This window comes from Haloarcula sp. Atlit-7R, from assembly GCF_003666065.1.
Classification (GTDB): domain Archaea; phylum Halobacteriota; class Halobacteria; order Halobacteriales; family Haloarculaceae; genus Haloarcula; species Haloarcula taiwanensis.
Genome location: NZ_QXIK01000002.1, coordinates 552,783 through 634,013, shown reverse-complemented (window position 1 = coordinate 634,013; position 81,231 = coordinate 552,783). Strand labels below are relative to the sequence as shown.

Genomic DNA, 81,231 nt, shown 5'->3' with positions numbered 1-81,231 from the left:
CGCGTGAGGAGTACAGCGCGCCCGATATCGCGCAGCTCTATCGGGCGCGCTGGGAGGTCGAACTGCTGTTCAAGGAGTTGAAGTCGCGGTTCGGCTTGGACGAGATCAAGACGACCGACACCTACATAATAGAGGCGCTGATTATCATGGCGGCGATTTCGTTGATGATGAGTCGTGTTATTGTGGATGAGTTACGGTCGATTGAGGCAAGACAGCGTGAGGGCGAAGCCGCCGCAGACGCCGACGAGTCGGCGTCGCGGCTCCCTCGTCGTCGCTGTTCGCTAGCCGTTGAACGCCACGCTCATCTGATCCAGCTGTATCTCATGGTTGAGTTGGGCTACGAACTGCCGGATTTGGACGAGCTGTTGCTGTGGGCATCACGAAATCCAAATCCACACAGAGATCGGTTACGTGAGCAGGTTGAACGAGGTGAGTTCGGCTTTGACCGCCACTAAACTAGAACGAATGCCAGCGTAACTCACGACCTCTTTGTCCCGATCGAACCGCCCTATCTCACCAACCTCAGCGTAGATCATCAGCACCGAATAGTAGCTCACGCCTGGAATCGTCATCAGCAGCTGGGTCTCCTTCAGAGACCCAGCGCGTTCTTCGATTGTTTCTTCGAGGTTCTTGATCTCCTCAGTAAGCGTCTCGATCACTTCGAGATAAGACTCCAGCAACGAGTCCCATAGCGTCGGGGCGAGAGTCCCTTCGGGATCTCTCGCCCCCGACACTTAGCGGCTTGATGTCTTGTGTGATCCCGTGATCCGACAATAATCCGTGGATCTTGTTGGCGTAGTTGGTACGGTTCTTTACCAACTTCTGTCGCCCGCGCACGAGTGCGCGGGCTTCCCTGATCTAGTCAGTCGGAAAGTTACTTTCAGGCACTGAATCTAATACGAGAACAGGAATCTGAAGCTTGCCCTCTCACTCGACCACGCCGAGTTCCTCGGGGTGCTCTTCGAGGAGCTCGGAGGGAAACAGCGTAGTGAGCCGACGCATAATTCGAGGTAAGGAGGTATCGTTGTACACAGACGCCGCCTCCTCATCCTCTCGAAAAGAAGTCTCGATAAGCTACTGCCGTACGGCGGTTCTTCTCTTAGCTAAAGACGGATGTTTATATATATCGTACAATAACACCGAGGCAGATGTCTCTTGGCGAACGAGCAATCAAGGGTGTTCTCGGGTTTGGAGCGGTTAATACCCTAGTTTTTACTGGGAGCTTTATTATACAGATATTATTAGCCAGGTTACTTTCTCCGGAAATTTTTGGTGTAGTGGCGTTTGCTCTCGCTATTCGTAAGATTGCAACAGTTCCCGCGAATTGGGGGCTTTCTGAGGCGATTATGCAGGATACAGAGTATGAGAACTTCCTAGAGACGTTACTATGGGTTCGAGCGGGATTCGCCGCGATTCTTGTCGGAATTGTTATTATAGCTGGAATCCTACTCCGGTCAGTATTTGATACGACGCTCATCAATATCGTCATTATTTTATTTGCTGTTGCTGGGCTCTCTATGATTGGCCACGTATTTAGGGCGTTCAGACAGCGCGAACTTGGGCTTTCAATGTTAGGCGTCGTCGATCTCGTTGCACTAGTAGCCGCAGGAGGAACGGGAATCTGGCTCGCCCTCAGCCAAAAATCCGTTTGGGCACTCGTTGTATACTATGGATTGAGGGATGTCCTACGCGCAATCGGATATATCATTATTTCGCCACAGTATCCTTCCGGAGAGTTCAATCCACGAGTGGTTCCGTGGCTCTACGATTTTGCCAAAGGGATGATTACGACGAAGACCATGGAAGATGTCGGTCAACGGGGTGACGATTACCTCATCGGTGTACTCGGTTCAACGGCTACGCTTGGTGCATATACCGTTGCTTGGCGGTTAGCAAAAGCGTATACGTTGATCGTACAACCGGCGATACGTGCTGGGATTCTCCCGACATTTTCTCGACTCAAAGGGAGCTCCGAACAGAGTCGGCGCGGTCTCGAATTCATTAGCAGACTTCAAATCCATTTGTCGGTACCCGTCTATGTAGTAGCATACTTTGCTGCCCCGACGGCGATCCCCCTGTTATTTGGGTCGGATTGGCAATCTGCCGTCCCAATTTTCCGAACCCTATCCGTCGCTGCGATTCTCTTTCCCATCCATGCAACAGCGAAGCAATTCTACTACTCTAGAGGGCAATCCAAGATTGTTTTCAGGGCACAGGTCGCCTCAATCGTAACGATGATTGTGGGAATAGTAGTGCTCATCCCGTTACTGGATGGTGTTGGTGCTGCCCTGGCGGTTAATGCGATGCTCGCTGTCGGTGTAATATTTCTCTTTTGGAGATTGCGTTATGATCTTGGCGTCTCGGTCAGTAGAATGGCTACATCCTCCATTTTTGGGAGTGTTGCAGCTTTTGGTGTCGGACTAGCCACCACTCCATATATTCCTGGGGGAAACAATCTGATTGAACTTCTCACTTATATCCCGATTGGGTTGGGAATGGCTATATCATACGGACTGGTTGTCTTTGTGCTAGATAGAACACAAGTAATATCCGATCTGGGTATATTGAAGCGAGCAGTATTCGATTAAAATTCAATCTTATAATATTTTATGCTGCATTCTAACAAGTGAGGTAAGCGTGGAAATGAGTATTGTGATTAATACGTATCCTGGTATGAGGGAGGGCCTATCTTTTAACTCTTTAAATATGACACTGGCGTGATTCACCTGTCTCTTATTCTCTATCTTTTCTTCATTTACTCTTGATTTAGCATTAAAATCTTCAAGCGAAAGTAAATACCTATATCTTTTTAATAATATATCTATGAGCCTCATCTTCCCTATGTGGTGAATAATACATTCTGTTGTATGTCCGATGGAACTACCCTCCATCTCCAGTAATTCATGAAATTCACGATCTTCTCTATGAAGCAGTTCAGGGTTATGACCATCTACTTTAAAATATAAATCACGAATCAAAAATCGAGCATTTCCAACTTTGTTTTCTCTTGATATACTTTTGCCTATGTCTGTACACTGCGCCCAGTAGGTGTCTCCCACATTTATTTCTGGGATTATTAGCGCATCATACTCCTTCATATTGTCTACGCATTCTTCTACAACTTTCTCTGATAGTTCCATATCGGAATCAATATGAAATAGATATTCGCCTTCACTTTCACGGGCACCCTCAAGACGGGAGGCAGCCATGCCTAGATCAGTATTGACAATCGAGACGCCGTAGTTTTTACAAATACTGATAGTGCGATCTGAACTACCACCATCCACAACGATGACCTCGATTGGTTCGTACGTTTGTGACCTTATTGAATCGAGACAAACAGCAATTGTGTCTTGATTATTATACGTGGGTATGACTACAGAAACTAATTCGTTGCTCATTATGAGTAGCACATAATCGCCATCGGATATGGGTTACTGTTCTTTATTCACTTATTACACAAGAATTCAAATCAACGTTGATAAAGCCCAGAGGATAGGAGAAAGACTATGTCTGAGTACATAGGACTTCCCACCTTAGACGTTCGAGAAACAGCTGGTACTGCGACTGTAACTCAGTTCACTTATGATTTATTGTCTGAGAATGACTATGAACCCTATATTTTATTCAACTCGATTCCATGGGATGAATGCCTCACGATTAAAGATTTTATGAAAGGAAATCGGGAAGTCAACTCTCAGGAGGGAACATATAATGGAATGAAGGGCGTTAGAATTAGCCGGGTCTTTCCTGAACTGGCTGTCACAAACTATCTTCTGAACGATCGGAGGTGGCAGCAAGCACTTGAAAATACACATAAAAATCTAGTCGTCGGCGGAACCTGTCTCCAAGGGCTCCCGTTAGCACGGAATGATATCCCGTTCGGGTGTTGGATCGGAACCACGTTACGAGATCAAGGACTTAGTGACGGATCGGACTCGTATCTCCGTCTACTGCGTGACACCCTCTCATCAATTGCGCTTTATCGCTTCGAAAAGTATGTGTTGGAGCAGGCAGCGACTGTTATCGTTCAAAGTGGACATACGAAAGCGAGTGTCGTAGAAACAACTGATGTGTCACCTAACAATATTAAAGTTATCCCATTTCCTATTGATATTAATAAATTCAAGCCTACCGAAAGAAATCACAGTAATGAAATACTCTTCGTCGGTCGTTTTAATGCTCCAAGAAAGAATATATTCAATCTATTAATAGCATTTGATAAGGTGCTTGAGAGATTCCCAGATGCTACTCTCACCCTGGTTGGAGAAGAACCGAATACAGGTGTTCTCAAGAAAATTAAGGAATTAGGTATCAAATCATCAGTAAAATTCCCCGGAACGGTTCCCGATGTTGTTCCGTACTATCAACACGCAACGGTGTTTGTTTTGCCTTCCGATCAGGAAGGACTGGGCATTGTGGGACTTGAGGCCCAGAGTTGTGCGACACCTGTGGTTTCAACGGACTGTGGTGGGCCGACAGAATATATCGAACATGGCGGTAATGGCTACATCGTTCCGCGGGACGATCCAAGCAAACTTGCGGCCCACATCGAGCGACTACTTGCCGACGAAGAGCTATGGGAATCATTCGCGTATATGTCACGCAAGAATGTAGTCGAAAACTTTTCAGAAGAAATCGTTGCTTCAGCGTTACTTGAAGAAATTGAATCGCTCCCAACGACATCGAACTCTTCTACTGTTCGGTGACTCTTTCTGTTGGTTTCAGTAATTATAGATGGATATGTCAATAAAAAAGTCCAATTAGTCATTCCGGTACGATACGCTATGTCCCCGCGCACAGCTTACTCTGGGAAATAATCTCACTATGGTCGGAATGGATAAATATCGGTAGTTGTGATGATGATGCATGATCAACGTACCCGAGGCGAATATCGAAAATATTTTTCTCTACGTAGCTGACGCGGTAAGATGGGACTCATTAGCAGAGCCCATATCCGACCGGGGCCAGACAATTAAGACGGTTGCTGCAAGTATCCATACACCAACTAGTTTTTCCTCTATTGTGAGTGGGTTATATCCCCCCCAACATAATGTCCGGCAGTTTGGTGACGAACTCGACCCTGCGCTCCCGACAATATTCACAAAGAGGAATATTAATACACGGTTTGCAAATACAATAAACGAGGAATTCAATGAAAATCCCAAGAGCGAGAGTATCCTCAATAAGACCTTGCAAACCGAAGAAGCAGACCCCGGATCTTTATCACATGTCGAACCGCCGTTCATTTTTGTAGAGAGAGGGCCGGGTGGTCATGCCCCGTACGGTGAATACGACGGGAACGCATGGGAGTATTATCGTGATAGAGTAGGGGTGTCCGAAACGAGATACCGTCGTGAGTACAAAAGAAGCATCAAACGTGATGCAAAGTATTTCACCTCTCAACTTGAATTATTAGATGATCGAAACTTGTTGGAAAACACGCTCGTGATCTATACCAGTGACCATGGAGAACTCTTAGGTGAAAAGGGATGTTTGGGTCACAACTCGCCGATTCATCCATCGTTAGTTTACGTCCCGACCGTATTGATTCACCCGTCGATAAATTGTTCAACACTAAGTGGAATAATACGTCATGTTGACCTGTTCCCAACCATCTGCAACTTATCTGGTCTTAATGATCCGAAGACGCCAGGACGAGACTTGACAAACGAGTCCCTTCCAGATCAAGGTGCCTGCTTTTATCGAAAATCACTTCTCCCAGACGTACCGTTACTTAGCGGTGAACTGTCCTTCGAATCGCTGTGGGACAGCAGTGGTGGCTACGTTTTCAGCAGGACTGGGAGTATGAACAACGCTCTGATCCTCGCAGGAAAATTATTGAAAAGCGCTAAACGGGAGTATATGCGTCGACACATTCGGGAGGTAGCGTCACTGTATCTCTCTCGCCGTCAGATGTACGGGAACCCAAAGATGGCTGAATCGGAATGTAAATCATTCTTTGACCACGTTTATGATCTCCCCAAATCTGACGTTGTTCGGTCATCACTTGAAAACGGAGCAGAAGAACGACTACAGGAATTAGGCTATCTTAATTGAGTCGCTCATCTTGATAGGTCGAAGTGCTAATTTTCTGGATGCCCTAAGCGATATCCACAATAGATCAAAAGTCAACAAAAGTGTTCGACCACGTTAGCGAGGCATCGAACGTCTGCTTTCATCAAAGTGATTAACACAGAAACGGTTGTACGTTGCGAGGGTAGCAACGTTGTGTAATGCGGGACGACTGGTAAAGAAGCCCAACAGTCTGGTATAAGACACGAGTCAATTCGACTAGTTCGCTTTTAAACTCTTTGTCGGAGTAAGAAGATCATTCTGCCGCGTTGTTGAATCGGAAGTTTAATCAACAGAACCCTATCTTGCATCCAATGGATGAAGATTCTCATAAATACGCTTGCTCATGTCGGAGGTGGGGGTATCACATATCTTCAAAATATGATCCCCCGATTTTCGGACGATCATAATGAGTACGTTATTCTCGTCCCCGAGTCTAGGGATATGCTTTCGGAGCCGACGTCATCAAATGTGCAATTCAAATATGTCAATTCTTTCTTTGATCCGCTCCCAGCACGACTGTTATACGAGCAAATTATCCTTCCGATTCGTCTCCGACAGTGGGATATCGACGTGTTGTTTTCGCCAGCTGATCTGACACCGCTTGTCACCAATCGACCGACATTGTTGGCCGTCAGAAATCCGAATCCATATTTTTCGGCGTCGGAGTTCGGTCTTGAACGCCCCTTTACTCGGCGGGTCAAGTTCTTTATCCAGCGGCAGTTGACCAAACTCTCTGCAAAAAAGGCCGAACACGTCTTTTTTGTTTCCGATTTCTCACGGGAGATCAGCAACAAATATCTCTCATTGCCTGACTCCAAGACCAGTACCCTGTATCACGGGATGGACGCATCGCTGTTTATCAACCCCGCGGAGCCAACCGACCCTGAGCTAAAAGATACACTCGACGCGGAAGCTCCGTATGTCCTGACGGTATCAACTGTCGCCGAACATAAGAATTACGAGGTGTTGCTCCGCGCCTACGGGCGTCTTCCGCCCGAGACGAGAGACGCGTACCCACTGATTATCGCTGGACGAACTCCTTCTGAATCGTATCTGCAGACACTCAAAGGAATACTCCACGAACAGGGTATCGAAGATGATGTGATCTTCCTCGGTGGCGTTGACTACGACAACGTCCCTTACCTATACAGCAACGCAGCGATATACGTCCTTCCGTCGAAACTTGAAACCTTCGGCCATACACTCGTCGAGGCAATGACCAGCGGTGTCCCGGTAGTCGCGGCTGACTCGACGTGTATGCCGGAAATTACCGACGGTGCAGCGGCGTTGTTTGAACCCGACGACGACGAGCGATTGGCGTCGATTATTGAGGAACTCCTCAACAATGAGGACGAACGGAAGTCGCTTCGTAAGCGTGGGCGAAGACGCGCGAAGGACTTCTCATGGGATAAGACGTTCGAACAGACTAAGCGTCTTCTCGAACGTATTGGCCCGAACTGACCGACTCTTACTCGCCGAGCACGAACTGAACTGGCGCGAGTTCTCGTTACGACCTCCTCGCTTCTCAATCTCTCAACTAGACAGTGCCATGCTGATTTATATAGAACTTGTTACTTATCGACGAATATAAAATCAATTAACATAGAGTGATCCGGACTACGACTCGGCCGCGACGCGACCGAGCAGCGACCGGTAGGACTCAATAGCGTGTTCCTTGGTATAGTTTTTTTCCAGCGTGGCCCGGGCATTCTGCCCCAATCGAGACACGAGATTGGGATCGTCAGCCCACCGTGCGAGGACATCTGCGGCGGTCTCAGCATCGCCTGGCTGGACGTATGCCCCACAGTCGTGGTTCCGGACGACCCGTGCGACTTCGTCGCCTTCGCCGACGACGCCGAGGACCGGCATACCTGCCGCCAGCGACGAATAAAGTTTCGACGAGACACACATTCCCTCCATTTCGGACTTGATGCCGACCAGCGATGCGTCTGCGCAGGTGAGCGTCTCGGGGAGTCGGTTGAGTGGCTGGAACGGGAGGAACCGAACGTTTTTGATTCCTTTGCGGTTGACGTACTCCACGAGGTCGGGTTTTCGGGCACCGTCGCCGATGACAAGTAGTTGCACGTCGTCACGGCCCCGTGATTCAAGCTCGCCGACGGCGTTGATGGCTGTTTCGAGTTCGTGGAATCGACCGATGTTCCCCGAGTAGAGAAGCGTGAACTGGTCGCGGGTGCCGTTTTCGACGGCGAACTCATTATCGGACTTGTCCATCGGTTCGATGAACTCCTCGTCCTCCCAGTTGGGGATTATCTCGACCTTATCGGGGTCGAACTCTGGGTCGGCAGCCATCTTCTTGATAAGCCGGTGCTCCATGGATTCGCCGAGGACGACGATGCAGTCCGCGTCACGATAGAGCAAACGCATGCCGCGTTCCCAGAGACGGACGATCAGTCCGTTCTCCGAGACGACCCCTAGCGCGACCGGCATATCGGGGTACATATCGTAGATTAGATAGACGTACGGAGTTCCGCGAATCTGTTTCAGCGCCCACGTCACGAACGGCAGGATTGGCGGGTTTGAGAGAACGAGGCGGATGTCGTCGGACTTTCCGTGGCGGAGTAACCGGACGAAAACGAAGAACGCGAACGAGAGCCAATTAATAACCCGGAACGGAATTTTGTCCTTGTCGAAGCGCGTGGATCGGGCTCGGAAAATATCAATTCTATTATGGGTTTCCCGGCGCGGGACCGACCGATCACGATCCTCGTCGTGGTAGTTCGGGTATGCCGTGACGACCGACACGTCGAGCGAGTCTGTCAGACCGGATGCGAGTTCGGTGAGGAGCTGGGCAGTAGACGCCTCCTCGGGGTAAAAATACTCGGTGAGAATCGTTACCGACTTCTGGTCTTCCATACCCGTCGCATCGAAACGGGACGTACCTTACTCTGTCGGGTTCGTCCAACCAAACGGATGTCAGTAGATATATTAGCCGATAGTTGTGGTTCATAAGTATGCAATGGGACGATGAGACTGTACTCGTAACTGGAGGGGCGGGCTTTATTGGAAGTCACCTCACTGAACACCTTCTAGAACTCGGATGTAACGTCATTATTGCCGACAGCTTCTCCCGTGGATCACCGCGAAACGTCGAACACCTCCTCAACGATGTCGAACTTCGGACAGTGGACCTGACGACCCACAAAGGTTGCATCAAGGCGACCGAAGGCGTGGACCACGTCTTCCACCTCGCAGCGAGCGTCGGCGGAATTCACTACATCCAGCGCGAGAACGTCGGTGGTCTCACGCCAAGTGTACTAATGAACCAGCACATGCTCGAAGCCGCCCGAATCAACGACGTGGACCGATTCCTGTTCGCCTCCAGTGCCTGCATTTACCGCCAGCAACACGACGACCTGAACCGCTTCAGCGAGGACCAAGCGATTCCCGCGAACCCGCATAGCACCTACGGGTGGGCGAAGGTAGTCGGCGAAGTCGCGTGTCAGGCCTACCACGATGATTGCGACCTCAACACGGCGATGGTCCGTATTTTCAACTGTTACGGGCCGCGTGAAAGCCTCGACCCGGATAGTAGCCACGTCATCCCGTCGTTGTGCCGGAAAGTCATCGAAGAGCCCGACGGCGGTTCCATCGAACTGTTTGGCGACGGCAGCCAGCAGCGGGGCTTCATTTACGTCACCGACCTCGCGGAGGGGATGGTTCGGGCCATCGAGAAGAAGGCTGACGGCGACCCCATCAACCTCGGGAACGGCGACGAGGTGGTCTCGATCAATGAACTCGCCAAAACCATCGTGGACATCTCCGGCAAGGACATCGCCATCGAACACGACCTCTCGAAACCGACAGGAACCGACAAGTACGCCGCTGACGACGCGAAAATGAAAGACGAACTCGACTGGGAGCCGTCGATCCGACTCGAAGACGGACTACGTGAGGTGTACGACTGGGCCGCTGAGGAACTCAACGCTGAAGGAACCGCTGTCAAGGCGGGTGGTACCCAATGAGCTTCGAAGGCGAGCGCGTCCTCGTGACCGGCGGCGCGTCGTTTATTGGATCGCATCTCGTGGAAGATCTCGTCTCGCGTGGCGCGAACGTCCGGGTTGCCGACGATTTCTCCAGCGGAACCGACGAGAACCTCGCAGCGGTCCGCGACGAGATCGAAGTCGTCAGCGGAAATCTCAAGCGCCGAGGGTTCGCCGAGCGAGCGACGGAAGACATCGACCGGGTCTTCCACCTCGCGGCCGACCACGGCGGCCGAGGGTACATTTCGAACTACCCCGCGAACTGCGCGACCAACATGGCGTTGGACAACATCGTCTTCGAGACGGCCGTCGAGAACGGCGTCGAGAAAATTACGTTCGCCTCCAGCGCCTGCACGTACCCGACCGACATACAGCAGGAGAAACGCCGCCTCCGTGAGGACATGGTGAGCTTCGACGAGCGCGGAGGTGCCTACGCCGACGAGGCCTATGGCTGGGCAAAACTGATGGGCGAGCGCTCCCTGCAGGCGTTCCACGAGCAGTACGGCGTAGACGCCAGCGCAGTCCGCATCTTCACGGCTTACGGCCCACGCGAAAACGAGACCCATGCTATCGTCGCGCTGATAGCGAAGGCCTACGCCGAGCAAGACCCGTACCAGATTTGGGGGGACGGCGAGCAGACTCGCAACTTCACCTACGTCAAGGACATCGTGAGTGCGTTGCTCCTTGCCAACGAGAAAATCTCGGACGCTACGCCAGTTAACGCCGGGATTCCCGAGTATATATCGATCAACGAAGTCGCCGAGGCCATCTTCGACTATATGGACTGGGAACCCGACGAAATAAACCGGATGACCAACAAGCCCGTTGGGGTCCGCCACCGCGCCGCCGACACGACCCGCGCAGAGGAACTGCTCGGCTGGGAGCCCGAGTACACTCTCGAAGACGGAATGGCCGAAACCATCGACTGGTACGTCGAGAACCACGACAAGGAGTACGTCCGGGAGAATCTAGAGACGTTACTGCACGAGCGGTAGTTCAGCCCAGATAGCCGAGGTCTTCCAGTCTGTCCTGCACTTCTCTGTCTTCGATATCCTTCTGCGTCACGTCGCGTTGAGGCCCGACCGACCGGCCGTCCGTCGTCACATGCGCGTCAAGTCGGTCGGCGAGTCGGTCGCCGACTTCGGGGAAGTCGGCAAGCACGTCGCGCTGTTCGTCCGGGTCATTCTCGTGGTCGAACAGCAGTTCTTCGTCGGCGGTGTCGTCTCGGACGTACCGCCAGCGGGCGGTGCGAACGCTCCCACTGTACGCCGGAGTGAGGTCGGCCTCGCTGAAGGCCGCCCGGTGGTCGGTCTCGTCAGTGTCACCGAATAATGGCCGGCCAGAGAACGACTCGGGCACGTCGCCACCTGCGCGCTCAACCAGCGTCGGGGCCACGTCTATTAGTTCAGTCACGTCGTCCTGACTGGCGGACTCTCGGTTTGGGTCGCGCACTATGAGTGGGGCATGGGTCAGTTCCTCGTATAGCTGATGTGGATGCGAGTACTGCCCGTGCTCGTAGAACTGCTCACCGTGATCGGCCGTGAGAACGGTCAGAGTGTCCTCGAACAGGCCGCGCGCGCGGAGCGCGTCGAACAAATTGCCGAGACACCGGTCGGTATACTCCACCTCGATACGGTAGAGTTCTTTCAGGCGTTCGTGTTCGGACTTGGTGACTTCGTCGGGACGCTTCAGCGCCTTGCGCCAGAGACGCTCTCCTCGGTACTTGTTGAGGTAGGCGTTACCGGACTTGGCCTGATACGGCCCGTGAACGTCCATGTAGTGAAGCCACAGGAAGAACGGTTGGTCGTCATCCCGGTCGTCGAGCCACTCGACTGCGCGGTCGTTGAGCTTCTCTGCGGGGAGGTAGGCGTGCTTGCGGAATACCCGCAGGAGCTTGTCGGTAAGAATTTTAGCCCGACCCGAGAACAGGTCGAGGTTCGAGAGTGGGAGACGAGCGTCGAACTCGTCGAACCCATGGTCGAACCCGAACAGGTTCGAGAGGAGCGGATTCGAGTGGAAACCTGCCGTCTCGTAGCCCTGCTCACGGAGGAGTTCCGGGATGGTTGGTTCGTCGTCGATGTAGACCCCGATCGTGCTATCCGAGAACTCCACGTACTGGAGGGCGCTGGGGTATCGGGAGGTGAACAACGACGGCATCGAGAAGGTGGTGAACGGGCCTTGGGAGTAGGCGCGCTCGTAGACGATGCCGTCATCGGCGAGGTCGTCGTGAGCAGGAGTATCTGTGAACGAATTGTAGATGTGGTCGGCGCGGAGCGAATCTATCGTGACAAGGAGAATGTTAGATCGATGTACCATCCGTTAGTTAGTGCATGGTCGGGGCAAGAGAAAGAGAATCTTGTGATTTGCTCGTCGCAATCACACCGGTACCCGGCCGTACACCGACGTAATCTCGTCAAAGTGCTTCTCAACCGGGAATGCATTGAACGACCCAAATCAAGCGCTAGATGATCGAACTCCGGCTGAGGACATTCAGAAGTGGATAGCCCCACAAGACAATAGTTCGGAAAAATAGATCTCACGACTCAGATTGGGTATTGTACAGCCAACAACAATGTGAGTTTGTGCCGATCACCAAGAGAAAGGAATCGGCCCAGAAGAACAAGATCAGCGGCCAACCTCGTTCTATAATTGTTCTACAACCTAGCCGAACATCTGGCGCATCATCGGATGCATCTCCATGAGCTGCTCTTCGGCGATCTCCTCGTACAGCTTGTACGTAATGGAGACCGTCAGCAGCAGCCCGGTACCGGAGACGCCGCCAATGGTGCCCAGCATGTTAGCCATCACGGCGAGCAGTCCGACTAGGGCCCCACCGATCACGGTCACTTGCGGGATGTACCGCTCAAGGACCTTCTCGATGACGCCGACGTTCTGGCGGAAGCCGGGGATCTGCATCCCGGAGTTGTGGATCTGCTTGGCCGTGGCCTCCGGGCCCATGTCGGTGGTCTCGACCCAGAACACGGCGAAGATGGCGCCGCCGACCAGCATGACGAACAGGTCGATACCGACCCGGGTCAGGATCTGCCAGACCGGTTGGGCCGTCCCTTCGAGCCACCACATCCAGTCGCCACGGCTCTGGATTGGGGCGAGGAAGTAGAACAGGCCGCCGGTGGGCTGGCCGTTAGCGTACGTGCCGAGGAACGCTGGCATCGAACCCAGCTGGGCGTTCAGGATCCGGCCCAGGAACTGGATGTTCGCCTGCAGTGCCCGGACGAGGATCATCGGCAGGACGCTCGCGTAGATGAGCTTGACCGGGAACCGGCCACGGGCCCCTTTCACACGGGCGTTCGACAGCGGAATCTCCACGCGGACCGATTCGGCGTAGACGACCACTGCGAAGATGAGGACCGTCGTGAACAGCCCCAGCAGTTCGCCCTGAAGCAGCACGGTCTGGAGGCCATCAGCAGCTAGCACCGGTCCGGTGCCGCGCTCACCGGTAATGAACAGGTACCAGGTGTAGATGATCCCCTCGCTATTCCCGAGGAACGGGGCCGTCAGGAGGCCACCGACAAGCCGTTGGCTCACGCCGGCGACAATGAACAGGCCGATACCGGAGCCGACGCCCCATTTGGAGATGACCTCGTCCATAAACAGGATGAGGACACCGCCGACGAACATCTGGGCGAAGATGAGCCACTGGACACCGGCCGTGCCGATACCCAGTGAGTTCGCGACCGCTGTGTCAGCCGGGAGGAAGCCGCCGGCAAACACCATCGGGAGCCCGGTGAGACAGATCATCACAAGCACCAGCAGCTTCTGGAGCCCCTGATAGAGGATCTGATCTCGCGGATCGTCTTGGGTGTTCAGCCCGAGCAGGTCCGCCCCACCGAGGAGCTGTAACACGATGGACGCCGTGACGATCGGACCGATACCCAGCTGCATGATGCTCCCCTGGCCGGAGGCCAGAATCGAGGAGAAGCGCCCGAACACCTGCTGACTGGCGTCGATGTCCAGCCCGAACAGCTTCACGTTCGTCAGGAAGAAATACAGCAGAAGCACGCCACCTGTCCAAGTGAGCTTGCGCTTGAACGGGACGTGTCCGTCCGGTCGCTGGACTGCGGGCATCCGGACGAGCAGTGGTTCGGCGGTGTCCTTCCAGCTCATCGTTCGTTATTCCTCGTCCGCGTCCGCGTCGTCGGTTTCTTCGGCCTCGGCCTGGCGCTGCTCGCCGAGGTCGGTCAGCTCAACGCTTCCGCCTGCGGCTTCGACCTTCTCGCGAGCGCCCTCGGAGAAGTCGTCGGCGATGAGCGTGAGTTCGTGGCGAACCTGGCCGGCGCCGAGTACTTTCACGTAATCGGCGTCGTCGGCGTCTTCGACCACATCACGGACATCGACGCGGAAGCCACCGTCTTCGACTTCGGCGACGTCATCGGCAGCCAGCAGCGTGACGTTCTCGTCGATCTCGCGAACGTCGATCGTCGCGGCCTCTTCCTGCACCTTCTGCGGGCGCTTGAAGCCGCTCTTGCCGAGCGGTTCGTGGTTGTGGAACTCGTGTTTGTCACGGCCTGCGGCACCGCGACCGCCGCGGTGGCCGGCACCACGTCGGTTCTTGTGCGAGCCGCCGCCGTGCGTGCGCGAGCCACGCTGTCGTTTCTTTTTACTCGTCATTATCGCATCGCCTCCAGGAGGTCGTCGATTCCCTCAGTGTCGTGTTTCCCGAGCTGCCCGCCCTCCTTGACGGGGTGTTTGACGCCGTCATGACCGCCGCGAGGCGGGTGCAGACGGAGCGTCGGTGACAGTCCCTGCTCGCGCAGCGTCGTCTCCTCGGAGAGGAGCGCGAACGCGAGCCCGGAGATGTCGTCGTAGTCCGTGTTCTCGGCGACCCACTCGTCGTCCACGTCGGCGTCGCCCTCAAGCGGCTCGGCGCGCGTGGCCAGAATCGTCTCCAAGGTGTCCTGGCTCGGCTCACCGAAGGCGACGAAGTCGTTGACCTTCGTCACCATGCCGCGGTAGGCGTCCGTCTCGGGGACGAGCGTGCAGTGGTTCACGTGGTGGATGTTGAGCATCTCCAGCGTGTCCTGGATGTCGCTGTGCATGTTGACTTCGCCACGGAGCTGGACGAGCGCGTGCATCACTCGATCACCTCTCGCTTCTCGAAGGTTCGTTCGGGGACGCGCGCCTCGGCCGTGTTCTGCAGGGCGTTGAACGTCGCCTTTGCGAAGTTGACCGTGGTGCGCGTGTTCCCGCTACTGCGTGTCCAGATGTCCTCAATGCCGGCGAGTTCGAGCACCTTGCGGACGGTCTCTCCGCCCGCGAGGCCCAGCCCGCGCGGGGCCGGCTGCAGCTCGACTTCGACGCTTCCGGCCTTGCCCTCGGTGCGCAGCGCGACCGTGTGGGGACGGCCACAGCCACACTCCCAGGACCCGCAGCCGCGGGAGACATCGATGATGTTCAGCTTCGCGATGTCGATTGCTTTCTGGATGGCACCGCCGACCTGGTCGTCACGGCCTTCGGCGTAGCCGATGAGACCGTCGCGGTTGCCAACGGCGACCACGCAGCGGAACTTCACGCGGCGGCCGGAGTCTGTCATCCGCTGAACCATGTTGATGTCCAGCACTTCGTCTTCCAGATCGGGAACGAGCTGGTCGACGACTTCCGATTCTTTCAGCGGGAGCCCGGAGTTCAGCGCCTCCTGCATGGAGTCGATTTCGCCCTCGACGACCTGCTTGCCGAGGCGTGTCCGTGGCTCCCATCCGTTGTTAGCACTCATAGTTCGATGTCACCGTCCAGTAGGGTCTCGCGGAGCTCGTCGAAGTGCTCCGGGAGATCGGCAGCGTCGAAGTCGCCGCTGTACAGCGGCTCCTCGAGATGCTCGTCGTACTCGGCGATGTGGGCACCGCGCGTGCGCTGCCAGTCGGCGAGTACGTCGTCGTTGTGCGGAATGTCCAGGCCGGCGTCGATTGCGCCTTCCTGTATTGCGAATACTTTGCTTCCGGGGGTCGGGCTGTTGAGTCCGATGTCGAGCACCGCCTCCTCGATGCCCGCTTCCTGTGCGCGAAGCCCGGCGAGCAGGCCGGTGAGGTACGCCGAGGGCATGTTGCCCGTCGGTGCCTCCCAGCCGTACTCGGCGAGGTCGCTCGAGTGAGCGGACGCGAGGGTGTCGTCGCCGTTGGGGCCAAGCGTCACCAGCTGCGCCCTGACGTGTTTATTGCTCTTTCGAGCAACGAGACGTGGCTTGCCGGATTTCAACAGGCGCAACCGCTGATGGTAATCGGTTCTGGCCTCGCGGCGTCGCCGCATCGGTACTTTATATCGTGGTCCTGTCGCCATTATGCGTCACCGTGGTTTGCGTCGATGTAACGTTCGAGATCGGCAACGCTGTCGAACTCGCCACCGCCGGCCTTGTCGTACAGGTCGCGGTACTGCGAACTCGAAAGCGTTCCCTCGTCACGCAGTTCGCGCAGCTTCGTCCGCTGTGCGCGGATGCGTGACTCCCAGTCCTCCTTGGAGTTCTGCCGTGCGCCTGCCTTGCCCTTCCGGGAACCGGCTCCCTTCTGGTGGCCGTACGCACGCTTCTTCTGGCGTTCCCGGGCGCGTCCACGGGAGTTGCCTTTCTTGTCTTTCGCCTGAACGGCGCCCTCATCGACCAGTTCGCGAACGTCCTCGCGGGTAATCGCGTCGGCGATGTCGCCCTGTCGCTCGGGGTCGAACCAGACGCGGTTCTTCCCGACGTCGAGGACGTCAGCCGCGAGTCGCTTCTGTGCGGAGAGATCAGTCATCACTCACTCACCTCGACTTCGACGTAGGTGGGGTTGAGCACGCGGATGCCCGCGTCCTCGGCTTCTTCTTCGATTCGCTCGCGCTTGCGAGCGCCGACCTTCGAGGCGATCCGAACGGCCTCGGTGTCGCCGTCAACGCCTTCGAGGTCGTCCACGTTGTGCACGCGAACCTCCTCGAAGCCGGACGGGTGCTTGCCGCGAACCGCGGTCGGCGAGCGGAAGCCCGCCTCGACCGTGTCGCCCTTGCCCTTGATACCGCGGCGCTGCTTCGAGAGCTGGCCGCGGGGCTTGCGCCACGAGGTCGAGACGCGCTTTTTCTTGTGGTGGTCCTGGCGGTTGAACTGCGGCTTGCCGACCCGGTGTCGCTGGGTCAGGAGCCGCGCTTCATCGTCGGAGAGATCCGGCGTCTTGTCGGTGAGCCCGCGGGCCTGGAGTTCCGTCTCCACGTCCTCGGCGGGCGCTTCCTCGCCGCCTTCCTCTTCGACTTCGGCTTCGGTCTCGGACTCGACTTCGAGTCCGCCGACGTCGGCCTTGATTCGGGCCGCCAGCGCGTTCCCGATACCGCTGACATCGGCGAGCGCGGACTGGTCGGCACCGCGAACGTCTTCGACCGATTCGAAGCCGGCCTCGCGGAGCGACTCCGCCTTGGAGGGGCCGACGCCGCTGATGTCGGTCAGCTCGGTGTACTCTTCCTCTGCTTCGACATCTTCTTCATTGTCCGCCATCAGGCGTCACCTCGGTTCGGTTTCTGGGTGATGTACACCCCATCCTGGAACACACGCACGTCCTTGTCGTTGATGCGTGTGAGCTGTTCGATGTCCGCAGCGGTCTGTCCGACGGCTTCGATGTCGGGACCACTGATGGTCAGCTCCTCGCCGTCGATTTCGACGTCCGTGTCGCCGTGGATCGTCGTGCGGCGGGGGGCCTTCTCGCCCAGGAAGTTCTCGATGACGACTTCGTCACCCTCGACGTCGACCTGCATCGGGAAGTGAGAGTAAAAGACCTCCATACCGTACTCCCAGCCCTCGGTCACGCCGTGGAACATGTTCTCGATGTGGCTCTGGAAGGTACCGATCGTCGACATCGTCTTGGCGTTGTCCTCATCGGATTCGATGACGACTGTGTCGCCGTCGACGGACACGTCGATGTCAGGGTACCAGAGCCGACGCGTGACGCTGCCGTTGTCCCCCTCGACGGTGATGTCAAGGTGGTCCTGCTCGGCGTCCACGTCCTCCGGAATCTCCAGTTCTACTCGTGGCATTGTTAGTATACGTACGCGATGACTTGGCCACCGACGCCCTGCTCACGAGCCTCGTAGTGGCTCATGATGCCGTGGCTGGTCGTAACGACGAGGGTCCCGTAGTCACGGGCGGGGAGGAACCGCTTCTCCCACTTTTCGAACTCGTCTGCGCCCGCAGAGTAGCGGGGCTTGACCGGGCCACACTCGTTGATGGCTCCTTTCAGTTCGACTTCGAACTCGCCGGCTTTGCCGTCGTCGACGAAACTGAATCCGTCGATGTACCCGCGGTCGTAGAAGACCTCGAGGACGCTGCCAATCTCGTTCGAAGCGGGCGATACTGTCTGCTCTAGGTGCCCGACGCTTTCGGCGTTGTTAAGCGCCGACAGTGCGTTGGCAAATGGGTCGTTCCCTGTCATTGTTAGCTGTACTTCTTGAAGCCCATGCCCCGCGAAATCTCGCGGAAGCACTGGCGGCACAGCCAGATGTCGTACTTGCCGACGAGTCCCTGTTCGCGCCCGCAGCGCTGACAGGACTCGAGCTGGCCAGTTCGCTCACTGGTTGCCGTCTCGGAATCGGGCTCGTCTGTGGTTTCACTTTCGCTCATTCGCTCACCTCCACGTCGTAGGTCGACTCGATGAAGGCGACGGCGTCCGCCGGGTTGAGTCGATGCTTCGTCGGAATCGAACGCGACGCCTTGTCGCGCTTGGCGACGCGGTAGCCGGGGCGGACGAGGTTGACCGTCACGTCCAGCCCGTAGATTCCGATGCTCGGGTCGTACTCCTGGCTCGGGAACTCGGTGTGTTCCTCGACGCCGAAGCTGAAGTTGCCGGTATCGTCGAACTGACTCGTCGCCAGTTCGGCGAGCGGCAGCGCCGTTTGGAGGAACTCTTCGGCCATCTCGTCGCGAAGTGTGACCTTCGCACCGATGGGGTCGCCCTCGCGGATGTCGAACTCGCCGACAGTCCGCTTGGCCTTCGTTCGCACCGGCGTCTGCCCGGTGATTTCCCCGAGAATGTCCTCTGCGTTGGCGAGGTCGCGGCCACCGTGGCCGATACCCATGTGAACGACGACCTTCTCGATGCGCGGTTCGCGCATCTCGTGGAAGTCGCCGCCGGACTCACTCTCGGAGCTCATTCGTCATCACCCGTGAAGTTCTCGTCGATGACGACGACGTACTCTTCGACCGTCTCGAAGCCTTCGCCTTCATCCTGCGAGACTATCACGTTGTTCTGTGCCGAACCCGGCGTCACCTGAATCTCCTCGATTTCGCCGACTTCGCCCGCGTGGGCGCCGTCGACGGCGGTGACGAGCGCACCCTCTTCGTACTCGAAGTGGGCGACGATGTCGCCGTCCTCGTTGCCGACGACGATGGAGTCGCCAGCATCGTAGGTCTGGTCGTCCTCGACGATGAGCGTCTCGCCGTCGTGGAGGCCTAGCTGGACGTCGCCACCGGAGACGTGCGTCTTGGTGACGATTTTGCCGAGCTTGGACTCGGCCGCGTCCGGGTCGATTGCGGTCAGCGCCAGCCGACCACCCTCGCCGGGGAACACGCGGTAGTACTCCTCGCGCTCGGTGAAGGCCAGGATGTCGAACATCCCGACGGGGCGCTCCTCGTCGGAGATGGCCTTCCCGTTGATGAGGACGTTGTCCTCGTTGAGGGCGTAGCGGGCTTCTTTGCGGTTGTCGGCGTAGCCGAGCACGTCCCGAAGAACGATGAGTAGGGGAACCCCGTCCTCACCGTGCGGGCCGGCACCGGCTTTCACCGTAAACGTCGCTGTCTTGCGCTCTACGGGCCAGCTGTTTGGCACCGAGAGTCGCTTCTGGTGGTTACTCATGCGGAATCATCCTCCGATTCGAGACGCGCCTCGCGCTTCTCGTCTTCGAGGTCCAGGTCCGTCACGCGGACGTTCGAGGTGTCAAGCGGTCGCGGGACTTCCTCGCCGTCTGTCTTTTCGAGCGTGACATCCTCGACGTGGATGACGGCCTTATCAAGGTCCACCGTGAGTACTTCGCCTTCCTCGCCAGCGAAGTCGCCACGGAGCACCTCGACGGTGTCACCGGTGTTGACGCGGACGTTTCGCTGGCCGTACTCCTCGCGGAGGTCGGCGGACAGCGTCGCCCGGACCTGCTTGTGCCGCTCGTGAAGCGGGGCACGTCGTTGACTCTTGCGTTGTTTGTCTGGTTGCTTGCTCATGGTTCTATACGATCATCGTCGCTGCTGATGCCACACTGCCGAATCGCTGTGCGACTTCCCGTGCGATGGGCCCTTTCAGCTCGGTCCCGCGCGGGTCCTCGTTCTCGTCGACGATGACGGCCGCGTTGTCTTCGAACTTGACGCGGGTGCCGTCGGGTCGACGGATCGGCTTTCGCTGGCGGACGACGACGGCTTCGAGCACCTGGCGACGCATTTCGGGCGTCCCCTTGGTGACCGAGACCGTGATCTTGTCGCCCAGCCCAGCTTTGGGGTGGCGGTTCTTCGTTCCCGAGTAGCCGTGGACGGAAATGACCTTGAGTTCGCGCGCTCCCGTGTTGTCCGCACACGTGATGAGCGAGCCCTTCTCCAGGCCTTGCGTGACGTCAGCACCGAGTGCTTCCATCAGGCATCACCGTCCTGTTCATCGGCGACCACGCCAACGACGACGTGGCTTTTCGTTTTCGAGAGCGGTCGACACTCTGCTATCGTGACCGTGTCACCGACCGCGAGGTCGAGACAGTCGGGTGCGTGAGCCGGAACGCGGCTCCGCCGCTTCATGAAGCGGTCGTATTTCGGCACCTTCACGTCGTACTCGCGCTCGACGACAACGGTCTTCTCCATGTCAGTGGAGGCGACCTCGCCGTTCAGTGTCTGTCCGCGCACGGAAAGCTCTCCGTGGAACGGGCAGTTCTGATCGGCACAGGTTTCCTCCGGTTCCTGTACGTTCAGTCCTAGCGCCATAGTGAATCTCCTGTGTTCTCTGTGCGACGAGCGGGACGCGCGACGAGTCGATCGCCGTCGACCCGGACTCGGTGTCCGTCGACGGCGAACGAAAAGGTCGCACTGTCCTTCGGCACGTGCCACACCCGGTCGGTCCCCTCGACCGTCAGCATCTGTGTCGTCTCCATGACGACAGTGCCGCTGATACCGATGGCGTCCGAGTTGGACGCCGCGACGACCTCACAGTCGAGGCCGACGAGTTCGTGTCGTGGGAGCGCCTCGGGTGTCAGTGGCATTATTCGTTCTCCTGCAGGTCGCCTTCTTCGCCCTGAATCGTCTTGATGCGGGCGATGGCCTTCCGCAGCTCCTTGATGCGGCCGGGGTTTTCCGGCGCACCACCCGCGGCCTGCACGGCCCGGGCGTTCAGCAGTTCGGTCTTCAGGTCGTCGAGTTCCGCCTCGCGCTCGGCGGGCGTCATGTCCCGAATTTCCTGGACGTGGAGGACGGTCATTCGTCGTCACCCTCCTCGTCCATTTCGTCCATCAGCTCTTCGGCTTCCGCCTCGACGTCCTCGTCGAGTTCCTCGTCGACAGCCTCTTCGAGTTCGTCGACGTCGACGTCCTCGACATCGTCGTCAGTCGGGACTTCGACGTCCTCCTCGACGATCTCCTCGTCGACGAATTCCTCGTCGGACTCGGCGTCGTCGGTGGCCCCGGCGGCCACGTCCTCGTCGAGTTCCTCGGCGGTTTCGCTGTCTTCGGGTTCGCCTTCGAGAAGTTCCTCGACGGACTCGCCGTCGGTGTCGGCCACGTAGTCTTCGACGTCGACATCCTCGTAGATCTCGAAGTCGTCGGGGAGCTCCGCGTCCGGCGGGATGATCTTGACCCGGACCCCGATGGTACCGAGCTTCATCACGGCGACGCCGACACCGCTGTCGACGATTTCCTCCGCGGGTTCGCCGTTGTGCTTGACATAGCCGCGGTTGAACTTCTCCACGCGCGAGCGTGCACCAGTGACCTTTCCGGAGAGGACGATTTCGGCACCGAGTGCGCCCGACTCCATGATGCGGTCGATAGTGGTGTGGCCCGCCTTGCGGAAGTACCAGCCACGCTCGAGTGCGTTGGCCAGTCGGTCCGCAACGATGCGGGCGTTGAGGTCCGGCTCGTCGACTTCTTGGACGTCGACCTGCGGGTCGTCGAGGTTGAATCGGTCCTCGAGTTCCGTCGTGATCTTCCGGATGTTCTTCCCGCCCTTGCCGATGACCATCCCTGGCTTCTCGGCTTTGAGCACGATCTGGGTCCCCATCGGCGTCTTGGCGACATCCATGCCGCCGTAGCCGGCGCGACCGAGTTCCTCTGCGAAGAACTCGTCGATCTGGGTCCGCTGAAGTCCGTCCTCGATGAACTGTTGTTCGTCGGCCATTAGTCTTCGACCTCCGGCTCTTCGAGGATGAGTTCGACGTCGACCTGCGGGCTGTTCCACGCTGAGGCACGCCCCATCGCACGGGGCTTGCGACCCTGCTGCTCGCCGACCTTGTGGGCGGCGACGTGCTTGATCGTCATGGCCTCACCGTCGAAGCCCTGGTGGTCGGCATTGCCGACCGCGTTCTCGAGCAGGTCGAGGAAGGCCTTGCTGGCCTTCTCCGGATAGCGTCCGGCGTCCCAGCCGTCGACCTTGCTTTTGTGGCCGACGCCCGAGTTGTGCTGTTTGAACGGAACGGGCTGGTCGCCCTCGATAACCGCCTCGAGGTAGTCGACAGCCTCGCCGGCCGTTTTGCCCTTGATCTCGCGGGCGATGGCCTTGCTGTGCTTGAAGCTCATCTGCCGCTCCCGGAGCATCGCTTTGGCCGTCGTGTCCGGGTCGGCTTCGACTGAGTAACTGATTCCCATGATTATTTGAGCGGTACGAACTTCGAGGAGCGTGTCGCTCCGATACCGGCCTGACCGTGTTCGACACTACTCCGGGTGAGCTGGAACTCACCGAGGTAGTGGCCGAGCATCTCGGGCTCGACTTTGACACGCTCGAAGTTCTGGCCGTCGTGGACGGCGAAGGTCAGCCCGACCATCTCCGGCAGCACCGGCATGTCGCGCAGATGTGTCCGGATCGGGTCGTTGGCTGTCTCCTCTTCGCCGGCCTCGCGGGCCTTTTCGAGGAGCTTGTGTTTCTCCTCGGTCAGGCCGCGTACGATACTTCGCCGCTGTCGAGCGGGGAGCAGTTCTGCGACTTCCTCGAGCTCCATCTCCTGCAGCTCGTCGAGCGTGTGGCCGCGGAAAGAGAACTCTCCTTCGTGGCCGATTTGATATTCTGAGCTCATTCGTTGCCACCTCGACCTGTTCGCTTCGAGGCGATGTCCCCGACCTTACGTCCTGGTGGGGCGTTCCGCGAGATGGACTTGGGCTTGCCGGGGTGCTGGCGGCCGCCGCCACCGAACGGGTGGTCGACGGCGTTCATCGCGACACCGCGGACGTTAGGCCACTTCGTCCCTCGCGCTTTCATCTTGTGATGCTTGTTGCCAGCCTTGACGAACGGCTTGTCAGTTCGGCCGCCACCGGCGACGACGCCGATGGTGGCGCGACACTGCGGGTCAAGCCGCTTCATCTCCCCGGAGGGGAGCTTGACGACCGCGACGTTGCGGTCGTGGGTGAGCAGCTGGGCGTTGACACCCGACGCGCGGGCGAACTTCCCACCGTCACCGGGGCTGGATTCGACGTTGCACACCGGGACCCCCTCTGGGATCTCGGCCAGCGGGAGCGTGTTCCCGGGTGCGATCTCGGCGCTGACGCCGACCTGTAGCTCGTCGCCTACCCCGACGCCTTCCGGCGCGAGGATGAGTCGTCGGTCGCCGTCTTCGAACTCGACGGCGGCGACCGGGGCCGAGCGGGCCGGGTCGTGCTCGATGTCGACGACCGTGCCGGCGACGACGTCGCCGTCCTCGACCTTGCGGTGCTCCAGATCTGCCTTGTAACGGTGCGACGGAGCACGGAATGTGGAGGTCCCGCGGCCGCGCCGTTGTCCTTGGATTCGTCGTCCCATCGTTAGAACACCCCAATTCTGGAGGCGACTTCCTGGGCGTCGTCGTCCTCGGAGAGGCGAACGACGGCCTTCTTTTCGCCGTCCATCGTGTTCTGCGTGTTGACCTGTACGACGGTCACGTCGTACTGCTCCTCGACGGCGTCGGCGACCTCGCCCTTGGAGGCGCGGTCGTCGACGGCGAACTGGAGCTTGTTCTGGAAGTCCATGTCGTTCATGGCCTTCTCGGTGACGTGTGGGTGTTTGATGACATCCCAGCTCATCGCTCGGCCACCTCCGCGAGTGCGGATTCCGTGAAGACGGTGAGTCGACCGGGCGAGCCGCCGGGCGCGAGGTCTTCCGTGTTGACCTCGCTGGCGGTCGCCACGTCGGCCCCCGCGAGGTTGCGGGCGGCCGTCGACGGCTCGTCACTGGTCACGAAGAGAATCGAGGCGGGACGACGGTACTTCCGTCCACGGGCCGACCCCTGTCCAGCCTTGATCTTCGTCTCGTCGGCGCGTTCGATGTCGGCGTCAACATCGAGCGCTTCCAGCAGCGAGACGACTTCCTGCGTCTTGACGAGGTCCTCGAAGTCGTCGGAGACGACGACGGGCACTTCATCACGGTCGAACTCGTGGCCGCGGTCGGCGACGAGGTCGGCGTCGGCCGTCGCGGCCAGCGCCGAGCGAACGGCCAGCTGCCGTTCCTTGTCGTTGAGGTCGAGCGAGCGGTCCTTCTCGGCTTTCGGCGGGTGGGCGCGTCGCCCCTTGACCGCCTGCGGGACGCGGCGGGCACGGCCGTCCTGCTTCGGGACGTGTGCCTGCCCGCGGCCGCTACCGAAGGACTCGGCCGGCGTTCGGAGGCCGGCGTACTCGTCGGACCCGTAGTCCTGCTTCCGGTTGGCCTGTGCGGCACGTACAGCTTTGCCGATGAGGTCGGGCCGAACCGGCGTCTCGAAGACGTCCGGGAGGTCGACCTCGCCGTCTGTGGTGCCGTCCAGGTCGTAGATTGTTGCCTGCATAGGTTATCCCTGGTTCGATTCGTTGGAGACGTAGCGCACCTCGGGGTCGAGGCGCGGTTGGTCGTTCGGACGTACCGCGGGCCGGAAGCGCACCAGGCGCTTGTCCGGACCGGGCACGGAGCCCTTCACGAGCGTGTACGGCCCATCGACTTCGCCGTAGTTGACGAAGCCACCGTCGACGGTCGCTTCGTCGCCGTCAGCGATGTCGATGAGACGTTTGTTGAGCTCGGTGCGCTGGTGGTAACCGGTCTGCCCCTGCTGGGGGACCGTCGAGCGCACACGGGACGGGTTCCACGGACCGAGGTTGCCGATCCGTCGACGCCATCCCTGGCGGGCGTGTTTGCCTTTCCGCTTCTGGACGCCCCACCGCTTGACGGGACCCTGCGTCCCTTTGCCCTTCGTGACACCGGCCACGTCGGCGTACTCGCCGGCGCGGAAGATGTCGTTCATGGCGTGTTCACCACCGTCCTCGACGAGGTCGAGGGCGTGGTCGAGGCGGTCCGAAACGGACCCACCGCCGACGCGAGTCTCCATCACGTCGGGCTTTTTCTTCGGGACGCTCGGGACGGCGTCGGGGACGGTGTGCGTAATAACTCGCACGTCCCCGAGGTCACCGGCCTCGAGTGCGTCACGTACCTGTTCCTCAGCAGCGTCCGGGTCGTGGTCCTCCGGAACGTCTAGGGTCCGGTCGAGCTCCGAGTGGAACTCGTCGGTCCAGACTTCCGTCAGCGGACGCTGACCGTACGGCGTGTCTTCGTACGCTCGCAGGGCGACGGCGCGCATCGGCGGCGTCTCGATGACTGTCACGGGGACAGTCTCCTCCATCCCCTCGCGGGGGGAGTTGGGTTCGTCGTTGACAAGCACGACGTGTGTCATGCCTGCCTTGTAGCCGGCGAACCCTTGGACGCCCGGCTGCCCGTCGTCAGACGGCCAGCTGTTGAAGCGAGGGGTCTCGCTCGTCGAGCGCTTGCGCGGGCCAAAGCCCATTGAGCCTTTGCGTGGTCTGCTTGGTTGTGGCATTCGTTTACTCCGTGAGGGTTAGACAGGTGAGGGAGGCGAACAGAGCTTCTTCCGTTCGCACGACCTCACTGCCCTGGTTCGGAACCGTATTCAGCCAGAGGTCGAACCCTTCTGGTTCGTCGCTCGTCTGGTCTCCCCCGACGGCGTCCGGGGCAACGTCGAGTATCGACGGTAACCCGCGCTCGGGTGCCCCGAAGGCGACAGTCATGCCGCCCTCGGCGTCGCGCCGCTCAGCCAGCTGGCCGAGACGGGTCGACGTTACCGGCTCGCCGTATCGCGAGGACGCGATAGTGAGCCCGGCATCGTCGCGCGAGAGTGCCGCATCGAGGTCCGCGGCGACAACGTCGAATCCCGTTGTAGGGGCGTCGACGAGTTTCGCCCGGACCGGCCGTCGCGAAGAGACCCTGACGGTCACGCGCTCCCCCTGTGCCACGTCCATATCCGCTGGGACGGGCAGGGAGATCGGGTGTTGCATGCCGCAATTGACCCGGACGCGCCCATCAGCTCCGACCTCGGTCACGATTCCCTGTCTTAACGACCCCGAACCCTCAGATCCGGAGCCGGTCTGTGAACGCACGCGGAGCGGCGGCAGGACGCCGACGTACTCCAGTTCGTCCCGCTTACCCCACATCTCCTTTCGGAGGTGTGGGGGCGTCGCGGCGTACCGCAGCACGGTTTCGACGAACCCGTCTTCCCACTTGCCCGCCCCGTCAGGGTCGGGATACACTGTCAGCCGATCAACCCGGTAGACCGCGGCCGCGCGGGCCACGTAACCGAGCTTGCGAGTTGCCTCGCGTCTGTCCTCGGCTTCCCGTGCGAGGGAAGACGGCACGAGTACGCTGGTCGTCATGCCGTGACGCTTCCACGTCGCGCCACTAGACTGTGCCGATATCTCCCTTTCCAGGGCTTAAAAAGCCCCCGTTTCGCGTTCGCGATGCGTCGCGTTCACATGGTCCGTCATGCCGGTTCGGGACCGATGCAACCGTTCGCTGGATTGCCGCTTCCGAAAGTCCATGCCCCGTGACGCCATCACACGATCCGGCGCTCAGCCGGGGAGATGATTGCCCTCACTTCCCATGGTTTTCCCCGGAAAACGGAAGGCTTTTTACTCTCACCCCCGCCAGAATTGAATGCAACGAGGTGCGATGCGCGCCGGTACTGAGCGACCTACGGTCGCGAAGGACAGTGCGAACGAAGTGCGCGCTGGTAGTGTAGTTGGTATCACGTGACCTTGCCATGGTCACAACCTGGGTTCAAATCCCAGCCAGCGCATTTCTACCGACGCAGACCGATGAGCGGAGCGAGTCGCGTTTTGAGCCGAGATCGTCCTTGGATCTGAATTACGGAAACCTGAGCGGAGCAAGAGCCGCGGCTGCGAACGAGTGGGGACAAGGGTCCGTTTTTCTGCCCAACGCCCTCAACGGATGTCTGTCACAACCAATTTTGACCACCACCGTTTCGTGGTCTCACCGTCTGTGCGTCCGAGTCCTCACTGTGTAGAGCTATCATCTATCCACAACAAAACCCGGCAGTTAACAGTCTGCAAGCCAGTTAGAGGGTACGATGGATTCTGCTGGGGATATCAGTGTACTCGTCGTTGATGACAGTGATTTCTTTGTCGAGATAGCGTCCGAAAAGCTCAGTGACGCGCACGGCTTCACCACCAAAACAGCAAGTACAGGGCAGGAAGCGCTTGCATCGCTACGGGAGCAGCGCGTCGACTGTGTCGTCAGCGATTACAAGATGCCAGGCATGGACGGGCTGGAGCTGTGTACGGAAGTTAGTGAGGAGTTCGCCATACCGTTTATTCTACTAACCGGGCAAGGTGGGGAGGACGTAGCCAGTGACGCAATCGGGACCGGTGTCGATGATTACCTTCAGAAGCAGAAAATCATAGACGGGGAACGACTCCAGTTGCTCGCCACGCGGATACGCAACGTTGTCGGACAACACCGTGCACAACAGAAGTACGAGCAACTGGTCGACAATACACCGGACGAAATCGTGGAGGTCTCCACCGATGGGCGAATCCGTGCAGCGAACAAGTCGATGGCGCGGGCACACGATACCACGCGTCCGGAACTCATCGACTCGCAGTTGTCGGACGCGCTACCGGCCGAAATAGCGTCCGAACGCCTCGAATACGGCCAACGCGCCATTACCGCCGGGAGCGCGGTGACGTTTCAGGATTCCATTGGGGTACGTCACTTTCACAACATTGTCACGCCGCTCAGCGAGACTGGGGACACAAACACGGTCCAGTTCATCTCCAGAGAGATTACACAGCAGAAACACGACGAGCAGAAACTCAAAAAGACAAAGCGAGAGCTCGAAGAGTCAAACGAGAAACTGGACCAGTTCGCGAGCGTCGTCTCGCATGACCTCCGGAACCCGTTGATGGTTACGAAGGCCAGAATCGATTTCGTCCGAGATGATGCGCCCACGGAGCACGTCGAGACGATGGAGAGGAACCTCGACCGGATGGAAACGATGATAGACGAATTGCTGACACTCGCTCGTGTGGGCGAGAGCATCACCGACTTGTCTCGGGTCGCACTCGCTGCCGTCGCTGAGGACGCGTGGGAACACACACAGACAGACGGCGGGACGCTCGAACTGAACCTTACAAGAGATGTCGTGATTGAGACAGACCGTGACCGCCTGCTACAGGTTTTCGAGAATCTCTTTCGGAACGCGTTCGACCACAACGACACGCCGCTGACTATTCGAGTTGGCACACGCGACGATGCGGACGGAACTGGGCTGTCGGGCTTCTATATCGAAGATGACGGCCGCGGCATCCCCCCAGAAGACCGGACGACTGTTCTTGAACACGGGTACACGACGAGTAACGGCGGATCCGGATTCGGACTCTCTATTGTCACGGACATCGTCGCCGCCCACGGCTGGGAAATCACCATCGGTGAGGGCCGCGACGGCGGGGCACGCTTCGACATTTCTCTCTGATTCTGCAATGCCCCACGTACGGATTCGTCTCACAGGTGCCACTCGTTGTTATGCTATCGAAATCGACAGTGTCAATGCCCGACGAGTAGCAGCGAATTTACACAGCGCATTCTCTGCCCCGAATTGGAAGGAACCTGTCGCATGGGTCGCGTAGCCCTTCGTACGCACCGTCAGTCGTCGTTCCGGTTCGACGACCTACTACGGCCGTCGCGGGACAGCTGTCCACCAGAGGGTGCATCGTGCCAGCCGAGACCCTGTTACTTCGGTCAGCTGTTCTGAGCGAGACCGAGGCCGCTCTAAGTATGGAGTACCATTATTTGTTGTCCCATCGTCAGTGTGGTTGCATGACAGACGAGACGGTCCACGAGTCACAGGAAACGCGGAGTCGAAGGGGAATCGCATCGTACTTCCGGCGGTTGGCAAACAGGCTCAGCCGCGGCGAGCCAGTGCCGGCCGACGAGGCACAGACTGTGACCGTCGACCCGCCGGCCGAGTCCGACTTCGAGGTCGGGGTCGAACGCGAGGACGGCACCGTCACCCTCGAAATCGAGATGGAATGGGAGGAAGCGGACGGCGAGGTCGAGACCGAGGTCGTCGCGAGTAAGGCCACGTTCGAGGTGTACGAGGACAACGCCGAGCAGTACCGCTGGCGGCTCCGCCACGACAACGGGAACATCATCGCTGACAGCGGCGAGGGCTACGCCTCGAAGCAGAAGGCAAAGCAAGGGCTCGAGAGCGTCAAGAACAACGCCCCCGGCGCGTACGTCATCGACGAGTCCAAGGACGAGGCCGCCCCCGACGACGGCGGTAGCAAGGCGACGTTCGAACTGTTCAAAGACAGCGGGGACAAGGCCCGCTGGCGGCTCCGCCACGACAACGGTGAGATAATCGCCGACTGCGGACAGGGGTACGCCTCGAAGCAGAAGGCGAAACAGGGCCTCCAGAGCGTGAAGACGAACGCGCGCGGCGCACCGGTCGAAGACGCCGAGTAAGCGCTTCGGGCGGCGGCTTCTGCAGGACACCACAGCGATTAGGTCGCGAGCGCGCGTGTGAACCGATGTGACCTGCATAGGGTTCCTCTCGGTCGCACCGGTCATCGAAGGCAGCATGTCCTCGTACGTCGCCGACGCCGTCGCGGCGCTGGAGGCGTTCGACGTCGACTACGAGACGACGCCGATGGGGACGATAATCGAGGCGGAGAACAGCGAGGAACTGTTCGCGGCCACCCACGCCGCCCACGAGGCTGTCGGGGAGCAGACCGACCGCGTGAGCACGTTCCTGAAGATTGACGACAAGCGGACCGTCGACCAGCAGGCACAAGACAAGGTCGAGGCCGTCGAAGAGCATCTCGGTCGGGCGGCCAGAAGCGACGCGGCCGAAGGCGGAGATTAAAAGGAAGGCTGCCAAAGACGGCGTATGGATAGCCTCAATCGGATGGCCACGGAACTCGTTGACGAGGCCATCGACTTCGCCGACGAACTCACGATCGACGTACACGCGCTAGAGGGTGACGCCGCGGTGCTGGATTTCGGTGTCGAGGTCCCCGGTGCTGTCGAAGCTGGCCTGTTGCTCGCGGAAATCCAGACAGCCGGGCTGGCGACGGTCCAGTCAACGATGGACACCATCGGCGGCGCACCGTTGAACCACGTGGAACTGTCGACAGACCACCCGGCACTGGCCCTACTGTGCTCGCAGAAGGGCGGCTGGGAACTGGCCGTCGACGGCTTCGAGGCGCTCGGGAGCGGCCCGGCACGTGCGCTGGTCGCCGAAGAGGAGGCGTTCCAGCGTATCGGCTACCGAGAGGACGCCGACTTCGCCGTGCTTGCCCTTGAGACCGACGAACTGCCGGATGAGGACGTTGCGAGCCAGGTCGCCGAGCGCACCGGCGTCCCCGAGACGGGCGTGTTCCTGCCGTCGTTCGCCACTGCGAGCGTGACCGGGAGTGTCGTCGCCGCAGCACGGGCCGCCGAGCTGGCCGTCTTCAGGCTTGCCGAACTCGGCTTCGACCCGGTGTCGGTGCTGTCGGCCAGCGGCCGCGCGCCGGTCGCGCCGGTCGCCGGCGACGAAGCGACTGCGATGGCCCGGACCACGGACGCGCTCGCCTACGGCAGCGAGGTGCATCTCACCGTCGACGAGTCCTTCGACCGCTTCGACGAGGTCCCCTCCGTCGCGGCCCGGAAGTACGGCGAGCCACTGGAGGGCGTCTTTGAGGACGTGGACTGGGACTTCACAGAGCTTCCCGTTGAACTGTTCGGCCCGGCCGCCGTCACCATCGATGTTGTCGGCGGCGACACGCACGTCGTCGGAGAGACGAGCGAGAGCGTGTTAGCCGAGAGCTTCGGCCTGTAATCGGGTATGCGCTACAAGGTCGCGCCGCCGGCCCGCTCGCGTTCGTTTCTGGACACGGCGAGAGAGGCGATTCCGCTGGTCCCCGACAGCGAGGCCGACTGCTGTCGAGCGATACAGACGGCAACCGACGTGTCAGACCGCAAAACGGCACAGGAGTACCTGGTGTTCCTGCAGGCGCTGGGACTGGTCGCCGAGAGCGAACGGGGTTACTACCGGACGAGGACTGATCCCGACCGGGCGGCCCTTGCGACAGCCTTCGAGGAATCGGTCTTCGGTGTCGACGTGCTCCTCGCTGCTCTCGATTCAGAGGGGGTAGATGCCGATGCTGCGTTCGAGGCGCTTCGGGCTGAGATTCCTCGCTGGGAGCGCGAGCGGCACACCGATTGGGAGGCCGTCTGGCGAGAGCGAACGACGAGTCTGTTGGAGTGGGCCGTGCTGTTTGGTCTCGCAGAAAGACCGGATGACGACTACAGGTTACTGACCGGAGACGACGTAAACCGGTGAGAGGAAGATAGAGAGGCGGGGCGCTACTCTGCCGGGTCGGTGTCGGTGACGGTGCCCACACCCTTCGAACTGCCCTCACGGAAGACGAACTTCTGGCCCTCCTCAATGAGATAAGAGCGGAACTTGAATCTGATCCGGGCCGTGCCGGCGTCGCCCGGGAGCAACTGCCCGCCGTCCGGATAGAAGGCTGCGGCCTCGCTGACCGTTTCGAGGTGGACTACGGGTTCGTAGCCGTCGCCGATGCGGGTCGGATGGTTCAACACCATCACCTCAGCTTCGAACTCCTGTACCGGCGACGGGTCAGCATCGCTCGGCAACAGGACCATCCCGCGCTCGATGTCCGCCTCGCGGACGCCCTTCAGCGCGATACCAACAATGCGACCGGCCTTCGCCTCGTCGACCCGGTGGTAGTGCATCTCGATGGACCGGACCTCGACCTCCCGGAAGCTTCCGTCCTGCATCGGCCCGAGCAAGAGTTCGTCGCTGGCTTCGACCTCGCCGGACTTGATAGTGCCCGAGGCGACCGCGCCGACCCCCTGAACGTTGTACGTCCGGTCGACGTACATCCGGAAGTCGCCCGCCTCGCCGGCGGTTTTGGGCAGCGCCTCGAACATCTCATCGAGGTCGTCCAGTCCCTCCTTGGTGACGGCGCTGGTGGTGATTACCGGCACGACGGTCTCGGAGATCTCGTTTATAGCCGTGTCCACGCCGTGGCGCTCGACCCGGAGCGGCGTCTTGTCGACCTCTCGCAGTGCCTGTTCGACGGAGCGTTCGACCTCGGCGACCCGCTCTTGGTCGACGAGGTCGGTTTTAGTGATGGCGACAATCGTCGGGAGGTCCGTCGCCAGTAGGATACCGAGGTGTTCTCGCGTCGTCTCTGTCACCCCGTCGTCGGCCGCGACGGTCAGGAGGCCGTAGTCGAGTTTCTGGCCGACGAGGCCGCGAATCGTCGTCCGAAGCCACGGCTCGTGACCGACAGTGTCGACGAAAGAGACCAGTCGGTCGGACTCCTCGACGACGCGAGCGCGGTCGTCCTTCCGGTGTGGGTTGTCCATACGGATCGGCGCCCCGTCGTCGTCGAAACCGTAGACGCCGTAGGAGAGGTTCGCCGACAGTCCGCGCTCGACTTCGTGAGGCTGGACATCCAGAAAACCGCGGGTCCCGCCTTCGCCGTCGTCGGCGTCGCCGGTGACCAGCGACCCCACGAGCGTGGATTTGCCGTGGTCGACGTGCCCAGCGGTTCCGACGACGATGTGGTCGTCGTCCGCGAGGACCGACCCCTCGGAGACCGTTGCCACACCCACGATGCCGTCCGTGTCGGTCGACCCGTCGTCCGAGACGCCATCGACGCCCCATGTTTTGACATCCTCGATGTGTGCGCCGGCCTCCTCTGCCAGCAGGCTGAGTACGTCCATCGACTCGGAAAACTCCGCCGGCGAGATGCCGGCGAGACCACCGTCGTCGGTGACCCCGACGACGTACGTCGCCTCCCCATCTCCGGAGAGAACGCGGTGGCGCAGCTGCGCCGCGAGAGATTCGAGTCGCCCCTCGGACAGGTGGAGGTTCTCGGTGAGCCGTTCTTTGAACTCGACGCTGCCGCCCTCACGCTCGCCGCGGTCAAGCGCACGCCGGAGGACAGCCCGGTCGGGGCTCATATCCCCTCGTTACCGTGGGGCAGACATAAGCCTTCCCCGGATTTACGGCTCTAGAGCCCTCCTGAATCCGGTGGCTGAGTGTATCTCTCACAGTAGCGCTCGGACGGATATTTATACGCAAGGACGCGGCCAGCACGGGCCATGGACTGAGCCGCCACGCGGGGTTCGCGGTTGCGTGACGCCGCTCCATGTGCTAGCTGGTGTCGATGCCGTCACCTGCTTGCCCATTCAGACAGGGACTGGTCAGACTGTCGGTCATGCGACCGTCACTCCCGGTATGGCGCGACCGCTTCGAGAAAGCCGTCGCCGTAGCTCCCGCTGGTCACTCGGTCGGCCCGTTCGAGCGCCGTCTCATCGGCATTAGCAACGGCAACAGCCTCGCCGGCCAGGTCGAACATCTGGGCGTCGTTTACCGAGTCGCCGACCGCCAGAAACTCGGCCGGCTCCAAGCCCAGTTCTGCACACACCGCTTCAAGACCCGTCCCCTTGTCGACGACCGGGTCCGTCACGTGGTAGGCGAAGCCGGTGTCGAGGACGACGAGCCCGCGCGCCGCAGCCAGTTCCTCCAGTGGTTCAAGCGGCCGGTCGCGCGACACGACGAGTTCCGTCTCGCGCCATCGGTTTGCCAGATCGACTTGCCCGAAACCGAGGTCGTGGCCCAGATCGCGGTAGGCCTCGCCGACCGCTAACGCCGCCTCGTGATCGCCTTCCAGCCTGAGTTCGTCGCTCGCTTCGACGAACACGACGCCGCCGTTCTCGGCGACGACTGTCCGCTCGATACCCAGAAACTCACAGAGGGCAATCGGGAACGGCATTGCCTTACCGGTGGCGATGACGACGCGTGCAGGCCACTCGCGGAGGACTGGCATGACGTGGGGGTCGATTGCGCGGTTCTCGTCGGTCAGTGTCCCGTCGATGTCGACAATGAGGGGCGGCGTGTCGTTGTCCATACGTCCCGGTTCGGAGCACCGCTTATGGAAATTGTGGTCAGTCGTCGGTCAGCGTCTCGTAGGCTGCCTGCACCTGCTTGAATTCCCGTTCACTCCCGCTGTCGGTGTCGGGATGGACCTCTTTGACTTTCTCCCGGTAGGCCCGCTTGATGGAACTCTGGTCGGCATCCGGGTCGAGGCCCAGCCGTCGGTAGGCCTCCGCCGGACTCGGTCCCGACGACTGAACGCGCTGTCGGCGCTGCCGGCCGCCCGCTGTCTGGCGTCGTTGGCGCTGGCGTCGCTGGCGGCGACGCTGGCCACCCTGACTCGCCTGTGAGCGGCGTGCTCGACGACCGTCTCGCGGTGGTTCCCACTCCTCTCGTGGCCCGGCTCCGAACCCGCCGCGACGGGCATTCCCCGTGTTCTGTGCCGCCTGTCGCTCAACCCGTTCGTAGAGGCTTGCCGCCATCTTCCCGCTGAGGTGGTAGTACATGAAATACGTCGACACCCCGAACATGAGCGCCAGAAAGAGCACCGCAGGATTGATTACGAGGCCCACCGCCGTCAGGACGACTGTCAGGCCTCCAAACACCACTGCGATTCCCTTGGTGAGCCCATCGTACTGCACGCGTTCTCCTTCGGTCCACAGACCTGTAAGCGTCCCGCCTCTCGCCTGTCAATCAGTTCGCTCTCGGACTCTATAGCGGACACGTTCTAGAAGAACCAAGAGCAAAACAGCGAACATGCACGCGATATCGACACCGCACGGACTGACAGGACTGATTTGGCAAAACCGCAATAGGGCGGAGGGTCTGACACAGTCTTATAACCTCCCCACGTACCGTTAGTGAGCGGCTGTCACAACGCTCAAACCCCCGCCTGTTTCTACTGGATATCTCGGTCACGTCTGGTGGTTCACGAGGATGGGTTTTCACTTTCACCTCGGTCTAGACAGTATTAAGAAGAATCGACGGCATCTATTCCGTTGTACGCGGCTATCGTTTCACGCGTCACCAGCACAGTTCGTCGAGCACCGTAGCCGCGACTCCGGAGCTTGCTACGGCCGCCACCGAATCGCAGACAAGAAGGATTAAACGCTATCGATGAATACGTATTCGCCGCCAGAAATGACAGGATCACGGGTAGCTACGACGAGGGGTATCGACCGACAGACGGCCGCTGTCGGGAGGAGGAGCGGGCGATGAGTAACAGCGACCTTTCCGCCGACGAGATCACGCTCCCGATCAAACGTACCGATGGTGACACGATCGAAGAGCGACTCACAGGCAACGCCTACCACAACATCCTCCCGGCTCGCTACCTCCGGAAGGATGCCGACGGTGACCTCATCGAGGAACCCGAAGACCTCTTCGACCGCGTCGCCAAGAACATCGCGCTCGCCGAAGCAGTGTTCGAGGCCAACAAGCAGGACATCGACGTACACGTCTCGCCGGACCAGTTGAAGCCCGACCACCCGCGTCGCGACGAGCTCGCCGACGAGGTGTTCGGCAAGGGAACGTCCGTCGACGACGATGTCGAGACCGAACTCTCTGTTTACAACGTCAACAAGTTCGCTTACGAGACGGTCGTGCCAGAACTGCCCGAGGGCGTCCGCGAGCACGTCGAAGCAACCGCCGACGCCTTCCAGGAGCAGATGGAGCAGCTCTCCTTTATGCCGAACTCGCCGACGCTGATGAACGCCGGCGACGAACTCCAGCAGCTCTCGGCCTGTTTCGTCGACTCGCCCGGCGACGACATCGACGACATCCACCAGACCGCCAAGGAGGCCGCACAGGTCTTCCAGTCCGGCGGTGGCATGGGCTATGCGTTCTGGAAGCTCCGCCCGTACGGCGACCCCGTCGGCTCCACCGGCGGCATCGCGTCCGGCCCCATCACGTTCATGCGGACCTACGACCAGATGTGCGAGACCATCGCGCAGGGCGGGGCTCGCCGCGGCGCACAGATGGGCGTCATGCGCGTCTCCCACCCGGATGTCATCCAGTTCATCCACGCCAAGAACAAGGACGTCTCGCTGGCCGAGACACTCCGCCTGAACGACCCGGACGACTTCACGCACAACTCCTTTGCCGAGGCCCTGGAAGAAGCACGGGAACTCATTGACGACGACGGAAAGGTGCCAAAGCACCTCCGCAACGCCGTCGAGGGCCACCTCTCGAACTTCAACATCTCCGTCGGGGTCACTGACGACTTCATGGAGGCGCTGAAAGCCGGCGAAGAATTCACCTTCACCAATCCACGAACGGGCGACGCCCACATCGTCACCGAAGAGACGAAAGAACTGTACGACATGTTCGGCCTCGGCGAGCACGTCGAGGTCGGCGAGGAGCTCTCGATTCCGGCCGAGGAACTCTGGGACGACATCGTCGAGGGCGCTCACGAGAACGGCGAGCCCGGTGTCATCTATCTCGAACGGGTGAACAAGCAACACTCCTTCGACGTCGAGGAACACCCCGACCACGAGATTCTCGCCACGAACCCGTGTGGCGAACAGCCCCTCGAAGAGTACGAGGCCTGCAACCTCGGGCACATCAACCTCTCGACGCTGGCTGCCACGGACGCGCCGGACTGGCGCGTCTGGTCGGACCGTCACGCTGACGAATACGACTCGATTGAAGCGGCTATCGACGCGTTCCTCGAGGAAGCGATCGACTGGGACGAGTTCGACCGACGCATCGAACTCGGCACCCGCTTCCTCGAAAACGTCGTTACGATGTCCGACTTCCCGGTCGAGAAGATCGAGCAGAAGGTCCGGGAGATGCGCAAGATTGGCCTCGGTATCATGGGCCTCGCACAGCTGTACATCCAGCTCGGCGTCGCCTACGGGACCGAGGAGGCAAACGAGATCGCCCGCCAGACGATGCGACACATCAACCACGGGTCCAAGGCCACGAGCCACGAACTCGCCGAGGAACGCGGCGTCTTCTCCGAGTGGGAGAACTCCAAGTACGCGAACCCGACGGACTACCCCGACTGGTTCGAGAAGCAGACCGGCGAGGACGCCGAGGATTGGGCGGACGGCTACCCGATCCGCAACCACAACACCACGACCATCGCCCCGACCGGGACGACCTCGATGATCGGCAACACCACCGGTGGCTGTGAGCCGATCTACAACGTCGCCTACTACAAGAACGTCTCCGACGACGTGCAGGGCGACGAGATGCTCGTGGAGTTCGACGACTACTTCCTCCGCGCACTGGAGGACAACGACATCGACGTCGAGGCCGTCAAGCAGGAGGCCCAAGAGCAGATGGCCAACAACGAGTTCGACGGCGTCGACGGGCTGACGACTGTGCCCGACGCCATCGGCGAGCTGTTCGTCACGACTGGCGACCTCTCGGCGAAGCAGCACGCGGGTATCCAGGTGGCCTGTCAGGAGGGCGTCGACTCCGCCATCTCGAAGACGGTCAACGCCCCGAACGACTCCACGACCGAGGACGCAGCCGAAGTGTTCGAGTACATCTACGACCACGGCGGCAAGGGCGTCACCTACTACCGCGACGGCACCCGCAGCAAGCAGGTGCTGACAACGCGCGCCCAGAACACGGAGTTCTCGGACATGGACGCCGAGGAGGTCGTTGCCCAGATAGAGGAGGTCTTCGGCGGCATCGAGGGCTTCCTCGAAGACGAGGCTGTTCAGGCCGCCCTCGACGACTCCGTTGAGGAAATCCTGAGTGTCGCCGACGGCGACACCGACGCCGAGTTCGCCAAGAAGCAGACCCGGCCGGACGTGCTCCATGGCGTCACCCAGCGCATCGACACCGGCTACGGAAAGCTCTACGTCAACATCAACGAGGACCCCGAGGCCGACCGGCCGTTCGAGCTGTTCGCCAACATCGGCAACTCCGGCGGCTTCACCGCCTCCTTCACCGAGGCGCTGGCAAAGACCATTTCGACGGCGCTGCGCTCGGGCGTCGACCCCGAGGAAATCGCCGACGAACTGCAGGGCATCCGGTCGCCGAAGGTCGCCTGGGACAAGGGCGAGCAGATACAGTCTATCCCGGACGCCATCGGCACCGCCCTGCGTCGCTACCTCGACGGCGACGTCGACAAGGCCTATCCCGACCAGACCACGCTGGAGGAGACGGCCGAGAAGGCCGAAGGCGAGACCGAACCCGCCACACAGACCCAGACCGACGGCGGTGCGGCCGCCGCAGCCGACACGAGCGGCGACCAGCAGGACATCATCGACGCCGGCGAGAGCCCGGAATGTCCTGACTGTGGCTCGCTGTCGCTGTACTACTCAGAGGGTTGCAAGACCTGCGAGTCCTGTGGCTGGTCCGAGTGCTGACCGTCTCAGCCTGAGAGGCGGCTCTGTCATTCGCCGCGCTTGAAGCCGTTCTTTTCACGTTCGCTGACTCGCCGAGGACCGGCTACCGGAACTCGGTCACGTCGTACACGCCGGTAATCGTCGTTTCCTCAACGGCTGCGGTAATTTCTGTCCCTTCCTCAGCCGCCGAATCTGCGACGAGCGTGACTGGTTCGATGGGCTGGCGGCGAAGAAAGGCTGCAATCCGTTCGAGCCACGACGGCGTCCCGCCCTTCCGGCAGACGATAACGTAGCGCGATTCGGCGAGCGACGCCATCTCAGGTTCGAAGTCGTAGTCCTCGTGATCGGCCGGCGGGACGACGTGAATGACCTCGCCGGCAATCGTCTCGTCCATACACACGATAGCGACTACAGCGGTATGTGCCGCTCGCTTTGCATTACGAGTACTGCTTCGACACCCAGCCCGAGGCACCGCTGGGATAGGAGTCAGTCTCCTCCTCGGGCTGTACCTCGCCGTGTTGGTCGACCATCCGGACGACGACGGTGTGGCCGCCGGACGGCGGGTCATAGGTATGTTCCCACTGTCGCCATGCGTCCTCGGCGGGGCCGTCGCCGCTGGCGGCCGGCAGTTGGTCCGAGAGCGTTGCGTCCGCCCACGTCTCGCCGCCGTCGGTGGAGACCTCGACGCGCTGGACGCCGCGCAGGCCGGCGTAGGCGGGGCCGCCGATCCGCCGCCGGCCGTCGGAAAGCATCGATTCGTGGTGGAGTTTGGCGACCGGATTCACCGGCCCGGTCCCCTGCCAGCCGCGTTTCTCCCAGTAGCCGTCGGCCTCCTCGTCGAGAATTTCGATCTCCGAGAGCCACTTGACGTTGACCTCGCCCCAGTGGCCGGGGACCAGCGCCCGGACGGGGTAGCCGTGGCCGCGCGGGAGTATCTTCCCGTTCATTCCGTAGGCGAGCATCCCGCCCCTGAGCGCGTCGATGGGGAACTCCTCGTAATAGTCGTCTTCGGCCCGGAGCATCACACACTCACAGCCGCTCTGGACGCCGGCTTCTTCGAGCAGGCTGTCGACGGGAACGCCGGTCCATAGCGCGTTGTCTATCTTGTAGCCGTTCAGACTCTCGCCGACACAGCGGAGCGTGACGAACCGGTTTTCGGCGTCCATCTCCAGGATGTCCCCGTAGTCGAGCGTGATCTCCTCTTCGACGGCACCAGTGATAGAGAGCGACCAGTCCGCGGCCGAGATCTGCGGGTCGATGGAGTTGATATCGACCTCGTAGAAGTTCTCGCTGACCAGCGGGTCTATGTCGCCAAAGCCAAGCGAGGACTCCGCGGCGACGGCGAGCTTCTCGTCGACATCGTTGAGGTCTGCCCCCGGCGCATTCAGTACGGGCGCGTCGTCACCCATCGCGGCGACCGGACGCCGGTTACCAGCCGTGTAGCCGACCGTTGCCGCGGCGACAGCAGCACCGACCGTCGAGAGCGCCCGCCGTCGTTTCGAGGATATCGGCGACACCGAGCCACTGAGTCCGTCAAGGAGCTGCGCAAGGCCGACGACGGCGGCGGCGGGGACCGCCGGGCCAGCGGCAAGGACGACTTCGCCGGTGAGAACGACGCTGACAGCCCAGGTGACGACAGCCGTTCCGACAACAGGGAGGGCGCGGTTATTCGCCAGTTGCCCGATGAGGATGGCTGCCCTGGCCGCCAGTGCGATGAACAGCCCAGCGAGCGCGATGGCGAACAGGAGATTCAACTGTTGGCCGAGACTGCCAAGCGTCGAGATGGCGGTCGAGACGATGATGCCGGGCATCGACCGTGCGAGCGTCCGTTCGATAGGCGAGGCGATGAACGCAGGTGCGTAGCCAGTGACCGCGTAGGAGCCGGCCAGGCCCGCGACGGCTGCAACGACACTGACCAGCAGCCGCCCGCCGGGAGAGTCGAGAAGGTCGTCAGTCACGGCTGCACTGACGGTCTACCCGGCAAAAGAGATTGTTCCAATTTCACCCAGATTCCGTTCCGAAACTCCGGAAGACATAAGCGAGCGGGGTTGGTCTACGGAATCATGGACGAGCAGCCCGGCGGTCGGCCCTGCCCGCTCTGTGAACGGGCGATGTACCACCGACACTGCAAGTACGTCTGTCCGGAACACGGGGTCGTGTACGACTGCGCCGACACGTTCTACTGACGAGACGCTCACGGGTTTATTAGCTTGGAACAATGAAAAGAGTGGTATGAGTGGTCACGGGGAGGAGATTTCGGTGCTGCACGTCGACGACGACCCCGACCTCGGTGACCTCGTTGCGGTCCATCTGGAGCAAACGCACGGCGCCATCTCTGTCTGTACCGAACGAAGTGCGGCCGACGGGTTAGCGCGACTGTCTGAACACGCGTTCGACTGTGTCGTCAGCGACCACGACATGCCGGGCATGGACGGACTCGAGTTTCTGAGAGTCGTTCGCGAGGAGTACGAGGAACTCCCGTTTATCCTCTTTACTGGCAAAGGAAGCGAGGAAATCGCGAGTGACGCGATCTCTGCCGGCGTCACCGAATACCTGCAGAAGGGAGTCTGAACGGACCAGTACGCCGTGCTCGCGAACCGTATCGAGCGGGCTGTGGGGGAACGACGGGCCAAGACCGCGCTCGAAGAGTCTGAGCGGATGCTGTCGACGCTCATCTCGAACCTTCCGGGAATGGTGTATCGCGCGCGGAACGAACCCGATTGGCCAATGGAGTTCGTCAGCGACGGTGCAGCGGAACTCGTCGGCTACAGTTCGGCGGCGCTCGAGAGTGGCGACGTTTCTTGGGGCACGCTCATAGAGGATTCCGAGACAGAGCGTCTCTGGGAGACAGTCCAGACCTGTATCGCCGCCGACGAACCGTTCGAAGTCTCCTACCAGATTGAGACGGCCGACGGTGAGACTCGCTGGATGTGGGAACGCGGGCGTGTCGTCGACACTGACGACGACGGCGTCGAAATCCTCGAAGGATTCATCACCGACGTGACCGCACGCGAGGAGCGCGAACGGGAACTCGCGGATCAGCGGGCATTTACCGAGAAGCTCATCGACTCTATCGACGATATGTTCTACGTGGTCGCTACCGACGGGAGCCTGGTCCGATGGAACGACACCGTCCCGTCGGTGACCGGGTACACCAACGAGAAATTAGCGTCGATAGGAATTGACGAGCTCATTGTGGACTCTGACCACGACAAACTGTGGCGGATATTCGAGGAGACGCTGGAGACCGGGTACGGAACCATCGAGGCAGGTGTTGAGACGGCTGACGGCGAGCAACTCCAGTATGAGTTCAAGGGCTCGCTCATCGAGGACGAGCGCGGTGACCCGTTCGGGATTGCTGGAATCGGCCGGGATATCACCGAGCGGAAGCGTCGAGAGCGGGCACTCAGAGAGTATCGCACGCTAGTTGAAAACGTCGGAGACCCGATGTACGTCCTCGATAGGGACGGGACCATAGAGATGGTGAACGAGGCGATGGCCGTCCATCTGGGGTACGACCGCTCGGAAATCATCGGCTCGAATCCGGCCCGGTTCATGCCCGACGCGGACGTCGAGGAAGCGGCAGACCTCATTCGTGACCTGCTCGACGACGAGCGAACGTGGGCGTCCTACGAGATGCGCACGATATCGGCTGACGGGACGGTCCGGATCAATGAGGACAGGATCGCACCACTGTTCGACGATGATGGGACCTTCGACGGCTCGGTCGGTGTGATGCGTGAGACAACGGCCCGAAAGCAGCGCAAGCGGGAACTCGAACGCTACGAGACGATTATCGAGGCCGTCGGCGACCCGGTGTACACCCTCGACGACGAGGGCGTGTTCACCTACGCGAACGAGGCGATAGAGCGACTGACGGGCTTCGAGCCGGATACCCTCATCGGTGAACACATCTCCACGATTATGGCTGGTGATGACATCGACCGCGGTAGCGACCTCATCCGGACCATGCTATCCGAGCCGACCCGGCAGAACGTGACCTTCGAAACCGATATCGTCGACCAGGACGGGGAGCACACCCCTATCGAGATTCACATCGCGTTACTTCCGGCAGCCGATGGAGAGTTCAACGGCACGGCGGGCGTCATCCGCGACATCAGCGACCGGAAAGAGAGAGAGCGACAGCTCGCGGAGTTCGCCTCCGTCGTGAGCCACGACCTCCGGAACCCGCTGAACGTGGTCAAAGGGCGGATATCGGCCGCTCGGACGTCGGGCGACGTATCGCACCTCGAAGCGGCGGAGTCCGCGGCCGACCGGATGGACGACCTCATCAACGACCTGCTGACCCTCGCCAGACAGGGCGAGACGGTCGGTGAGACGGCGATGGTGGATCTCACCGCTCTCGCTGGGCAGGCCTGGGCCGATGTCGAAACAGGCGAAGCCAGGCTGGAAAAGCACGGAACGGCGACGGTTGAGGCCGACGCGGCACGGCTCCGGACGGTGTTCGAGAATCTGTTCCGAAACAGTGTGGAACATGGGTCCACGAGCAGTCGGTCAGGGACCGACGGCGGCGTGGAACACGGGGCCTCGACGGATGATGTCGCACCGATAACGGTCTCCGTCGGGACGACAGACAACGGTTTCTACGTCGCCGACGACGGAGCCGGAATCTCGCCGGAGGAGCGACAGGACGTGTTCGGCCGCGGCTACACCACGAGCGACACGGGGACCGGCTTCGGGCTGGCAATCGTCACCGAGGTTGCGCAGGCTCACGGCTGGTCGGTGTCGGTGACAGAGAGCGAAAGCGGTGGCGCGCGGTTCGAGTTCACGACGAGTTCGGAGCGTTGACGTGGCGATAGGCCGGTCCCGCAAGCACCAACACGGCCAGCGCCGCCGAAAACAGCAGGACGTGCGGGAGCGCGTCGATAGTGAGGCCGGTGAGCGTCAACGACCGCAGCGACGCGCCCGCAGTAACCTCGACGGCAACCCACGGAATCTCTCCGAGAAAGGTCCCGACAGCGAACGAACGCGGCGAGACGCGGGCGAACCCGGCCCCATAGGACACGGGGTCCGCGGGAACCGGTGAGAGCCGCGCTGCGAGGACGCCCCGCATCTCGCCGGTTACCTCGATGATCCGGCGGCCGGAGTCGCCCAGCCAGCCGAACATCCCGCCCTGTTCACCAGCCCGGAGCGCGAACCGGTAGGGAATGAGGCACGTGACGAGTGCCCCCATCAGCGCGACCGGGAAGCCGTACTTGACGCCGAGGACGAACCCGACGAACGCGGACAGCGGCATCGTGGGCCACGCAAAGAACGGGCGGATGAGATACAGGCCGACGATGACGCCCGCGAGGTAGACAGGGTGGTCGGCCAGGTGCAGCATCTGAGCTACCACCCGCTCGGGCGTGAGCAGCGTCGTCGCAATGGCGACGACTCCCACCAGCCCAGCAGTCCCGACCAGCTGTCGCTTCGCGAGGCGGTCCATCTACCCAATTGAGCGGCAGCAATCGACAAACGCTTTGTGGTATCTTTTACGTTGTTCGGGGTTGAATCGGTGGTTGTGTCCGAGACGCGAGACCCGGTCGAACTCGGCGTCGAACTGCTCGCCCATCTGGAACACGGTGAGCTGTCCGTCGCTGACGCCCTCGACCGTATCGAGACGGTGACGACCAACCCACAGGTCCAGCGCGAGATACTCGATACCGCCGTGATGCGGGGCCTCATCGAACGCGAGAACGGTGTCGTCCGCCCGCGGTCACAGGGGTCGTACGTGAACTTCGACAGCGACGTGGTCGTCCGGGAAGGAGAGTTCTCGTGTCAGCGCTGTGGTGCAGCTATCAACACGGGTCACTTCGTCCAGTTCGACGGTGGCGAACTGGGCCCGTTCGGGTCGACGTGTATTCGGAAAGTGTTAGGGCGGGAGTAGCGGGGCCGTAGCCGCGACAGAGGCCACGGCCTCGGTCGGGCGAGCGGGGAGGAACGACCCGCGAGCAAAGGAGCGACCGCAGGGAGCGACCCTCGTTGATGCGAACGGCGACGCAAGGAGCCGTGAGCAGCGCAATCTTAGGGGACGGTCCTGATTCTGTGACTGGGACGGTACGACCTGCAGGTAGCGAGGTCGTGGCTGCACCCACGACTTCATTAGCCAAGCGGCCTCAAAAGTACAGCTCCAGTCAAAACAGACGACTCAGCGGCCTTGCCGGAGTTCCTTGATGAGCTGTTTGATTGTTCGCTCTTGCTTTTGGAGCTGTTCGTTCTGGGCCTCGACAGCAGCGGTCAGTTCGGCGACCTGTGCTTCGAGTTCAGCGATATCGGGGTCTGCAGCGGTGTCAGGCTCGACCGAGTCGGTGTCTATGCCTGCTGTGCCAGTGGATCGTGTCTCCGTCGTGGCTTCGGCGGTAGTTCCCTGCTCACTGGTCGATTGGGTCGCGGCCTGCGTGCTGGTGCTCGCAGATGCAGTCTCGGACTCATCACTGCCCTCCTCGTCATTGCTCACAAGGGGGTCGATGCCGGATTCCAGGCCGAGCCCGTTGCCAGCTTCGTCTGCACTCTCGTCTGGGTCGGCCCCGACTTTGGTGTTGAGGTCGGCAAGCGAGTCGACGTCGTGGTACGCGAAGAGGGCCTCTTCGAGCGTTTTCCGGACCATCGGTGCTTGCTCGGACGGAGCCTTGATGCGCTCCGGTCGCTCGTTAAACGAGAGCACGACCGCCGTAGCGACGCTGCCCTCTTCGAACTCAAGGCCGGTCACGTCGTCGAAGGAGAACGCTTCGTAGTCGGCATCCCAGGTGACGTTACCGATGTGCTTGAGCAACTGGCGGTCGGTAACCACCAGCGTGAGTTCGCTGAACCGGAACACGCCGGCGAGACTCTCGTCCGGGGCAATACCACCCGAGACGGCGAGCTTACCTTCGAGTAGCCGTTCGAGGACGGCGTCGCTGCGGTTGCCGGGAACGGACAGCTCAAGCTTCTCACCAGTGTAGATGAGCGAGAACTTGGTCTTTCGCCGACCGGCCGAAACCGTGAGCCGTTCGAAGTCGTGTGGATAGCTGGCGACCTTCTCGTCGCTGAGAAGACCCTCACCGCGGTAGACGAGCGTCCGGGTCGGTGTGAAACAGGCCGCGTCTTCGTCGCCGAGGTTGACACCGCCCCGGATCTCCTCGTCCCCGAGTTCCTGCTGGACGAGGTCTGGTATCTCCATACTGGCTGCATACCTGCGTGATGGCTTAAATCCGCGGGTCGAGTATCAGCGACGATGCGCCCACGCAGCGTGGGACTGTGCCACAGTCCCGGTGGAGATGAGAACCTTCAAGACGGCTAACGGCCAACGGCTGAATGCACCCGCGCCCGGGTGGCTTAGCTGGACATAGCGCCGCACTCATAGGGTCTCTCGACTCATGCGGCAGTGCAACCCGTCATGACCCCGGGGCGCTCGTCACGCCCCAGACCTGGGCCATGCGGAGATCGAGGGTTCGGAGCCCTCCCCGGGCATTTTCCAGATCACATCGGTCAATAGCGACCAGCTCTCTGTCACGGAGCCGGACAGATGGCGTTGTGTCGGTTGAAAGAATGGTGTTCCGAGCGAGCAGGTCGCCGCAGCGGTGAGTGGCTCCCAAACGCCGTTACGTTCGTCATGGCAGCTCCGGTGGGTGGAGCGATTTCACTGAGCAAGAATCGGCAGCGGTCACCCAGACGAGAGACCGCTGCCGGGGAACTGCTGGAAAACAGACTCGAAATCGTCAATCTCTGCAGCCGTGGCGTCGACTCTGTCACGGAGTTCGTGGAACTGCTCGTTGACGCTCTGGTATTCGTCGCTCGCTTCGAGTTGCGGCGTGTTCTTCTGCGTTTCTAGCGTTGCCTTCTTTGAAGCCACGGCGAAGTACTCCTGGACCTGCTCATCGTACGTGGTTCGGACGAGCATCTCCGAGACAGTGTCGAGGAGGTCATCACGGCCGACCGGCTTGGTCAGGTACTCGTCGAAGGGCATCTCGACGATGTCGAAATCCGGGTCGACGGCTGTCACCATCACCACTGCCGGGTCGAGGCCCTGCTGTGCGATAGCGTCGAGCACTTCGTCACCGCTCATGTCGGGCATCTGCCGGTCCAGAAAAACGACATCGACCGACGCGTCCACTAACTCGAGCGCTTCCGTACCGCTGTATGCGGTCTGAACGTCGTGTGCAGTCAGCAGCCACGTCGAATACAGATCTGCGATGTCTTGTTCATCGTCGACCACGAGTACCGTTGCTTCCTCCGTCTCACCACGCATTTGCACTTGTTATCCCTCCTGTCGACTCACGTACTGCTCTCACCGAGACTTTCCTGAACAACAAGATAAAGCTATCCAGTATATTATCAATTCTGAGAATGTAGCAGTTGTTCTATTGCCATTTTATGCGACTGTACTGTCACAATGCAGTGACTCATGCCAGAGATGTTAACATAGCGGCGACCGTACGCTGTGTGTATGGTGACCGTCTCCGGACCGTGGACGAGCGAGGAAATGGCACAGTTTCTCAGCGCCGAGACTGTGCCACTCCGCCTCGGGTGTCAAACTCCAGCAGACAGGCCCTGGATGCTCTCGCTGTGGTACCGGTTCGTCGACGGGACCTTCGAGTGTGCGACTGGCGCGGACGCGGCAGTCGTCGACTACCTCGACTACGACGACGACGTCTCGTTCGAGGTTTCGACGAACGAGCCGCCGTACTGCGGTGTCAGGGGTAACGGGACAGCGACGATGACAGCGGACGAGGATAAAACCGTTCTCACTGACTTGTTACACCGGTATCTCGGCGGAACTGACTCGCCGCTGGCCGAACGACTGCTTGCACCTGACCGCCGCGAGATACAGATCACTATCACGCCCGACCGCCTCCACACCTGGGACTACAGCAACCGAATGTAACAGCCTGAACCAATGGAACCCACAGACTCAGCCATGGACACAGATCCGACAGACATCAAATCAATTGCGATAAACGCAACTGACCTCGTCGCAGCCATTGAAGCGACTGCGGACGGATCAGAGACCGTGTTGCGCGTCACACCGCCGTTCAGCGGTCGGATGCGAGCGCGTCTCCACGTCGTCCAGCCCGACGACGACGATGAGCCGATACACATCCAGCCCGACTCACTACTGGCGACGGACGCACCGTCGTATCCGACGCCCGACGACACCGCCGACGAACTTCGAGACGCGGACGACGAGACGTACTCGGTGGAACGCCATCGGACCTACCACGAACAACGGCTCGCCGAGTGGCGTGAGTCCCTGCCTGATCACGTCGTCGATAGCACGACACTAGTGGATACGGACCACGACGTAACCGTGTCACTACTCGGACCGTAATCGGTCGAATACGCCATCCAGAGCTGTCACCGAAAGCGGAAGTGCCACCGCGTATCACACAGCATCTGCAACGCGGATAAAACGTCTAAGCGCCGCTCAGACTGTAGTAAAATGAGCTGCTGGGGTGTCGCTGTGTGTGAAACGAAGCGAAACGGGCGGAAACCTCTAGAGGTTATAAGCTATCTCCAGTGGAAGTCGTGGACAGGTCCCTCCCACATGTCAAGTTCGTCCGCATACGAGTTACTCGCCCAGTTTGATGAGTCCATTCCGGAGTTCGACGAGCCGTTCGTCTCCGCCGTTCGAGGTATCGCATTCTGGACAGCGATTGCACTCCCGTTTCTCTATCTCCCGCTACTGGTCACCGGACTGCACTCCGGAGCAACGCGGACAGCGTTCGTCGCACTCGTCGTCTGTAACGCAGTTTCGCTGCTCGTCGGCCACTCGCACGGCGGGAGCGACTGAGCAGCCTCGGTGAGTCGTTGGGCCCCGTCTGAGGTCGCTGTCTCGGCGATTCGTTGATATTCACAGCCAAGCGAGGCCCCAACCCGTTCATAGTCCGTCGATGTAGCTTCTCGGCACTCTGTAGGTATATTCTGCAAGTATGCCCTGGATACTCACCAGCGAGGTGTGGGGTCGGAGTACAGCCCGTATATGCAGGGACGGTGTGGTTCCGTCACTATTCCTTACCCTCGTTGCATGCGTCGGACGGCGCATCTTTTCGGAGCGAGTACTCTCGCGGTAGCGGCGTCGACGGTTACGGTTGCGGCCGCGAGCGGTGTCGCAGAGTTGGTTCACGCGCACTCTCTGCCCTGGGTCATCACACTCGCCTGTCTGCCAGCGGTCTGTATCGGCTACGTGACGGCCGGGGAGGCCAGACGTGTCGTGACTGACGGCGGCTTCGTCGTGACAGAGACCGATATCGTGAATCTACACGCCGTCGCGGTCGCCGCGCCGGTCACGCGCTGGCTCGCGGTCGAGGCCGGCCTGGGGCCGGTCGTCGCCTCGGCGCTGGTCGGGTTGCTAGCCGGGCTGTTCGTGCCGACGTACGGCGCTCCGGTGTACTGCGGGTCGTTCGTCGGGATGGTCGCCCCCAGCGTCTTTGTGGGCCGCTTGGCGGTCGCGGCCGCAGGTCTCATGGCCGGCGTCATCTTCGTCGCGGCCAAACGCGTCTTCGACGGGTTCGGCGGCAAACTCGGCACGACGGCGTTCGTCGGATGCGGGACGGTCGCGTTGACGACGGGCACGAACCCGGCCGAGCCAGCAGCGCTCCCGGACCCGGTGACGGCGGTCGCACTCGTCGCGGTAGCTGGCGTCGCCGCAGCCTTGACCTTCGTCGTGAGCGTCCGCCTCGACCATGGCCCCGTCGTCGGATCGGCGGTCGTCGGGTTGGTCGTCGGTCTGCTCGCGCCGGCGCTGTTACCGGTCGGCGGCCAGGTCGCCGCTGTAGCGTTCTGTGCCTCGTTCGTCGGGATGGTGAGCCCCAACCGGCTGCCGAGCGAGCGAGCAACCTTCGGAGCCGGACTGCTCGCCGGCGGCCTCTACGTCGGAACGATGCCGTACCTCGCAGGGTTCGGCGGGAAACTCGGCACCATCGCGTTTGTGGCGTGTCTAGCGACCTACGGGGTGCGGACGGTCAACAGCAGGTAGACGATGGGATGGGCGGGCGGACACGGCGGCAAGGACCAGGAGATTCCGTTGACAGACACAGTTGGTGGCGTCCCGCCGTGTCCACTCGGCGATTGGACTACACCGAAATGAGATGGGACCGTAAGAACTGTGGCCTATTTCACAAGAACAGGCGACACTCCCACACCGCATGCAATGTTCTGGGGGGCGCTCTTCGCGTTGTGCTGGCTCTCACTTTGTGTCCGCGGACCGACTGTCGACGAGATCGACCCATTCTCTCAGCGGCCCCCGAACACCATCGACTGAGACTGTCACGTCGCCGTCGAACCGCCACGTCGCCTGCGGGGCATCCGAGCCGAACTGCATCGGAATAGAGACAGACAACTCGTCGGCCGAGAGGTGAAGTGGCTCGTTGCGGTCAACCGTCTCGTCGAGCAGCCGCTCGATGGCCAGGCGGAGCTGTTCTGGGTCCGGATCTGGAAGATCTGTGGAGTGACTCATGTCTGTCGCTTAGAGCCGAAGCTACCTCCGTGTTGTGACGGACCGGACGGTTTTACCCCGTCATTTAGGGGGGTGTGGTCCCCAGACTGCATCGATGAAATTGCCAACGCCTTACGCTCTCGGCGGGACCTACTACGTCAAGACGGTGTCAGTCGGGAAAGAGACGGACGACGAGACAGTGCGCGATTGCGTGGTCTGTGGCGGCCACGTGTACGCCGACGACTGGCACCTCGTCACTGGCGTGGTGGACACGACCGGCGGCCGACAGCGCCACCACCACTGTAGCGACGACTGCCTGACCGAGTGGCTCCGGCTGATGGCGACCGACTGACCGGCGGCGAGTCCGCGGAGTCTTGACGGTGGAGCGCGTCGGGGGAATATGGACGAGCGCACGGGTGTGTTCAGGGTCTACCGGGTCGTCAACGCGGTCCCACATATCAATCTGTTCGACACTGATGCAACGCGACTCTACACCGTGTACCAGTCCGGCTACGGCGAGCGACAACCGGCGGTCGACGACCTCCGGACGGGCGATCTCGTCGAGGCGACACTGGGCGGCGACCCCGATGATTCGGATGAGGCCTGGTCGCTGCTTTCGTTCGAGCGGCTTGACCGCGTTGCGATGGATTTCGCCGTCGACGCCGAAATCCCGGCAGTGGCGGCTGCGCTCTGGGAACCCGGGCTCGAACGCCCGGCGAGCACCGTGCTCGAAGAGAACGGCGAGCAGGTCGCGGAGTGTTTCGTCCAGCCGCGCGCGCCGCTGCCCGGCGGCGCGTTCGTCCCGAGTGTGCTCACCGGTCTTGTTCCGATGGAGTCGCTGCTGACCGAACTCCCCGGTATCGGCGAGCCGCCGACAGACGCTATCTTCATTGACCCCGACCCGCCCGATGCCGACTCGTACTCCCGCCCCTACGGCGTCGCCGTGCTGTTTACTGCCGCCGCTGACGAGCTACTCGCCGAGTTCCGGGAGGGCTACGACCTTCCTGCCGACGCCGACAACAGGCCTGAATACGACCCGTACGGGCTGTGAGTCCCGGTCGGGCGCTACATCGTGATGACCAGCGGCACCGGGACGAAACAGAGCATCCCTAGGACGAACGTAAGCAGGCCCACAGCCCAGCGGCCCAGTCCCAGCGGCGTCTCGTCCAGCGGCGTCGCGGAGCCCAGCCGCCCAAACACCAGCGCCAGAATTCCCCAGAACGCCCACAGCCCGGCCGCCCGCCCTCCTTCGAAGACGACGAGGTAGGCCGCGAGCCCGAACAGGGCGGCGGGGACGGCCAGCTGGACCAGCGACAGGCGATCGCCGAACAGCGACCGGGCGACGTGTGCGCCGTCGAGCTGGCCGACCGGAAGGAGGTTCAGGAAGGTCACGAACGCGCCGACCCAGCCGCCGATGACGACCGGGTTCGGGAGGACCTGCGGGTTCGCGTACTCCAGCGGCTCGCCCATCGCCGCGGCGATGCCCTGCAGCAGGAGCGGGTAGCCGAGTTCGATGTTCGTGACGATGCCGCGTGTCACCTCCACCGGCGGGAGTGTCACGCCGATAGCAGTCACGACGACCGTGGCGGCCAAGCCCGCCAGCGGACCGGCGACGCCGATGTCGAACAGCGCCTTGCGGTCGGGGATGTGGTCGTTCATGCTGATGACCGCCCCCAGCGTCCCGAGGACGTTCGGGAACGGCAGGAAGTACGGCAGGCTCGCCTCCACCTCGTGGTAGCGGCTCATGACGTAGTGCCCGAACTCGTGGACCGCGAGGATACCGAGCGCTGCCGCGGCGAAGGGCCACGCCGCGAGCATCGCTGTCGGGTCTTCAAGAACTGACAGCCCGTACCAGCGAGTCCCGGCGTACAGCGTCGATAGCAGCGTCAGGACGGCGAGTCCGACGTTCAACCACGGGATACCGTCGACGCCGAGCGACCGCTCCTGTGCGATCAATACCCACTCGCCCATCTCTCGCTTGAGTGCGACGCGATACCCGCGCTGGCGGAACGCCGGCGCGATGCGGTGGATGACCTGCTCTGACTCGGTCATCGGCTCGCCGTAGTACCGGATACCGTCCTCTGCGGTCCTGTCGACCTCGTAGACGTGGAAGGTGTCTGCGAGCGTTTCCGGGTCCGGCAACTCCGGCGGCGAGGACTGGGTCGCCATTACTCCCGTTTAGGGTTCGACCCGTTTGAACCTGTTTGCTGGCCTCGCTGTGCGCACGGAGAGCCATACGCAGCTGAACCAGTCAGTCCGCGATGGCCTCGTCCGACCCAGTCGCGGCGTTTGGGTCCCGAATCCAGAGGTCGCCGAAGAGGTCGTCTTGCTGGAGTCGGACCTGTCCGCGGTGAGCCAAAAAGAGCAATCCGAGGAACGTCTCGACGCGAGTCCCGCCAGCGGTGTCGACCTCGCGGTACAGCACCTCCTCGCGGCCCTTGTCGTACTGCTCGCGGACGGCGTCGTGGACATCGGCGATGATGTCGTCGATGTTCTCGGCGTGGGCCGTTCCGGTCACGTCAGCAGCCGACGGCTCCTCGTCCAGTCGCATGTCGTCGGCCCCACGGTAGTCCAGTTCTTGGGTCCCGCGGTCGAAGCCGCTCGGGGAGTCGCTGGTGTCGTACTCCCGAGATTCTTTCCACCACGAGTCCCGCTCGGCATCCCGGAGGTCCCGGACCAGTTCGTCGAGCGTCTGTGGCATCCCCCGGGCGCGGCGGCGTTCGAGCCGGCGGTCCATCTCCGACTCGAGGGCGGCGAAGGGGTCCGGGTCCTCGATGGGGGCGTCCTCGTGCATCGCCTGCTCCCAGGGCTCGGCCGGTTCCTCCTCAGTCTGTCCCTCGCCGAGCATCGCGTCGCTTTTCATCCGAATCAGGACGCTCGCGTAGAACAGTGCCCGCCCCGACGTGCGCAGGTCCGCGTCGTCGATGCGGTCGAGGAATTTGTCGGTGACCCGCACCACGTCGATGTCCCACGGGTCGATTTCGCCGTCGTCGGCGAGCTGGACCAGCACCTCGACGGGTTCGACGTCTTCGTCCTCGTCCTCGTCCTCGTCAGTCGTCCGGTCGCTTTCGGGGCTGTCCTGTGCAGTTGTCTCGTCGTCTGGGTCGGGGGAGTCGCCCAGCAGCGCCGCCGCGTCGTCCGAGCCACCTGGCGGCTCGCGGTCCTCGTGCCCGGTGATGTTGAGCGGGATGTCGTCCGGCTGGTTGTCCGTCGCGTCGGAGGGACCTCCGTCGCGTTGCTCCTCCGTCTCGCGGGTCGCGTCGCTCCCCGCTCGCGAGTCCGAGCCGCGTGACGGCTCGCTCCCCTCGCTAGTCATCAGCGGGCACCTCCTCGTCGCCGTCGCCCTCGCCAGAGAGGTCGATGCCAGTTACGGCGCTCACGTTGTCGCCCTGCATCATCACGCCGATGGCCCGCTCGGACCGCTCCAGCATGGCCGAGCGGTGCGAGACGACGACGAACTGAGCGTCCCCGGCGAGTTCGTCCACCAGTTCGCCCACGAGGTCGGCGTTGGCCGCATCGAGGAAGGCGTCGACCTCGTCAAGCGCGTAGAACGGCGCGGGGTTGTGCCGCTGGATGGCGAAGATAAAGGCCAGCGCGGTCAGGGACTTCTCGCCGCCGGACATCGCGTTCAGCCGCTGGATGGGCTTGTCGCCCGGCTGGGCCTTCATCGTCAGCCCGCCCTCGAAGGGGTCGTCCTCGTCTTCGAGGTGGAGGTGGCCGGTACCGTTCGAGAGCCGCTCGAAGATGTTCTGGAACTGGTCGTTGATCTCCGTGAACGACTCCATGAACGTCTCCTTCTTGCGCGCCTCGTAGGTGTCGATGCGGTCGCGGATACCGTCGGCCTCCTCGACCAGCGTCGCCTTCTTGTCTTCGAGTTCCTGCAGGTCGTCGTTGACCCGGTCGTACTCCTCGATAGCCCGCATGTTGACCGGCTCCAGTTTCTCCATCTCCGTTTCCAGCCGGTCAATCTCCTGTTCGACCGTCTCGTGGTCGGGCACGTCCTCGGGGTCGTAGTCGCCGACCTGCGCTTCGAGTTCATCGATTTCCCACTCCAGACGCTCCTGCGTTTCCTGCTCTGATTCGAGGTCACGCTCGATCTCCGAGACCGCGGCCTGTTGCTCGTCGCGGGCCTCTTTGGCCTCCTGCAGGTCGGCTTTCAGGTCCTCGCGTTCGGACTTGAGTTCCGACAGTTCCTCCTCCAAATCGGCGACGGCCTGCTCCTTCTCTGCTTTCAGCTCCTGCTTCTCGGCGACCTTCGTTTCGAGGTCCTCGATGCGCTCCTCGTGTTCGGCCTTGCGGTTCTGTGCGGCCTCGATGTCGTCGTGGAGGTCCTCGATGGCCTCCTCGGCGTACTGTTTCTCCAGTTGGTACTCGTTGAGTTCGGCGTCGAGGTCGCTCTGGCGGTCTTCGAGCGCGTCGATGTCGGCCTCGATGGATTCGCGGCGGTCGGTCAGGTCCGGCAGTTCCGAGTCCTCGACCTCGGCCTCTAGGTCGTCGATGTCGGCCTGGAGCGCGTCGATTTCCTCGGTCTTTGCCTCGATGTCGGCCTCCAGGTCGTCCATCTGGTCGGCCACGTCCTCGCGCTCGGCGGCTATCTCTTCGAGGTCGGCCTCCAGTTGGTCGATGCGGTCGCGGGTGTCTTCGAGGGCGCTCTCCCTGCGCTCGATGCTCGTCTCGATGTCCCGGACCTGCTCGGTCGCGTCGGACTCGCGGTCGCGGGCGTCGTTGAGGCGCTCCTCCACGTCCCGGAGGTCCTCGCGCATGTCGGCGCGCTCGTCTTCCAGTTCGTTGATGCGGGTGGCGACCCGTTCGAGCTTGCCAGCGCCGCCCGAGAAGGAGTAGCGCGTGCCCGACGAGGAGCCGCCGGTCATCGCGCCGGACTTCTCGACGAGGTCGCCCTCAAGCGTGACCATCCGGTAGTCGCCCATCAGCTCGCGGGCGGTGTCCATACTGTCGACGACGACGGTGTCGCCCAGCACGTACGAGAAGATACCTGCGTACTCGCGGTCGAAGTCTACGAGATTATACGCGAAGTCGATAACCCCATCGGCGCTGGGCAGAGACCCCAGCGAGCGGTTCTGCATCTGCGTGATAGGGAGGAACGTCGCCCGGCCGGCGCTACGGGATTTGAGGTACTCGATACAGCGCTGGCCGACGCTATCGTCATCGACGACCACGTGGGCGAGACGCCCGCCGGCCGCCGTCTCACAGGCCGTGGCGTACTCGGGGTCGACGCCGCCGAGTTGGCCGACGGTGCCGTGGACGCCGTCCTGGCCGGCGTTGAGAATCGCCGTCACCGCCCGGCCGTACGAGGAGTCCCCGTCTTCGCCGGCCTTCGCCTCTAGCTGGGCGTACTCCTGCTGTTTCGCGCTGATCTCGTCTTCGAGGTCGTCCAGATCAGACTGGAGCTCCCGCTTCTCGACCCGGAGGTCGTCGACGACTTCGCCGATAGTCGCCTTGTTCTGTTTCGCTTTCTCCAGTTCCGTCTGCAGGTCCTCGATGTCGGCTTCGAGGTCGGGGATCTCGGCTTCGGCTTCCTCAATAGCCGCTCGCTTCTCGTCCTCGGCGTTCGAGCGCCGGCGGGCTTCGTCGAGCAGACGGTCCTGCTCGCGCTGGAGGTCGTTCTTCTCACTTTTGAGCGTCTCAAGCCGCGAGCGTTTCTCCTCCAGTTCGTCTTTGACCTCTTGGAACTCCTCGCCGACCTCGTCGATTCGTTGCTGGACCTCCGCGAGTTCGGATTCCTTCTCCGCGATGTCGGCCTTGACGTTGGATTTGGCGACTTTCGTCTCGCGGATGTCGCTTTCAAGATCGTCGATGGTCTCCTGCTTGCGGTCGATCTGGACGAACGCCTGTCGGCGCTCGTTTTCGGCGGCCTCGACGGTTTCCTCGGCGGATTCGATTTTGTCCTCCAGCCGCGAGATGTCGCCCTTTATCTCCTCGATGTCCCGCTTGATGGCGAGCTGTTCGTCCTCGCCCTTGCGTTCGATTTCCTGATTGAGCTCGTGGAGTTCGTCCTCCAGCCGGATGACCGCACCCTGGCGCTCGTCGAGTTCCGTCTGTAGTTCGGTGAGTTCGCTTTCAAGCTCGTCGATAGTCTCCTCGACGGTCGTCAGTTCGTCCCGTTTGTCTTCCAGTTCGGCGGCCTTGCGGTACCCCTCGTACTCCTCCTTTTCGTCGCGGAGATCCTGATACTTGAGCGCCGTCTCCCGCTCGTCTTCCAGTTGGTCGAGCCGCTCCTGTTTCTCCTCGATTCGGAGTTCGGCCTCGTCGATGCGGTCTTGCACGACCTCCAGTTCGTCGAAGGCGTCGGCCTTTTTTGCGTCGAACTGAGCGACGCCGGCGATCTCGTCGATAATTTCCCGACGGGAGCCGGCCGTCATGTTGATGATCTCGGTCACGTCGCCCTGCATGACGACGTTGTATCCCTCCGGCGTCACGCCCGCCTGCGCGAGCAGGTCCTGAATGTCCGAGAGGTTGACCGAGCGGCCGTTGATGTAGTAGTAGGAGTAGTAGTTGTCCTCGGTCTCCTTGACGCGGCGTTTGATTGCGATCTCGTCCACGTCGCCCACGTCTTCGGTGCCGGCGGCGTTGACGACCTGCGAGCGGGAGAGCGTGCGGTCGTCGTTCGCTAAAATGACCTCGACGCTGGCCTGGCGCTCGCCGTCGTACTCGGCGTCCTCGTCGGCGTGGCCGGGGTTGTAGATGAGGTCGGTGAGCTTCTCGGCGCGGATGCCCGAGGTGCGAGCCAGTCCGAGCGCGAACAAGATGGCGTCGATGATGTTGGACTTGCCCGAGCCGTTCGGACCGCTAATAGTGGTAAAATCTTCGTAGAACGGGATTCGGGTCTTCCGCCCGAAGCTCTTGAAATTGTCGAGGACGAGCTCTTTGATATGCATACGGTGGTGTGGCCGACAGCCCTACGCGACGATGATGTCGGACTCCGAGTCCTCTTCGCCCTCGGTCTCCGACGCGGCTTCGGCTTCCTCCCTGTTATCACCCTCGTCGGTATCCGCAGTGTTAGGTGTGTCGGCCTCGGTTGGGGTGGCGGCCGATTCTTCCGAGTCGGACGCGTCGGCGCTGAATCCGTTGTCCTCGTCGACGCTGGCTTCGAGTTCTCGGATGCGGACCTTGCATTCGACGAGTTCGTCGGTCAGTCCCTCGACCGACGCTTCCAGTTCTCTGACGCGCGTTTCGAGTTCCTCGACTCGGTTGCCGCACATACCCGATACCCAGCCATTCTGGACACTTATACCTACGTCAGACATTACCAGTTCGGTTGATACGTCCGCGCCTGTACAGGGTCGTTAGCCTTTAGCCACGCGCCACCGAACCCCGGATAATGACCGCACAAGCGTCCGAGTCCCGCGAACTCGCGGCCGTCATCGGGCTGGAGGTCCACGTCCAGCTTGAGACGGCGACGAAGATCTTCTGTGGCTGCTCGACCGACGTGGCCGACGCCGAGCCCAACACCCACACGTGCCCGGTGTGTCTCGGCCTCCCCGGCGCGCTCCCCGTGGTCAACGAGGGGGCCGTCGAAGCGGCGGTGAAAGTCGGCAAGGCTATCGACGCCGATATCCCGGAAGAGACCGCCTTCCACCGGAAGAACTACTACTACCCAGACCTCCCGAAGAACTTCCAGATAACGCAATACGATTCGCCCATCTGCCAGGACGGGGAACTGGAGTTCACCGTCGAGGGCGAGCGTCGTAGCGTCGACATCCGCCGTGCGCATCTGGAAGAGGACCCCGGTTCTATCAAGCACGTCCGCGAGGGGTCCGGCCCGCTCGAATCCCGGACCTGCTCCATCGAGCGCGCGGATTACACGCTCGTCGACTACAACCGCGCCGGGACGCCGCTGATGGAGATTGTCACGGAACCGGACTTCCGCGCGCCGGGCGAGGTCCGGTCGTTCCTCGAAAAGCTCGAAGAGGTGCTGGAGTATCTAGGCGTGTTCGACGCAACGCGGGACGGCAGCCTCCGCATCGACGCGAACCTCTCGATGGTCGAGGCGGGCGAGGTGGACGACGACGGCGACATCGACGAGGCCGTCCTCGAAGACGCCAACCGCACCGAAGTCAAGAACATCTCCAGTCACAAGGGCGCGGAGCAGGCGCTGTCCTTCGAGGCCTCCCGCCAGCGGAAGCTTATCCAGTCCGGCCGCGCCGTCGAACAGGAGACCCGCCACTTCAACGAGACACACGGCAACACAGTGTCGATGCGCTCGAAGGAGGAAGAGAAGGACTACCGCTACTTCCGGGAGGCCGACCTGCCGCCCCTGCGAGTCAGCCACTGGAAGGACGAGGTCCCGATTCCGGAACTCCCCGACGCCCGCCGCGAGCGGTTCGTCGCCGAGTACGGTCTCAGCGAGGAGGCTGCCTCGAAGCTCACGAGCACGAAACAGGTCGCGGACTTCTTCGAGGACGTGGCCGAGCGCTTCGATGCCAACCTCGCCGCAACGTGGGTCGCCGACAATCTGCTTGGCGAACTGAACTACCGGGACATGGCTATCACCGACATCGACGACCGGTTCGACGAGGTGACGCGCCTGGTCGAACTCGTCGCGGAGGACGAAATCACCGCCAAAAACGCCCACGAGACGGTCCTGCGGGAGATGCTCGACACCGGCGACGACCCCGATACCGTCGTTGACCGCGAGGGACTGGGCAAGACCACCGGCGACGAGGTCCAGCAGGCTGTCGTGGAAGCCATCGACGAGAACCCCGACGCCGTCGAGGACTACCACAGCGGCGAGGACGGCGCAATCAACTTCCTCGTCGGGCAGGTCATGCAAAAAACCGGCGGGAGCGCCGACCCCGGCGACGTGAACGGGCTGCTGCGCGAGGAACTGGAGAGCTAGGCGGGCGTTCTACTCGACCGTCCCGGGGAGGGCGAATCTGTATCTCTGTCGCCCTGTCACCGCCGTGGCCAGTCGTCCGGCAGTTCATCAGCGTGATTTTCGAGCAGTTCGAGCATCGGTTCGATTTCGTCGAAGCGCTGGCCCCGTGAGACCTCGTCGGCCGCTCGGTCCCAGTCGATGTACGCTAAACTGGCCAGTCGGGGCAGGTCGTCGTGTCGGAGTTCGGCTTCGGTAGTTCTGGCTCCAGCACTTCTGGGCAGAAAATCGACAATCGGCCGTGGACTCCGCTGTTTCAACATGAACAGAATCATTCGACGGCGGCGGGTGAACAGCGCTTCAAACACCCGGTCCATCCCTGTGTCCCATACCACGTCCGGGATAGAAGTTCCCATCCTGTAACAAGAGACACACTACTGATAATAAATGTCACGATACCGCCGTTCTCTTGCCGAATCGGTCCTGAATGCTACAGGCGTAGTTACTGTCAGAGGCTGTCCAAAGAGCCGCTATGGTGCGTCGTATGCTACGATTCGCTCGATGCGTTCGACTCGACGTTCTCACGCCGCTCGCCCGGGATAATCGCGGGGTCCTTCCACAGCAGTGTCACGAAGACCGTCGCGGCGAGCGCTTCGATGGTCTTGATGGCTGATTCGACCGGTTCCGTGGTGAAATGGTCCAGTATCAGCAGGGCAGTGCTCCCGCCGTGGTGGTGGCCACCGCCGCCGGACGACGGTGCAGAGAACCCGTCGACGAGGAAGGCCCCGTGCCCGGTGGCGTGCCAGAACACCCACCCGGCGATGGACGCAATCATGAGGACAGTCCCGACAATATAGGCGTTCCGCAGACCAATGATGCCCCGGGTAATGAGATACGGGCCAGCGAGCAATACCGCGGCGAAGGCGACAAACAGAAACGGGCGAGGGTCCGGCGGGAGTCCCCGTCCGAACAGTCCCTCTATCGCCTGCGCGTAGATGATGCTTCGCGGGAGTCCCCACCAGAGGTGAAACGCCGCCGTCGCAAAGACGAGCGTGGCGGCGGTTCCGCGGAGGAGTTTGGTCGTCCGGCGATCCATACTGACAGTCGGAGTGGCAGTGGCAAGAGTGCGTCGAAGTGATGAGTCGTGCCGAGGACCGCCACCTTCGTGGGACGGGGCCGACGTTGTAATGGCTACCTCCGCGCGAGCGCGAGCGGCCCCGCAAGCGCCCGCACACCCGCGCTGTCGCCTGATTTTCCCGAAAGCCTTTAGAACAACTGACTCCGTAGCGACGGGTAATGACAGAGACAGGTGGTGTCCGATGCGGCTGATTATCACCGAGAAAGACAACGCCGCTCGCCGCATTGCGGAGATCCTCTCAGAAGGAGGTGCGTCCGCGAATCGGCGCAACGGCGTCAACGTCTATCGGTGGGGTGACACCCGCGTGGTCGGCCTCTCCGGACACGTCGTCGGCGTCGACTTCCCCGAGGAATACAACGACTGGCGGGACGTCGAACCGGTCGAACTCATCGACGCCGACGTGACGAAGGAGCCGACCCAGGAGAACATCGTCACGACGCTGAAGCAACTGGCGCGGGAGGCCGACGAGGCCACCATCGCGACAGACTACGACCGGGAGGGGGAACTCATCGGCAAGGAGGCCTACGAACTCATCCGCGAGGAGACTGACGTGCCCGTCGACCGCGTCCGCTTTTCCTCGATTACCGAGCGGGAGGTCCGCGAGGCCTTCGCCAACCCCGACGACATCGACTTCGATCTCGCGGCCGCGGGCGAGGCCCGCCAGATTATCGACCTCGTGTGGGGCGCGGCGCTGACGCGCTTCCTCTCGCTGTCGGCCCGGCAACTGGGCGACGACTTCATCTCCGTCGGCCGGGTCCAGTCGCCGACGCTGAAGCTCATCGTCGACCGCGAGCGCGAGATACAGGCGTTCGACCCCGAGGACTACTGGGAGATATTCGCCGACCTCCAGAAGAACGGCTCGGCCTTCGAGGCCCAGTACTTCTACGACGACGACGGCAAAGAAGCCGAGCGGGTGTGGGTCGAAGACGACGCTGACGACGCGTACGCAGACCTGACGAGCGTCGACGCGGCGACGGTGACGAGCGTCCGCCGCCGGACCCGCACCGACAGCCCGCCGACGCCGTTCAACACCACCGCCTTCATCTCCGCTGCGAGTTCACTGGGCTACTCCGCCCAGCAGGCGATGTCAATCGCCGAGGAGCTGTACACCACCGGCTACATCACCTACCCGCGAACGGACAACACGGTCTACCCGGACGATCTCGAAGAGGACGCCCTGCTCGATGAGTTCGTCGGAGCCGGCCACTTCGGCGAGGACGCCGAGGCCCTGCTGGAGCAGGAGGACATCACCGCCACCGAGGGCGACGAGGAGACCACCGACCACCCGCCCATCCACCCGACGGGCGAGATTCCGCCGAAGGTCGACCTCTCCGACGACGAGTGGGAGATTTACGAACTGGTCGTCCGGCGGTTCTTCGCGACGGTCGCCGAGGCCGCGACGTGGGAGCACCTCCGCGTCGTCGCCGAGGCTGGCGGCCGCTCGCTGAAGGCTAACGGCAAGCGCCTGGTCGAACCGGGCTACCACGAGGTGTATCCCTACTCCAGCGCCAGCGAGAACCACGTCCCCGACGTCGAAGAGGGCGAGGAACTGGCCATCTCGGAGGTCCGGATGGAGGAGAAACAGACCCAGCCGCCCCGCCGCTACGGCCAGTCGCGGCTCATCCAGACGATGGAGGACAAGGGGCTGGGGACGAAGAGCACGCGCCACAACTCCATCGAGAAACTGTACGACCGCGGCTACATCGAGGGCGACCCGCCCCGGCCGACGACGCTGGCGATGGCCGTCGTCGAGGCCGCCGAGGAGTTCGCCGACCACGTCGTCAGCGACGAGATGACCGCCCAACTGGAGGCGGACATGACCGCCATCGCCAACGGCGAGGCGACGCTCGATGACGTGGCCGACGAGTCCCGCGAGATGCTCAAACGGGTGTTCGATGAACTGCGTGATTCCCGCGAGGAGATCGGCGAGCACCTCCAGGAGTCGCTGAAGGCCGACAAGACGCTCGGTCCCTGTCCCAAGTGCGGCGAGGACATGCTGGTCCGGCGTTCGCGCCAGGGATCGTACTTCGTCGGCTGTGACGGCTTCCCCGAGTGTCGCAACACGCTCCCGCTGCCCTCCTCGGGCGAGCCGCAAGTGCTCGAAGACCACTGCGAGGAACACGACATGCACCACGTCAAGATGCTCGCCGGCCGGGACACCTTCGTCCACGGCTGTCCCCGCTGTGAGGCCGAGAAGGCCGACGAGAGCGAGGACGAAGTGATTGGGCCGTGTCCTGATTGTGGCGACGAGCACGACGGAGAGTTGGCCATCAAACACCTCCGCTCGGGCTCCCGGCTCGTCGGCTGTACGCGCTACCCCGAGTGTGACTACTCGCTGCCGCTGCCCCGCAACGGCGACATCTCGGTGACCGACGCCTTCTGCGAGGAGCACGACCTGCCGGAGCTGGTCATCGACGCCGACAGCGACGACCCCTGGGAGCTTGGCTGCCCCATCTGCAACTACGAGGAGTACCAGGCCCGCACGGCCGTCGAAGACCTAGAGGACCTGAACGGCATCGGCTCGGCGACCGCGGAGAAGCTCGGCGACGCCGGGGTCGACTCGCTGGCGGCGCTCCGGGAGGCCGACCCCGACACCATCGCTACCGAAGTTCAGGGCGTCAGCGCCACGCAGGTCCGGGAGTGGCAGGACGAACTGGAAGCCTGAGATACTACGGTCGCGTTTCGATAGTCGGGAACGAGAGGCGAACACGGTTCGCTGGCGGCGACCCGCCCAGTTCGAGTCGCCCGTTCATGCTTTGAATAGTCCACTGCGCAACCCACAGCCGGAGGGTCCGCGCGTGTGCAAGCGAGCGCTCGATGTCGTTGTCGAACGCAGTCATCGTCGCCTCTGAGACGAACCCCTCGTCGGCGACGACTTCGACCGTTCCCGTCTTGTACTGTTCGTCAGCCTCGACCCGGACTTCGACTGTGGGGGCAGAGAGATTGGTCGCAGCGCACGCAATCACTTCCCGGACGCTCGTCTGGACAGTCGCGTCAGCGGCAGTGGCGTCCGGCGGTCCAGCGTCGATAGTGACCGAGAGGTCGGCATACTCGTGCCGGGCATCGGTGACGCCAGCCTCAACGGTAGCGTTTAGGTTTGCCGGCTCCTGCTCTCGGGCATCGAGGGTCCGGTCGACGTGCCGTGCGTTCTCCGAAAGCGAAGACAGGCGCTCCGCCGCCGTAGCGATGGTGTCGAGATGGTCTACAGCCGCTGCGTCGAACAGGCCTTGCGCTTCGAGCCATTCCAGCCGACCGCTGATGACGTTCAGTTCGTTCCGAAGATTGTGCCGGAGCACTCGGTTCACGACTGAGAGGCGTTCCTCTCGGCGCTCGACGTCGTCGCGGAATCGGTGGATATCGCGCGTTTGCTCCAGGAGGAGCGCTGCGTTTGAGAGTGGTGCGCCGTACTCAATGGCCTCCTTCGGCGGGGTGTAGTATGGGTTTGTACAGAGTGTCTCGCGGTAAATAATGGCCTCGTGCGTCTGCAACGCTTTGCCGATATCCTCGCCGGTAAACTGTTCCAGGCTGTACTGACAGAGCGCCGTGACTGGCAGGTCCGGGTGGGCTTCGTCAAACCGGTGTTCGAACTCGATGACATCCTCAAAGCTGCAGTCGAGGTCGAGCGACCAACTATTCTCACCAGCCGCACGGAGTCCGCTATATCCGTCTGCGACAGCATCGGCAGCTAAGTCACGGAACTCGTCGACGCTTTCCTTCGGGTCAAATACCCCGTTTGAATAAATCTTGGCGGAGTCAACTAACACCAGTTGGCCGTCGGCTTGCAGCGAATCAACGTCGAGTCCGGCGTCGGAGAGCGCCGTCGCGATTGTTGCCGTCTCGTTTTCATCGGCGATGTAAATCACCTGTTCATCCTGTTGGATGCCGCGGGCGACAAATGTCGTGACGACGCGCATCTGTTCCGCGTGTGTCCGATAAAACAGAGCGAGGTGGCGAGGCAACTCAGTCGTCGCAAATTGGGTCTGGAGCTGTCGACGCCTGTCAGCTGGCGACGAGTCCGGGGTGTCTGGGTCACCCGTCGAGGACTCTGACATAACTACGTCTACGCGGTGAAGCGTCCTTATTCTTCGGTACAGGGTACAACCTGCAAAGCCGGATGGACAGCTGCCGGCAGTCGCTCAGTCTGCCGAAATACTCCCAAGGGTGAATGGAAACTGATGTTTATTTTCCGGCGTAGAACAGGACAGTAACAGTGAGTGTGGCTACGAGACGAAGGTTACGCCGCCACACACCGGGCACTCGACCGCTTCGGCAGTCTCGACAGTTATCTCGTCGACGGCACCGCAAACGACTGCGTGTCTCATCGGCTCCGGAATCTGGCGCTCACAGAGCGGACACTCGACGACGCCGGCCTGGAGTCGGTCCCGGTCGATGCTGTGGCCGCCGGTCACAACTGGAGGTGGGACGTGGAACTCGGGCCGTCGTCGTCGTCGATGCCACCCTCGTGGGCGAACGCGTAGTCGTCGTCGGTGAGGAACACGTCGCCGTGGGTCTCCGATATCTCGACCCCGGGGAGCGTCGTCCCAGCGGCGTCGCCGTTGTCACAGCCGCCGTCGCAGGCATCGAACAGCGAACCGTGTCGGGGGCAGATGAGCTGGTCGTCCCGCATCGGGACACCTCGTCCGGTGTCGAACCGCTGTGCTTCGTGCGTACATCGGTTCACCCACGCCTCGACGCCGTCGTCACAGGGGACGAGAACGACCTCTTCGAGGTCGCCGTAAGGGCCTTCCGCGGTGAACAGCCATGACCCGTCTTCGTGGACCGTCTCGACTGTCGTAAGTCGCTGCACGACTGGCGCGTTAGGTTGCCGCCGGTATCAGCGTTCCCGTCGCACGCCTCCCGCTGTCTGCGTCACTCGCCGGTCTCTGCGGCGATGAGACGCACCAGCGCCGTGACGAACACTTCGAACAGTCGCCAGACCAGAACACAACTGGCGACGAACACGGCAAGGACGATGGCGACGAGCCAGAGGAGGAGGCCGAACTGTAACTGGGTGAGCAGTCCTGTCGCCAGCCCGACGACGAACCCGCCGACAAAGAGGCCACCGGCACCCTGGAGACAGCGGCGTTGCCAGTGGTCGAACGCCAGCGCGTCCTCGGCCTCTAGCAGTGACGGCAAAGCGATGCCGAGCCCGGCACCGCCCAGCGCGAGAACGAAAAAGATGCTGCCGAACAGATATGAGAGGCCACGGACGAAGCCGTCGCCGGATGCCGACGCTGTCGGCATCGTCGAGAGGGAGTACAACACTGCCACCGTCACGGCAGCGCCCGTGAGAACGAGCACACCTCGGATGGCAGTGACGATGTACCGGCGCTTGTCCGCTGTCATCGTCTGACGATTGTAACATAACCGTCATAAATCTTCGGAGACATATATATCCGCAGCCGACGCCAGTCGGACTGTCCGATCGGGCTGTCAGCGTGACCCACTGTGATACGTGTATCCGAAGCGGTTATACGGCCACGCGCAAGTCTGGCAGGTATGAGCGACTGGGCGGACTGGGACCACATCGTGAAGATAGACCCCGACAAGACGCTGGTCGACGGAGAGACCTTCGAAGACGTCGCGGCGACGGGGACCGACGCCATCGAAGTCGGCGGGACCACCGGAATGACAGAGGAGAAGATGAAGCGAGTCGTCGACGCCTGCGGGAAACACGACATCCCCGTGTACATCGAGCCGTCTAATCCCGCGTCGGTCGTCCACAGCGACCGTCACGACGGCTATCTCATCCCGGTCGTGATGAATGCTGGCGACGTGGCCTGGATCACCGGCGCGCACAAGGAGTGGATACGCATCGACGACGAGATCGACTGGTCGCGGACCTTCACTGAGGCCTACATCGTCATGAACCCGGAGGCGTCGGTGGCGTCCTACACGCAGGCCAACTGCGACCTCGACGCGGCCGACGTGGCCGCTTACGCCGAAGCCGCCGAGCATCTCCTCGGGCAGGAAATCGTCTACGTCGAGTACTCGGGGATGCTCGGCGACACCGACATTGTCGCCGCCGCCGCAGACACGCTCGACGACGCGACGCTGTTCTATGGCGGCGGCATCCATGATTACGAGTCCGCCCGCACCATGGCACAGCACGCCGATACCATCGTCGTCGGCGACCTCGTCCACGACGAAGGCGTCGAGGCAGTGCGAGAGACGGTGCAAGGCGCGAAGGACGCCACGGCGACCGTTCGGTAGTTAGAACGCGAGCCGTTCGAGCAGACGGCCGACGACACCGTCGGGATGACGTTTTGTGTCTACTTCCATCGACGCGTGGTCGCTGTCTTGAATTGCCGACTGCGTAGTGCTGTCGCCGTTTGACCGGCGGGCCGAAAGCCAACCGTTGTGTGCGTGTATCAGGAGCGTCCTGTCGCTGTCAGCCGCGTCTATTGTCGCTGAAAGGTCCTGCCGGTCGACGAAGCTCCGCTCCGTCGGCACGTCACAGAGGTCCAGCAGGTCATCGTGGTATGCTTCGAGTTGCTGGCGTTGTTCGGCCGACTGGCGCTCATCAAGCGGGTAGAGGAACTGGAGGTCGGCCTCGGTCGCTGTCGCGACAGCGTTCCCAACGCGGACTTTCAGCGGGTCATACGGGCCGCGGGTCGTGACCAGTGTGATCGTCTCCAGCGCGTCGAGCGGCTGTGCGTCGACGGCAATGGTATCACAGTCAGTCTGTTTCCGGATGCGGTCGATACTGTCACCCAGCAGCGAATCCCCGAACGACGCGCCACGTTCCACTAGCAACACATCGACGCCCCGCTCGTCGACGGCGTTGGCGACGGCCCGTTCGGGGTGGTGGCTGACAAGTTCGCCGTATTCGACCGGGACATCAAGGGTAGCCGCCAGCGTATCAGTCCGACACTCGAATTCGCGGTCGTCCGGAGATTGCACGCCGGAGGCGTAATCGAGGGGCTGCTGGTCGGGCACTTCGTCGAACTGGACGACAGAGAGGCTGCTGCCGGTGGGTGAGAGCGCGGCCCCGACCTCTAGCAGTGTCGCTTCGCTCTCCTGCGAGGACCCCTCGGGAAGGGCAACAAGCACGGATGTATCCGCCGTCTCGTCGAGCGTCTCCTCGGTCCGGTCGAGCGCGCGGTCGCCGATGCTCCGGCGGACGGACTCCTTGATCGCGCCCTCTCTGGTAACCCGCGGTCTGACGTAGCCCAGATACCAGATGACGCTGCCAACGACGATACCGGCGGCTCCGACTATCGCGATCAGGCCCATCTGCGTCAGCAGGGCAAAGCCGGTCAGGGTGCCGAATATCGGCGTCCACGGGTAGAGCGGGACCTCGAAGGAGGGGTCGTAGTCTGGGGCGTCGCTCTCACGGAAGCCGATGAGCGCGACGTTGATGAGCGCGAACACGAGGATTTTGAACGCGCTCGCGAGCTTCGCGATCTCCAGAATCGGAACGAAGAGGATAAGCAGCAACATCACGCCGCCGGTCAGCGTGATGGCGGTCACCGGCGTGCCAAAGCGGTCGCTGACCGTACTGAGCAGGTCGGGCGCGAGTCCGTCGCGGCTCATGGCGAACGGGTAGCGTGAGGACGAAAGGATGCCGGCGTTAGCTGTACTGACCAGCGCCAGAATCGCCGCCAGAACGACAGCCGCGACACCAGTGGTTCCGAGGGTCATCTCGGCCGCGTCCGCAATGGGCGTCGTGCTCCCGGCAAGCTGGTCGAGCGGGACGACGCCGACGACGACGGCGACGACGAGCACGTACAGCAGCGTGGTGAAGGCGAGCGATCCAAGCATTCCAAGCGGGATGACGCGGTCCGGGTCCTCGACCTCCTCGGCGATAGAAGCGATCTTCGTCACGCCGGCGAAGGAGACGAACACGAGGCCGGTCGCGGCGAAGATCCCTTCGACGCCGTAGTCCCACATCCCGCCGTACGTCGCGGTGTTGACTGCCGGCCCGCCGCCAGCGACGAACCAGCCGATTGCCACGAGCATCACCGCGACGATGCCGATCTGGAGTCGGCCGGTCTGTTCCGCGCCGAGGATGTTGACGAGGATGAGAACGACGGCGAGCGTGATCGCAACCGGACGGATCGGCAGGTCAAAGAGAAGAACGAGGTACGGCACGCCGCCGACGAGCGCGAGCGCGCCCTTGAACGAGAGGGAGAACCACGTTCCGAGTCCCGAAACTGTGCCCAGTAGCGGCCCCATCGACCGCTCGATGTAGACGTAGGTGCCGCCGGCTTCGGGCATGGCGGTCGCCATTTCGGCCTTGCTGAGTGCGGCGGGCAGCACGAGCACGCCCGCGAGAAGGTAGGCAGCGATGATGCCGGCCCCGGCGTCTTTCACCGCCAGCGCCGGCAAGATGAAGATCCCGCTGCCGACCATCGCGCCGATTGATATCGCTACCACTGACAGCAGTCCGAGGTCGCGTTCCAGACCCTTGGCCATTATTTCGCGGTTTCGGACATCTGGAGCGTTGTTTCGACAGTGCGTTCCAGTTCGGTCGCCAGGACCTGCGAACCACAGACCACCTCGGAGCCGACCGACTCGAACGCCGATCGATGCTGCGGGTCGTTAAGCACGACAACCACGGTTTCGACATCGAACTGCGTCCGAAGCAGTTGTGTCACGAGGAACGCCCCGTGGTCGGTCTGCATCGATACCAGAGCGACATCGGTCGTTTGGGCCCCGGCGTCCTGAAGAACAGTACGCTCCCGGCCGTCACCGACTACCACGCGTGTGTCGTCGGGCGTTTGCCCGGCAACGCCATCGTGGTCGGTGACGAGACAGGCATCGGTGCCCCGATCTAACGTCGTTACTACCTCAGACCCGACGTACCGGTCGCTGATGATCAGTACCGACGGGGGGTCGATGTCGTCGTCCACTCGTTCGCGGAGTCCAGTAAGAGATATCATTGGGTTCGTAGAGGCCAGAGCTACCCGGCCAGTACACCAGCATTGGTTCCGGAAACCGATAAATATCTAGGGAATAGTTCCGATTCCGGACTATTGTGGATATATAATCTATTTTCGGAAGATTACACTATGTAGACTCACCTTCGGCATCGTCGTGCCCGAACTGGTGAAACGGCCGGGTGTACTCGTTCCGAATGAGGTCCTCGTCGACGACCTCCAGTCCGATATCGTTGAGGTCTCTGCCGATGCGGCTCAGGTCGTTTCCGTCGGTTCCGACCACCTCAACGTGGACGTTGTCGGCCCCCGTCATGACCTCTCGGATGGCGACGACGCCGGAGACGTCGAGTGCCCGCTGCGCGACCTCCTCGCGCTCGTGGATTGGTGCCGTGCAGACGATGAGCGTATGGAGTTGGTACCCCGCGGCCTCGTAATCGACATCGACATCGTAGCCGGCGATGACGCCAGCTTCTTCGAGCTTCGTGATACGGTTCCGGACCGTTCGTGCGGAGACATCGAGCGACTCGGCAATCTCACTCGCCGACGTATGTCTCGCATCCTGCTGCAGCGCATAAATGATGTTCCGGTCCAGGTCGTCGATAGGGTACTCCGCGTCGGCCATGTCAACTGTTTCGACGGCTACCAGTACAAAAGTTCAGGATATTGGCCCGGACGCTGCGGTATTGTCAGGCTGTTTTCCACACTCCTCTGTGACTCACCAGCAGCACGACGCCCCGCTGTGCGGGTTCGGGGCACAGACGCCGCTATGTCTCAGGAAAGCACCGACTGTTCGGTGAGTGTCACGGTTACTGTCGGGTGATACGCGACCCAGTCGGTATCCTGGCCGGTGCGGTAGGATAGCAGAACGTCGTCAAAGTAGCCCTGCAGCGTGTACGTGCCGGCGGTCGACACCCGCCGCCCGATGAGTTGGTACTGCCGCTGAATAGATTCAGCAGTCGCTAGCGTTCCGGTGAGTGGGTCGCCGTCTTTATGCGCCCCGTTTGGCCGTACCTCGACAGCAGTTGACTGCTCATACGCAGCGGTCAACAGGAGAATGTCAGCGGACACTGACTCGCCCACTGGCGTCAACCCTAACATCCCGAGTGGCCAGACACCGGTGTTCTTTATTGTAACGTCCTGTGTCCCGGTGTTTCGGAGCGTTATGTCCAGCCGACCGGGGCTTTCGATTGCGATGTCCCGATCAATCACTGTCACATCCAGTGCCAGCGGGTGCGAATCAGCTTCGGTTTCCACGCTGGAGATCGTGTACTCAGGATCGCCCAAACAGCCGGCGAGTCCGGACAGCACCGCCGTCGACACAGCCAGATACCGGCGGCGGTTCATGGGTCCACCTCGGTAACGTGGGCGGAGCCATCAGTCAGTGTCATGAAGATGTCTTCCACTGTCGCATCGGACGAAAGGTCACAGGTGTCTCGGAGCGTCGGCAGCGTGCCTTCTGCAATGAGGGCCCCTTCGTACAGAATCCCGACGCGGTCACAGACCAGATCGACCTGCCCGAGGACGTGACTGGAGAAGAAGACGGTTGCCCCACGTTCGGATTCGGCTTCGACGACATCCCGTACCAGCGCGACGCCGTGGGGGTCAAGCCCAGTGAACGGCTCGTCAAGGATCAGGAGGTCCGGTTCCCCGACGAGACTCATCGCGAGTGCTAACCGCTGTTCCATTCCCTGTGAGAACTCGCCGGCGGGTCTTTCGATAGCATCGACCAGTCCGACGCGCTCAAGCAGTGCCCGCGGGTCGTCGTCGGCACGCTTCGTGTCAATCACCAGTTCGAGATGCCGCCGCGCGGACAGCGACTCGTATGTCTCGAAGCGGTCGGGGCAGATCCCAACGCGCTGATGGCAGGCGACGACATCGGTCCACGGGTCGTGGCCGAGAACGCGCGCTGTCCCCGACGTTGGTTTGATGTAGTCCATCAGCAGATTGATCGTGGTCGACTTACCGGCGCCGTTCGGGCCGAGGAAACCGTACACCTCGCCCTGCGCTACGGTCATGGTCAGTGCATCGAGCGCATCAACCTCGCCGTACTGTTTCGAAAGCCCCTCGGTCTCGATTGCCGGCGGCGTCACGCGAGGTCACCTCGGTTGAATCGATAGCTGGCCAGTGCGAGTGGGATGACGCCCCAGAGAAGCAATACGACGAGAGCAACCGACTCGTGCAGGTAGGCAGGGACTGGCTGTCCACTGAAGGCTGCGTCAACGACGTACTCGTTGATCGAATGCCCGGGATACAGTACCGTGGCGACTGACGTGTACTGGCCGCCGGAGTTTGCCAGTCCGAGTATCCAGTTCGTTACCGTTCGGTACGCTCGCCCCGGTGAAATCCGAAGGATAGCGAACAACAGGCCGTCAGCGGGCGGTTCGAGCGGATTCACTGCGTTCCCGGTCACAGCTGAGTAGAGCCGGACACCAACGATTTTCCATCCCAGTGTCAGCAGCAGAAAGAAACCGCCGAAGAGCACGGCGGTTACACGGACTGTGCTTGTCGTCACTGCCGATGCCGCTGTTGCAATCGACACGAGCACAGCGATGTACAGCACCGTCACCAGAAACACGCCAATAAAACGCAGCGGGGAGAACAGCCCGAACTTGACACCGCCAACCACGCCGAGAATGACCGTTGCGAGGGCAAATGGAAGCACGGTGCCGACGCTCCGACCAAAGACCTTGCCGATGAGAATATCAGTTCGCGTGAGAGGCAGTCCAAGCAAGAATTTCAAACTCCCCGACGTGCGCTCCTTGATAATCGATCGATACGTGAGTAACAGGACGCCAAGTGGGAGCAGCGTGGACCCGGCCGCCTGAACGAACCCGACCGTAACATCCGGACCAAGGAGGTCCCAACTGATGTAGGTGGGACCGTAGCCCCAGACGGCGAGCAGGGGAGCAAGTAGCCAGGTTCCTTTTGATTTGAGTAGCGCGACTGCTTCTTTCCGCGCAACGGGAAACCATCGAGGGAGGGCCATGTGGTCGGATTTGAAAGTGTATCACATAAAACACACTATCAACTGTTTATACGTTCAAGCGGCACCGAGCTACCGCTTCGGTCGGGCCGGAACGGTACTGGAGACATTTTTAATACCACCCCGCCAGGAACGACTTGCGTCCTCACCTCGAAAGGCTGTTCTTAAGTTCCGGCCACAAGAACCAACGTCCATGGAAAACCGAACCTACACGGCGGACGCGACGCCGGGCGACACGGTCACCGTCGCCGGCTGGGTCCACGAAATCCGAGATCTCGGTGGTATCGCCTTCCTTATCCTTCGAGACACCACTGGCAAGATACAGGTCAAGTTCGAGAAAGACGAGATGGACGACGACCTCGTAGAAACGGGGTTGAACGTCCAGCGCGAATCGGTCATCTCGGTGACCGGCGCTGTCGAGGAAGAGCCACGCGCGCCCACCGGTGTCGAAGTCACGCCGGAGTCCGTCGACGTGATTTCGGAAGCCGACCCCGAACTGCCCCTTGACCCGTCGGGTAAGGTCGACGCCGAACTGCCGACCCGCCTCGACAACCGCACGCTCGACCTCCGCAAGGACGAAGTGAAGGCCATCTTCGAGATCCGTGCGGAGGTCCTCCGGTCGGTCCGCGAGGCGTTCCGCGAACTCAACTGCACGGAGATCAACACGCCGAAAATCGTCGCTACGGGGACCGAGGGCGGCACCGAGCTGTTCCCGATCACCTACTTCGGACAGGAAGCGTTCATGAACCAGAGCCCACAGCTGTTCAAGCAGCTGATGGTCGGCTCCGGCCTCGAACGCGTCTTCGAAATCGGTCCAATCTTCCGCGCAGAGGAGCACAACACGCCGCGGCACCTCAACGAGGCGACCTCCATCGACTTCGAATCGGCCTTCTACGACCACACCGAGGCAATGGACGCCTGCGAACACGTCGTCAAGTCCGCATACGAGGGCGTCGCCGAGAACTGTCAGGACGAACTGGACACCCTCGGTCTCGAAGAGGAGTTCGAGGCCCCAGAAGGTGACTTCCCGCGGCTCACCTACGAGGAAGCGCTCGACAAGATCAATGCGACCGGCGAACTCGACGAACCGCTGGTGTGGGGCGACGACCTCTCGACGGAGGCCGAGCACGTCCTCGGGCAGGAAGTCGGCGAGCACTACTTCATCACTGACTGGCCCAGCGAAATCAAGCCGTTCTACATCAAGGACCACGACGACGACGAGGAGGTCTCGACCGGCTTCGACATGATGCACCCGTCGATGGAACTGGTCTCGGGGGGCCAGCGTGAACACCGCTTCGACCACCTCGTCGAAGGGTTCGAACAGCAGGGGCTGGACCCTGAGGCCTTCGAGTACTACACCAAGATGTTCAAGTACGGCATGCCGCCACACGCCGGCTGGGGCCTCGGCGGCGAGCGCCTCATCATGACGATGCTCGGGTTGGAGAACATCCGAGAAGCGGTGCTGTTCCCGCGAGACCGGCAGCGCTTGTCTCCCTGAGACAGCGACTCTCTTCGTAGAGTCACACTGTCTCGTAGTGGTTCACGTTCTCGAGTTTGGAATGGCAGCGATGGATAGCCGCAGGGCTCCGCTCCGAACCGACACGAGGGCGGCGATCCGACCTGTCCCCGACTACGCGTTTGTTGCCGCCTGTTTCAGAATCTGTGGCACAACCACAACTTCGAGTGCGGCGATTCCGAGTGCGACATAGCGTATCGCTCCTTCGAGCAAGAAGAGCGCGACAGCCGCAACGATCGTGGCGCTGACCAGTGGGAGACCGTATCGAACAATCGGATTCTCGAATGGGGAGGGCATACAGACTAGCCACTTGGGCGATATAGCTTATTTTTTCTGCATCTGCTATTGTGCGGGCAGGGGCGGAGAGGCGGCAGAGCACCGCCTCTGTCTCAATACCCTACTCAGTCGTCTGCAGGCGCAGCCCCGCCGGAGCCGATGCCCATTCCGGACCCTGAGACGGTGCCTTCGTTGGCGGCGACCCAGCGCAGGAGCAGGAACGCGAACACGTACTTTGCGAGGATGTCTAGCCCGGAGTAGCCCCACGAGGTGACGCCGACGCTCAGAAGGGCAACCCCCTCGGAACCCAGCGCCCAGAGAATCGGGTAGCCGAGCCACAGCACCACAGTGAGAAGCTTGAGCGTCCCGAATATCTCGCTTGTGCCGGCGGCTTCCGCGTCGGCTGGCCACTGGACGAGCAGGACGTACAGTACGGCGAGGAAGAACGCGCAACTGATGCCGTAAAACACCCAGCGCAGCAGGTGCGAGGAGGTAATGAGCGCGGCGGCGAGGCCGGTCACGCACATTCCGATGTCCATCGTGATCGCGGTGAACAGCGACGCGATATCGGTGTCAGCCAACAGGCCCAGCGCCAGGAGAATCATCGGTGTCGAGAACGTCCAGGTCAGGTACCGACCCCACGGCGACAGGACGTCCTGACCGGCGAGGGCGTGGCCCGGCGGCATCTGCAGAAACCCGACCGTTAGCCCGGACGCCAGGCCGGCGTAGCTGGAAATCGAGACCAGCGGCACCAGCATCGTCGCAACCCAGATGAGTTTTGCGCGGGGCGACTCTATGTCTCGACCCATTGCGACGAACAGGAGGATGGCGACGCCCGCCAGCGCGATGTTCACCCAGAGCGAGGAGTTCAGGAGGAAATTCGACTGTATCTCCTGAAGCACGTCTGACTGTGTCGCCTGAAGCACTGTCGTTGCAGTGGTACTGGCAGCTGTCATGTATGCTAACTACGAAGAGTACACTTAAAGACGCGTAGCCAAACGGTATCGGTATGGCCCATCGGATTCGGGTTTCGGAAGGGATAGGCCACGCACGGACACGGGGAGAGGACCGCCGAGCCAGACCGTCTCAGACCGCGCCTGGCCGCTCGTGGTGGACGCTGGGAGTCACTCCGGGAACAGTTCTTCTTCTCGCTCGATGGCTTCGATACGCGCAATCTCGGCGTCGGTCAGTTCCAAGTCGGCAGCGGCGAGGTTGGCTTCGAGATGGGACCGGGAGGACGCCTTCGGAATCGTGACGACAGCTTCGTAGCTGGTCACCCAAGCGATGCTGACGGCGGCCGGCGACGCGTCGTGCTGGTCCGCGATGTCGACGATGGTCGGTTCCTCGAATACGCGACCGCCGGCCAGCGGTGCGTACGCGACCAGCGGATAGCCGTGTTTCTGGGCGTCAGCGAGGAGTGATTCCTGCCAGAACAGCGGATGGAACTCGACCTGATGTGCAGCAATCGCATCGAGGTGATCGCGCGCGATAGCCAGCTGGTCCGGGTCGAAGTTCGAGAGTCCGACGTGCTCGGTCAGTCCCGCCTCGCGCACGGCCTCGACGGCGGGCAGCGTTGTTCCCGGGTCATAGTCGCCACGTGGCCGGTGGACGTACAGTAAGTCGACGGCGTCGAGACCGAGTCGGTCGAGGCTCGCTTCTGTCGCCGGGCGGACGGCAGTTGCCCCGAGTGCGTCGATCCAGAGCTTCGTCGCGACAGTCAGGTCGGCACGGTCGGTTTCGGCGGCGGCGATGCCCGCGCCGACAGTGCTCTCGTTGTCATATATCTGAGCAGTATCGAGATGACGGTAGCCACAGTCGACGGCTGTCCGAACGACCGCCTCGTCCTCGATACCCATCGTGCCGAGCCCGACTGGTGGGAGGTCCATGCTCCAGCGTTGGAACCCCCGTTAAAAACCAGTAGCGGCTCCGACAGGGGACATCCCCCCAGATGCGCCCCTCGGTCGGTTAGAAATCGGTCTGCTGCGTGACGGCCGCCGCGTGGTCAGCCCACTTTTCAACGGTGGGCGAACCCCAGTACTTTACTGCGCCGCTTCGCTCGTCGTAGTCGATGAGTCCGATCTGATGGAGCATCGGTAGGTGCTGCTCTTCGAGTTGGGCTCGGATAGTCGCGGGTGACGTGTCTGCTGCATCGACCGTGCTCGTGCCCCCCAGCTCCGAGATCGCCGATGCGAGCGCCCCAACGTCAGCGGCCGTCCGGTCACTGCTCGCAAAGTAGCGACAGACGGCGCGGCGCCGCCAATCAGCCAACACCTCGAACACGTCATCTACATCCGCCGTAGACAGCGTTCGCTCCGACGGCGTCATCCCACACCACTGGTCGCTCTGAGACCCTCCATTCCTTTGGTTACTCATTACCCACGTAAAATTAATAGCCCTACCCCATATTAACTCTGTACCTAGACGGCTAGGCACCCGTCGAATGCGCCGCCCTCGCTCGCTGACGGCCTCACCGCGGCTCAGGAGTCTATTTCAAACACGGCATCGATGAGATTCCGCTGCGCCCGCCGGAGGTGCTGATGAAGCGTCGGTGACGCGATACCGAGCCGCTCTGCCAGTTGCTCGGCGTTGGTGTCCCGGGGCCAGCCGTAGTAGCCCGTCAGGAAGGCCGTTCTGAGGACTTCTTCCTGGCGCTCAGTCAGGTGATTCCGAGGGTCTGTCTCGGCGTCAGGGATGTCGCTTGGCTGCTCACACTCCTGTTTTGCCGTCAGCGCGATGCCTGGCATCCGGTCAGAGACTGCGTCCTGTATCGCCCGGGAATCGGCATCCTGCGGGGCCTCGACAGTAATAGAGAGCGTCCCGTCATCGGCAACTATCGTCCGACAGCGGGCACCGACATCCAGCAGCAGTGATTGGACGGTTTCTGTCACCTGAAGTTCGACAACGGCGCTGGCCTCGTCTGAACGAACGACCCGCGAACCGAGGACCTCCGTATGCGAACAGAGATGCGCAGCGACTGCATCGGGCGGCCCCCCGTGTACGGAGAGATAGAGCAGATGTGTCGGCTTGGTCTCGACAGACTCAATGACTTCAAGCCGGCATCCGTACGCGTTCGCTGCCGAGACAAGCGGTATGTCAGGGCGTTCTGATTCGAATGTCAGCTCAAGCGCGGTGTCGTCAGACAGGAGTTGCCTATTGTGGACCGCGGCAAGCGTGTACCCAACCATCTCACCGAGGACAGCGAAACTCTCGGCTATACGGCCACTGAATGCCGCCGGCTGGTCGGCGTACACGCAAAGAACGCCGTGGACGGTGTTCCCCTGAACCAGTGGAATCGCTGCGGCAGATTTGAATCCCTGTTCACGAGCGGCGGCCCCACACCGCTTGAATTCGGTCGGGTCACCACAGTCCTGTATCGTCTGGACGGCGCCTGTCACGAGGGCCGTTTCACACAGCGCTCGGTTGGTCCCGTCACCACCGATGAGGTCGTCGACACAAACGCCATCGTCGCCGGCTACCGTTTTCGGGACGAGACTGTCGTTCGCGCCCGCTCGCTCGGCGATCCACGCTAGCTCACAGAGGTCGGATTCAACGACGCGCTCACACACCGTCTTCGCGGTTTCGCGGCGGGTCGCGGCACCACCTAGCGCGTGAATGAGGTCCTGTATGACCATGTTGACCCCGTTGAGTGTCGCCAGTTCGTCGCGCTGGCGTTCGATTGCGTTCTGACGTTTCCGTTCGTCGGTGATGTCCTGATGGATTCCGACTGCTCTGATCGCCTCGCCGTCGTCGTTCCACTGGAACACCTTGCCGATGTCCCGGATCCACCGCCAGTCCCCGTCTTTGGTCTGCATTCGGAACTCGCACTGATACAGATCGGTCTCCCCGGCCTTCAGCTCCCCAAGCGCCTGTTCCGCTCGGTCGAGGTCGTCTGGATGGACGAGGTCGGCCCACGTCTCGTAGTGTGGCTCCAGTTCGTCTGTCGTGTAACCGAGCATTCCGGTCCATCGTTCGTCGAAGGTGACAGCGTTGGTTTTGGGGTTCCAGTCCCAGACGCCGAGTTCCGCGCCCTCGAGCGCGAAGTTCAATCGCTCCGTCATCTCCTGATACTCGCGCTCGCGGTCACAGCGTTCCGTGATGTCCCGAGCGACGCCGAGCAGCCCACTGTAGTTGCCGTTTTCGTCGTGAATCAGCGTGTGGTTGATTGATACCTTCCGTTCAGTACCGTCTTTCCGACGAAACGTCAGATCAGCAGTTGCGCTCTCCCGTTCAGGCGCTTCAAGCAGTGTTTCGACAGTCGCCTGCCCCGTCGAGAGTTCACCGGGGGCAAGCACTGTCGTGGCGTGTTCACCGCACAGTTCGGTCGGCTCGTACCCGAGGTTCGACGCAAACGACTCGTTACAGAAGTCGATGACACCGCGTTCGTCGAGCGTGTAGAGCCCGTCCTGTGCCCGCTCGACCATGAGATCCAGCAGCGCTGTGCGGGCATCACGCCGGGCAGTGTCAGTGATATCTCGCAGCAGGACGAGCGTAAGTCCGCCCGCAGCGGCCGGTAGTTCGTGCCCGCGTCGGAGGAGGTACTGATCGCGGTCGCTACCCGAAACCCGGATGGCAACCGGTTCAGTCGAGGTGCTCTGGAGCCGCTGTAACTGCCGACGGCCACTGGACGTATCGGGGAGTGCTGTCTGCATGGCGTCATAGAAGCGTTCGACCTGGCGAGTGTCGTCGAGAGAGTCAACGAACACCGACACCGATTCGCTCGACCAGTGTACTGTTCCGTCATCTGCCAGCAGGACAGCGATTTCGTTCGCTTCAGCACGCGATTCGATTTCGGACAGCGCATCTCGGAACGCGGACTCGGTCCGGTCGGCTGACGCCGACACGACGCTGATAATCTTCTCCGCCAGCAGCAGCGGCTGTCCGTCCCCCTGTTTCGAGACGACTGTCGCCGCATCGTCGACGACAGCCGCGGCGCTATTCGTCGCAGTGGCGTCGGTGTAGAGGACGACCGGGTAGCGGTCATTCGACACCAGTGCGGCCGGGATATCGCCCAGTCCAGTCGGGTCCAAGACGAGACAGGAGACATCCGTCGACACGGCGGCTTCTAACGCGGCATCTGTCGTTGCCACGCTCGTCACCGTTATATCAGCGTGGTGGTCCGCCAGTCCCTCGCGTATCTGCTCTCGTGCCGTTGCGTCGGAGTCGAGATACACAACTTCGATGTCTCGACTGGCAGCGTCGGCCTGTCTCGCTCCCGCAACCGCGACGTCGTCGAGGTCGTTTCCAATCATCACCCTGGTATGCTGTTCAACCACTTTACTGAGGGATAATAACTGTTCGGCGGCGACAGGTTTCACATGACAGCTACCCAACTGGATGGTGGCCACGGTAATTGAACGGCTGGGGATCGCACGCGGCTTCCGTTGTGGCCTATCGAACAGACATCGTTCGGGTCAATGGTGTACTGTGTTCGGCCACCACAGCCACCGTAGCTAGCATTTCGGCTACCAAATCCGGCGACACAGTATCAGTTGACACCGAACAGTCGTTCTCGAATGGTTTCGGCGACATCGGTGAGGTGGGCCTGTCCGAACGCCGCGACCAGCAGCGCCCCGAGCGAATTGAACATCGTATCCCGGACCGTGTCGTCGAGACCGTGTTGCGCCAGCGGCATCGTGACACCTGTTTCGGTGGCGACGATATCGAGCGCGAACTCGAACAGTTCCCAGATAACTCCGAACGAAAGGACGACGACGAAGATGTACACGAAAAAGACGCGCTTTGGGATGTGTATCGAATCGCTGTGGAGGTCGATGGTCCGGGCCGTCGTGTACCCGAATGCGGCGATGAGCGAGGCCGACATCGCGTGGGTGAGGTGGTCCCACCAGCCGATCTGACCGTAGAGTCCGGCCGAGCCGAGCGTATGCAGAAACACCGCGGTCGTGATCCAGAGGGCGAGCCACGGGTCAAGCGCGAGGTTGTAGTTCCGCCGCATCACTGCAGGGAGAAACGTCACCAGCAGACCGACACTACCGTTCGTAATCGGCTTTGGCCGACCGGCGACGATGCCGTAGGCGACCAGCGCAAGCAAGACGAGTTGCATTGCATGGGTGATCCGCCGCTGATTCCGAATCGACGGTCGGGGCAGCCTCATCGTCGCACCATCCGTCGGATGACGCGCCAGAGGCGGCGGTCCCGCCGTCTGAAGTAGCCATCGAACAACACACCCGCGACGAGGCCAGCGAGGGTGACGTACAGCCACTCGGTCATCAGCGCTTCGTTGGTCGTGAGATACGTCGTTCCGAGAAACCGGTCGGCGTTCCACCGGAACACCGTCCAGGCCGCCACGGCGGCGAGTGTTGTCAGGACGACGAGACAGACAGCGAACCAGTGTGTGACCTCCATCTCAGTGAACATGTGCAGTTCCGCGATAACGAGCAACGACAGCGCTGCCAGCGAGAGATACGTCGCAAAGGTTCCGACCGTGCCGCCGACGAGGCCCCGGACCAGGATCGGCAGACAGGCGAGAAAGAGTAGTTCCCACGGCAGCATGACGCGCCACTCGCGGAACGCCACCGGCGGCACGAGGACGACGAAGCCGACGACACCGACGAGTAGTATCCACTGGTAGTCGACATCAAGGGCGCTTTCGATGAACACAGCCGTGAGAATAGCGACGAGCAGCCACGCGATGAGTGCGTTTGTTCGCCCATCGCGGAAGAGCATCTCGAGCGTGTCGTCGAGGTCGATGTTCCCGAGGGTACCGTCGGGACGCTCGGACCCATCCGTCATTGCGTCCACGTGGGGTACGACAGCGAATAAACCCAGCGACGTGTTTATACCGCCGACAGACGCTTATACAGGTATATGATGCTGCCGACGCACGCGATAGCGGGGCTCGCCATTGCGACACCGCTGCTCGTCCTTGCGCCGGACCACGCCGCGGTCGCGCTCGCAGGCGGTCTCGTCGGTGGCGTTCTGCCCGATCTCGACCTGTACTCGGGCCATCGGCGGACGCTGCATTACCCCAGCGGGTACACGCTCGCGGCGCTCCCGAGTGCCGGTTTCGCCGCTATTCTCCAGACGCCACTCCTCGTCGCGGTCACTTTCGTCCTGCTGGCCGCTGCCCTCCACTGCCGGATGGACCGGTACGGCGGCGGCCTCGAACTCCGTCCGTGGGAAGCTACGTCCGAGCGCGCCGTGTACGACCACGTCCGCGGCCGATGGCGGTCGCCGAAGCGATGGATACTGTACGACGGGGCACCTGCAGACGTGGGGCTGATGGTACTCGTTGGCGCGCCGCTGTTCCTCGTTCTGGACGGACCGTTCCGCTGGGTCGTCGCCGTGGCCCTCCTCACCGGCGCGACCTATGGCCTCCTGCGCCGTCGACTGGCAGCCCTGGCACCGGTTGTGTTCGGCAACGTTCCCGAATCGATTGCGGCCCACGTCCCGGACCGCTACCGGCAATAGCGCTCGCCTGCCGCGCCGCTTCCTGATTTCCGTGATGCCTCCGT

86 protein-coding genes, 2 tRNA genes and 2 pseudogenes are annotated in these 81,231 nt (G+C 61.4%); 29 read left to right on the top strand and 61 right to left on the bottom strand.

Annotated elements, in window-relative coordinates; all coding sequences use genetic code 11:
- Positions 1–455, top strand: a 455-nt coding sequence (locus tag D3D01_RS07225) for a transposase (protein ID WP_147439901.1), incomplete at its 5' end; no start/stop codon positions are given.
- Here D3D01_RS07225 and D3D01_RS07220 read toward each other — a convergent pair.
- A pseudogene (locus D3D01_RS07220) lies at positions 453–906 on the bottom strand (transposase); the annotation flags it as partial. The gene D3D01_RS07225 and the pseudogene D3D01_RS07220 sit on opposite strands and share 3 nt — an antisense overlap.
- Positions 907–1,148: 242 nt before the next feature.
- Between D3D01_RS07220 and D3D01_RS07215 the strand changes: the two are divergent.
- Positions 1,149–2,588, top strand: a complete 1,440-nt coding sequence (locus D3D01_RS07215; protein ID WP_121511719.1) for an oligosaccharide flippase family protein — start codon at positions 1,149–1,151, stop codon at positions 2,586–2,588.
- A 9-nt stretch (positions 2,589–2,597) separates the two neighbouring features.
- Here the strand turns inward: D3D01_RS07215 and D3D01_RS07210 are convergent, their stop codons facing one another.
- Complete coding sequence (locus tag D3D01_RS07210; RefSeq protein ID WP_121511718.1) at positions 2,598–3,401, bottom strand: glycosyltransferase; 804 nt, start codon at positions 3,399–3,401, stop codon at positions 2,598–2,600.
- 108 nt (positions 3,402–3,509) lie between these two features.
- On the opposite strand from D3D01_RS07210, the gene D3D01_RS07205 reads away from it, so the two are divergent.
- The 3 genes from D3D01_RS07205 (at position 3,510) to D3D01_RS07195 (ending at position 7,539) form a co-directional block, all read left to right on the top strand.
- The gene (locus D3D01_RS07205; RefSeq protein ID WP_121511717.1) at positions 3,510–4,709 is read left to right on the top strand and encodes a glycosyltransferase family 4 protein; all 1,200 of its coding nucleotides are present in this window, start codon (positions 3,510–3,512) and stop codon (positions 4,707–4,709) included.
- Positions 4,710–4,869: 160 nt separating this feature from the next.
- The gene (locus D3D01_RS07200; protein WP_121511716.1) at positions 4,870–6,060 is read left to right on the top strand and encodes a sulfatase-like hydrolase/transferase; all 1,191 of its coding nucleotides are present in this window, start codon (positions 4,870–4,872) and stop codon (positions 6,058–6,060) included.
- A 333-nt stretch (positions 6,061–6,393) separates the two neighbouring features.
- Positions 6,394–7,539, top strand: coding sequence for a glycosyltransferase family 1 protein (locus tag D3D01_RS07195; protein ID WP_121511715.1), 1,146 nt, complete (start codon positions 6,394–6,396; stop codon positions 7,537–7,539).
- Positions 7,540–7,695: 156 nt separating this feature from the next.
- Here the strand turns inward: D3D01_RS07195 and D3D01_RS07190 are convergent, their stop codons facing one another.
- Positions 7,696–8,952 carry a glycosyltransferase family 4 protein gene (locus D3D01_RS07190; protein ID WP_121511714.1) on the bottom strand — a complete coding sequence of 419 codons (1,257 nt, stop codon included), beginning with the start codon at positions 8,950–8,952 and terminating at the stop codon, positions 7,696–7,698.
- A gap of 98 nt (positions 8,953–9,050) precedes the next feature.
- Here D3D01_RS07190 and D3D01_RS07185 point away from each other — a divergent pair, with 98 nt between their 5' ends.
- Both D3D01_RS07185 and D3D01_RS07180 read left to right on the top strand, forming a co-directional pair.
- A complete protein-coding gene (locus D3D01_RS07185; RefSeq protein ID WP_121511713.1) occupies positions 9,051–10,061 on the top strand; it encodes an NAD-dependent epimerase/dehydratase family protein in 1,011 nt (336 codons plus the stop codon).
- Entirely contained in the window at positions 10,058–11,074 is a 1,017-nt protein-coding gene (locus tag D3D01_RS07180) for an NAD-dependent epimerase/dehydratase family protein (RefSeq protein WP_121511712.1), read from the top strand. Before D3D01_RS07185 ends, D3D01_RS07180 begins: the two co-directional genes overlap by 4 nt.
- Position 11,075: 1 nt before the next feature.
- Here D3D01_RS07180 and D3D01_RS07175 read toward each other — a convergent pair whose 3' ends face one another.
- From D3D01_RS07175 to D3D01_RS07050, 26 genes are all read right to left on the bottom strand, one after another.
- Positions 11,076–12,395, bottom strand: coding sequence for a sulfatase (locus tag D3D01_RS07175; RefSeq protein ID WP_121511711.1), 1,320 nt, complete (start codon positions 12,393–12,395; stop codon positions 11,076–11,078).
- A gap of 345 nt (positions 12,396–12,740) precedes the next feature.
- The gene (gene secY, locus D3D01_RS07170) at positions 12,741–14,204 is read right to left on the bottom strand and encodes a preprotein translocase subunit SecY (RefSeq protein WP_101350575.1); all 1,464 of its coding nucleotides are present in this window, start codon (positions 14,202–14,204) and stop codon (positions 12,741–12,743) included.
- Between the two features lie 6 nt (positions 14,205–14,210).
- Positions 14,211–14,708: an uL15m family ribosomal protein gene (locus tag D3D01_RS07165; protein WP_121511710.1), complete on the bottom strand. Its 498-nt coding sequence runs from the start codon at positions 14,706–14,708 to the stop codon at positions 14,211–14,213.
- Positions 14,708–15,172: a 50S ribosomal protein L30 gene (gene rpmD / locus D3D01_RS07160; protein WP_053967662.1), complete on the bottom strand. Its 465-nt coding sequence runs from the start codon at positions 15,170–15,172 to the stop codon at positions 14,708–14,710. The genes D3D01_RS07165 and rpmD overlap by 1 nt, the downstream gene beginning before the upstream one ends.
- Positions 15,172–15,810, bottom strand: coding sequence for a 30S ribosomal protein S5 (locus D3D01_RS07155; protein ID WP_004957374.1), 639 nt, complete (start codon positions 15,808–15,810; stop codon positions 15,172–15,174). Before D3D01_RS07155 ends, rpmD begins: the two co-directional genes overlap by 1 nt.
- A complete protein-coding gene (locus D3D01_RS07150) occupies positions 15,807–16,370 on the bottom strand; it encodes a 50S ribosomal protein L18 (RefSeq protein ID WP_121511709.1) in 564 nt (187 codons plus the stop codon). Before D3D01_RS07150 ends, D3D01_RS07155 begins: the two co-directional genes overlap by 4 nt.
- Entirely contained in the window at positions 16,370–16,819 is a 450-nt protein-coding gene (locus D3D01_RS07145) for a 50S ribosomal protein L19e (protein ID WP_008312924.1), read from the bottom strand. Before D3D01_RS07145 ends, D3D01_RS07150 begins: the two co-directional genes overlap by 1 nt.
- Positions 16,819–17,544 carry a 50S ribosomal protein L32e gene (locus tag D3D01_RS07140; RefSeq protein ID WP_121511708.1) on the bottom strand — a complete coding sequence of 242 codons (726 nt, stop codon included), beginning with the start codon at positions 17,542–17,544 and terminating at the stop codon, positions 16,819–16,821. Before D3D01_RS07140 ends, D3D01_RS07145 begins: the two co-directional genes overlap by 1 nt.
- Positions 17,544–18,080: a 50S ribosomal protein L6 gene (locus tag D3D01_RS07135; protein WP_121511707.1), complete on the bottom strand. Its 537-nt coding sequence runs from the start codon at positions 18,078–18,080 to the stop codon at positions 17,544–17,546. The genes D3D01_RS07140 and D3D01_RS07135 overlap by 1 nt, the downstream gene beginning before the upstream one ends.
- A 2-nt stretch (positions 18,081–18,082) precedes the next feature.
- Positions 18,083–18,475, bottom strand: a complete 393-nt coding sequence (locus tag D3D01_RS07130) for a 30S ribosomal protein S8 (RefSeq protein ID WP_004516956.1) — start codon at positions 18,473–18,475, stop codon at positions 18,083–18,085.
- Between the two features lie 2 nt (positions 18,476–18,477).
- Positions 18,478–18,663 (bottom strand): 30S ribosomal protein S14, encoded by a 186-nt coding sequence (locus D3D01_RS07125; protein ID WP_008312921.1) that lies wholly within the window; start codon positions 18,661–18,663, stop codon positions 18,478–18,480.
- Positions 18,660–19,193, bottom strand: coding sequence for a 50S ribosomal protein L5 (locus D3D01_RS07120; RefSeq protein WP_004591562.1), 534 nt, complete (start codon positions 19,191–19,193; stop codon positions 18,660–18,662). Before D3D01_RS07120 ends, D3D01_RS07125 begins: the two co-directional genes overlap by 4 nt.
- Complete coding sequence (locus tag D3D01_RS07115; protein ID WP_121511706.1) at positions 19,190–19,894, bottom strand: 30S ribosomal protein S4e; 705 nt, start codon at positions 19,892–19,894, stop codon at positions 19,190–19,192. Before D3D01_RS07115 ends, D3D01_RS07120 begins: the two co-directional genes overlap by 4 nt.
- The gene (gene rplX / locus D3D01_RS07110; protein WP_121511705.1) at positions 19,891–20,253 is read right to left on the bottom strand and encodes a 50S ribosomal protein L24; all 363 of its coding nucleotides are present in this window, start codon (positions 20,251–20,253) and stop codon (positions 19,891–19,893) included. The genes D3D01_RS07115 and rplX overlap by 4 nt, the downstream gene beginning before the upstream one ends.
- A gap of 4 nt (positions 20,254–20,257) precedes the next feature.
- Positions 20,258–20,656: a 50S ribosomal protein L14 gene (locus D3D01_RS07105; protein WP_004516961.1), complete on the bottom strand. Its 399-nt coding sequence runs from the start codon at positions 20,654–20,656 to the stop codon at positions 20,258–20,260.
- Positions 20,656–20,994 (bottom strand): 30S ribosomal protein S17, encoded by a 339-nt coding sequence (locus D3D01_RS07100; protein ID WP_004591559.1) that lies wholly within the window; start codon positions 20,992–20,994, stop codon positions 20,656–20,658. Before D3D01_RS07100 ends, D3D01_RS07105 begins: the two co-directional genes overlap by 1 nt.
- The gene (locus D3D01_RS07095) at positions 20,985–21,269 is read right to left on the bottom strand and encodes a ribonuclease P protein component 1 (protein ID WP_121511704.1); all 285 of its coding nucleotides are present in this window, start codon (positions 21,267–21,269) and stop codon (positions 20,985–20,987) included. The genes D3D01_RS07100 and D3D01_RS07095 overlap by 10 nt, the downstream gene beginning before the upstream one ends.
- A complete protein-coding gene (rpmC, locus tag D3D01_RS07090) occupies positions 21,269–21,484 on the bottom strand; it encodes a 50S ribosomal protein L29 (protein ID WP_004516964.1) in 216 nt (71 codons plus the stop codon). The genes D3D01_RS07095 and rpmC overlap by 1 nt, the downstream gene beginning before the upstream one ends.
- Positions 21,481–22,395 carry a 30S ribosomal protein S3 gene (locus D3D01_RS07085; RefSeq protein ID WP_121511703.1) on the bottom strand — a complete coding sequence of 305 codons (915 nt, stop codon included), beginning with the start codon at positions 22,393–22,395 and terminating at the stop codon, positions 21,481–21,483. Before D3D01_RS07085 ends, rpmC begins: the two co-directional genes overlap by 4 nt.
- On the bottom strand, positions 22,395–22,862 hold the full coding sequence (locus D3D01_RS07080; RefSeq protein ID WP_011223742.1) for a 50S ribosomal protein L22: 468 nt from the start codon (positions 22,860–22,862) through the stop codon (positions 22,395–22,397). The genes D3D01_RS07085 and D3D01_RS07080 overlap by 1 nt, the downstream gene beginning before the upstream one ends.
- Positions 22,863–22,864: 2 nt before the next feature.
- On the bottom strand, positions 22,865–23,287 hold the full coding sequence (locus D3D01_RS07075) for a 30S ribosomal protein S19 (RefSeq protein ID WP_121303385.1): 423 nt from the start codon (positions 23,285–23,287) through the stop codon (positions 22,865–22,867).
- A complete protein-coding gene (locus D3D01_RS07070) occupies positions 23,284–24,006 on the bottom strand; it encodes a 50S ribosomal protein L2 (RefSeq protein ID WP_004516968.1) in 723 nt (240 codons plus the stop codon). Before D3D01_RS07070 ends, D3D01_RS07075 begins: the two co-directional genes overlap by 4 nt.
- A 2-nt stretch (positions 24,007–24,008) precedes the next feature.
- Positions 24,009–24,266: a 50S ribosomal protein L23 gene (locus D3D01_RS07065; RefSeq protein ID WP_121511702.1), complete on the bottom strand. Its 258-nt coding sequence runs from the start codon at positions 24,264–24,266 to the stop codon at positions 24,009–24,011.
- Positions 24,263–25,003 carry a 50S ribosomal protein L4 gene (rpl4p, locus tag D3D01_RS07060; protein WP_121511701.1) on the bottom strand — a complete coding sequence of 247 codons (741 nt, stop codon included), beginning with the start codon at positions 25,001–25,003 and terminating at the stop codon, positions 24,263–24,265. Before rpl4p ends, D3D01_RS07065 begins: the two co-directional genes overlap by 4 nt.
- A 3-nt stretch (positions 25,004–25,006) precedes the next feature.
- Positions 25,007–26,023: a 50S ribosomal protein L3 gene (rpl3p, locus tag D3D01_RS07055; RefSeq protein ID WP_121511700.1), complete on the bottom strand. Its 1,017-nt coding sequence runs from the start codon at positions 26,021–26,023 to the stop codon at positions 25,007–25,009.
- Positions 26,024–26,027: 4 nt separating this feature from the next.
- Positions 26,028–26,873 (bottom strand): putative RNA uridine N3 methyltransferase, encoded by an 846-nt coding sequence (locus D3D01_RS07050; protein WP_121511699.1) that lies wholly within the window; start codon positions 26,871–26,873, stop codon positions 26,028–26,030.
- A 350-nt stretch (positions 26,874–27,223) separates the two neighbouring features.
- Here D3D01_RS07050 and D3D01_RS07045 point away from each other — a divergent pair.
- The 6 genes from D3D01_RS07045 (at position 27,224) to D3D01_RS07020 (ending at position 31,843) form a co-directional block, all read left to right on the top strand.
- A tRNA-Gly gene (locus D3D01_RS07045) sits at positions 27,224–27,295 on the top strand.
- A 291-nt stretch (positions 27,296–27,586) separates the two neighbouring features.
- Positions 27,587–28,990: a hybrid sensor histidine kinase/response regulator gene (locus D3D01_RS07040; protein WP_121511698.1), complete on the top strand. Its 1,404-nt coding sequence runs from the start codon at positions 27,587–27,589 to the stop codon at positions 28,988–28,990.
- Between the two features lie 344 nt (positions 28,991–29,334).
- Entirely contained in the window at positions 29,335–29,982 is a 648-nt protein-coding gene (locus D3D01_RS07035; protein ID WP_121511697.1) for an HVO_2922 family protein, read from the top strand.
- A gap of 67 nt (positions 29,983–30,049) precedes the next feature.
- A complete protein-coding gene (locus D3D01_RS07030; RefSeq protein WP_121511696.1) occupies positions 30,050–30,382 on the top strand; it encodes an MTH1187 family thiamine-binding protein in 333 nt (110 codons plus the stop codon).
- A gap of 24 nt (positions 30,383–30,406) precedes the next feature.
- Positions 30,407–31,339, top strand: a complete 933-nt coding sequence (mch, locus tag D3D01_RS07025) for a methenyltetrahydromethanopterin cyclohydrolase (protein WP_121511695.1) — start codon at positions 30,407–30,409, stop codon at positions 31,337–31,339.
- A 6-nt stretch (positions 31,340–31,345) separates the two neighbouring features.
- On the top strand, positions 31,346–31,843 hold the full coding sequence (locus tag D3D01_RS07020; protein ID WP_121511694.1) for a hypothetical protein: 498 nt from the start codon (positions 31,346–31,348) through the stop codon (positions 31,841–31,843).
- Positions 31,844–31,866: 23 nt separating this feature from the next.
- Here the strand turns inward: D3D01_RS07020 and D3D01_RS07015 are convergent, their stop codons facing one another.
- The 3 genes from D3D01_RS07015 to D3D01_RS07005 form a co-directional block, all read right to left on the bottom strand.
- Positions 31,867–33,498 (bottom strand): GTPBP1 family GTP-binding protein, encoded by a 1,632-nt coding sequence (locus D3D01_RS07015; RefSeq protein WP_121511693.1) that lies wholly within the window; start codon positions 33,496–33,498, stop codon positions 31,867–31,869.
- 266 nt (positions 33,499–33,764) lie between these two features.
- The gene (locus D3D01_RS07010; protein WP_121511692.1) at positions 33,765–34,448 is read right to left on the bottom strand and encodes a phosphoglycolate phosphatase; all 684 of its coding nucleotides are present in this window, start codon (positions 34,446–34,448) and stop codon (positions 33,765–33,767) included.
- Positions 34,449–34,485: 37 nt separating this feature from the next.
- Entirely contained in the window at positions 34,486–35,055 is a 570-nt protein-coding gene (locus tag D3D01_RS07005; RefSeq protein WP_101350597.1) for a J domain-containing protein, read from the bottom strand.
- Positions 35,056–35,628: 573 nt separating this feature from the next.
- Between D3D01_RS07005 and D3D01_RS07000 the strand changes: the two genes are divergently transcribed.
- On the top strand, positions 35,629–38,739 hold the full coding sequence (locus D3D01_RS07000) for an adenosylcobalamin-dependent ribonucleoside-diphosphate reductase (RefSeq protein WP_121511691.1): 3,111 nt from the start codon (positions 35,629–35,631) through the stop codon (positions 38,737–38,739).
- Between the two features lie 82 nt (positions 38,740–38,821).
- Here the strand turns inward: D3D01_RS07000 and D3D01_RS06995 are convergent, their stop codons facing one another.
- Positions 38,822–39,112, bottom strand: coding sequence for a hypothetical protein (locus D3D01_RS06995; RefSeq protein ID WP_101350599.1), 291 nt, complete (start codon positions 39,110–39,112; stop codon positions 38,822–38,824).
- Positions 39,113–39,155: 43 nt separating this feature from the next.
- The gene (locus tag D3D01_RS06990) at positions 39,156–40,676 is read right to left on the bottom strand and encodes a sulfite oxidase (RefSeq protein WP_121511690.1); all 1,521 of its coding nucleotides are present in this window, start codon (positions 40,674–40,676) and stop codon (positions 39,156–39,158) included.
- Positions 40,677–40,781: 105 nt separating this feature from the next.
- Here D3D01_RS06990 and D3D01_RS24810 point away from each other — a divergent pair, with 105 nt between their 5' ends.
- Together D3D01_RS24810 and D3D01_RS06985 are read left to right on the top strand one after the other, a co-directional pair.
- Positions 40,782–40,904, top strand: coding sequence for an HVO_2523 family zinc finger protein (locus D3D01_RS24810; RefSeq protein WP_004591539.1), 123 nt, complete (start codon positions 40,782–40,784; stop codon positions 40,902–40,904).
- A gap of 46 nt (positions 40,905–40,950) precedes the next feature.
- Positions 40,951–43,527, top strand: a pseudogene (locus tag D3D01_RS06985) (PAS domain S-box protein).
- On the opposite strand, the gene D3D01_RS06980 reads toward D3D01_RS06985, so the two are convergent.
- Positions 43,505–44,164, bottom strand: coding sequence for a TVP38/TMEM64 family protein (locus D3D01_RS06980; protein WP_101350602.1), 660 nt, complete (start codon positions 44,162–44,164; stop codon positions 43,505–43,507). The pseudogene D3D01_RS06985 and the gene D3D01_RS06980 overlap by 23 nt on opposite strands.
- Before the next feature lie 51 nt (positions 44,165–44,215).
- Between D3D01_RS06980 and D3D01_RS06975 the strand changes: the two genes are divergently transcribed.
- Positions 44,216–44,605, top strand: coding sequence for a DUF5830 family protein (locus D3D01_RS06975; RefSeq protein WP_101350603.1), 390 nt, complete (start codon positions 44,216–44,218; stop codon positions 44,603–44,605).
- A gap of 261 nt (positions 44,606–44,866) precedes the next feature.
- On the opposite strand, the gene D3D01_RS06970 is transcribed toward D3D01_RS06975, so the two are convergent.
- Entirely contained in the window at positions 44,867–45,877 is a 1,011-nt protein-coding gene (locus D3D01_RS06970) for a hypothetical protein (protein WP_121511689.1), read from the bottom strand.
- Positions 45,878–46,021: 144 nt separating this feature from the next.
- Between D3D01_RS06970 and D3D01_RS06965 the strand changes: the two genes are divergently transcribed.
- Positions 46,022–46,167, top strand: a tRNA-Met gene (locus D3D01_RS06965).
- A gap of 193 nt (positions 46,168–46,360) precedes the next feature.
- Here D3D01_RS06965 and D3D01_RS06960 read toward each other — a convergent pair.
- Positions 46,361–46,951: a HalX domain-containing protein gene (locus D3D01_RS06960; protein WP_121511688.1), complete on the bottom strand. Its 591-nt coding sequence runs from the start codon at positions 46,949–46,951 to the stop codon at positions 46,361–46,363.
- Between the two features lie 192 nt (positions 46,952–47,143).
- On the opposite strand from D3D01_RS06960, the gene D3D01_RS06955 reads away from it, so the two are divergent.
- The 4 genes from D3D01_RS06955 to D3D01_RS06940 all read left to right on the top strand — a co-directional run bounded on the left by D3D01_RS06955 (position 47,144) and on the right by D3D01_RS06940 (position 49,672).
- On the top strand, positions 47,144–47,581 hold the full coding sequence (locus tag D3D01_RS06955) for a pyridoxamine 5'-phosphate oxidase family protein (RefSeq protein WP_121511687.1): 438 nt from the start codon (positions 47,144–47,146) through the stop codon (positions 47,579–47,581).
- 33 nt (positions 47,582–47,614) lie between these two features.
- Positions 47,615–48,025 (top strand): hypothetical protein, encoded by a 411-nt coding sequence (locus D3D01_RS06950; RefSeq protein WP_121511737.1) that lies wholly within the window; start codon positions 47,615–47,617, stop codon positions 48,023–48,025.
- A 216-nt stretch (positions 48,026–48,241) separates the two neighbouring features.
- Positions 48,242–48,487: a hypothetical protein gene (locus tag D3D01_RS06945; protein ID WP_053967630.1), complete on the top strand. Its 246-nt coding sequence runs from the start codon at positions 48,242–48,244 to the stop codon at positions 48,485–48,487.
- A 234-nt stretch (positions 48,488–48,721) separates the two neighbouring features.
- Complete coding sequence (locus tag D3D01_RS06940; protein ID WP_121511686.1) at positions 48,722–49,672, top strand: hypothetical protein; 951 nt, start codon at positions 48,722–48,724, stop codon at positions 49,670–49,672.
- 210 nt (positions 49,673–49,882) lie between these two features.
- Here the strand turns inward: D3D01_RS06940 and D3D01_RS06935 are convergent, their stop codons facing one another.
- Positions 49,883–50,152: a hypothetical protein gene (locus tag D3D01_RS06935; protein ID WP_101350608.1), complete on the bottom strand. Its 270-nt coding sequence runs from the start codon at positions 50,150–50,152 to the stop codon at positions 49,883–49,885.
- A gap of 94 nt (positions 50,153–50,246) precedes the next feature.
- On the opposite strand from D3D01_RS06935, the gene D3D01_RS06930 reads away from it, so the two are divergent.
- Positions 50,247–50,483: a hypothetical protein gene (locus D3D01_RS06930; protein ID WP_121511685.1), complete on the top strand. Its 237-nt coding sequence runs from the start codon at positions 50,247–50,249 to the stop codon at positions 50,481–50,483.
- A 48-nt stretch (positions 50,484–50,531) separates the two neighbouring features.
- Positions 50,532–51,182, top strand: a complete 651-nt coding sequence (locus D3D01_RS06925) for a hypothetical protein (RefSeq protein WP_121511684.1) — start codon at positions 50,532–50,534, stop codon at positions 51,180–51,182.
- 14 nt (positions 51,183–51,196) lie between these two features.
- On the opposite strand, the gene D3D01_RS06920 is transcribed toward D3D01_RS06925, so the two are convergent.
- The 4 genes from D3D01_RS06920 to D3D01_RS06905 form a co-directional block, all read right to left on the bottom strand.
- Positions 51,197–52,300, bottom strand: coding sequence for a site-2 protease family protein (locus D3D01_RS06920; protein ID WP_121511683.1), 1,104 nt, complete (start codon positions 52,298–52,300; stop codon positions 51,197–51,199).
- A gap of 82 nt (positions 52,301–52,382) precedes the next feature.
- Positions 52,383–53,447 carry a ScpA family protein gene (locus D3D01_RS06915; protein WP_121511682.1) on the bottom strand — a complete coding sequence of 355 codons (1,065 nt, stop codon included), beginning with the start codon at positions 53,445–53,447 and terminating at the stop codon, positions 52,383–52,385.
- Positions 53,440–57,027 (bottom strand): chromosome segregation protein SMC, encoded by a 3,588-nt coding sequence (gene smc, locus D3D01_RS06910; RefSeq protein WP_121511681.1) that lies wholly within the window; start codon positions 57,025–57,027, stop codon positions 53,440–53,442. The genes D3D01_RS06915 and smc overlap by 8 nt, the downstream gene beginning before the upstream one ends.
- Positions 57,028–57,048: 21 nt before the next feature.
- Positions 57,049–57,351, bottom strand: a complete 303-nt coding sequence (locus D3D01_RS06905; protein WP_101350614.1) for a hypothetical protein — start codon at positions 57,349–57,351, stop codon at positions 57,049–57,051.
- A gap of 119 nt (positions 57,352–57,470) precedes the next feature.
- On the opposite strand from D3D01_RS06905, the gene gatB reads away from it, so the two are divergent.
- Positions 57,471–58,988, top strand: coding sequence for an Asp-tRNA(Asn)/Glu-tRNA(Gln) amidotransferase subunit GatB (gatB, locus tag D3D01_RS06900; RefSeq protein WP_101350615.1), 1,518 nt, complete (start codon positions 57,471–57,473; stop codon positions 58,986–58,988).
- A gap of 56 nt (positions 58,989–59,044) precedes the next feature.
- Here gatB and D3D01_RS06895 read toward each other — a convergent pair whose 3' ends face one another.
- Positions 59,045–59,341: a hypothetical protein gene (locus tag D3D01_RS06895; RefSeq protein ID WP_101350616.1), complete on the bottom strand. Its 297-nt coding sequence runs from the start codon at positions 59,339–59,341 to the stop codon at positions 59,045–59,047.
- A gap of 170 nt (positions 59,342–59,511) precedes the next feature.
- A complete protein-coding gene (locus D3D01_RS06890; protein WP_121511680.1) occupies positions 59,512–60,060 on the bottom strand; it encodes a hypothetical protein in 549 nt (182 codons plus the stop codon).
- Positions 60,061–60,283: 223 nt separating this feature from the next.
- Here D3D01_RS06890 and D3D01_RS06885 point away from each other — a divergent pair, with 223 nt between their 5' ends.
- The gene (locus D3D01_RS06885; RefSeq protein WP_121511679.1) at positions 60,284–62,767 is read left to right on the top strand and encodes a DNA topoisomerase I; all 2,484 of its coding nucleotides are present in this window, start codon (positions 60,284–60,286) and stop codon (positions 62,765–62,767) included.
- A 4-nt stretch (positions 62,768–62,771) separates the two neighbouring features.
- On the opposite strand, the gene D3D01_RS06880 is transcribed toward D3D01_RS06885, so the two are convergent.
- The 4 genes from D3D01_RS06880 to D3D01_RS06865 form a co-directional block, all read right to left on the bottom strand.
- The gene (locus D3D01_RS06880; RefSeq protein ID WP_101350619.1) at positions 62,772–64,154 is read right to left on the bottom strand and encodes an MEDS domain-containing protein; all 1,383 of its coding nucleotides are present in this window, start codon (positions 64,152–64,154) and stop codon (positions 62,772–62,774) included.
- A 168-nt stretch (positions 64,155–64,322) separates the two neighbouring features.
- Entirely contained in the window at positions 64,323–64,511 is a 189-nt protein-coding gene (locus tag D3D01_RS06875; RefSeq protein WP_121511678.1) for a hypothetical protein, read from the bottom strand.
- A complete protein-coding gene (locus D3D01_RS06870) occupies positions 64,508–64,909 on the bottom strand; it encodes a Rieske 2Fe-2S domain-containing protein (RefSeq protein ID WP_121511677.1) in 402 nt (133 codons plus the stop codon). The genes D3D01_RS06875 and D3D01_RS06870 overlap by 4 nt, the downstream gene beginning before the upstream one ends.
- 62 nt (positions 64,910–64,971) lie before the next feature.
- Positions 64,972–65,448 (bottom strand): hypothetical protein, encoded by a 477-nt coding sequence (locus D3D01_RS06865; protein WP_121511676.1) that lies wholly within the window; start codon positions 65,446–65,448, stop codon positions 64,972–64,974.
- Positions 65,449–65,601: 153 nt separating this feature from the next.
- On the opposite strand from D3D01_RS06865, the gene D3D01_RS06860 reads away from it, so the two are divergent.
- A complete protein-coding gene (locus D3D01_RS06860) occupies positions 65,602–66,315 on the top strand; it encodes a phosphoglycerol geranylgeranyltransferase (protein ID WP_121511675.1) in 714 nt (237 codons plus the stop codon).
- Here the strand turns inward: D3D01_RS06860 and D3D01_RS06855 are convergent, their stop codons facing one another.
- The 6 genes from D3D01_RS06855 to D3D01_RS06830 all read right to left on the bottom strand — a co-directional run bounded on the left by D3D01_RS06855 (position 66,316) and on the right by D3D01_RS06830 (position 71,970).
- Complete coding sequence (locus D3D01_RS06855) at positions 66,316–68,520, bottom strand: APC family permease (RefSeq protein ID WP_121511674.1); 2,205 nt, start codon at positions 68,518–68,520, stop codon at positions 66,316–66,318.
- Complete coding sequence (locus D3D01_RS06850; protein WP_233560745.1) at positions 68,520–68,957, bottom strand: NAD-binding protein; 438 nt, start codon at positions 68,955–68,957, stop codon at positions 68,520–68,522. Before D3D01_RS06850 ends, D3D01_RS06855 begins: the two co-directional genes overlap by 1 nt.
- Positions 68,958–69,114: 157 nt before the next feature.
- Positions 69,115–69,606, bottom strand: coding sequence for an Lrp/AsnC family transcriptional regulator (locus tag D3D01_RS06845; RefSeq protein ID WP_101350624.1), 492 nt, complete (start codon positions 69,604–69,606; stop codon positions 69,115–69,117).
- A 149-nt stretch (positions 69,607–69,755) separates the two neighbouring features.
- Positions 69,756–70,328 carry a hypothetical protein gene (locus D3D01_RS06840; protein WP_121511672.1) on the bottom strand — a complete coding sequence of 191 codons (573 nt, stop codon included), beginning with the start codon at positions 70,326–70,328 and terminating at the stop codon, positions 69,756–69,758.
- Positions 70,325–71,074, bottom strand: a complete 750-nt coding sequence (locus D3D01_RS06835; protein WP_121511671.1) for an ABC transporter ATP-binding protein — start codon at positions 71,072–71,074, stop codon at positions 70,325–70,327. The genes D3D01_RS06840 and D3D01_RS06835 overlap by 4 nt, the downstream gene beginning before the upstream one ends.
- Positions 71,071–71,970, bottom strand: a complete 900-nt coding sequence (locus D3D01_RS06830; protein ID WP_121511670.1) for an ABC transporter permease — start codon at positions 71,968–71,970, stop codon at positions 71,071–71,073. Before D3D01_RS06830 ends, D3D01_RS06835 begins: the two co-directional genes overlap by 4 nt.
- Positions 71,971–72,160: 190 nt before the next feature.
- On the opposite strand from D3D01_RS06830, the gene aspS reads away from it, so the two are divergent.
- Positions 72,161–73,465 carry an aspartate--tRNA(Asn) ligase gene (aspS, locus tag D3D01_RS06825; protein ID WP_121511669.1) on the top strand — a complete coding sequence of 435 codons (1,305 nt, stop codon included), beginning with the start codon at positions 72,161–72,163 and terminating at the stop codon, positions 73,463–73,465.
- A 132-nt stretch (positions 73,466–73,597) separates the two neighbouring features.
- Here the strand turns inward: aspS and D3D01_RS06820 are convergent, their stop codons facing one another.
- The 7 genes from D3D01_RS06820 to D3D01_RS06790 all read right to left on the bottom strand — a co-directional run bounded on the left by D3D01_RS06820 (position 73,598) and on the right by D3D01_RS06790 (position 80,509).
- Positions 73,598–73,780, bottom strand: coding sequence for a hypothetical protein (locus tag D3D01_RS06820; RefSeq protein WP_121511668.1), 183 nt, complete (start codon positions 73,778–73,780; stop codon positions 73,598–73,600).
- Between the two features lie 104 nt (positions 73,781–73,884).
- On the bottom strand, positions 73,885–74,715 hold the full coding sequence (gene hop / locus D3D01_RS06815) for a halorhodopsin (RefSeq protein WP_101350630.1): 831 nt from the start codon (positions 74,713–74,715) through the stop codon (positions 73,885–73,887).
- 168 nt (positions 74,716–74,883) lie between these two features.
- The gene (locus D3D01_RS06810) at positions 74,884–75,645 is read right to left on the bottom strand and encodes an aldo/keto reductase (protein WP_101350631.1); all 762 of its coding nucleotides are present in this window, start codon (positions 75,643–75,645) and stop codon (positions 74,884–74,886) included.
- A 79-nt stretch (positions 75,646–75,724) separates the two neighbouring features.
- Positions 75,725–76,132 carry an ArsR family transcriptional regulator gene (locus D3D01_RS06805; RefSeq protein ID WP_232794472.1) on the bottom strand — a complete coding sequence of 136 codons (408 nt, stop codon included), beginning with the start codon at positions 76,130–76,132 and terminating at the stop codon, positions 75,725–75,727.
- Positions 76,133–76,236: 104 nt separating this feature from the next.
- On the bottom strand, positions 76,237–79,008 hold the full coding sequence (locus tag D3D01_RS06800; RefSeq protein WP_121511667.1) for a PAS domain S-box protein: 2,772 nt from the start codon (positions 79,006–79,008) through the stop codon (positions 76,237–76,239).
- A 236-nt stretch (positions 79,009–79,244) separates the two neighbouring features.
- A complete protein-coding gene (locus D3D01_RS06795; RefSeq protein ID WP_121511736.1) occupies positions 79,245–79,850 on the bottom strand; it encodes a hypothetical protein in 606 nt (201 codons plus the stop codon).
- Between the two features lie 17 nt (positions 79,851–79,867).
- Positions 79,868–80,509, bottom strand: a complete 642-nt coding sequence (locus tag D3D01_RS06790; protein WP_101350634.1) for a hypothetical protein — start codon at positions 80,507–80,509, stop codon at positions 79,868–79,870.
- 75 nt (positions 80,510–80,584) lie between these two features.
- Here D3D01_RS06790 and D3D01_RS06785 point away from each other — a divergent pair, with 75 nt between their 5' ends.
- Positions 80,585–81,187: a metal-dependent hydrolase gene (locus tag D3D01_RS06785; protein WP_121511666.1), complete on the top strand. Its 603-nt coding sequence runs from the start codon at positions 80,585–80,587 to the stop codon at positions 81,185–81,187.
- Positions 81,188–81,231: the final 44 nt, after the last annotated feature.

Coding starts and splice junctions, on each gene's coding strand:
- D3D01_RS07215 (WP_121511719.1), top strand. CDS start 1,149: ATGTCTCTTGGCGAACGAGCAATCAAGGGTGTTCTCGGGTTTGGAGCG.
- D3D01_RS07210 (WP_121511718.1), bottom strand. CDS start 3,401: ATGAGCAACGAATTAGTTTCTGTAGTCATACCCACGTATAATAATCAA.
- D3D01_RS07205 (WP_121511717.1), top strand. CDS start 3,510: ATGTCTGAGTACATAGGACTTCCCACCTTAGACGTTCGAGAAACAGCT.
- D3D01_RS07200 (WP_121511716.1), top strand. CDS start 4,870: ATGATCAACGTACCCGAGGCGAATATCGAAAATATTTTTCTCTACGTA.
- D3D01_RS07195 (WP_121511715.1), top strand. CDS start 6,394: ATGAAGATTCTCATAAATACGCTTGCTCATGTCGGAGGTGGGGGTATC.
- D3D01_RS07190 (WP_121511714.1), bottom strand. CDS start 8,952: ATGGAAGACCAGAAGTCGGTAACGATTCTCACCGAGTATTTTTACCCC.
- D3D01_RS07185 (WP_121511713.1), top strand. CDS start 9,051: ATGCAATGGGACGATGAGACTGTACTCGTAACTGGAGGGGCGGGCTTT.
- D3D01_RS07180 (WP_121511712.1), top strand. CDS start 10,058: ATGAGCTTCGAAGGCGAGCGCGTCCTCGTGACCGGCGGCGCGTCGTTT.
- D3D01_RS07175 (WP_121511711.1), bottom strand. CDS start 12,395: ATGGTACATCGATCTAACATTCTCCTTGTCACGATAGATTCGCTCCGC.
- secY (WP_101350575.1), bottom strand. CDS start 14,204: ATGAGCTGGAAGGACACCGCCGAACCACTGCTCGTCCGGATGCCCGCA.
- D3D01_RS07165 (WP_121511710.1), bottom strand. CDS start 14,708: ATGACGAGTAAAAAGAAACGACAGCGTGGCTCGCGCACGCACGGCGGC.
- rpmD (WP_053967662.1), bottom strand. CDS start 15,172: ATGCACGCGCTCGTCCAGCTCCGTGGCGAAGTCAACATGCACAGCGAC.
- D3D01_RS07155 (WP_004957374.1), bottom strand. CDS start 15,810: ATGAGTGCTAACAACGGATGGGAGCCACGGACACGCCTCGGCAAGCAG.
- D3D01_RS07150 (WP_121511709.1), bottom strand. CDS start 16,370: ATGGCGACAGGACCACGATATAAAGTACCGATGCGGCGACGCCGCGAG.
- D3D01_RS07145 (WP_008312924.1), bottom strand. CDS start 16,819: ATGACTGATCTCTCCGCACAGAAGCGACTCGCGGCTGACGTCCTCGAC.
- D3D01_RS07140 (WP_121511708.1), bottom strand. CDS start 17,544: ATGGCGGACAATGAAGAAGATGTCGAAGCAGAGGAAGAGTACACCGAG.
- D3D01_RS07135 (WP_121511707.1), bottom strand. CDS start 18,080: ATGCCACGAGTAGAACTGGAGATTCCGGAGGACGTGGACGCCGAGCAG.
- D3D01_RS07130 (WP_004516956.1), bottom strand. CDS start 18,475: ATGACAGGGAACGACCCATTTGCCAACGCACTGTCGGCGCTTAACAAC.
- D3D01_RS07125 (WP_008312921.1), bottom strand. CDS start 18,663: ATGAGCGAAAGTGAAACCACAGACGAGCCCGATTCCGAGACGGCAACC.
- D3D01_RS07120 (WP_004591562.1), bottom strand. CDS start 19,193: ATGAGCTCCGAGAGTGAGTCCGGCGGCGACTTCCACGAGATGCGCGAA.
- D3D01_RS07115 (WP_121511706.1), bottom strand. CDS start 19,894: ATGAGTAACCACCAGAAGCGACTCTCGGTGCCAAACAGCTGGCCCGTA.
- rplX (WP_121511705.1), bottom strand. CDS start 20,253: ATGAGCAAGCAACCAGACAAACAACGCAAGAGTCAACGACGTGCCCCG.
- D3D01_RS07105 (WP_004516961.1), bottom strand. CDS start 20,656: ATGGAAGCACTCGGTGCTGACGTCACGCAAGGCCTGGAGAAGGGCTCG.
- D3D01_RS07100 (WP_004591559.1), bottom strand. CDS start 20,994: ATGGCGCTAGGACTGAACGTACAGGAACCGGAGGAAACCTGTGCCGAT.
- D3D01_RS07095 (WP_121511704.1), bottom strand. CDS start 21,269: ATGCCACTGACACCCGAGGCGCTCCCACGACACGAACTCGTCGGCCTC.
- rpmC (WP_004516964.1), bottom strand. CDS start 21,484: ATGACCGTCCTCCACGTCCAGGAAATTCGGGACATGACGCCCGCCGAG.
- D3D01_RS07085 (WP_121511703.1), bottom strand. CDS start 22,395: ATGGCCGACGAACAACAGTTCATCGAGGACGGACTTCAGCGGACCCAG.
- D3D01_RS07080 (WP_011223742.1), bottom strand. CDS start 22,862: ATGGGAATCAGTTACTCAGTCGAAGCCGACCCGGACACGACGGCCAAA.
- D3D01_RS07075 (WP_121303385.1), bottom strand. CDS start 23,287: ATGAGCTCAGAATATCAAATCGGCCACGAAGGAGAGTTCTCTTTCCGC.
- D3D01_RS07070 (WP_004516968.1), bottom strand. CDS start 24,006: ATGGGACGACGAATCCAAGGACAACGGCGCGGCCGCGGGACCTCCACA.
- D3D01_RS07065 (WP_121511702.1), bottom strand. CDS start 24,266: ATGAGCTGGGATGTCATCAAACACCCACACGTCACCGAGAAGGCCATG.
- rpl4p (WP_121511701.1), bottom strand. CDS start 25,003: ATGCAGGCAACAATCTACGACCTGGACGGCACCACAGACGGCGAGGTC.
- rpl3p (WP_121511700.1), bottom strand. CDS start 26,023: ATGCCACAACCAAGCAGACCACGCAAAGGCTCAATGGGCTTTGGCCCG.
- D3D01_RS07050 (WP_121511699.1), bottom strand. CDS start 26,873: ATGACGACCAGCGTACTCGTGCCGTCTTCCCTCGCACGGGAAGCCGAG.
- D3D01_RS07040 (WP_121511698.1), top strand. CDS start 27,587: ATGGATTCTGCTGGGGATATCAGTGTACTCGTCGTTGATGACAGTGAT.
- D3D01_RS07035 (WP_121511697.1), top strand. CDS start 29,335: ATGACAGACGAGACGGTCCACGAGTCACAGGAAACGCGGAGTCGAAGG.
- mch (WP_121511695.1), top strand. CDS start 30,407: ATGGATAGCCTCAATCGGATGGCCACGGAACTCGTTGACGAGGCCATC.
- D3D01_RS07020 (WP_121511694.1), top strand. CDS start 31,346: ATGCGCTACAAGGTCGCGCCGCCGGCCCGCTCGCGTTCGTTTCTGGAC.
- D3D01_RS07015 (WP_121511693.1), bottom strand. CDS start 33,498: ATGAGCCCCGACCGGGCTGTCCTCCGGCGTGCGCTTGACCGCGGCGAG.
- D3D01_RS07010 (WP_121511692.1), bottom strand. CDS start 34,448: ATGGACAACGACACGCCGCCCCTCATTGTCGACATCGACGGGACACTG.
- D3D01_RS07000 (WP_121511691.1), top strand. CDS start 35,629: ATGAGTAACAGCGACCTTTCCGCCGACGAGATCACGCTCCCGATCAAA.
- D3D01_RS06995 (WP_101350599.1), bottom strand. CDS start 39,112: ATGGACGAGACGATTGCCGGCGAGGTCATTCACGTCGTCCCGCCGGCC.
- D3D01_RS24810 (WP_004591539.1), top strand. CDS start 40,782: ATGGACGAGCAGCCCGGCGGTCGGCCCTGCCCGCTCTGTGAACGGGCG.
- D3D01_RS06980 (WP_101350602.1), bottom strand. CDS start 44,164: ATGGACCGCCTCGCGAAGCGACAGCTGGTCGGGACTGCTGGGCTGGTG.
- D3D01_RS06970 (WP_121511689.1), bottom strand. CDS start 45,877: ATGGAGATACCAGACCTCGTCCAGCAGGAACTCGGGGACGAGGAGATC.
- D3D01_RS06955 (WP_121511687.1), top strand. CDS start 47,144: ATGGTGACCGTCTCCGGACCGTGGACGAGCGAGGAAATGGCACAGTTT.
- D3D01_RS06950 (WP_121511737.1), top strand. CDS start 47,615: ATGGACACAGATCCGACAGACATCAAATCAATTGCGATAAACGCAACT.
- D3D01_RS06945 (WP_053967630.1), top strand. CDS start 48,242: ATGTCAAGTTCGTCCGCATACGAGTTACTCGCCCAGTTTGATGAGTCC.
- D3D01_RS06940 (WP_121511686.1), top strand. CDS start 48,722: ATGCGTCGGACGGCGCATCTTTTCGGAGCGAGTACTCTCGCGGTAGCG.
- D3D01_RS06935 (WP_101350608.1), bottom strand. CDS start 50,152: ATGAGTCACTCCACAGATCTTCCAGATCCGGACCCAGAACAGCTCCGC.
- D3D01_RS06930 (WP_121511685.1), top strand. CDS start 50,247: ATGAAATTGCCAACGCCTTACGCTCTCGGCGGGACCTACTACGTCAAG.
- D3D01_RS06925 (WP_121511684.1), top strand. CDS start 50,532: ATGGACGAGCGCACGGGTGTGTTCAGGGTCTACCGGGTCGTCAACGCG.
- D3D01_RS06920 (WP_121511683.1), bottom strand. CDS start 52,300: ATGGCGACCCAGTCCTCGCCGCCGGAGTTGCCGGACCCGGAAACGCTC.
- D3D01_RS06915 (WP_121511682.1), bottom strand. CDS start 53,447: ATGACTAGCGAGGGGAGCGAGCCGTCACGCGGCTCGGACTCGCGAGCG.
- smc (WP_121511681.1), bottom strand. CDS start 57,027: ATGCATATCAAAGAGCTCGTCCTCGACAATTTCAAGAGCTTCGGGCGG.
- D3D01_RS06905 (WP_101350614.1), bottom strand. CDS start 57,351: ATGTGCGGCAACCGAGTCGAGGAACTCGAAACGCGCGTCAGAGAACTG.
- gatB (WP_101350615.1), top strand. CDS start 57,471: ATGACCGCACAAGCGTCCGAGTCCCGCGAACTCGCGGCCGTCATCGGG.
- D3D01_RS06895 (WP_101350616.1), bottom strand. CDS start 59,341: ATGGACCGGGTGTTTGAAGCGCTGTTCACCCGCCGCCGTCGAATGATT.
- D3D01_RS06890 (WP_121511680.1), bottom strand. CDS start 60,060: ATGGATCGCCGGACGACCAAACTCCTCCGCGGAACCGCCGCCACGCTC.
- D3D01_RS06885 (WP_121511679.1), top strand. CDS start 60,284: ATGCGGCTGATTATCACCGAGAAAGACAACGCCGCTCGCCGCATTGCG.
- D3D01_RS06880 (WP_101350619.1), bottom strand. CDS start 64,154: ATGTCAGAGTCCTCGACGGGTGACCCAGACACCCCGGACTCGTCGCCA.
- D3D01_RS06865 (WP_121511676.1), bottom strand. CDS start 65,448: ATGACAGCGGACAAGCGCCGGTACATCGTCACTGCCATCCGAGGTGTG.
- D3D01_RS06860 (WP_121511675.1), top strand. CDS start 65,602: ATGAGCGACTGGGCGGACTGGGACCACATCGTGAAGATAGACCCCGAC.
- D3D01_RS06855 (WP_121511674.1), bottom strand. CDS start 68,520: ATGGCCAAGGGTCTGGAACGCGACCTCGGACTGCTGTCAGTGGTAGCG.
- D3D01_RS06845 (WP_101350624.1), bottom strand. CDS start 69,606: ATGGCCGACGCGGAGTACCCTATCGACGACCTGGACCGGAACATCATT.
- D3D01_RS06840 (WP_121511672.1), bottom strand. CDS start 70,328: ATGAACCGCCGCCGGTATCTGGCTGTGTCGACGGCGGTGCTGTCCGGA.
- D3D01_RS06830 (WP_121511670.1), bottom strand. CDS start 71,970: ATGGCCCTCCCTCGATGGTTTCCCGTTGCGCGGAAAGAAGCAGTCGCG.
- aspS (WP_121511669.1), top strand. CDS start 72,161: ATGGAAAACCGAACCTACACGGCGGACGCGACGCCGGGCGACACGGTC.
- D3D01_RS06820 (WP_121511668.1), bottom strand. CDS start 73,780: ATGCCCTCCCCATTCGAGAATCCGATTGTTCGATACGGTCTCCCACTG.
- hop (WP_101350630.1), bottom strand. CDS start 74,715: ATGACAGCTGCCAGTACCACTGCAACGACAGTGCTTCAGGCGACACAG.
- D3D01_RS06810 (WP_101350631.1), bottom strand. CDS start 75,645: ATGGACCTCCCACCAGTCGGGCTCGGCACGATGGGTATCGAGGACGAG.
- D3D01_RS06805 (WP_232794472.1), bottom strand. CDS start 76,132: ATGAGTAACCAAAGGAATGGAGGGTCTCAGAGCGACCAGTGGTGTGGG.
- D3D01_RS06800 (WP_121511667.1), bottom strand. CDS start 79,008: ATGATTGGAAACGACCTCGACGACGTCGCGGTTGCGGGAGCGAGACAG.
- D3D01_RS06790 (WP_101350634.1), bottom strand. CDS start 80,509: ATGACGGATGGGTCCGAGCGTCCCGACGGTACCCTCGGGAACATCGAC.
- D3D01_RS06785 (WP_121511666.1), top strand. CDS start 80,585: ATGATGCTGCCGACGCACGCGATAGCGGGGCTCGCCATTGCGACACCG.